The sequence below is a fragment of the Tamlana sp. 2_MG-2023 genome (assembly GCF_030548465.1).
Lineage (GTDB): Bacteria > Bacteroidota > Bacteroidia > Flavobacteriales > Flavobacteriaceae > Pseudotamlana.
This window is the reverse complement of record NZ_JAUOSF010000006.1, coordinates 1-115,343: the sequence shown is the minus strand read 5'-3', so window position 1 is coordinate 115,343 and position 115,343 is coordinate 1. Positions and strand designations below refer to the sequence as shown.

The window sequence follows — 115,343 nt, the reverse complement described above, 5'->3', positions numbered from 1 at the left end:
CGCATCTTGCATAACGGGAAGGTCGCTTTTGCTTCCCATAATAACGCCTACTTTACTCATATCTATTCGCTTATTACTTTAATACTGTTTTTAACTTGTTCTGCCACGCGTCGCGCTTCATTCAAATCTTCATTCACAATCGTGACATGCCCCATTTTTCTAAATGGTCTGGTTTGTTTTTTACCATAAATGTGTGGCGTTACACCATCCATTTTCATGATATTTTCTATGTTTTCGTAAACCACATTTCCAGAATAGCCTTCAGCGCCCACTAAGTTAACCATTACTCCACCAACTTTATTATCGGTACGCCCTAAAGGTAAGTTTAATATGGCTCTAATATGTTGTTCGAATTGTGACGTGTAACTCGCTTCAATAGTTTGGTGACCAGAATTGTGAGGTCTTGGTGCTACCTCGTTAATAAGAATGTCATCGTCTTGGGTTTGAAACATTTCAACAGCCAATAACCCAACATGATTAAATGCTTTTGAAGCCGCTAAGGCCACATCTTCCGCTTTTTTAGCAATGGCTTCAGGAATTCTTGCTGGGCAAATCACATATTCCACTTGATTGGCTTCTGGGTGAAATTCCATTTCGACAACTGGATAGGTTTTAATTTCGCCAGATGCACTTCTAGAAACAATAACAGCCAATTCATTTTTAAAAGGCACTAAGGTTTCAGCAATACATTCTACGTTTGGTAAATCTTTTAAATCATCAACAGATTTTACAATTTTTACGCCTGTACCGTCGTAACCAAATTGTGCACATTTCCAAACAAATGGAAGACTTAAACCACCGTGGTTTATGGCTTCTTCAATTTCAGAAGTATATGCAAAACGTGAAAATGGAGCGGTAGGTAAGTTGTTATCTACGTAAAATAATTTTTGAGTGGCTTTATTCTGAATGGTTCTCAGCGTTTTAGAAGACGGATATACTTTCACTCCTTCTTTTTCTAAAGCTTCGAGCGCATCAACATTTACGTTTTCAATTTCAAAAGTTAAAACATCTACTTGTTTTCCAAAATTATAAACCGCATCATAATCCATTAAATCACCCAGCTGAAAATGGTCGCAAGCAATTTTGCAAGGCGCTTCATCGCTAGACTCAAGAACAGCCGTGTAAATATCGAATTTTCGTGTGTTGTATAGTAGCATTTTACCAAGTTGGCCGCCACCCAAAATACCAAGTTTAAAGTTTGATGAAAAATAATTCATTAAATGTGTTTTTTACTAAATCGAAATTAGGATAGGCAAAAATACGGTTAAATCTTAAATTAGTTCCTAAAATCAAAATCAAAAAATGGTTATTGCTCAATCTATTGATTATCTTTGCCTCTTTAAAAAATATTTAAGTTTTGATAAAGCTACACGATAAGTTTTTTAAGCCCTTTATACCTGCGAAACAAATAGATGAAGTGATGCAACGTTTAGCAACTGAAATTGCTAACGATGTAGGCGACGAAATCCCTATTTTTATTGGTATTTTGAATGGCTCATTTATGGTGGTAAGCGATTTTGTGAAAAAATATCCTAAACCTTGTGAGGTTACTTTTATAAAGTTAGCATCTTACGAAGGCGTAAAATCTACCGAAGATATTCAGCGTTTAATAGGATTAACACAAGACTTAACCGGGCGTACCGTTGTTATTCTGGAAGATATTATTGATACAGGAAATACTTTAGCGGAAGTTCATCGTATTTTTAAAAATGAAAATGTAAAATCTTTAAAAATAGCCACGCTTTTCTACAAGCCTGAAGCTTATAAGAAAGATTTTAAACTGCATTACGTTGGTATTGAAATTCCGAATAAATTCATAGTCGGTTACGGTTTAGATTATGATGGTTTAGGAAGAAACTTACCAGAAGTATATCAAATAAAACAAACTCAACATATGACAAACCTAGTGTTATTTGGCCCTCCAGGTGCCGGTAAAGGAACTCAAGCAGAATTTTTAAAGGAAAAGTATAACTTAGTACATATCTCTACAGGTGATGTTTTTAGATTTAATATCAAAAACGAAACAGCATTAGGGATGTTAGCAAAATCGTTTATTGATAAAGGTGAATTGGTGCCAGATCAAGTGACTATCGATATGCTTAACGCAGAAGTTGAAAAAAATGCTGGAGCTAACGGATTTATTTTCGATGGTTTTCCTCGTACCAACGCACAAGCAGAAGCTTTAGAGAAATTAATGGATTCTAAAGATTCTCAAATAAATGCTATGATTGCCTTAGAAGTTGATGATGAAATTCTAGTAGAACGTCTTTTAGGAAGAGGTAAAACTAGCGGGCGCGCAGACGACGCTAACGAATCTATTATTAGAAATAGAATTACAGAATATTACAACAAAACAGCTATTTTAAAAGAATACTATTCAGCTCAAGATAAATATTTTGGTGTTGATGGTGTAGGTAGCATCGAAGACATTACAGAGCGTTTAAGTGCTGTAATTGATAGTTTATAACATATAGCTCTGTTTTAAACAGGCTTTTAATACATCATGAAAACATCTTTTGAGCCATCAAAAGATGTTTTCGTTTAAATAATAATAAAGGAGTATAAAGTAAAAGCACTCAAAAACGTGTAACTTTAAGACTCATAACTTTAAACTTGAGATATGACTGAAGGGAATTTTGTAGACTACGTAAAAATGTATGTATCTTCTGGAAACGGAGGAAAAGGTTCTTCGCATTTACATCGCGAAAAGTACATAGCCAAAGGTGGCCCAGACGGTGGTGATGGTGGTCGTGGAGGTCATGTTATTATCCGAGGGCAATCCAATTTATGGACCCTACTTCACTTAAAGTTTAAAAAACACATTCGTGCTGGACATGGTGGGCACGGTAGTAGTGGTAGAAGTTTTGGTAGCGATGGTGAAGATGTGTACATCGATGTGCCATTAGGAACTGTAGTTCGCGATACCGAAACGAATAGTATCCTTTTTGAAATCACCGAAGAAGGCGAGGAGCGCATCTTAGCTCAAGGAGGGAAAGGTGGCTTAGGAAACTGGCATTTTAAAACCTCTACAAATCAAACACCACGTTACGCGCAGCCAGGTATGCCCATGGAGGAATTCTATGTAACCATGGAGCTTAAAGTGCTTGCCGATGTTGGTTTGGTAGGTTTTCCAAACGCAGGGAAATCAACTTTACTTTCGGTAGTGACTTCAGCAAAACCTAAAATTGCTGATTATGAATTTACCACGCTAAAACCTAATTTAGGAATTGTACAATATCGTGATTTCCAGACTTTTGTTATGGCCGATATTCCTGGAATTATCGAGGGTGCCGCCGAAGGAAGAGGTTTAGGGCATTACTTCTTACGTCATATCGAACGTAATTCTATTCTACTGTTTTTAATTCCAGCCGATGCTGAAGATATTAAAAAACAATACGATATTTTATTAGATGAGTTGCGTCGTTACAATCCTGAAATGCTGGACAAAGACCGTATTATCGCGATTTCTAAAAGTGATATGCTTGATGATGAGCTTAAAGCTGAAATGAAAATCGAACTTGATAACGAACTTCCAATTCCATACATGTTCATATCATCAGTAGCCCAAAAAGGCATTACTGAGCTGAAAGATGTACTTTGGAAAATGTTGAACTAATTTCGTTTTATGCTTCCGCGAAAGCGAAAGTAATTCAGTAGTTTAAAATACATAACAATATAACACTTGTAGCCCTTTCAGTTTTCAAAACCTGAAGGGGTTTTTATTTGTAAACAAAATATTTTCTCTTAATCCTTTTTTGGGCGTTACCTAAAGGTCGGGCTTTTCACTGCAATCTTTTTAAAAGAGTCGGATACTCATGTTATTGTTAGTATTTTTTGCCTAGTAAATAACTTACTTCATGTATGGTTTTTCATCTCTTTTAAAAAGGATTTCCGTTGCAATCCCTAACGCAGCATGTTTCGTGTTCAAAAAAAAACTCCGCATCACAATGAAGTAACGCGGAGTTAAAAATTGGGGACTTTAAATTAATCGAAGTGATTAATGCTTTATAATGACTTTTTTAATTTCTTTATCCTCGTTAAAGTTGAGTTCTAAAAAGTAAATACCGTTACTAAAGTTGTCTAAGCGAATGGCTTTTTGTTCACCATTTTGACTTAATACGACTTGTCCGAAGGCATTAATTAATCGAACGCCATTTAGTGTTTTAGAAGTTTCTATAAAAATCGTAGAGTTTGCAGGGTTTGGATATATCTTGGTAAGCACTTTTTCCGAATTTGAAACCTTAGATAGACTTTGTTTTGAAGTACTACCATTACTACTAAGAATGATTTTATCCATATTCCATTGCCATGCATTTGAACCAGAAGCAACAATTTTTACAGTGTGTGCTCCAGTGGTTAAACTCACGCTATTATTCGCATTTAAGGTTTGGAATGATCCCCAAGAACCGTTATTTACTACATTGTCAGTACTAACGAGCACATTGTCTACATACATGGAAACTTTGGCGTTGTTAGATGGTGTGGAAATCATGTACGCAATATTGTAGGTTCCAGCTTGACTTACGTTGATGTTGTAAGTAGCGGAATCGTTACTATTTACATAGTTCACAAGTGTAGTGCCTTTATTCATCCCTAGAGGTACAAAACCATCATTATAAGTTCCTGTTGTACTGTTAAAACTTTCTGCTTCAATTATAATTTCAGCATTTGATGCGGTTGTGGAGCCGCCTGTTTTAGTCAGTACAAATTTATCCATATTCCATTGCCAATTGTTAGATCCAGAAGCCACTATTTTAACAGTGTGTGATCCTGCGCTTAAGTTAGCTGTATTTCCTGCGTTTAAGGTTTGATAATTGTCCCAAGTTCCATTATTAACCACGTTATCTGTGCTAATTAATATGTTATTTACATAGATAGCAATCTGAGCATTGCTCATCGGTGTAGAAACTTGATAAGCGATATTGTAGGTGCCAGCTTGACTCACATTTATGTTGTAATTGGCGTAATCTTGTTTGTTTACATAGTTTACGGTAGAATTGGTTTTATTCATTCCTAGCGGAACGAATCCATCGTTAAAGGTTCCTCCAGTAGATGCAAAAGATTCTGCCTCCACAGTGATTGCGCTGCCTGAGCCTCCAGAAGTAGAAGAGCTCACTGTAACGGTACTTGTATCTGTGTAATTACCATCGGTAGATTTAGCTGTAATTGTAGCTGTTCCGTTTGCTACAGCGGTAACCACTCCACTTTGGTTAACCGTTGCAACATTGGTGTTATTTGAAGTAAAAGTCATAGTTTTTACTGTAGCATTTGTTGGCTGAACTGCCGCGGTTAAATTCCCTTGGTTGCCAACATTTAAAGCTAAAGAAGTTGGTGTCATGCTAATGCCTGTAACACCTACGGTATTAGACGAACCTACGGGTTTATAAACACGTACCCAGTCTACTTTCATTTGGTTTTTTGCAGGGTTGTTTAAATCAGCACTAGAAGGTGTTGAGCCTGCTAACCAACTTTGAGATTCCATGTTAATAATTATATCTAATTCTTTGGTGAATCCTCTTGCTTCAATGGTTACACCATTTCCGTCAGCGTCATTGTCATCTCCGCCTTGAAACCAGGCAGGATCAATAACATTATAACCATTTGAAGCGTTGGAAGCCGCTTTTAAGGTATTAAAGTTGTAAGTGCTAGAAGTGGCATGAACAGTTACATCTGTATATCCAGAACCATTGTTTGTTGGGAGGTTATAACCGTTTACGTTCCAATTCATCGAATTAAAATAAGTATATTGCCAAGTCCCGTTATATTTTGTAGCAATAGCATTATAGTACATTACTCTCACTAATTCTCCATCAATATAGTATTCGAAGTGTTTTGGGCTAATCCAATTAACCCCCATACGCATATAACGACGAGCGCCACCATTGTTATAGCACCAGTCTCCCCAGCCGTAGCTAGTCGATACGCGACTGTCTGGATACCATGAATTTGTGTCCCTTGGTTGGTAATCTGTAAACGGGCTACGTACAAATGAATGATGGCTAATATGTGTTAAATGCTTATAGCCTGTTACACCACCGTAGTTTTCAATAATATCAATTTCCTCTGTGTCGTCTGGACTTAATAACCAAAAACAAGAAGCTAACGATATGTTGGCCACACTAATGGCAGACTCTACATAAACGGGGTAAGCAACTTTATTGTTTGATGTAACACACCCGGAGGCTACACCATAACTTCCACCTTTACTGTTTTCGGAGGTATACCCTACATTAATTACCAAATCGCTACCATCTACAGTAACGTTTTCGTTTTTCCAGTAGGTATATCCTGGTCCATCCCAAGCGTTGTGATAGAAGTTGTACCATTTGTTATTACTTCCAAAATTAGACCAAGAGGACGAATTGAAGTTGTAATTAAAATCATCGGAAACATTTTCTTGGAGCTCCCAAGTTTTGCCGGCTCCGGCATCTGCCGGTACAGGAATACCCGACCAGTCTTGGGCGGCTACGAGGATACTTGTTAAAAATAGCGCGAGGGGCAGTACTAATTGTTTTTTCATGTTCATGTTGTTTAATGTTAAGTGGTTTAGTTGTTGGAAAAATTGGTTTGAATTTTGCCGAACACAATGTAGGGTATTTCCTCTTGAAATATTTAACATAAACGAATGTCTATCATAGATTAAAACTGAACATAGGCTTGTTTAGTTTTGTTTTTCAGGATTTTAACTAACTTTTTATCATCAAAAGTATGTGGTGTGTGAATCGTCTAACCTGAAAAATATGGAGTGAATTTGCTTCTTAAATTTGGTTATAAACCCTTGTGTTTACTGATTTGAGAAAAAAGAATAAAGTGTCGAAGTCAAAAAACGAAATAGTCATTAATTTACATTTTACGGATAAGGGACTAGTTCTTTAGAAAAAAGTAATAATGAAGAAGCTTCTTGTATTTAATGTAGGTGAAATCGGGTTTTTTAAGTAAAATGATTAGTTAAAGATCTCATTTTACTTAAAGTTGCCTCTGTTTTGGGGCAGCTTGATTCAAGATAAACTACCTTTTTTTGCATATTACGCCCTCGTAGGGGTTTAATTTTGTGGAATTCTTAGTTTGATGCTTACTATGTTGATATATTACAGGGGCGCTGAGGAAAAAATATTTCATTTAACTTTTAGGTTATTCATTTTTTAACTTTATAATTATCATAACATTATTTTTTCAAGTCTTTATATTTCATTTTGTAGTTTTAACCATTAACCATTAACCATTAACCATTAACCATTAACCATTAACTATCATGGAAACATTAAAAAATAAAGTAGCGCTAATAACAGGTGGAACAAAAGGAATTGGTTACGGTATTGCACAAGCCTTATTAGCTCAAGGTGTTAACGTGGCGATAACGAGTAGAAGTGCCGAGGCAGCCGATGAAACCGCAAAAATGCTAAATTCAAGTTCTAAAAGTGCACATGCTATAGGTGTAAAAGCTGATGTTCGTGATTTTGAAAGTCAGCAAAACGCTGTTAGAAAAGTTCTTAGTCAGTTTAATCAATTAGATTTTGTTATTGCTAATGCTGGTTTAGGGCATTTTGGGAGTATAGAAGAATTATCTATAGAACAGTGGCAAGATACGATTGATACGAATTTAACTGGTGCGTTTTATACAATAAAGGCTAGTGTTGAGGCGCTTAAAAAATCTAAAGGATATTTTATTACCATTTCAAGTTTAGCAGGAGCAAACTTTTTTGCGAAAGGTTCTGCTTATAATGCGAGTAAGTTTGGCTTAACGGGGTTTACACAAGCTGTGATGTTAGATTTAAGACAACACGGGGTTAAAGTGAGTACGATTATGCCTGGATCTGTTTCTACACATTTTAATGGTAACGAACCAGATTCTAAGGACGATTGGAAAATTCAAAAGGAAGACTTGGGTGAGATGGTTGTTGATTTACTAAAAATGAACCCGAGAACACTACCAAGCAAGATAGAGGTGCGTCCTACTATGCCACCAACTAAGAGTTAGGGTTTCATCTAATTTATAACTAAGCGCTTGCTGGAAATTAAAGTGTTTCCCGAATAAAAATTCGTTAAATATATTCCTGAATTTAAATGGCTGATATCTATTTGCAGAGGTTCCAAGTTAGAAACAGTTAATGTCTGCACGCGTTTGCCGTCCATACTTATAATGTCTACTGTTAACGGTGTGTCATTGTTACCTTCAAACTCGAAATTAATAATCGTGTTTGCAGGGTTCGGAAACATAGAAATATGAAGCTTATCAACGACACTTTCTATGTCTGTTATGCCTAAAGTGGAATAGTTAATCGTCCAATTTGCGATATAGGCGTGAACTCTTTCGTGATTATCTATCATCAATAAATTGGAGTCATCTGTTACAACCACGGTTAAGGCATTTGTACCTTTAAGTAAATCGGCTTCCGTTATAAAAACGCTTTCCATATCGGTAGCAAATTCAAAGGCATTTAAATTCCATCTATTTTTTAGAGTATTTGGATTTGGTGTTGTTAGTTGCAATTCAAATTCAATTGGAAAATTTTCAGCATCAACCGTTGTATTATTCGGTGAGTAGCTATCTATTGGATTGGTTAACTCATGAATTTTTTCTATAATGCCTTCTTTACATACCGAGCAAAAAGGCTTGTCAACCGATTCCATGATACAGGTGCCTTTGTTTGGCTTGTACCAGTCTTTTGGTGTCGTTTCTGAATAATGCTGATGAACCCCAGCTTTATTGACATTATACCAATTTTTCCAACGAACCTGTGTTGGATCAGTTTCTTGAGTCATGTTAATGCCTTCACGAGCTAAATCATCACCGGGGTAATACTCATCTAAAAGGTTAAATAGGGAGTGCCCTATTTCATGCATGGCAACATAAGGGCCCCAATACCCATTGTAGGTCACGGGAAAATCTCCGCCACTTCCTCCGTAGTGCGATGAGTTTACCAAAACTAAACCTTGATCATACATCGGGAAGTTATCGGCTAAAACATTTATGATTTTGGTTTCTGTATCATTAGCTGCATTACCGTCAATTTCATAATATAGTAAGCGGTGTCTGTTATAAGCATCATAAGTTGCATTAAAATAGGTGTCTACATCGCTAATTGGATGGGCGGGTTCGGTTAAATCTGTTGCCGTACCAGGATGATCGGCACCGCTTTCATTTGAAGGTACTTTTAAAGCATACACATTAAAGTAGTCGGCATATTCTCGAAACGGACTTGTGTTAAAAAAGGTATTGGTAAAACTAGTAGCATTGGCAAGAAATTTGTCCATTTCGCTAGCTTGATAACCTTCACTTAAAAAAACAATATTTATTTTTTTGTCATCATTTCCAGAAATTTTAATGGCTTCCAAAGGAAAGTTTTGTCCGTGCAGGACAAGGGTAGATATTAAAATGGAAATAATAAGAGAGAAATATATTTTCATTCGTGGTTTATCTTCGTGCTAATCAAATTTTTAGAATTTGCAAAGTTACTAATTGTAATGTTTCTAGTTTGACTTTTTAAAGCAATTCTTGTCGAGAACTTTGTTTTGTTTAGATTAATAGATTGCATTTCGAAACTTTTAGATTCGTTTAATGATTCTATGGATTTTTTTAGCGGATTCTTAATTAAACTCCGGCTTATAATATTTGATTGTTCGTCAAATTGTAAACAAATTAAATCGCCGTCCACAGCGTTTTGTACTGAGCGATCGCTATTGTTTTTTAGTGAGCCATCAACTATTTTCTGACTCACAAACTGCATGCTTCTCTCGCCTGAAGGAGCTTCACTTATGCTATAGGTTAAAAATATAATTTTAGGATTTTCCTCAATAGTAGTTGCTATCGGAATTTCAGTTTTCGCAGTTTTACACGCTTGTACAAAACCTAAAGCTACAAGAAGTATAGCAATAATCTTAAACTTTATAGATTTTGTTAGTTTCATGAAATGGTTTATTCAGTTTTAATTCGAATGCCTTCACTGTGGCTACTAAATTCGGGTGCATACATACTCTGGATGGTGGTAATGCCATTACTCATGTCTCCAGCATTATTCACTCTTAAGTCATATTCAAAAACATAAATACCTTTTGGTAATCGGTCAAAAAAGAAATTCGTACTGGCGTCTTTGGTGCTTTCATAATAGCCTAAACCATCTTGCCATTTATAAGTTGAAATAACGTTTACTGGTTCTAAACCAGCAGTACGCATATCTTTCATATGAAGGAATTCCATGTCGCGATCACTTTGTAATTCGATGCGTACGCGAACAAGATCACCTACTTTAAGGGAGGTGTTAGGTGTTATTTCGGTAATTTCTTCACCCAAATCTGTATCACGTTTAACGAATAATTTTTTCTTAATACTCAGCGGTGTTTCTGCAGTTGTAATTTTATCTAAATCTTCAAAATATTGCCAATACAAGCTTCCCCAAGCGATACCATCTCCTTTTTTGGTAAGGGTTACTTCGCTCATTGCAGGTGTGATTTCATTAGCAGTCCAAGAGGTTTTATAATAACCTGTTCCAGCTTCCGTTTTTACATTATCTAATTTAGCGGGTTTAATTGTTTTATTTCCTACTGTCACATCAACCATATCGGTAATACTTAACCAATCGCTACCTTGAAGTAATAAAGCATAAACCGCATTAGTTGTTGCTTTCGTTGTTTTCCAGTGATTTGTTTGCTTGTTTTTAAGGAGCCAGATTTTTAAGTTGTCAATGGTTTCTGTGTCTTTTTTAATTTCTGAAAAAGCTTCAATTAAAAGGGCTTGAGTTTCAATAGGGGCTTGGTACCAAAACCATGAATTCGTATTTTCTTTCCAATACATGCCCAATTCTTCTGAAGTGATGCTGGTTTCCTTTAATGATTCTATAATCGCATTGGCTGTTTTTAAATCGTTATTTCTAAAAGAAATTAAAGCCATTAAACCTTTAGAATATAAAGGACGTTTTAACCAGTAGTTTTCAATTTGTGTTTGGTAATATTTGATGGTGGTTTCAACTTCATTAGATTTTTCAATTTCAGGGAAGAAACTTCTCATGTATAAATAATGCAGTTGTGTCGCACTTAAATGATCTTTACTTAAATCTATTTTTTCGTCGTGTTTTTTTAGTGCTTCATATTCCTTAATAAATTGGTCATCAAGATATTTGATAGCATTTTTAATCATTTCAGTAGCAGTTTCCGAATCAATTTTAAGTTGTTTTAAACGACCAAAACCTGTAATAATGTGTTGCGTGATATAGCGATTCTCTCTCCCGCCATTAAACCATGGCCAAGCACCAGAATGGAGTTGATTCGATTTCAATTTATTAATAGTCGTTTGTAATTCGCTATTCATTTTGTTTAAATCGAATAGTAGAGCGATGCGTTTTTTCTGTTCTGTTTCACTTTGTGCATCACGTAACCAAGGGGTTTCTTGAATTAAGATTGACTTTAATTCATCGTTCTTTTCTAGGTTAGAAATTAAAACATCTTGTGATTTCCACTGATTAAAAACGGCTTCAATTTTCGGGTTCGATTTTACAATATGCTGCGCTAAAGCATTTGCGTAATATTTGCTGAAAGTTTGCTCATTACACTCGTAAGGGTACTCCATTAAATAAGGTAAAGCTTGAACGGCATACCAAGCAGGGTTGGAAGTTACTTCTAAAGTTAACTTATGGTTTGTAAGGCTTGTTGAAGTGTTGTTCTTGAGTTTGTCTAAGGTGAAGGTTTTTGTTTCGTTACTTTTAATCCACATCGGTAAGCTTTCTGTAACCAACATACGGTTAGATAAAACCGGTAAGGTGTTTTGTTCACCATCACTAAAGGTTTCCGATTTTGCAAGTACTTTATATTGTATAGCTTGTATATTCTCAGGGATATTTAATTGCCATGAAACCTCTGTGTTGCCATGTGCATTAACCGAAAAAGGTTTGTTGTTTACAGCATTGCCAAGGCTTATGTTTATATCTTTCCCAGAAATGGCATCGGTTAAGAGTAACATCGCATCACCAGAAATTGTTTTATCTGTTAGGTTAGCAATTTTTGAACTGATGGTAATACGATCGCCTTCACGTAAAAAACGAGGAGCATTTGGTGTCACCATTAACTCTTTTTGAGTGATCGTTGTTAAGGTTTTAGTAGCACTTTCTAATGATTTGGTATGTGCTAATAATTGAAGTTTCCATTGCGTTAAAGCTTCTGGTGTATTAAAACTGAAACTGATGTTGCCGTTTTGATCGGTTTTTAACTGCGGAAAGAAAAAAGCAGTTTCCTTTAAATTTGTTCTAACTTCAGTTTGAGAAATGGCATTCAAACCATTTTTAGTGTTAATAACAACTACGCCGTTAGCTCCTTTGCTGCCGTAAATAGCTATTGATGCTTTGTCCTTTAAAACATTAATAGAAATTATGTCGTCTGGGTTTATTTGTGAAATGTCTTCGGTGATTTTTCCATCAACAATATATAATGCTTTGTTGTTTCCAGGAATACTAGAACTTCCTCTTATGGTTACCGAATCTGAAACTGACACATCCGATTCCATTTCTTCCGCTTCCATTTTCTGCACGGCCCCGGTTAGGTTCGTTACGGCTCTTGGAGCAGCGCCCACACCAATAACCGTGACCTCTTCAAGATGGCTGTTATTTGCTGTTAAATAAGCGTGAAAAAAGTTTTTGTTGCCTATGGTAATGTCTTGCGAATCGTATCCGATATAGCTAATTTCTAAAACGTCTCCTTTGTCTGCTTCAATAGAAAAATTACCGTCAAAGTTAGTCATCGTTCCTTTATGACTGCCTTTAATTATAACATTTACTGCAGGAATTGGAGCTCCAGTTTCGTCGTAAACAGTTCCTGAAACAAAGCCTTTTTTTACCGAACTGCTGTATTTCGACTCTTGTTTAGAGCGTAGCTGATTTAAATAACGTTTATGCGTATTGTCGTTATTCATGTCAAATCCATACCAGTTAAATTGGTCGTATTCTTGTTCTGGGTACGCGTAAGTGCGTTTCGGGTTATACGCTGTGAAATTCTGTATCTTAAAGTTGTTATAAGCGTTGCTGTAACTTCTAGTGTAATAAGTGGGTTTATTAATAGGATTAAAATTCCAGGTATGTGGTTTAAAAAGGTCTAAAGAAGCGTCGTACATGCTAGCTAAAAACTCCGTGCTTACTTTTTCTCCGTTTGGTCCTTTAATTTTAAACTGCCATGTTTCTTCGCCTCCTGGTTGAATTTTATCTCTAAAAGTTAAAGTTTCAATCTCTAAATTTGTTTTTGGGTAGGGCACAGAAATTACTTTTGTGCTAGATTGGTAACTATTAAAAGCCGCAAAACTATAGTGAACCGCAAAACCACCAACGTCGTTTTTTGTGATAGGAATTGAGATGGTCTTTTTATTGTTGCTTAATTTTATAATTTCGGTTTTTACGAATTTTCTATCTTTTTCAATAGTTACTGTTACCGAAACATTTTCAGCTGAAGAGGCTAATGTGATATAAGCAGATTCGTTGATGGTGTAATCTGTTTTACTAGTGGTTATACTGAAAAGTTCATTGTCGGCTAATGTTTTGTCTGAATCACTGTAAAGCCTGGTTTTCACTTCGTCCTTCACCAATTGACCAAATTTGTCTTTGGTTTCTAAGGTGATGATATACTGTCCAGATTGCCAGTTATTAAGTTGCCCTAAGTCTAATGTTTTGGAGTCTTCCGTATTAAAATGCTTCTCTAAAACCAAGTTGCCTTTCTCCCAAGAATCTGAGTTGTTTTCATCGTTATAGGCTTCATGCGGAAACAAAGCTTTAAAGTCATCCTCTGTTAAAACTTGATAATCTGGAGCATTCCACGGGCGTGCTCTTAAAACGGAGTTTGGAGCTTTAAGTTTATAAATTTTAATAACACCTACAGCAGGAACAAAAGCACCATTTAAGTTTTTTGTCTCGATGGTTAATTCCTGATTTTTGGCACCTTTATCTATAGGGTTTTCAATATTTATATTAGCGGTTAAAGCGTGGTAACCTACATTAATCGTTGTGGTTTCGCTATGAGTTTCACCGTTTATATCGGTCACATCGGCAACGACTTCATAGTTAAAAATTGGGAGGCTGGTTTTATCGATGCTTTCATCAGGAATCGCTTTAAAAATAATTTCAAAATTGCCTGAAGCATCGGTTTTTATTTCTCCATGTGTAATTTCCTGTCCAGCACTATAAGTAAAAGGACGATAACCAAAAGACCAATGTGGATATTCTACTTTGCGTTTTACGCGGTAAACCACTTTAGCATCTGTAATGTTACTGCCTGAAAAAGATTGCGCTGTTCCTTTTACTGTTATAGAATCATTTACACGATAGGTTTCGGTAATGGTTTCAAATTGCGTTTCAAATTTCGGACGCTTGTATTCTTCAACTGAAAAATTTTGTGATGTAAATAAATTAATCTGTTCATTGTTGTCGTTAATCGAGATGCGATAACGTCCCGTAAGGCCGTTGTTAGGCAGGATAAATTCTCCAGAAACAGATCCGAAATCATTAGTTTTAAGTTTCAATTGCGTCACTTTTTCATTATTCACATTGTGCAACGTAGCTAGTATAGGTCTACTTGCTAAAACTTGTGATTTACCTGCTGTAATTTGCATGGCAATAGCTTTAAAGTAAACCGTTTGCCCTGGCCTATAAATACTGCGGTCTGTGAATATAAAGGACTTGTATTTTGTTGGATTTTCGTTTTGTTGTTTATAGCTTTTGTTGAGGTAGTATTCTCCAAAATGAGCGGTTTCTTCGCTTTTTGTTACTTTTAATTTAATATTTCTATACCAATCTTCACCCTTCTCGATTTTAAATTGACCCCAATTGTTGGTCTCAAATGTTTTGGTTTCTCGGGTTCTAGAGTTTTGTGGAAAGTAAGATAGTTCAACCTGAGCATTTGCAATGGGTGCGCCATTATTTCTATTTATGATTTGAAACAATTTAAAGGCTTTGGTTTCAGTTTCAACCAAGGCAAAATCAGTTACTTGAATGTGAGCAAAAGCGAATGTGTCTTCGTCTTTTTTAACCTTGGCAAAAACTAAATATTTCCCGTTGTTTAATTTAGGAAGCACAACTTCCGTAGTGTGCGTTTGGTAATCATGTTCATCCCTTAGTTTGCTTAACCAGGATGTGGTAGGTTTTAATTCCTCTAAAAAAGATAGTTTTTGGTCTTTTCTGTATAGATCATCGTAGGTTTCAACTTGTTGTTCGCTAAGTTTGTAAACATGAAACTGTAAAGAATCTAGGTTTTTATAGGTAATGAGTAATCGAGAAGCCTTAGCGACGGGGAGGTACTTTTCTGTAGTAATTTGAAGGTTTAAATCTTCAATCTGCGCTTTTAAAATTTTACATTTCTCGGCGGCTCTGCTGTTTGGATGTGTTTTAATAACTTGATCGCAAAGTGTTACAGCCTCCTTGGCTTTCCAGCGGTTGTCTTCATTGGTTTTCGGACTGTAAGTTTTGCTCTGCTCATAATAAGTGGAAGCGATTTCAAAATCATATAACCCAGAACTTTCGTGGTTCTCAATGTTTTTGCTCGCTTTTTTTAGAGCTTCTAACTTTAATTTTTCTTTATCATCAAAAGTAGCATGGTGGTAAACAAAATTAATGCGGGCTATGTCCACATCGCTAAGTGCTTCATGATTTTTGTCTTTCAAATGAAAGTCTATAAGCGCTTTGTGAATTTTAAGTGCGTTTAACTGTAGCGAAGTGCTGTCCTTCGATTCTATTTTTAAAGTAGAAAACTGTTCGGCATCGCCTAGGTATTTCGGGTCGTCCAACACAAATTTATAAGCGGGTTGGGTAATATGTGTCTCGTTGGTTTGGTAAAACTCTAAGGCATTATGACTTAAAAAATCGAATAATGTAGGTCGTAATTTACTGGAGTTACCTTGTTTTTTTATTAGCGCACTGTAATTTTCTAGCGGTTCTTGTTTTATTAAATCGTCGTTTTTTAGAGAATTTTGGTAATGTAAATGGATTTCATTGAAAAGGGTTTGTAAGTCCCAAGTTCTAAAATCTTCAGCGTTTACTTTTTCAGAAGTTTTAGTTCTACTATAAAATTGATCTTTGTTTTGGTTGAAATACTGCCAGTATAAATGAGCTAAAATATTTTCTAGAACATTTTTAGTCGGACGCTCATTTTTGGCGATTTCAGATTTAAAATCATTGATAATATTCAGTTTGGCATCTTCTTCTAAGATTAGATTGAATTTGCTCTTAAAAAGCATGACTTTTATAATTTGTTCATGATTTTCAGCGCGTTTAGCCTTTTTTTCAATCGTTTTTAGCGTTTTTAAAGCCGATTGCGGTAAACCTTGAACTTCAAAAGCTTCAACTTTCTCCCATAAATCGGAGTAAGGGTTTTGGGCACTGGTAAGATTTGAGAAAAGAATAATAAATATTAATAATAGCGTAGGCCTCATATATACTGAGTTTGTGTCAGGATCTATTTAATTTGTGGTTTAGTTGGTGTCAAAAGCCGTTCCAAAAAAACAATTCTTTTGAGAAACCTTATGTTTAATCAGGTAAGTTAATCATTTTGTAAATAAAAAACCGGCCTTAAGGCGCTAATTTATTAAGCTTAATCTAATAAATTCATACTTCGTAAATTAAAGTTTACATTTGTTATAAACACTTATTTTAAATGATTAGAATTTGGCTTTTTATTCTATTACCACTCCTAGGTTTTTCACAAGGTAATTTTGCTGAGGTCGATACTTTGTTTGAGAAAAAGCAGTATCAAAAAGCAGAAGTGTTTTTAACAAACTATCTACAAAAACATCCAAATAATTTAGAGGCTAGAGCGCTTTTAGGCGATACCTATGGCTATCAAAAAGAGTGGGACAAAGCCATAAGTACATATAAAATGGTCGTTGAAAAAGATAAGACCAATGCTAGTTATTTTTATAACTATGGTACGGTTTTAGGGATGAAAGCTTTAGAAAACAGACTCAAAGCCATGGCCTTTGTTGGCGATATAAGAGAGGCGTTTCTTAAGGCTGCCGAATTGGATAAAAACCACATTGATACCCGTTGGGCTCTGGTGCATTTGTATATGAATATGCCCGGGATTATTGGCGGAAGCAAGAAGGAAGCACTACGCTACGCTCAAGAGTTGGAAGCCCTTTCTAAAGTAGATGGCTATCTTGCTAAAGGTTTTATTTACGAGTATGATGACGACTTTGAGGAAGCAGAAACCTATTACAAAAAAGCCGTGAAAGTTGGAGGTTCATTAACCTGTTACATGAAACTAATGACGCTTTATGAACATGAAGACTTGCCTCAAAAAGCCATAGAAACTCTAGAAACCGCACAGCAAAACCTTCAAGACAATACCTTGCGTTATCAAATAGGTCGACTGAGTGCCATGAACCAGGTTCAGCTCGAGAAAGGGCTGACTAATTTAAATCAGTATCTTAAATATTTCACTCAAAAAGACCAAGTTCCAAAAGCTTGGGCACATTACCGTTTATCTCAAATCTATCGTTACCAGAGCGATAAAAACCAAGCCTTAAAGCATATTAATTTGGCCTTAAAAGAGCTTCCGAAGGAAGAAAAATTTCAAGATGAAAAAGCTGAGATTTTAGACCTATAAATTTTGGGCGCTACCACAAGGGTCGTGCTTTTCGTTACTAGTTTTGGCTCGAAGCATCCGCTCGCCAAAAGCTATCCACTGCAATCACTAGCGCGGGCATTCTTTGTGAAATTAGCAAAGGTAGAATAGATTTTACTGCCTTGTTAAGTGTTTTGAAATTTAAATCCTATTAATTTCAGCATTATAAATTAACACCTTTCAATAGTAATTTCAGTATAATTCATTCGAGAATTCGTAACGAAAAAACTATATTTGATACATTCAAAATCTCAACATGAACGTACATTTTATAGCCATTGGTGGTGCAGCTATGCACAATTTAGCCATTGCATTACATAATAAAGGATATCAAGTTACAGGAAGTGATGACACGGTTTTCGAACCATCAAAATCACGACTAAATGCAAAAGGTTTATTGCCAGAAACATTTGGCTGGTTTCCAGAAAAAATAACTGGACAATTAGATGCAGTCGTTTTGGGTATGCATGCGCAAGCAGATAATCCAGAGTTGTTAAAGGCGCAAGAATTAGGCATTAAAATATATAGCTATCCTGAATTTCTGTACGAGCAATCTAAACATAAAACCAGGGTTGTTATTGGCGGAAGTCATGGAAAAACAACCATAACTTCTATGATACTGCACGTGATGCATTATCATGATCGAGATGTTGATTACATGGTTGGCGCCCAGTTGGAAGGTTTTGATGTTATGGTGAAACTTACCGAAGAAAATGATTTTATCGTTTTAGAGGGCGATGAGTATTTGAGCTCGCCAATAGATAGACGTCCTAAATTTCACCTCTACAAACCTAATATTGCCTTATTGAGCGGGATCGCCTGGGATCATATCAATGTATTTCCAACCTATGATAATTACGTGGATCAGTTCCGCATTTTTGTAGATTCCATTGTTAGTGGTGGTAACATTAATTATAACGAGGAAGATCCAGAAGTAAAGCGTGTGGTTGAAGAAAGCACAAACCCTATTCGAAAAATCGCTTATCAAACGCCAGAATATACCGTTCAAGATGGTGAAACTATTTTAGAAACTTCCGAAGGTGATTTACCAATAGAGGTTTTTGGAAAACATAATTTGAATAACCTAGCAGGTGCCAAGTGGATTTGTCAGCACATGGGAATTGACGAAGATGACTTTTACGAAGCCATTGCTACTTTTAAAGGGGCAAGTAAACGTTTAGAAAAAATAGCAGAAGGCAAAACAAGCGTAGCCTATAAAGATTTCGCACATTCACCAAGTAAAGTGGAGGCAACCACGCAAGCTGTAAAAGAGCAGTATAAAGATAAAACTTTAGTAGCCTGTTTAGAATTGCATACGTATAGTAGCTTAAATGCAGGATTTTTAAAAGAATATAAAGGGGCACTAGATGCTGCCGATGTGGCAGTTGTTTTCTACTCACCCGATGCTGTTGAAATTAAAAAACTAGAAACCATTACTCACGATCAAATTGCAGAAGCTTTTAAACGTGATGATTTAATTATTTATACAAACCCAGAGGATTTTAAAAATTTCTTGTTTGCTCAAGAATTTGATAATAAGGCATTACTTTTAATGAGCTCAGGGAATTACGGTGGTTTAGATTTTAATGACGTAAAGCCTTTGATGAAATAAGAACTGGCATTTACGACATTCAATAAAATGAAAAAAAGCGTTAAGTTTATAAATTTAACGCTTTTCTGTTTCTAAAAAGCAGCTGTTTTATTTAGCACCATCCCCATCACTGTCGGAACCATCAGAATTAATATCTGTTTTTAAAGGATCAACAACAGGACGTTTCAGGTTTTTATCCAAATTCTCAACTTCATCACTTTCTTTGCTTGTTATCACAGGAGCAATAGGTGTTTCTGGTGTGTCATGTGGCGGAATAAGATTAAAAGATTCCGGAACATTTCTAAGGTTAAGATCACGTTGCGGGAAAGGAATTTCAATACCTTCTTTCTTGAATCGGTTGTAAATACCAATTGAGATATCACTCTTTGCTTGTAAACCTAATTCATAGTGAACCCAAAAAAGCAACCTGAAATTTAAAGAACTATCGCCAAAATCGTTAAAAAGAGCACGGGGTGCTGGTTCTTTCAATAGATAATCGCATTCCTCGGCAACTTCAACTAGTATCTTTAAAATCTCATTAGGATCAGAATCATAAGTGGTGCCTATTAAAATTTCAATTCGTTTGGTGCTGTTTGAAAGTGTCCAGTTTATTAAGTCATTTGAAATAAGGTTGTTATTTGGTACAACAACTTCCGCGCCATCAAATGTACTAATGTTCGAAGCTCTAATGCCAATACGAGAAACGGTTCCTAATAAATTATTAACTTCTACGGTATCGCCAGGTAAAATAGGACGCTCGAATACTAGAATTAAGCCCGAAATAAAGTTGGAAACAATATTTTGTAAACCAAAACCAATACCCACACCTAAAGCTCCAGCCATAAGATTAAATTTACTTAAATCGACTCCTAAAGCAGACAGCGCTAAGATGGTACCAAAACCTATAATAAAATAACGAATGACTAAAGATATTGCCGCTGGAATGCCTTTAGGTAGGTTTAAAAATCTTAAAATACCATCGCCATCATTGATTAAAAAGGAAACAAGTTTTGTTAAGCTAAAGGAAATAAATAATGTGAAACTAAAGCTAACAATTGCACCAAGCGTGAAGGTTAGGCTACCCATCTTATAAGGTTCTGATAGGAAATCCCCTAAGGAAGTTATAAGAGGTCGTAAAACGTCGATCATGGCCAAAAAAACTATACCCCAAAGCATATAAACCGTAATACGTACACGTTTTAATGCTTTTTTCTCAATATTTTTTCTTTCAATGGCGCTGTAAGTGTGTTTTACTGTAAAATGACGATGAATAACACTTACCACAATGCCGTTGATTATCAGAGCTAAAGCATAAAATAACATCGTTACAATGGTGCCTTGTGTACTGATTTTAAGTGTGATATCTGTTAGGTTGGTGTAACCAAGTATATTGGATATGATAGATACAGTAGCTAATATGTAAACAACAGGGACCAATTGGAAAAGGAGTTTTGAAAACCCTTTTTCAAACGTCTTTAGAGTTTTAAGGTAAGGCGATGTGAAACGGTAAAGTATGAATATTACAAGAGCAGCTTCTGCTAAAATGTAAAGCCTATAGCCTAAACCTGAATACCAGAAATAAGTTTTAGCAGTATTTAAAATATAAAATACAGCAACATAGTATAAAATCTTTTTATACTTATCACTCATAATAGGTGTAATCAAGGGAATGGCTGCAAGTATAGTTATGAGTGTTAAGCTGTCGGTTAGTGGTTTTGGGAAATTTGTTAAGAATAATTCACTAAATAAACATGAAAGGAAGATGATACATAAGTTATTCTTTTTCAGAATTAAATTTTTTGCTACAATGACATCTTCATCTTTATCTTTATATGGGTATTTTAGAAAGCCACGTTTAAAATACCTCATAGTAAGCGTGAAAATGCCTATAAAGATTAAAAATGAGATGATGCTACTCATGTAGTCTGATCCAACATTGGGGTTTTCAGCAGATTTTACTTGTAAAGCCTCTACTTCAGAGTTTTCTGCTACATCTTTATTAGACGCTCCAAATGAAGTTTTCCAGATAGGTGGGTGGCGTAAATAAAATAAATCGTAAACTTCAGAGTTTTTTAATGCTAATAAATCATTGGTGACACTTTTAACATAATTAATTTCTTTACTGAGGTTTGTTTCTAATTTTAAATAAAAGTTATTGTTCTCTAAAATGGTGTTTTTAGTGGTCTGTACTTCAACCAAAGTGTTTTCTATAGATTCTAAAACCTCTGGAGGCGCTTCTTTGTGAATCGCATTTTGATAACTTAATTGCCATTCTTGATTTTGGAAAATAATGTTTTCAATTAATATAGAATTACGCTCTTGTTCGTCGTTTATCTTATCCATCCATCCTGATAAATATGATGAATATCCTGACCAAGTAATCATGGTGAGATCTACTTTTTGACCGTTTGGATTGGCTTTTATAAAGTGGTTTGTAGCTTCACCTTCTGATTTTAAGAATTCGGCATATCTAGGGAGAAGCGAATCAATTTTCTTGATGCTCTCTGGAATTTTAATTTTCCTTTGAATAGCTTTTACATTCGAATTCGTTATTTGGATCTCCCGTACAATATTAGTTAAGAGTATGGCCTTTGGCCGAACTTTGGTTGAGTCAATCTCTTCTATCTGCTTTGTTTCATGAGTTAAATTTTGTGCATTTAGGGTTTCTATGTTAATCAAACCGATACAGCAAATAAATAATAACGAAAAGTAATGTCTGAAATTCATTGTTTAGAACTTAAGTTTGGTGCTGGAAATATACATTTTTAAACATGCAGCAGCAATGAATAAAATGGTTTTACTCTGTTAGATTTTAAGTTTATTTCGTTTTACTATACCAAATATTTCTTAAAAAATGAGATGGTTCTATCCCAGGCTAGCTTTGCAGCATCTTCATCATAACGAGGCGTGGTATTGTTGTGAAAACCATGATTAGCTCCCGCGTAAATATAAGCCTTGTAAACCTTGTTGTATGCCTTTAAAGCAGCCTCATAATCTGGCCAGCCAGCATTTACTCGAGTATCTAATTCACCAAATTGTAGTAATAGTGGTGCATTAATTTTTGAAGTTTGCTCTTTTGATGGTTGTCCACCATAAAAAGGTACTGCTGCTTTTAAAGTTGGAATCTCCACGGCCATCATGTTAGAAATCCAACCTCCAAAACAAAAGCCAACTACACCTACGTTACCATCGCAGTCCTGATGTCCTTTTAAATAATGGTATGCGGCAATAAAATCTTCAAGCATTTCATTTTTATCGCGCTTCTTTTGCATCGCCCTACCGTCATCATCGTTTCCAGGGTAGCCTCCAAGTGGTGTTAGGGCGTCTGGAGCGAGTGAAATAAACCCTTCAATAGCTGTACGTCTTCCAACATCTTCAATGTACGGATTTAAACCTCGATTTTCATGAACCACGATAACGCCTGGTAATTTCTTTTTAGTTCCTTTAGGTTTTGAAAGCAGCCCTTTTATAGTGCCACCACCTTTTGGAGAATCGTAATTGATGTAATCAGAATCTAATTTTGGGTCGTTTGGGTCAACCAACAAGGTGTCTTTATAATTAGGAGAAACAAAGCTTAAAAGAGATGAAACCGTCAAGCCACCGATAGCAAATAAAGATAGCTTTTCAACAAATTGTCGACGGTCAATTTTATTATGAGCATAATCATCATATAAATCGAAAACATCTTGATTTAAATCTTCTTTTTTTAATGGTTTCATAGGGAAATTGGTTTTAGTTTCTAATTTTTTAACACGACCTTAAAAAGGTACTCAACAAAACTGCGATTTAAAATTCACCTTTGTTGATTTATAAATTTACAATATTTATATTTATCGAATGCAAGAAAAACCGCCCTCATTTACCATAAAACATTGGAGTCAAGATGATCAACCGCGAGAAAAATTACTAAATAAAGGCAAAACAGCCTTAAGTGATGCGGAGTTGGTGGCTATTTTAATAGGTTCAGGAAATCGAGATGAAAGTGCCGTGGCCTTAAGTAAGCGTATATTAGCGTATACCGATAATAATTTAAGCGCCTTAGGAAAGTTGACTATGAAACAGCTTATGAGTTTTAAAGGTATTGGAGAAGCGAAAGCCATCACGATAATTGCAGCACTTGAATTGGGAAGAAGGCGTCGAGGCGAAGAAGCTTTAGAGAGAAAGCAGATTACTTCTAGCCGTTCTGTTTATGAATTGATGCAACCTGTAATAGGTGAACTTGAGCATGAGGAATTTTGGATTATTTATTTGAATAATTCCAATAAAGTGCTTCAAAAGAATCAATTGAGTAAAGGTGGTATCACAGGAACTTTAGTTGATGTGCGTTTGGTGTTAAAAACAGCTTTAGAGGTTGGAGCAACTGGTTTGATTTTATCGCATAATCATCCTTCAGGGGCTTTAAAACCTAGTGTAGCAGATAAACAAATTACTCAGAAATTAAAAATAGCAGCGCAGAGTTTAGATATTAAAGTCTTAGACCATTTAATAATAACAGAAAAGGCATATTTTAGTTTTGCTGATGAAACCATCTTATAATGCTTTTAGTATATACCCATAACATATCACCCCGATTAAATTATATTTTTAAGCACATATGCACTAGGATTTTGGGCTTCGAAGTTAAGTTTACCACAAAAATTGAAGAATTTATTGCCCACGATAGTTTAAAAATGTCCTATACCAAGCAGCAGCTTGGAAATGAGTTTTTCATTAAAAGCCACGATATATTGTTTGAACAAGGGCTGAGTGATGTGGATATTAATATTCAAAAATGGGATAATACAAAGTGCTTTTTTGCTAATAGTGATAAAAGTGCTATGCCTTTTGATGTTTTTTCTGCAGCTTTTTATATGTTATCGCGTTATGAAGAGTACTTACCTCATGTTAAAGATGAATTTGGACGTTTTACAGCAGAAGAAAGTTTAGCTTATAAAGAAGGTTTTCTGCATCAACCTGTTGTTGATATTTGGGCCTATAAATTTAAAGCCGCTTTACAATCACAATTCCCAAAATTTAAATTTCCTAATAAAAGTTATAAAGTAACACCAGTTATCGATGTTCCAAGTCCTTATAGTTATAGGCTTAAAGGATTATTGAGAACCATAGGAGGGACCCTTTCAGATTTTTCAAAATTTAAACTTGTTAGTCTTTATGAGCGGTTTGGTGTTTTACTTCGTTTTAAACACGATCCTCATGATACTTTTAAGTATTTATTGAATAGACAAAAAAACACCAACTCCAAATTTGTTTTCTTTTTCTTAATTGGTCAATTATCAACGTATGATAAAGGGGTTAGCCCAAATAAAAAGGATTTTGTTTCCTTGATAAAACATGTAGCAGATTACTGTAAAGTGGGGTTGAAAATTTCATATTTCGCTTTGGATGATGCTAAACGTTTAAAGCGTGAAAAGGAAAAGATGGAATATATTCTGAATACAAACCTGGAAGCTTCAAGGCAGTCTCACTCTAAACTAAACTTACCTGAAACCTATAGAAACCTTATTGCTTTAGAAATCAAGGAAGATTATACTATGGGTTATATTAATCATCTTGGCTTTAGAGCAGGTTCATGTACGCCATTTTTGTTTTATGATTTGGATTATGAAGTGCAAACCCCATTAAAAATTACGCCTTATCAACTCATGGATACAGCGCTTTTAAAGCAATGGTCCCTATTAGATAAAAAGAAGGTTTTAAACGAGCTTATCAATGCTATTAAAGCTGTAAATGGTGAGTTTGTACCGGTTTTTCATAATTATACGTTTTCCGAAGATAAAAAATGGGAAGGGTTCAAGGAGTTGTTTAACTTGATTTTAGACTCCGTAGAAGAAAACTAGTAACTTAATTAAGTTTAATGTTTATGAGGTTGCCATATTTTTACATGGGACTTAGAATTTTGAAAAACGTATCTTTACAATTGATGATTTAATTAAAAACAAAAAAAATGAAATTGAAATTTCTATCATTAACTTTAGGGCTTTTTGTGGCGACAGTAACTTTTGCTCAAAAAAGTTTAAACGCATATAAATATGTTATAGTACCAAGTAAATATGAATTTTTAAATGAAGCAGATCAATATCAACTGAATTCATTGACAGAATTTTTATTTGAAAAATATGGCTTTACAGCTGTTACGGAAGGTGCAGGGGATTATCCGCAAGATTTGGCCGAAAATAGATGTTTAGGATTAAAGTCTAATTTAGAGAAGAATTCTAGTTTATTTAAAACTAAGCTTACCGTTGTTCTTAAAAATTGTTCTGATCAAGTTGTTTTTACCTCTCAAGAAGGTACGAGTCGAGAAAAGGAGTATAAAACGGCTTATAATTTAGCCTTAAGAGATGCCTTTAAATCCATTGAAACACTAAACTATAAATATGAAAGCAAAAGTGTGGCGGCACCTGTGCCTCTTACTCCGGCAGTAAAAGCGGCACCACAAGTCGCAACTGTTGCTGCAGTGCCATTAGTTGCTGCGTCATCAAATGTGGAAGTTCCTGAAACAGGTAATGGTATTTTATATGCACAAAAAATAGAAAACGGTTATCAACTCGTAGATAGTACCCCTAAAGTGGTTTATAAGTTACAGAAAACTAATGCCAGGGATATGTTTTTAGTCCAAGGGAAAAGTGCTACTGTTTATAAAAAAGGGGATGAATGGGTGCTTGAATATTATGAAAATGATGTTTTAAAACAACAAGTTCTTAATATTAAGTTTTAGTGTTTTCTGTTCTAATAACCATATTTATCTTTCCACCGATTTTTTAAAAACTCACGATGTGCATTTTCTCTGGCATTATTCCCAGGGTCATACAATTTCGTGTTTTTTATCTCGTTGGGAAGAAATTCTTGGGGTGCGAAATTATTCTCGTAGTTATGGGCATACTTGTAATCGCTGCCATACCCTAATTCTTTCATTAGTTTTGTAGGTGCATTTCTAATTTCTAAGGGCACACTTAAGTCCCCCGTTTGTTTCACCAATTGTTGCGCCATGCCTATGGCTGCATAGGCTGCATTACTTTTTGGAGAACATGCTAAATAGGTGGCACATTGACTCAAAATTATTCTAGACTCGGGATAACCTATTGTAGAAACTGCTTGGAATGTGTTGTTCGCGATTACTAAAGCAGTAGGATTTGCGTTTCCAATATCTTCACTAGCAGCGATTAGCAAACGTCTGGCAATAAATTTAACGTCTTCACCACCTTCAATCATACGAGCTAACCAATATACAGCTCCATTAGGATCGCTCCCACGAATGGCCTTTATAAATGCCGAAATAATATCGTAATGCTGCTCACCCGTTTTGTCATATCGAACCGTATTGTTTTGAATACGTTGTAAAACGGCTTCGTCGGTAATTTCAACCGTTTCAGAATTATAAGAGTTAACAATGAGTTCAAAGATATTAAGTAGTTTCCTGCCGTCACCACCTGAAAGTTTTAATAGCGCGGTGGTTTCTTTCAGTTTAATACTTTTCTTTGATAGAAATTCGTCAGACTCAATGGCGCGATTTAAAAGTGTTTCTAAATCGTTTTTATTAAAAGCATTAAGAATATAAACTTGACAACGTGATAAAAGTGCCGAAATGACTTCAAAACTAGGGTTTTCGGTTGTGGCTCCAATTAGAGTGATCCAACCCTTTTCAACGGCTTGTAAAAGTGAATCTTGTTGTGATTTGCTAAATCTATGGATTTCATCAATAAATAAAATCGGGTTTTTGGTGGTAAATAAACCACCACTTTGTTTGGCTTTATCAATAACATCGCGAATATCTTTCACACCAGAATTAATGGCACTTAAAGTGTAAAATGGTCTTCCAGATTCTGTAGCTATGATATTAGCTAGCGTTGTTTTTCCCGTGCCAGGAGGTCCCCAAAAAATCATGGATGGAATCAAACCTTGTTTAATATGCTGTGTTAACGCACCATTTTCTCCAACCAAATGAGTTTGACTCACGTAGTCTTTGAGGGTTTTTGGTCGGAGTCTTTCAGCTAAAGGTTCATTCACGTTCATAAATGTAAAATTAAAATATTTATTAGGCTTGAGATAGAAATTGGCCAAAAGAATTTTAAATATTCATATTGCTGGTTACTCAAAACTGTCAATTTAGCACAAGAGCTCTTTTGGATAACTATTTGTTATATTTAGTTTATGAATTCAAATAACCAATTTAAATTTTCAACAGGTGTTATCGCATACCCTTTGTTTTTTGTGTTATTCATTTGGTTGGTTTTCTGGTTTGAGGTGCGTTTTGGCTATCATTTTAATAAATATGGTGTCTATCCTCAAACTTTCCAGGGTTTAAGGGGTGTTGTTTTTAGTCCGTTTATACACGGAGATATAAAGCATATATATCATAATACGATTCCCTTATTTGTACTCTCTACAGCGTTATTTTATTTCTATAGGCCAATTGCTTGGAAGGTGCTAGTCTACGGTATTTTAATATCAGGATTTTTAACTTGGTGTATTGGGCGGCCTTCTTATCATATAGGGGCAAGCGGACTTATATATGTATTAGTAAGTTTTACTTTTTTTAAAGGCGTTTTTGCTAAGCATTATAGGTTAATAGCCTTGTCGCTAGTTGTTGTCTTTCTTTATGGAAGTATGATTTGGCATACACTACCCATTGAAGATGGTATTTCATGGGAAGGTCATTTGGCAGGATTAATAACGGGGCTACTTTTTGCTCTCATTTTTAGAAAGCAAATCGCTAAACCCAAAAAGTATGTTTGGGAGAAAGATGATTACAATGAAGATGATGATCCTTTTTTAAAACACTTTGATGAAAACGGAAACTTCATAGAGCACCTAGAAATAGAGGAGGAGCAAAACCCAATAACCTATAACTACATTTATAAGGAAGAAAAAGAGGTGGACTAGCGTCGTTGTCTTAATACTTCGTATAAAAAAGCGCCACAAGCTACAGATACATTTAAAGACTCAATTTCGCCTAGTAGTGGGAGTTTTGCTTTCGCATCAGACACTTTTATGATAGACGGGTTTATACCACGACCTTCAGATCCCATGACGATTGCACATGGTTCTGTAAAAGAAACATCGTAAAGGGTGTCGTTTGTTTTTTCGGTAGCTGAAATGACTTTAATTCCTGATGCCTGCATAAAAAATACAGCATCTTTAATGTGATCTACCTTACAAATAGGTACTTTAAAAACAGCTCCAGCACTTGTTTTAATGGTATCGCCATTTACAGGGGCGCCTCCTTTTTTCTGAATTATAATACCGTCGACTCCTGTACATTCAGCAGTTCTTATGATAGCTCCAAAATTTCGAACGTCACTCAATTGATCTAAAAGCAGAAATAAAGGTGTTTTACCAGATTCTATTACATTGGAAACTAGAGTTTCCATATCATGAAAAGCAATAGGTGAAATTTGAGCAACGGCACCTTGGTGATTCCCTTTAGAGAGTCTGTTTAGTTTCTCAACAGGAACATAAGATTTGTTAATTGATTTTTTGTTAACTAAAGATTCTAGCTCGGTAAATAGGTCGCCACTTAAACCTTTTTGAAGGAATACTTTATCTATAGTTTTATTAGCGTTAATTGCTTCAATTATTGCTCTTATGCCGAATATTTGTGTTTGATCTTCCATTGGCGTAAAGGTATAAAAAAACCACCTCGTTTGAGGTGGTTTTAAATTACAATTTGATTAACTATTTAGTGGACTAGTTAATAAAAGGATTATTTTGAACTTCACTTTGTGGAACTTCGAATGTTAAGATATCATCATTGTAAGGCCAAGACTCACCAGCTAAATATGCATGGTTAGGTCCTCTTGTTACTGTACCTTTATTTCTCTTAAGTGCTAAGAAACTTTTTCCTTCACCAAAGAATTCAATTCTTGTTTGTAAGTAAATTTCATCTTGTAAATCTTGACCAGTAAGTGCATCAACATAAGCGTAGTCTGCAGGATCATCGAAACGTTCTACTAAAATTTCTTTTAGTCTGTCTTTAGCTTCAGCTTCGAAACCTTCTCTTGCTGATAATTCAGCAGATAAAAGATATAACTCATCTATTCTCATGAAAACATAATCGTCTTCAATAACACGTTGACCTCCTCTTACTCTATTACCATTATAGAATTTCTTAAAAGGAATTAATAATTCAGTACCATTTAATTGGTTTGCTTCATCAGCAACATCATCAGCATTAGCAAACTGAGTTTTTCTGATGTCGTTATCATCGATAGCATTATACAAATTTTCATCAATTGCTTTTTTATCTCCAGCCCATTGGTAGCTATAAGTATAAATGTCAACTTGTCCCCACCATGAGATTAAATCTAAACCAGCATCAGTAGTAATGTCAATACCCCATAACCAACTTGGATTTTGATCGATTCTATTGAAACCACCTACGGTTTGTTCTTTAGTTGTGATAGGTACACCTGATTCTGCGATAACTTCATTTGCTAAATCTCTAGCCTTTAGGTTATTTGAGCTTCCACCCATAGCAGCATATACGTAAGCTAGTAATGATTTAGCTACCGATTGGTTTACTTGGTACAGTTCACTTCTTGAGTAACCATCTAGTAAAGTAACAGACTGTGTTAAATCGTCAACCATCTGTGCATAAACTTCTTGAGTTTCACTTTGTGGTAGAGCTACACCACTAGAATCTATATATAATGGTAATACTTTACTTGTTGGTGTATACTCAGGGATGTATAATTGGGTTAGATAGAAGTATGCATAAGCGCGCATAGTCTTAGCTTGTCCCATAGTCACTGCATTAGCAGGCGTAATGGTAGCATTGTTACCACCTATGGCATCGATAATTCCATTTGCATATGAAATTAATCTATAGTAGTATCTCCAAGCGGTATAGTTACCAATGGTTTGCGTGAAGTCGTTCGTCGTTTGGAATTGTACAAATCTACCATATCTGTTGTAGTTATTGGCAGTTAAAGCTAAATCACCAGATAGGAAATCTAAATAGACATCGTAACCTTTTTGTCCGAAATCCTCGTGGTCAGTTGTTCCTCCAGTTCCTGTTGTAAAGGTTGCGTTAGAAATACCTGTAAGGGTACCTGCTAGCACACCAGCATAAATTTCTCCTGTTTTAGCTACGTCATCAACAGAAATATTCTCTGTTGGAGTTTCTTCTAGGAAGTCAGAGCTACAGCCTACAGCAAGAACTGAAATGGCTGAAACTAATAGTGTTTTTAAATATGTTTTTTTCATTTTTCTTTTTTTTAAAATTTAACTCTTACGCCTAATGTTACCGTAGTAAGTGGTGCATAACGATACGTGTCTGATTCAGCGTTCTCTGATGTATTCGGGTTAAATCCTGCTCTTTTACTGCTTAGGAATAAGTTATCTGCTGTTAAAGAGAAGTTTACGCCAGTAAGACCAGTGTTTGTAAGTAACATGCTTGGTAACGTGTATCCAAGACTCGCATTGTTAAGAGCAATATAATCTGTAGACGTTAAGAAACGTGTAGACGTAGAAGTAGCTGTGATGTTGTAAGTACTAGCTAATCTAGGTATGTTTGTAACATCACCAGGTTCTGACCAACGGTCTCTCATATCAGTATGGTAGTTATTACCACCAACTTGATCGTTACTCATTAAACGAGCGTAAGCAGAATCATATCCATATCCACCTAAGCTATATGTAAATTGAGTACTAAGGTTAAAGTTCTTATATCTAGCACTTAATCTAAAAGCACCTCTTAAATCTGGAATTGCAGATTCACCGGTGTACTTTTCAGTCGCATCCGAATAAACGTTTGTTGTTGTTGTTTTGATTTCCGTATTGTTCGGGTTTGCGTCTTGGTAAGTTGTTAAGTTGCTAATTGCTTCACCGCTATCAAGAATATCGTTATCATTAGCATCAAAGTAATATTGGTTCCAAAGTGGATCTCCATTAGCGCTATCTACACCAGCCCATTCTCTCATATAGAAATCGTATAAACTATGCCCTTCTGAACGGCCATAATAAGTGCTTTGGTCTAAAACTTTAGGTAGGCCTGTAGATTCTTCTATAGGCATTCTCGTAATCTCATTACTTAAAAATTCACCGTTCACAGCAACGCTTAAACCAAAATCTTTTTTGTTAATAATGTTTGCAGTTAAATCAAATTCTAAACCTCTATTGGCTAAATCACCATCATTTACTGTGATTTGAGCTTCACCTGTTGAAGGCGATAATCTTTTATCAAAGATTAAGGCATCTGTGTTTTTTATATAGTAATCTACCGATAAGTCGATAACATTGTTAAATGCAGATGTTTCTACACCAACCTGAAACATTTTTGAAGTTTCCCAAGTTACGTTAGGGTCTTCAATAGCGTTAGGAATTAAGGAAATTTCACCAATTAAGTTATTAATGTTATAAGAGTTTTGACCACTATAGTAATCAACACCACCTTCATCACCAACTAGACCGTAACTTGTTTTAAGTTTTAAGAAGTTGATTGTACTTGAAGTGTTTAAGAAATCTTCATTACTTAAAACCCAAGCAGCACCTACAGAACCAAATGTTCCCCATTTGTTTTGGTAAAATCTAGAAGATCCATCACGTCTTACAGAACCTGTTAAGAAGTATTTTTGGTTGTAGTTGTAGTTAAGTTGACCAAAATAACTTTCCATAGTTCTAGCTCTGCTGTAACCTGTTGGAGGAGAAGATACTACTACATAGTTGTTTGCTTGGTCTAAACCATTTTCTAAGTTAACAACTTTGTTTTTACTTATAGATGCATACTCATAGTCATTTTGGTTTGTTTCGAATGCAGCAAGAACTTCTAAACCGTGGTTTCCAAAAGTTTTGCTATATCTAAGCATGTTTAAGAAGTTTTGAGTAATCTCAGAAGTATTTACTTTAAATAAACTACCACTTTGACCTACAGCTGAACCGTAGAAAGGGTTGTTAATTAAGTTGCGAACACGGTTGTAGTATTGTAAACCATAACGTGTTTCAAAGGTAAGACCTTCAGTAATGTCAAATTTAAAAGAGAACGATCCATTAACCGAATGGCTATCATTTCCATCTCTATCATATTGAGAATCTGCAATAGCATTTGTTAGTCCACCAAAACCTCTAGTGTTTCCATAATCGTATTGGTAACCACCGTAGTAAGGATCTTCAATTTTATCACCATTAGCATCTCTTGTAAATAAAGGATAAATAGATGGAATGTTATCAACAAACCAGAATACACTTCCTGAATCTTCAGATTGTCCGTTAGATAAAGTTTCATCATAAGTATAACTTAAGTTAGCTGTAGCTGTTAACCATTCTTTTGGTTTGTGATTTACATTTAAACGTGTCGTATAACGTTTGTAATTCGAATTGTTTAAGTAACCTTTTTGGTCTAAATATCCAAAAGAAGAAAAGTATCTTGTCTTGTCGTTACCACCACTCATTTTTAAGTTAGCCTCTGTAAGAATAGACGACTGGAAAGCATGATCTTCCCAGTTTTCTGGAGTGTATCTTGTTGTTACTCCAGGTATCATTTTACCAGTTGTAGGGTCAATCAACTGAGAAACATCTGTGATGTTGTAGTTATTGTATGTTGGGTGAATACCTCTCTGTGAGTTATATAAACTTGCATTTGCATAATCAACAGCGTTACCACTTGGGTCAGTTATTTCTGAATAGTTTTTTAGGGCATCCCAAGATATCTCTACATATTCGTTAGGATCTTTAATAACGTCATATCTAGGAATGGCTTGAAAGTTCACCCCTGTTTTGAAATCTGTTTCAATAACACTAGTACCTGCTTTACCTGATTTTGTAGTAATTAATACCACACCATTGGCACCACGCGCACCATAAATAGCAGTTGCCGTTGCATCTTTTAAAACAGTAGTTGTTTCAATATCAGCAGGGTTAATTGAGTTTAACGCATTGTTGTTCTCAGCAAGACCATCTTCATCAAATGTTGAAGAGGTAGTTAAAGGCACACCATCTACTACGTAAAGTGGGTCTCTGTTACCGTTAACCGAACCAAAACCACGAATACGTACTGTAGCTACAGTACCAGGCTGACCAGAAGTGTTAATTACATTAACACCAGCAACCTCTCCAGCTAAGGCTTGAGATACGTTAGAGAAGTTTTTAGTTTCCAGAACCTCTGCTTTAATTTCTTTAACCGTACCAGAAAAAGCTTGTTTGGTAGATGTACCATAACCAACAATGATTACTTCATCTAATGATTGCGCATCTTCCGATAATACCACGTTTATTTGGTCTTTGGTAACCGGAACTTCTTGCGTTGTATATCCAACAAAACTATAAACTAGAACATCTCCAGTTTTAGCCATAATTGAATACCTACCATCGAAATCTGATGAAGTACCATTAATTGTACCTTTTACTAAGACCGATGCTCCAGGAAGCGGTAAGCCAGACTCATCTGAAACCGTACCTGAAATTGTCTTTTCTTGTGCAAACGTAAGTTGCACAACTAACACTAGTAATAGCGTTAGAATTCCACTAAACTTTGTTTTCATTTTATAATTATTTGAATTAGTCACGCCAAAAATCATAATAATAAGTTAATAAAACAACAAATAATGGTTAAAATTTACTAATTAGGTTAAAATTTACAATAAAATTGTAATCGAATATTAAAAATTAGCTATTAAACTTAAATGTAGCTTCGAATTTGAGAATTTGAAATTTGAGTCTTCATTTTTGCCATTCGCATAATTTAATTTAAACAAACCAGCCTTAGTTAATAGTCCGAAACCAAAGCCATATCCAAAAAGCTTTTGATCGGTATTTGCTATTTGGTTTTCAAAATAGGCGGCATCAATTATGGAGTTTATGTAGATGCTATTGTTAATTTGATAGCGATATTCTGTGTTAATTAGGCCGTATAGTGTTGCGTAAATACTATTTTCCTCAAAGCCTCTTATAGAATTTATACCTCCAAATCGTAATAATTCATTTTCAAAATAAGTGTCTGAAATTAAAGTGGCGCCATTGGTTCTTAGGTAAATACTGTTCTTTTCGTTGAGATTAAATATTTTGAACGCATCTAAAACAAAGTTGGATTGCTTTTCTTCAGAATTTGTTGTTGTGCGATTTCCAAATCCAGCTTCGGTGTATAGTTTTGAGTTTAACGGGAATAGGCGGTTTAATGTATGTGCGCTTAAAAATTGGTAGGCCACGTTGTAGTTAAAAGTCTCGTAGTCTGAGAGAAGTCCTGTGGGATTGGAGGAAAGTAGGTTGTTCGATTCTGTACTTGTAATGCCTGTATACACTTTGTGCTTTGCATTAATTTGATAATGCAGCTTAACCGATTGGTTTGCGGTTGTGAACGATGAATCCTTTTTGAAAATCCGTAGCATGAAATCGACACCTATAGGTGATTTAAATAAATAAGGTAATGATAAATCGGCCTCAAATGTTTTTTGGTCATTTTCATCACTTTTATATAGCACCTTAAATGCTTCTCCAAAGTTTAAATTGTTAATAAGGTTTAAATTGAGGTAACCATCAAACTCTAGTTTGTTGGTGTCTTCGTTTGTTCCAAATCCAAGAAAACCATCAAAAGTATTGCTTTTGGTTTTTTCTAAATAGAGGTAGAGTGTTGTGGAATCTTGAGAAAATAATACTTCTGGTGTTTTGGTTTCGTTTGCGAAAGGTAAACTGTTAAGTTGTGAGGTTTTTTTCTGAATGGTTTGTAAATCGAAAACCTGGTTTGGTTTAATTTTTAAGTAATGCTTCAAATATGATTTAGGAAACTTTTCATAGCCTTTTATAACAATATCATTGATAATTCTTTTTTGGTTAGAACTCTCTAAGGTTAAGTCAGCTTTTAAAGTGTTTTTTGATTGTTTGCGAATATTAGTAAGGGTTAGTTTGGAGAACGGAAAGCCTTTTTTTGAAAATTCAGAATTAATAAAGTTTAGTTTGCTTTCTAAAGCTGCAATGTTGAGTACGAAATAATCTTCTGTAACCTCTTTTGAAATGCGTTTTAAAGTTGACTTTTCAACCTGCTCATTTTTGTAGTATATATATATGGTGTCGAATTTAGTTTTTAAATGTATTTCAGAACGGAAAGTGGAGTCGTTAATTTTTTCTACACCCACTAATTGATTTTCGATATAGCCAAGGTTTAGTAAGGAGTTTTGAAAGTTATCTATTTCAGAAGTGAGAGATTGGTAATCTTTGTGGTTTTTAGAATAATTTAAGGAGTCTATAATAGCTGTTTCAGTTTCTGTTTTACCATGAATTGTGAGGTGTAAGTTTTGGCAAAACCCTTCTGAAGAAAAAAGTATATATATAAGGATTATAAAATAGGTTGGTTTGTGCACTTTTATAACAGCTAAATTTGTGTGTAAATCTAACGGAAAATAAAGGCTAATAATATAATAGCGCAAATTATTTTTACTTTCTATTGAAAATTAATGAATTAGGATTTGAAATCTAAATTTTAATTTCTACCTTTGCAGCCCTCTTAGAAGAGGATAATAAAATTTATATATAATATATATGCCAACAATTTCGCAATTAGTAAGAAAAGGAAGAGCCAAAATAACCAAGAAGAGTAAATCGGCTGCTTTAGATTCTTGTCCGCAAAGACGTGGTGTGTGTACTCGTGTTTACACAACGACTCCTAAAAAACCTAACTCAGCAATGAGAAAAGTAGCAAGGGTTCGTTTAACAAACGGTAACGAGGTTAACGCATACATCGGTGGTGAAGGACATAACCTACAAGAGCACTCGATAGTATTGGTTAGAGGTGGAAGGGTAAAAGATTTACCAGGAGTTAGATATCACATTGTACGTGGTGCTTTAGACACAGCAGGTGTTTCAGGTAGAACGCAACGTAGATCTAAGTATGGTGCAAAACGCCCTAAGAAGTAATTAAAACTTTAAGAAGAAGACATGAGAAAAAGAGCAGCAAAAAAGAGACCGCTTTTACCGGATCCGCGTTTTAACGACCAGTTAGTAACTCGTTTCGTTAACATGATGATGTGGGATGGTAAGAAATCGGTAGCTTTTAAAGTATTCTACGATGCAATTGATATTGTAGATTCGAAAAAAACTGACGAAGAGAAAACAGCTTTAGAGATCTGGAAAGATGCTTTATCTAATGTGATGCCTCACGTAGAAGTACGTAGCCGTCGTGTTGGAGGTGCAACATTCCAAATTCCTATGCAAATCCGTCCAGACCGTAAGGTTTCTACAGCGATGAAATGGCTAATTAGCTTTTCACGTAAAAGAAACGAAAAGTCTATGGCGTTACGTTTAGCTACTGAGATTTTAGCAGCAGCTAAAGAAGAAGGAGCAGCCGTTAAGAAAAGAGTTGATACTCACAAAATGGCAGAAGCAAACAAAGCATTCTCTCACTTTAGATTTTAATAGAAATGGCAAGAGATTTAAAATTAACTAGAAATATTGGGATTGCGGCTCACATTGATGCTGGTAAAACAACAACAACAGAGCGTATCCTTTTTTATACAGGAGTTTCACATAAAATTGGTGAAGTACACGATGGTGCTTCTACAATGGACTGGATGGAGCAAGAAGCTGAAAGAGGTATTACAATTACTTCTGCAGCAACAACTTGTGATTGGACTTTCCCTAAGGAAAATGCTGAGCCAACTGCTGATGCTCAAGATTATCACTTTAATATTATTGATACTCCGGGTCACGTAGATTTTACTGTAGAGGTAAATCGTTCTTTACGTGTACTTGATGGATTAGTATTCTTGTTTAGTGCAGTTGATGGTGTAGAGCCACAATCTGAAACTAACTGGAGACTTGCAGATAACTATAAAGTGCCTAGAATTGGTTTCGTTAATAAAATGGACCGTCAAGGATCAAACTTCTTAGGTGTTTGTCAACAAGTTAAAGACATGTTGAAATCTAACGCTGTGCCTATCGTTTTAAACATTGGTGATGAAGGAGATTTCAAAGGTATCGTAGATTTAGTTAAAAACAGAGCTATTGTATGGCACGAAGATAACTACGGATCTACTTTTGATGTTATTGAAATTCCAGATGATTTAAAAGAAGAAGCGCGTAAGTATAGAGCGTTATTAATTGAAGAAGTGGCAGGTTACGATGAGAACTTACTAGAAAAATTCATGGAAGATGAAGATTCAATTACAGAAGACGAAGTGCATGCTGCACTTAGAGCTGCTGTAATGGATATGGCTATCATTCCTATGATTTGTGGTTCTTCATTTAAAAACAAAGGTGTACAGTTTTTATTAGATGCTGTATGTCGTTACTTACCTTCTCCATTAGATAGAGATAGTGTTGTAGGTACTAACCCTGACACTGACGCAGAAGAAAGACGTAAGCCTTCAGTAAAAGAACCGTTTGCTGCATTAGCATTTAAAATTGCTACCGATCCTTTCGTAGGTCGTTTAGCTTTCTTCCGTGCTTATTCAGGACGTTTAGATGCAGGATCTTACATTTTAAATAACCGTTCAGGTAAAAAAGAACGTATTTCTCGTATCTACCAAATGCACTCAAATAAACAAAATGCTATCGATTTTATCGAAGCAGGTGATATTGGAGCTGCAGTAGGATTTAAAGATATCAAGACTGGAGATACAATGAGTGATGAAAAACACCCAATTGTATTAGAAAGTATGGATTTCCCAGATCCAGTAATTGGTATCGCAGTTGAGCCTAAAACTAAGGCCGATGTTGATAAAATGGGTATGGCTTTAGCAAAATTAGCTGAAGAAGATCCAACATTTACAGCAAGAACTGATGAAGCTTCAGGACAGACTATTATTTCTGGAATGGGTGAGCTTCACTTAGATATTATTGTTGACCGTCTTAAACGTGAGTTTAAAGTAGAGGTTAATCAAGGACAACCACAAGTTGAGTACAAAGAAGCTATTACACAAGCTGCAGATCATAGAGAGGTTTACAAAAAACAATCTGGTGGTCGTGGTAAGTTTGCTGATATTGTATTTACAGTTGAGCCAGCTGAAGAAGGAAAAGTAGGTTTACAGTTTGAGTCTGTAATTAAAGGAGGTAACGTTCCTAAGGAATTTATCCCTTCAATTGAGAAAGGATTCAAATTAGCGATGGTTAACGGACCTTTAGCAGGTTACGAAATCGATGCTATGAAAGTAACATTGAAAGATGGATCATACCACGATGTGGATTCTGATCAACTATCATTCGAATTAGCTGCTAAATTAGGATTTAAAGCTTGTGCTAAAGCTGCAAAAGCTGTAATCATGGAACCTATCATGAAACTTGAGGTAATTACTCCTGAAGAAAACATGGGTGACATTGTTGGAGATTTAAACAGAAGACGTGGACAAGTTAGTGACATGGGAGATAGAGCAGGTGCAAAAACTGTAAAAGCTACTGTGCCATTATCTGAAATGTTTGGATATGTAACTACATTAAGAACATTATCTTCAGGTCGTGCAACATCAACAATGGAATTTTCACACTACGCTGAAACACCTTCAAACATATCTGAAGAGGTTATTAAAGCAGCAAAAGGAGAATAATCTTAAAAAGTTAAGAAAATGAGTCAAAAAATCAGAATAAAATTAAAGTCTTACGATCATAACTTAGTAGATAAGTCTGCTGATAAGATTGTAAAAACAGTAAAAAGTACTGGAGCTGTTGTAACTGGACCAATTCCATTACCAACTCACAAGAAAATTTTCACTGTATTACGTTCTCCACACGTAAACAAGAAATCAAGAGAACAATTTCAATTAAGCTCTTACAAGCGTTTACTTGATATTTACTCTTCATCTTCTAAAACGATTGATGCTCTAATGAAATTAGAGTTACCAAGTGGTGTAGAAGTAGAAATTAAAGTATAAGTATACTAGAAAGTGTAAACTTTTATTAGTGCTTCATAAATTAGGCATCAGGATAAGAAATTATCTTGATGCTTTTTTAGTATTAGAGGTTAATAGCTTATGTTTATTGGGTTTTTGACTTTATTATTGTCATAATAGTACGTTTCTATTCTAAGAAATATTCATTGATAAAACGGGTAAAAAGACACTAAATGTATGGCTATAAAGAATTTATGTGGAATTATTTGATAATCATTTTTTTAAATCAAAATAAAAGGCTACATTTGCACTCCTAAAATATGGGGTTTAAGCTCATATTTACATGTCCCACCAATGCGGTTGCGGGAAAAACGGCAAAAAATACACTTCAAGGCTGAAACGTATTTTTCAGCCTTGAATGTTTTTAATAAATAGTAAATCATTAATAAATAATTAAATATGTCTGGGTTAATTGGAAAGAAAATCGGTATGACCAGCATCTTCGATGAAAACGGGAAGAACATTCCTTGTACAGTAATCGAAGCTGGACCATGTATCGTTACCCAAGTCAGAACTGAGGAAGTTGACGGCTATAGTGCTGTGCAACTTGGTTTCGATGACGCGACAGAAAAAAGCGCTACTAAAGCTGACTTAGGTCATGCTAAAAAAGCGGGTACTTCTGTTAAGCGTAAAATCGTTGAATTCAAAGGTTTTGATGCGGAGTACAAATTAGGAGATGCCATTACTGTTGAACATTTCGCTGAAGGTGAATTTGTTGACGTAGCTGGAACATCTAAAGGTAAAGGATTTCAAGGTGTTGTAAAACGTCATGGTTTCGGTGGTGTAGGTCAAGCTACTCACGGTCAACATAACCGTTTAAGAGCGCCAGGATCTATTGGTGCTGCATCTTACCCTGCAAGAGTTTTCAAAGGAATGAAAATGGCAGGAAGAATGGGTGGAGACACAGTTAAAGTTCAAAATTTAAGAGTTTTAAAAGTAGTTACTGAAAAGAACTTACTTGTTGTTAAAGGGTGTGTACCTGGACACAAAAACGCTTATGTAATTATTAGAAAGTAATGAAAGTAGCAGTTTTAGATATAAACGGAAAAGACACAGGTAGAAAGGCAGACCTTTCTAAAGATGTGTTTGCTATTGAGCCTAATAATCACGCTGTATATTTGGATGTTAAACAATATTTAGCAAACCAAAGACAAGGAACTCACAAATCTAAAGAGAGAGCTGAGATTTCTGGATCTACACGTAAGATTAAGAAGCAAAAAGGAACTGGTACAGCGAGAGCAGGTAGTATTAAGTCAGGTGTATTTAAAGGTGGTGGTCGTATGTTCGGTCCAAGACCAAGAAACTACAGCTTCAAGCTTAATAAAAACTTAAAGCGTTTAGCGCGTAAGTCTGCCTTAAGTATCAAAGCAGGAGAAAAATCAATTACAGTTTTAGAAGACTTTAATTTTGATTCTGTAAAAACAAAAAACTTTACAGCTGTTTTAAAAGCTTTAGAGCTTGAAAACAAAAAAACTTTGTTCGTATTAGGTGGTGCAAATAACAATGTTTATTTAGCGTCTCGTAATGTACAACGTACAGAGGTTATTACTGCTTCAGAATTGAGCACTTACAAAATCCTAAATGCAGGACAAGTTGTTTTATTAGAAGGAGCATTAGCAGGAATTGAAACAAACTTAAGTAAATAAGAAACAGATGAGTATCTTAATTAAACCTATAATCACAGAAAAAGCGACTGCAAATAGCGAGTTAAGAAATTGCTATACTTTCGCAGTGAACACTAAGGCGAACAAGGTAGAAATCAAAAAAGCGGTGGAAGCTGCTTATGGTGTTTCTGTTGAAAAAGTTCGTACTATAAATGTCCGTCCAGATCGTAGTACCAAGTTTACTAAAACTGGTATTCAACATGGTAAAACAAATGCCGTTAAAAAAGCAATTGTACAACTGGCGGAAGGTGAAATGATTGATTTATACAGTAACATGTAATTAAAGACAAATGTCAGTAAGAAAATTAAAACCAATCACCCCAGGACAGCGATTTAGAGTAGTAAATGGATATGATGCCATTACTACTGATAAGCCGGAAAAGAGTTTACTCGTTCCGAACAAAAGATCTGGTGGTAGAAACAGTGAAGGAAAAATGACTATGCGCTACATTGGTGGTGGTCATAAAAGAAAGTATCGTATTATCGATTTTAAAAGAGACAAAGCGGGAATCCCTGCTGAAGTAGCTTCAATCCAATACGATCCAAACAGAACAGCTTTTATTGCATTATTGAATTATCAAGATGGCGAGAAAAGATACATTATTGCTCAAAATGGTTTACAAGTTGGACAAAATGTAGTATCTGGTCAAGAAGGTGTTGCTCCAGAAATTGGAAATGCAATGCCATTAAGTGAAATTCCATTAGGAACTATTATTTCTTGTGTAGAGTTACGTCCAGGACAAGGAGCTGTTATGGCTCGTAGTGCTGGAGCTTTTGCTCAGTTAATGGCAAGAGATGGTAAGTTTGCTACAGTGAAGTTACCATCAGGTGAAACAAGATTAATTCTTGCTAACTGTATGGCTACTATAGGTGTTGTTTCTAACTCAGATCACCAATTATTAGTTGGAGGTAAAGCAGGTAGAACAAGATGGTTAGGTAGAAGACCAAGAACTAGACCAGTTGTAATGAATCCAGTTGATCACCCAATGGGTGGTGGTGAAGGTAAATCTTCAGGTGGACATCCTCGTTCTAGAAACGGTATTCCAGCTAAAGGTTACAGAACCCGTTCTAAGACGAAAGCAAGTAATAAATATATTGTAGAACGTAGAAAGAAATAAGACATGGCAAGATCATTAAAAAAAGGACCTTACGTTCATTATAAGTTAGAAAGAAAAGTTGCTGTTAATGTTGAAGGAAACAAAAAAACAGTAATCAAAACTTGGTCAAGAGCAAGTATGATTACTCCAGATTTTGTTGGACAAACAATTGCAGTACACAATGGCCGTCAATTTGTTCCAGTATATGTTACTGAAAACATGGTAGGTCATAAATTAGGAGAATTTTCACCAACACGTTCATTCCGTGGACATGCAGGTGCTAAAAATAAAGGTAAAAAGTAGTAAGCTATGGGAAGTCGTAAAAAACAAATGGCAGACGCTATTAAGGAAGGTAAAAAGCAAGTAGCTTTCGCTAAACTTAATAATTGTCCTACATCACCGAGAAAAATGCGTTTAGTAGCCGATTTAGTAAGAGGTGAAAAAGTTGAACATGCACTAAATATCTTAAAATTCAACCAAAAGGAAGCTTCTGGTCGTTTAGAGAAATTGTTATTGTCTGCAATTGCAAACTGGCAAGCTAAAAACGAAGAAGGAAACATCGAAGAGGCTGGATTAATAGTAAAAGAGATTAGAGTTGATGGCGGATCAATGTTAAAGAGATTACGTCCAGCACCTCAAGGTCGTGCACACAGAATTAGAAAACGTTCAAACCACGTAACAATCGTTGTTGGAGCTAAAAATAACACACAAAGCTAAGATAGAAGTATGGGACAAAAAACAAATCCAATCGGAAATCGCTTAGGTATTATCAGAGGATGGGAATCTAACTGGTACGGAGGTAATGATTATGGAGATAAGCTTGCCGAAGACGATAAAATTAGAAAATACGTTCACGCGCGTTTATCTAAAGCTAGTGTTAGTAGAGTAATTATCGAAAGAACTTTAAAACTTGTAACCGTTACTATCACAACTGCAAGACCTGGTATCATTATTGGGAAAGGTGGTCAAGAGGTAGACAAGTTAAAAGAAGAGCTTAAGAATATTACTGGAAAAGAAGTTCAGATTAATATTTTTGAAATCAAAAGACCTGAACTTGATGCATTTTTAGTAGGATCAAGCATCGCTCGTCAAATTGAAAACAGAATTTCATACAGACGTGCAATTAAGATGGCTATCGCTGCTACAATGCGTATGAATGCAGAAGGAATTAAAATCCAAATTAGTGGGCGTTTAAATGGTGCTGAAATGGCACGTTCTGAACACTACAAAGAAGGACGTATTCCTTTATCAACCTTCAGAGCCGATATTGATTATGCTTTAGTTGAGGCACACACTACTTATGGTAGATTGGGTGTTAAAGTATGGATCATGAAAGGTGAAGTATATGGTAAAAGAGAACTTTCTCCGCTTGTTGGATTATCTAAGAAGCAAGGAAAAGGTGGAGCCGGAGGACGTGGCGGAAACAGAGATAACAAACCTCGTCGTAGAAAGTAATTTTTTATAAAGTAAAGAAAAATGTTACAGCCTAAAAGAACAAAATTTCGTAAACAACAAAAAGGACGTATGAAAGGTCTCTCTGGTAGAGGACACCAACTTTCAAACGGTACTTTTGGAATAAAAGCATTAGACGCAACTTTTATAACGTCTCGTCAAATTGAAGCAGCTCGTATTGCCGCTACACGTTACATGAAAAGAGAAGGTCAGTTATGGATTAAAATATTTCCAGACAAGCCTATCACAAAGAAACCTCTTGAAGTACGTATGGGTAAAGGTAAAGGTGCCGTTGAATATTGGGTAGCCGTATGTAGACCAGGTCGTGTTTTATTTGAAATAGGTGGTGTGCCATTAGACGTTGCAAAAGAAGCATTACGTTTAGCAGCACAAAAGCTACCTGTAAAAACTAAGTTTTTAATCGCTAGAGATTACGAAGCATAATTTATTTGATATTATGAAACAATCAGAAATTAAAGAATTATCTGTAGCTGAGTTACAAGAGAAGCTTAGTGAAACAAAAAAGAGTTATTCAGACCTAAAATTGGCTCATGCAATATCTCCTTTAGAAAATCCAATTCAATTACGTTCAGTAAGAAGATCTGTAGCTAGAATTGCGACCGAATTAACTAAAAGAGAATTACAATAATTCTGCCGAAAAGATGGAAACAAGAAATTTAAGAAAAGAACGTATAGGAGTTGTTACTAGTAACAAAATGCAAAAATCAATAGTTGTTGCAGAGGTTAAAAAAGTAAAACACCCTATGTATGGTAAGTTCGTGTTGAAAACGAAAAAATACGTTGCACACGACGAGACAAACGATTGTAATATTGGAGATACTGTAAAGATCATGGAAACTAGAGCTTTAAGTAAATCTAAATGTTGGAGATTAGTAGAAATCCTAGAAAGAGCTAAATAATTATGTTACAGCAAGAATCAAGAATAAAGGTAGCAGACAATACAGGAGCAAAAGAAGTTTTGGTTATCCGTGTATTGGGAGGTACTAAAAGAAGATACGCTTCTGTAGGAGACAAAATAGTTGTTTCTGTAAAAGATGCAACTCCTAATGGAAACGTTAAGAAGAAAGCAGTTTCTACAGCAGTTGTTGTGCGTACCAAGAAGGAAGTAAGAAGACCAGACGGATCTTATATAAGATTTGATGATAATGCTTGTGTATTATTAAACCCAACGGGTGAGATGAGAGGTACACGTGTATTTGGTCCTGTTGCTAGAGAGCTTCGTGATAAACAATTCATGAAGATTGTATCATTAGCACCAGAGGTGCTTTAATACATAATAAGTAAGATGACAAAGCTTAAAATAAAAACTGGAGATACTGTAAAAGTAATCGCTGGAGATCACAAAGGATCTGAAGGTGTTGTACAAAAAGTATTAATAGAAAAGAACAAAGCGATTGTTGAGGGTGTAAACATGGTTAAGAAACATACTAAACCAAGTGCACAAAATCCTCAAGGTGGAATCGTAGAGAAAGAAGCAGCTATTCATATTTCTAACTTATCATTGTTAACTTCAAAAGGAGAAACAACTAGAGTAGGTTATAGAGTAGAAGGCGATAAAAAAGTAAGATTTTCAACAAAATCTAATGAAGTAATATAGTTATGGCATATTCACCTAGACTTAAAGAAGAGTATAAAGGCAAAGTAATTGCAGCTCTTACAGACGAATTTGGATATAAGAATGTAATGCAAGTTCCTAAACTTACTAAGATAGTAATATCTAAAGGTGTTGGAGCAGCAGTTGCAGACAAAAAGTTGATTGATCATGCAGTTGAAGAATTAACAACTATATCTGGACAAAAAGCAATATTTACCTTATCTAAGAAAGATGTTGCATCATTTAAATTACGTAAAGGGATGCCAATTGGGGCAAAAGTAACTTTACGTGGTGATAACATGTATGAGTTTTTAGACCGTTTAGTAACTTCTGCACTTCCTCGTGTTAGAGATTTCAACGGAATTAAAGCTACAGGTTTCGATGGTAGAGGTAATTACAACTTAGGAATTACTGAACAAATTATCTTTCCAGAAATAAACATTGACAAAGTCAACAAAATTTCAGGAATGGATATTACATTTGTAACTTCTGCTGAAACTGATAAAGAAGCAAAATCATTATTAACCGAATTAGGATTACCTTTTCAAAAGAACTAAGATATGGCTAAAGAATCAATGAAAGCCCGTGAGGTAAAAAGAGCAAAAACAGTAGCAAAGTATGCTGAGAAACGTAAAGCTTTAAAAGAAGCTGGAGATTACGAAGCATTACAAAAGTTACCTAAAAATGCATCTCCTATTCGTCAGCATAATAGATGTAAATTAACAGGAAGACCAAAAGGATACATGAGAACTTTCGGGATCTCTCGTGTAACTTTCAGAGAAATGGCTAATCAAGGTCTTATCCCTGGAGTAAGAAAAGCTAGTTGGTAATATTATTTAAATAATCAGATTTAAGGTTCGAGATTAAATCGAAAACCAAAATCACAAAATCAATTCATTATGTACTCAGATCCAATTGCGGATTATTTGACAAGAATTAGAAATGCGGTGCGTGCTAACCATAGAGTGGTAGAGATTCCAGCATCTAATTTGAAAAAAGACATAACTAAAATTTTATTCGAACAAGGATATATTTTAAGTTATAAATTTGATGACTCTTCAGTACAAGGAACTATTAAAATAGCTCTTAAGTACAACAAAGAAACAAAGGAACCAGTAATCAAGAAACTTCAAAGAATTAGTACTCCAGGTTTACGTCAGTATTCTGGATCTAAAGATTTACCTAGAATCCTTAACGGTCTTGGTATTGCTATCGTTTCAACTTCTCACGGAGTAATGACAGGCAAACAAGCTAAAAGAGATAACGTAGGTGGAGAAGTTTTATGTTACGTATACTAATTTAAAGCCAGAAAGAAATGTCAAGAATAGGAAATAATCCAGTAGCCATTCCAGAAGGTGTAACAGTTGATGTTAAAGATAACGTTTTAACTGTAAAAGGAAAATTAGGAGAATTATCACAAAATTTCGACACTGTTGAAATTAAAGTGGAAGAAGGAAATGTTTTAGTAACACGTCCTTCAGATAAAAAAGAGGAAAAAGCCAAACACGGTTTATACAGATCTTTAGTGAACAATATGATTGAAGGTGTATCTAACGGATGGACTAAGCAATTAGAATTGGTAGGTGTAGGTTATAGAGCATCTAACCAAGGTCAAAAATTAGATTTAGCTTTAGGATTTTCTCACAATATCATTTTAAACATTGCTGAAGAAGTAAAGGTTGAAACGATTTCTGAAAAAGGAAAAAATCCAATCATAAAACTAACATCATTCGATAAACAACTTGTTGGTCAAGTAGCGGCAAAAATTCGTGGTTTCAGAAGACCAGAGCCTTATAAAGGTAAAGGAGTTAAGTTCGTAGGTGAGGTAATAAGAAGAAAAGCAGGTAAATCAGCTTAATAATTAAGTTATGGCATTGACAAAGAACGAAAGAAGACTAAGAATAAAAAACAGAATCCGTAAGGTTGTTTCTGGTACAGAAGCAAGACCACGATTAGCTGTTTATAGAAGTAATAAAGAAATTTATGCTCAAATAGTTGATGATGTAACTGGTAACACTATCAGTGCAGCATCTTCAAGAGATAAAGACATTAGTTCTGCAAAAGCAACTAAATCTGAAGTAGCTAAATTAGTAGGTAAAGCACTGGCTGAAAAAGCTTTAAAAGCTGGTGTAGAAACGATCTCTTTCGATAGAGGTGGTTACTTATATCACGGTAGAGTTAAATCATTAGCTGAAGGAGCTAGAGAAGCAGGACTTAAATTCTAAGAAATTATGTTTCAAAAATATAAAAGTGCAGAGTTAGTAAAACCAGGTGGATTAGATCTTAAAGATCGTTTAGTTGGTGTACAGAGAGTTACAAAAGTAACTAAAGGTGGTAGAGCATTTGGTTTCTCAGCAATTGTAGTAGTTGGTGATGAAGCTGGTGTTGTAGGACAAGGTTTAGGTAAATCTAAAGATGTTGCTAGTGCGATTGCAAAAGCAGTAGAAGATGCTAAGAAAAACCTAGTTAGAATTCCTATTATTAAAGGAACTTTACCACATGAGCAAAAAGGTAAATACGGTGGAGCTAGAGTAAACATTATTCCTGCTGCTCCTGGTACAGGTGTAATTGCTGGTGGTGCTGTAAGAACAGTGTTAGAGGCAGTTGGTGTACACGACGTATTATCAAAATCTCAAGGTTCGTCAAACCCTCATAACGTAGTAAAAGCAACTTTTGATGCTTTATTACAATTAAGAGATGCAAACGTAATCGCTAGAGATAGAGGTATTTCACTTGAACAGGTTTTTAACGCTTAATATAGACAGAGATGGCAAAGATTAAAGTAACAAAAGTTAAAAGCGCAATCAATCGCCCACAAAGACAAAAGAGAACTTTAGTAGCTCTAGGTCTTAATAAGATTGGTCAAGTAAAAGAGCATGAAGCTACACCAAATATTCTTGGTATGGTTGCTAAAGTTTCACATTTAGTTTCTGTAGAAGAAGCTTAAAAATATAAACTGAAAAATGGATTTAAGTAATTTAAAACCTGCAGAAGGTTCAGTAAAAAACCAAGGGAAACGAATAGGTAGAGGACAAGGTTCTGGAAAAGGTGGTACGGCAACTCGTGGTCACAAAGGAGCTAAATCTCGTTCTGGTTATTCTAAGAAACTAGGATTTGAAGGTGGTCAAATGCCACTTCAAAGACGTGTTCCTAAATTTGGTTTTACTAACATTAACCGTGTTGAATACCAAGGTATCAATTTAGATACTTTACAACAATTGGCTGATGATAAGAAAATTGGAGATACTGTTGATTTTGAAACATTATTCGCTAACCGTTTAATCGGAAAGAATGATCTAGTTAAAATATTAGGTCGTGGTGAATTAAAAGCAAAATTAAAAATATCTGCTCATAAGTTTACTGCTTCAGCAAAGGCTGCTATTGAAGCTGCTGGCGGAGAAGCTGTAACTATATAATACTCATTATAAGTATGAAATTTATAGAATCAATTAAGAATGTTTGGAAAATAGAGGAACTAAGAAACAGAATAGTGGTAACACTAGGTCTGTTATTAGTTTATCGTTTTGGTGCTCAAGTAGTATTACCTGGTATTGATGCGGCGCAATTAGGAGGTTTAGCTGATAAAACAGACGGTGGTTTGTTAGGTTTGCTTAACGCATTTACTGGTGGTGCTTTCGCTAATGCTTCGGTTTTCGCTCTAGGTATTATGCCTTACATTTCTGCTTCTATTGTGGTTCAGCTAATGGGTATTGCAATTCCTTACTTGCAAAAATTGCAAAAAGAGGGTGCTAGTGGACAGAAGAAAATTAATCAGATTACACGTTGGTTAACCATCGCTATCTGTTTATTACAAGCTCCTGGTTATTTAGCAAGTTTACCTGCATTAGGTATTCCTCAAAGTGCATTTTTATTAGGGACAGGGCCATTATTTTATTTCTCTTCAATATCAATCTTAGTAACGGGATGTATTTTCGCTATGTGGTTGGGAGAGAAAATTACCGATAAAGGTATTGGTAATGGTATTTCTTTATTAATTATGGTTGGTATCATCGCTACTTTACCTCAAGCATTTTTACAAAATGCAGCTACCCGATTAGAAGGTGGTGGTAATGGTGGATTAATGATGGTATTAATTGAATTTGTTATCTGGTTCGTTATCATATTAGCTGCAATTATGCTAGTTATGGGAGTGAGAAAGATTGCTGTACAGTACGCTAGAAGAACAGCTTCCGGTGGTTACGAAAAAAGCGCTATGGCAGGTTCAAGACAATATATTCCATTAAAGCTTAATGCTTCTGGAGTTATGCCAATTATATTTGCACAGGCAATTATGTTTGTTCCTGGTTTAATTGGTGGTTCTTCTTTCTTAAAGGAGACTGCTACTGGAGCTTGGTTACAAACTAATTATTCTGATATGTTCGGATTTTGGTACAACGTTACCTTTGCTTTATTAATTATTGTATTCACATACTTTTATACGGCAATAACGGTTCCTACTAATAAAATGGCAGACGATTTAAAACGTAGTGGTGGTTTCATTCCAGGGATTCGTCCAGGAACTGAGACATCGGAGTATTTAGACAGAATTATGTCTCAAATCACTTTACCAGGTTCTATCTTTTTAGCACTTATTGCTATCTTTCCAGCGCTTATTGTTAAGCTTATGGGAGTTCAGCAAGGATGGGCTTTATTTTTTGGAGGTACGTCGTTATTGATTATGGTTGGAGTTGCAATTGACACGATGCAACAAATAAATTCTTATTTGTTGAATAGACACTATGACGGTTTGATGAAGACAGGTAAAAATAGAAAAGCAGTAGCTTAATTTATTATACTATGGCAAAACAAGCAGCAATAGAACAAGACGGAACAATTATAGAAGCATTATCTAATGCCATGTTTCGTGTTGAATTAGAAAACGGTCACATTGTGACTGCTCATATCTCTGGGAAGATGCGTATGCATTACATTAAATTGTTACCAGGAGATAAAGTAAAATTAGAAATGAGTCCTTATGATTTAACTAAGGCTCGCATAACTTATAGATACTAATACGATGAAAGTAAGAGCTTCAGTTAAAAAAAGAAGTGCAGATTGTAAAATCGTGCGTAGAAAGGGTAGACTTTACGTGATAAACAAAAAGAATCCTAGATTTAAACAAAGACAAGGGTAATTATGGCAAGAATTGCAGGTGTAGACATACCAAAAAACAAAAGAGGAGTGATCTCTTTAACCTATATCTACGGAATAGGAAGAAGTAGAGCAAAAGAAATTTTAGCTGAGGCTAAAGTAGACGAAAGTACAAAAGTTCAAGACTGGAACGATGATCAGATAGCTGCGATTCGTGAAACAGTTGGAGCTTTCACTATCGAAGGTGAATTACGTTCTGAAATGCAATTAAACATTAAGCGATTAATGGATATTGGATGTTACAGAGGTATTCGTCATAGATCGGGTCTTCCATTAAGAGGGCAACGTACTAAGAACAACTCTAGAACGAGAAAAGGTAGAAGAAAGACTGTTGCTAACAAGAAGAAAGCAACTAAGTAATAATTAGAAATTTAGTCTTTAGTATTTAGACGTTGGAAGGAATCTGTTTGAAATTACGGTTTAGGATTCTAGCGACTATCACTAAAACTAAGCACTAGAAAATATGGCAAAGACAAGCACAAAAAAACGTAAAGTTATTGTGGAATCTGTTGGTGAAGCTCACGTAACAGCATCTTTCAATAACATTATTATTTCACTTACTAACAAAAAAGGAGACGTTATTTCATGGTCTTCTGCTGGTAAGATGGGATTTAGAGGTTCTAAGAAAAACACGCCTTACGCTGCTCAATTAGCTGCCGAAGATGCTGCAGGTGTAGCATCAGAAGCTGGATTGAAAAAAGTAAAGGTTTATGTTAAAGGACCTGGAAATGGTAGAGAATCTGCTATTCGTTCTATCCACAATGCTGGAATTGAAGTAACTGAAATTATCGATGTTACTCCATTACCACATAACGGATGTCGTCCTCCAAAAAGAAGAAGAGTTTAATCACGTTTTAATTAACGAGATTTAAATACAGCAAGTTAGAAAAATTAATATCACCTAGGTTTAGGTGGTATTAATTTTTTGTGTAAATTTGCAAACTGAAAAAAATTAACAAGTATCAACCGAGAGATCAAAAGATTATCGAAGGATAAGATTAAGACCTTAATTCATAATCACTCTCTTAATTAAATTATTATGGCAAGATATACTGGTCCTAAAACTAAAATAGCTCGTAAATTTGGCGAAGCTATCTTCGGAGAAGACAAATCCTTCGAAAAAAGAAATTACCCTCCTGGGCAACATGGAAACAACAGAAGACGTGGTAAGAAATCTGAATACGCAATCCAATTAGAGGCGAAACAAAAAGCTAAATATACTTACGGTATTTTAGAACGTCAATTTAGAGGATTGTTTAAAAAAGCTAGAGCTGCACAAGGTATTACTGGTGAGGTTTTACTTCAATTATGTGAATCTCGTTTAGATAACGTAGTATTCAGAATGGGTATTGCTCCTACAAGAAGTGCTGCAAGACAATTAGTATCTCACAGACACATTACTGTAAATGGTGAATTGGTAAACATTCCATCTTACCAATTATTAGCTGGTGATGTTGTTGCTGTTAGAGAAAAATCTAAATCTCTTGAAGCTATCGCAAATTCACTTTCTAACTCTAGTACTGTTTATGAGTGGATTACTTGGAATGATGATACTAAACAAGGAACTTACGTTTCTGTTCCTGCTAGAATTCAAATTCCAGAAAACATCAACGAACAATTTATCGTAGAATTATATTCTAAATAATATTAATCATATTGGTATCTGGCCAAAGGGTTTATTTGACTTCTTCAAACTTATAAACCGCGCAACCTGATAACAATTAAAACGAAGAAAAAATTATGGCAGTATTTAATTTTCAAAAACCAGACAAAGTAATCATGATTGATTCTACTGATTTCGAAGGTAAATTCGAATTCAGACCATTAGAACCAGGTTACGGTCTAACTGTTGGTAATGCTTTAAGAAGAGTTTTATTATCTTCTTTAGAAGGTTTTGCTATCACATCAGTTAGAATTGAAGGTGTTGATCACGAGTTTTCAGCAATTGCTGGAGTAGTTGAAGATGTTACAGAAATCATCTTAAACTTAAAACAAGCACGTTTTAAAAGACAAATTGAAGATATTGATAACGAATCAATTTCAATTTCAATCTCAGGTCAAGATAGAATTACAGCTGGCGATTTTCAAAAATTTATCTCTGGTTTCCAAGTGTTAAATACAGAATTAGTAATCTGTAACTTAGATCCTAAAGTTAACTTTAACATGGAAATCACAATTGAAAAAGGTAGAGGATATGTTCCTGCAGAAGAAAACAAAAAAGCTTCAGCACCAATCGGAACTATTTTTACTGATTCAATTTATACACCAATAAAAAACGTTAAGTATAGTATTGAAAACTATCGTGTTGAGCAAAAAACTGATTATGAAAAATTAGTTTTTGAAATCATTACGGATGGTTCAATTTCTCCACAAGACGCTTTAACAGAAGGTGCAAAGACATTAATTCACCACTTCATGTTATTCTCTGATGAGCGTATCACTTTAGAGGCTGATGAAATTGCACAAACTGAAACTTATGATGAAGAATCACTTCACATGAGACAGTTGCTTAAAACGAAGTTAATCGATATGGATTTATCTGTTCGTGCACTTAATTGTTTAAAAGCTGCTGAAGTTGATACTTTAGGTGACTTAGTATCATTCAATAAAAATGATTTAATGAAATTCAGAAACTTTGGTAAAAAATCTTTAACTGAGCTTGAAGAGCTTGTAAATGTTAAAGGTCTTAATTTCGGAATGGACTTAAGCAAATATAAATTAGATAAAGATTAACAAATCATAGTTTGCTCCTCAGAAGTGAGTTGTAGCAAGATGATTAAATTTAAATGTCATGAGACACGGAAAAAAAGTAAACCACTTAGGTAGAAAAACAGCTCACAGAAAAGCAATGTTGGCTAATATGGCATGTTCATTAATTGAGCATAAACGTATCAACACAACTGTAGCAAAAGCGAAAGCTTTAAAACAATTTGTTGAGCCAATGATTACTAAGTCTAAAGTAGATACGACTCACAACAGACGTATTGTGATGGCTAACCTTAGACAAAAAGATGCGGTAACTGAGTTGTTTAGAGATGTTGCTACTAAAATAGCAGACAGACCAGGAGGTTATACTAGAATTATCAAATTAGGTAATCGTTTAGGTGATAACGCTGATATGGCAATGATAGAATTAGTTGATTACAACGAAATCTACAACGCTGATAAAGCTAAGAAGAAAACAACAAGAAGAAGTAGAAGAGGTGGTTCTAAACCAGCTGAATCTGCTGCTGTTGAAACTAAAGCTTCAAACGAAGAGGAATAAATGATGATTAGCATTTAAAAATATAAAGGATAAACTATTTTAGTTTATCCTTTTTTTTGCGCAATTTTGTAAAACTTTTTTCCTGAGCAGTCAGGAAGCTCATAAGAATTATATGAAATATCAAAAAAGACAAAAAGCCATCGTTCTTTTAGCAGATGGTACTATTTTTCACGGTAAAGCAGTTGGTAACAAACAAGGGACTTCATTTGGTGAAGTTTGTTTTAATACAGGTATGACTGGTTACCAAGAAATTTTTACAGATCCTTCTTATTACGGACAATTAATGGTAGCGACCAATGCCCATATTGGTAACTATGGAACCAATGTAGATGAAGTAGAATCTGATTCTATTAAAATCGCAGGATTAATTGTTAAGAATTTTAGTTACGATTATTCAAGAGACAATTCTGATGCATCGTTAGAAGAATTTCTTGATAAAAATAATTTACTAGCTATTTCTGATGTTGATACACGAGCTTTAGTAAGTTATATTAGAGATAATGGTGCAATGAATGCTGTTATTTCTACAGAAGTTGATAATGTTGAAGGGCTTAAGAAACAGTTAGCCGATGTGCCAAACATGGAAGGTTTAGAGTTGGCGTCTCAAGTATCAACTAAAGAACCTTACTATTATGGCGATGAAAACGCTACTTACAAAGTAGCAGCTTTAGATATTGGAATTAAAAAGAACATCTTAAGAAACATCGCTAAAAGAGATGCTTACATAAAAGTGTTTCCATACAATGCTTCTTTTGAAGATTTAGAAGCATTTAATCCAGATGGTTATTTCTTGTCTAACGGTCCTGGAGATCCAGAACCATTAGTTGAAGCGCAACAAGTAGCTAAAGAAATTATCAAGAGAGATTTACCATTATTTGGTATCTGTTTAGGACATCAAATTATTGCTCGTGCTAATGGTATTTCCACTTATAAAATGCACAATGGCCATAGAGGAATTAATCACCCGGTTAAAAATATGGTAACTGGTAAAGGTGAGATTACTTCTCAAAATCACGGTTTCGCCGTAAATAGAGTAGAGGCTGAAGCGCATCCAGACCTTGAAGTAACACATGTACATTTAAATGATGATACAGTAGCTGGTTTAGCTATGAAGAGTAAAAACTGTTTCTCTGTTCAATATCACCCAGAGGCTAGCCCTGGACCACATGATTCGGACTATCTGTTCGATCAGTTTATAGAAAATCTTAAAAAATAAAGATTTTAAATCCCAATAATAGGCTACTGTTATTGGGATTTTCTTTTACTAAAACGTTGTAGAGTTTTTTATGTTAAATTCTTCATCTTTTTATGAAGAAAAACAAGATTTAACCGTAAATTTGAAACAATATAAAGTTTTAAAATAAAGCAATTATGAGTATAATAATCAATGTCCACGCTAGACAAATTTTAGATTCAAGAGGTAATCCAACTGTTGAAGTTGACGTAGTAACAGAAAACAATATTTTAGGTAGAGCTGCTGTACCATCAGGAGCATCAACAGGAGAGCATGAAGCCGTTGAATTACGTGACGGTGGAGATACTTATATGGGGAAAGGTGTTCTTAAAGCTGTAGATAATGTAAACTCTATAATTGCTGAAGAACTTTTAGGAGTTTCTGTTTTCGAACAAAATCTTATCGATAAAATCATGATCGATTTAGATGGCACTAAAAATAAATCTAAATTAGGAGCTAATGCAATATTAGGTGTTTCTTTAGCCGTTGCTAAAGCTGCAGCTAACGAATTAAACATGCCATTATACAGATACGTAGGTGGTGTTTCTGCAAATACGCTTCCTGTACCAATGATGAATATCATCAACGGTGGATCTCATAGTGATGCGCCAATCGCATTCCAAGAGTTTATGATTATGCCTGTGAAAGCCAAAAACTTTACACATGCTATGCAAATGGGAACTGAGATTTTCCACAACCTTAAAAAAGTATTACACGATAGAGATTTAAGTACTGCTGTAGGTGATGAAGGAGGATTTGCTCCAAACTTACCAGGTGGAACTGAAGATGCTTTAGATACGATTGCAAAAGCTGTAGGAAATGCAGGTTACAAATTTGGTGATGAAGTTATGATTGCTTTAGATTGCGCTGCTGCGGAATTTTTTGTTGATGGTAAATACGATTACAAGAAATTTGAAGGTGATACAGGTGTTGTAAGAACTTCTAAAGAACAAGCTGAATATTTAGCCGAATTAGCTGGGAAATATCCAATTATTTCAATTGAAGATGGTATGGATGAAAATGACTGGGAAGGTTGGGCTCACTTAACCGAATTAATTGGTGATAAAGTACAATTAGTTGGTGATGATTTATTTGTTACTAATGTTGAACGTTTATCAAGGGGTATCGAAGAAGGAATTGCTAACTCGATTTTAATTAAAGTAAACCAAATCGGTTCTTTAACAGAAACTATTGCTGCTGTAAACATGGCTAAAAATGCTGGTTATACTTCTGTTATGTCTCACCGTTCTGGAGAAACAGAAGATAATACTATTGCAGATTTAGCAGTAGCATTAAACTGTGGTCAGATTAAAACAGGTTCTGCATCTCGTAGTGATCGTATGGCGAAATACAATCAACTTCTTAGAATTGAAGAAGAATTAGGAGAAGTGGCTTATTTTCCACAAGAGAAAGCATTTAAAATTAAATAAGATTATTTAATTGAATTATAAATAAAAAAGCGATTATTATTTTAATAATCGCTTTTTTATTTAACATCTATTTTGTCAATTTGTGAATTACCAAAAACATTCTAAATAATCTTTCTAAATAAGACGATATATTTCTTAAATTAGCGTTCCGCAAAAAAACAAATTAAATTCACGTTATAGTATGGCAGATAAAGCTACCATTGAGATTGATGGTAAAAAATACGATTTCCCTTTAGTAAAAGGAACAGAAAATGAAGTAGCAATAGATATTACGAAGCTAAGAGCCGCAACCGAAGGTGTAATTACAATTGATCCTGGGTACAAAAATACAGGGGCTTGTGAAAGCGCAATTACGTTCTTAGATGGTGAAAAAGGTATTTTAAGATATCGTGGTTATTCTATTGATGAAGTAGCTGAAAATGCAGATTTCCTAGAAGTAGCTTATTTATTGATTTTTGGAGAACTTCCAACGAAAGAGCAGAATGATAAGTTTCATGAAGATATTAAAGCTGAATCTTATGTAGATGAGGATGTTAAGAAAATTATTGAAGCGTTTCCTAAGTCTGCGCACCCAATGGGGATTATTTCCTCTTTAACAAGTGCTTTAACAGCTTTTAATCCTTCTACTGTGAATGTAGATTCTGAGGAAGATATGTATAAGTCTGTAGTGAGACTTTTAGGTAAAATGCCTGTGCTTGTTGCTTGGACTTATAGAAAAAAGGCAGGATTACCTTTAGATTACGGTGATAACTCATTAGGATATGTTGAAAACATCCTTAAAATGATGTTTAAAAAACCAAACGGAGAGTATAAGCAAAATAAAGTGTTAGTTGATGCCTTAGATAAGTTATTAACGTTACACGCAGATCATGAGCAAAACTGTTCTACATCTACAGTAAGAATCGTTGGTTCATCGCATGCCGGATTATTTGCTTCTATTTCAGCAGGTATCTCTGCATTATGGGGACCACTTCACGGTGGAGCAAACCAAGCAGTATTAGAAATGCTAGAAGCGATTCAAGCAGATGGTGGCGACACTAAAAAATACATGGCAAAAGCTAAAGATAAAAACGATCCTTTCCGTTTAATGGGATTCGGACACCGTGTTTATAAAAACTTTGATCCACGTGCAAGAATCATTAAGAAATCTGCTGATGATGTATTGAGCGAGTTAGGAATTGAAGATCCAATTCTAAGTATTGCTGAAGGGCTTGAAAAAGAAGCTTTAGCCGATCAATACTTCGTAGATAGAAAATTATACCCTAACGTAGATTTCTACTCTGGAATTATTTACAGAGCTATGGGGATTCCAACAGATATGTTTACCGTAATGTTCGCTATTGGACGTTTACCAGGTTGGATTGCACAATGGAGAGAAATGCGCATGAAAAAAGAACCTATCGGAAGACCAAGACAAATTTACACTGGAGCAACAGAGAGAAAATTTGTACCAGTTGACGAAAGATAATAAACTTATAAAGTTTATATAAGATAAAGTTTCACAGTTTCTGTGGAACTTTTCTTTTTTATAGCCATACCATATAAATTAATCAATGGCCCATTATTTCGTTTAATTATATTAGTTTTGAACCATAAAATTTAATCCTTTTTTGGTTCACTATATGTTAAAATTAAACATTCAAAACGAAACATCTAGATTGCGAGCAGTTGTTCTTGGAACAGCTAAAAGCAACGGTGCTATCCCTGAAATTAAGGATTGCTATGACCCTAAAAGTATTGAACATGTCAAGGCAGGAACCTATCCGCTTGAAGAAGATATGGTACGTGAAATAGAAGAAGTAGCAGCTGTTTTTGAAAAGTATGATGTTAAGGTTTATAGACCAGAAGTGATAAATAATTGCAATCAGATTTTCTCAAGAGATATTGCTTTTGTTATTGAAGATAAAATTATAAAATCAAATATTCTACCAAATAGGGAAGAAGAAGTAGAAGCCATACAATATTTGTGGAATCAGGTAGCCCCAGAAAATAGAATCATACTTCCAGAAGAGTGCCATGCTGAAGGTGGCGATGTTATTGTATGGGATGACTATATTTTTATTGGCACCTATTCGGGGGAAGATTACCCTAATTTAATTACAGCTAGAACCAATTTAGACGCTGTAATAGCCATTCAAGAATTATTTACAGACAAAACGGTGAAGGCATTCGAGTTGCGAAAATCGAATACTAACGCTAAGGAAAACGCTTTACATTTAGATTGTTGTTTTCAGCCTATAGGAAAAGACAAAGCCATCATTCATAAAAACGGATTTCTAGTTGAAAGTGAGTACCAGTGGTTGGTTGATTTTTTTGGAAAAGACAATGTTTTTGAAATAAGTAAAGATGAGATGTACGATATGAATAGTAATATTTTTTCAATTTCTGAAGACGTTATTATTTCCGAAAAAAGCTTTACAAGATTAAATACTTGGTTACAAGACAAAGGCTTTACAGTTGAAGAAGTATCCTATAGCGAAATAAGTAAGCAAGAAGGTTTACTGCGTTGTTCAACTTTGCCTTTAATTAGAGATTGATTTTATAAGAATTAGGTATGCAACAAACAACAAATACTATTTTAATGATTCGTCCAGTAAATTTTAGGATGAATGAGCAAACGGCGGTTAACAACTATTATCAGCAAGTTTTAGATCATACATTACCTGAAACGGTTAATTTGAAGGCTCAACAAGAGTTTGATGCTTATGTTGAAAAACTTAGAGCAGTAGGTGTGCAGGTTATTGTGGTAGATGATACTAAAGAAACTGATACGCCAGATTCAATATTTCCGAACAACTGGATTTCTTTTCATGAAAATGGTGATATTGGTTTGTATCCTATGTTTGCTGAAAATAGACGTCTTGAACGTAGAGAAGACATATTAGAAACACTTGAAAATGAAGGTTTCTTGATAAATAATGTGGTTGATTATACTAGTGCTGAAGATGAAGAAATATATTTAGAAGGTACAGGAAGTCTTATACTAGATCGTGTCAACCGAAAAGCTTATTGCGGATTATCACCACGTGCTGATGAAGATTTATTTATCGAGTTCTGCGAAGATTTTGAATATACTCCTGTTATTTTTACAGCCTATCAAACGGTAGATAATCAGCGAAAAGCCATTTATCACACCAATGTTATGATGTGTGTAGGTGAAACTTTTGCTGTTGTTTGTTTAAGTAGTATTGATGACAAAAAAGAACGTAAGTCTCTAGTGAAGCACTTAAAAGAAGACGGTAAAGAAATTATCGATATCACCGAAGCTCAGGTAAATCATTTTGCTGGTAATATGTTACAAGTAAAAGGGAGTCATGATGAATCATATTTAATTATGAGTCAGTCTGCTTACAATTCATTAACAGGGTCTCAAATTTCTACTCTTGAAAAACACACGAAGATTTTATCTAGTTCATTAGATACTATTGAAGTTTGTGGCGGTGGTAGTGCCCGTTGCATGATGGCCGAAGTGTTTTTGCCCAAAACCTGAACGCATTAAGAGGGCTTAGATTTAGGCAATTGTACATAAAAGGTGCTTCCTATATTTGGGGTGCTTTCAACCCAAATTTTACCATGATTTAAATCAATTAATTCTTTGCAAATGGATAAGCCTAAACCTGTTCCTTTTTCATTATCGGTTCCTAAAGTTGAAAATGAACTTTCTTTAAACAGCTTGTTCAAGTTTTCTTTAGAGATACCAATACCAGAATCTGCAATACTTACAATAGAACGACCATCATTTATATGATTGGTAATGGTTATGGTATCACCGTTTTTGCAAAATTTAAGAGCATTGGCAAGTAAATTTTGGATTACGATTTCAAACATACTTCTATCAGCGTAAGCGAAATCTTTTAAAGAATGATCAATTAAAGTAATGCCTTTACTTTCTAGGCGTTGTTCTATAAGTTGAACTTTGCTTGCAAAAACCTCCTGAACATCAAATAAACTTGGCTTTGGTTCTAAAGATTGCATCTGAGATTTTGACCAGTTAAGTAGATTGAATAACAACAACGATGCATTATTTGCGTTTTCGCTTAACTCAGGTATTAGATTGTCGAATTCGTCTCGCGTTAGCGTGCCATCTTTAAGTAAGTCAATGAAACCATTTATTGAGGAAAGGGAGTCTCTTAAATCGTGAGATACTATTGAAAAGAGTTTGTCTTTAACATTGTTTACGCTCTCTAAGTGCTTCGTTTGCTCTGAAAAAGCTTCGTTTTGTAAAGCGATACTCAGGTTTTTATCTTCTAATTCCTTGGTGTATTTAATCGTACTTTGGCGTTTTAAAAAAGTCAAAATTAAAAATATAGATACCAAAATTAAAGCGGCCACGAGACTGTACAATGATAATTTCAGACTGCTCGTATCTTCTGTTACATCAGATAACATTCTAACATTTTGTTGCGAATCAGTAGTTGTTAATAGAACTTCTGGAGGTTCTTGTTCAAAATCTTCTAATGGAATGAGTAGTTTTTCTTTTTGTTCTGCTTTTTCTCGATTAATTTCAGCATTTAATTCGTAATAAGCACGTTGCCAAGTAAAGGCTTTTTCAAATCGTCTCCTTGTCGAATCGAGAGATTTCATCAGTTTATACTGTTTTAATAGTTCTTGTCTATTTCCAGTTTGCTCGGCAATTTGACCAGCTTCAATAAGTTGTGGCTCAGCTTTCCAGAAAGTATTCTGACGAAGGTTTAAATCACCAAGATTATTTAGTGTTACTAATAAATCGGACTTGTCTTCCTTTAGGATATTTATGGTATAGGCTTCATCTAAATACTTGGAAGCTTTGTCATATTCATTAAATTCTAAATATTCAGCGCCAAGTTTAGGATAAATATGGCCTTTAATTGAGTCGCTTAAAGTGTCACTAAACTCTGTTATGCTTTCATAAATTTCAATAGCCTTTCGGTGCTCCTTTCGGTTAGAAAATAATTCCGCTAGAGAATTCTTAGTAACATAAATCGCATCTTGATCATTTATCTGTTCTTGAACCTCTAAGGTTTTTAAATAAAACTCAATAGCTTTATCCGTAGCTCCTATGCTGTAATAAGCATTTGCTAGATTACTGTATGCTAAATTAAGTTCGTGTTTAAGGTGGCGTTTTTCTAATTCTCTTATTGCAGAAAGCGATAGAGGCATACCCTTAGAAAAGTTACCTCTTTTAATTTCAATCAAACCAATGCTATTATTCACTTTTGCGATACCTAATGTATCTTTTAGATTTTTGAATAGGTGTTTAGATTTTTCGTAACCGCTAATGGCATTTATATAATCATTCTTTTTTGCATAAAGCAAGGCTTTGTAGTAAGTTGCATTCGCAATCCCATGTTTATGGTTTAAGTGATGGGATAGTTTTTCACTTTCTATAACGTATTTGTAAGCACGATCAATTTCGTTGTTCTCGTAAAGTGATTCAATCAGTTTTAAGGATAAATTGATTTTTAAGGAGTCTTGATTTTGGAAAGCTAATTGCAAGGCGAGGCTGTCTATATCGTTGGACTGTGTGTGTCCAGTACAAATAGAAAATAACGTTATTATTAAAAAAATTAATAGCCTCATATGTATTTCAAAAACAACTGAAAATAATGCTATAATGAGGTCTTAGATTTGAGGAAAATAAGACAGCTTTATTTAGCTGTAATTGTTTGTTATTTAGTGTTTTCCAATAAATTGGAGATAATAGCTTTACATAACAAAAATTGTAAAAAGGCTTATTAAAAGCTAATTTTTAGGTTTTAAAGCCAATTAATTAGATGAAAGGGAATTTCGTGATAGGTGAAAATTTAATGTTTAGATGAACGGTTAATTATCCGGAAAAAAAGCACTTAAAAATTATGAAATTGCTACTTCAAAATAAAAAGACAAAGTGAAGTCGTGTAAAATAGCCGTTCATTTTTTACAGTTTAAAGCTTTTTCGTTTTTAGTAGAAAATCTTGCTATCTTTGCAGGCTTAAAATACAATCCAAAATGAACCTTCAGGACACATTATCAAATTACGTAAAACAGGCGGTAAAAGCAGATTTTAATATCGAATTAGAAACGGTAGAATTTCAAGCTACAAGAAAAGAATTTGCTGGTGATATCACCGTTGTTATCTTCCCAATGTTACGTTTTATAAAGGGAAATCCTGTACAGATTGGTGAAACTATTGGTCAGTATTTGGTTAAAGAAGTTGATGATGTGAAAGCGTTTAACGTGGTTAAAGGCTTTTTAAATGTAGAAATTAACGATTCGTATTACACTAATTTCTTCAATAGCATAAAAGCAGATGAAAAATTCGGATTTGTAACGCCAAATCCAAAGGAAAAAGCTGTTATGGTAGAGTATTCTTCACCGAACACAAATAAACCTTTACATTTAGGTCACGTTAGAAATAACTTATTGGGGTACAGTGTAGCCGAAATTTTAAAAGCTTCTGGGAAGAAAGTTTATAAAACACAAATTATAAACGACCGTGGTATTCATATTTGTAAAAGTATGTTAGCGTGGAAACGTTTTGGCAATGAGGAAACTCCAGAAAGCACTGGCCTAAAAGGAGATAAGTTGGTAGGAAACTACTATGTGAAATTCGATCAAGAATATAAAAAGGAAATAGAAGCCTTAGTTGCAGAAGGACAAACAGAAGAGGAAGCCAAAAAAAATGCACCACTTTTATTAGCTGCTCAAGACATGCTTCTTAAATGGGAAGCTGGCGACGAAGCTGTTGTAGCACTTTGGACTAAAATGAACACTTGGGTTTATGATGGTTTCGATATTACGTATAAAAATTTAGGTGTCGATTTTGATAATTTATACTACGAAAGTAATACCTACTTATTAGGTAAGGAGTTTGTTGAGCAAGGTTTAAAATCTGGCGTGTTTCATAAGGAAGATGACGGCTCAGTATGGTGCGATTTAACCGAAGATGGTTTAGATAAAAAAATCGTTCAACGTTCAGACGGTACAGCGGTTTATATGACCCAAGATATTGGAACCGCCATTCAGCGTATTAAAGATTATCCAGATGTTGGTGGTATGGTTTACACCGTTGGAAACGAGCAAGATTACCATTTTCAAGTACTATTTTTAATTCTGAAGAAATTAGGTTTCGATTGGGCTAAAAACCTATACCATTTAAGTTATGGTATGGTTGATTTACCTAGCGGAAAAATGAAAAGTAGAGAAGGAACTGTTGTAGATGCCGACGATTTAATTGATGATATGGCTAATACAGCTGAAGAGATTTCAGAAGAATTAGGGAAGCTTGACGGTTATTCTGATGAAGAGAAAAAAGAGCTTTATAAAACCATTGGTTTAGGGGCTTTAAAATATTACATCTTAAAAGTAGATCCTAAAAAACGAATCTTATTCGATCCTAAAGAATCTATCGATTTTCAAGGAAATACAGGGCCTTTTATTCAGTATACTTATGCTCGAATTCAGTCTATTTTAAGAAAAGCAGATTTGAATTCAGAAGTTACCGGAATTACAGAATTACACCCTAAAGAAAAGGAATTGATTAAGCAAATTCAATTGTTTCCAGAAGTGGTGCAAAATGCTGCCGATAATCATAGTCCTGCTTTAATTGCGAATTACACATACGAGTTAGTGAAGGAATTTAATTCTTTCTACCAGAATGTATCTATTCTAGGCGCTGATAATGAAAACGAAAAAGCTTTAAGAGTGCACTTGTCAAACACTGTGGCTAACACGATTAAAAATGCATTTAGCTTATTGGGTATTCAGGTTCCTGAAAGGATGTAGTTAAGCGGGTAACTCATTTACGTTGATAGGAAATCTCTAAAAGATTAGGGTTTGTTTTGTAGGATATTTCTTTTATAATAGAGATCTAGATATATTTTTCTGTAGAAGCTCAAATATTTTTAATCAAATTTTATATAAGATAAACTGTCGTTATCAACTTCAATTTATTCCTTTACTTCTGCAATCTCAGAATAGTGATCTGTACTTTTTAGAAACGTATTTGGATAAAGGTTTTCATTTAAGCTATGCTATTTTTATTCCTGTGTCGAATTTATATTTTGCTATATATTAAGCTGTTATAGTACTTTACAATAACTTTACAATGTGATTTTGATGCAAAATATAGTTTTTCTGTTTCTGTTTCAATCCTAAATATTAAGTACATTGGTAGCTATGAAAAATTATTTCCCAAATTATTTTTTGATCGTATGTTCCTTTATGTTTTATGTTTTTGGAAACCATGTTTCTTCTGCTCAACAAATTAGTTTTGATAACAAAGATAGCAGTTTAGTAAACGACTCCTTATTTTTTAAAACTAACGATACGCTAGCTATCATAGATTCACATTTGGAGTATTCTAATAGGTATAAAAATAACGGGCAATATACCGATGCTTATGACCATTTATGGAAGGCTTTGGTTTTGGCAAACACGAAGCAATTAAATTCTAAATTGAGTTTAATACATAATGAATTAGGTTTATTATACGGTATTTACGGGCAAGATGAACAAGCTATTGAACATAAAGAAAAGGCATTAAATATTATTAAGAATAGTAATATTGAATTAAAAGATTTGCAGTTAGAACAAGCGTATTATAGTTTGGCTGTTCAATATCGTAAAGAAAAAAAATATAAAAAAGCATTAGTTTATTTAGATAGTTGTTCAATAGCCAGTGAGAAACAGGGTATTAAGACTACTGAAAACCCATACATTTCTGCCGAAAGGGGTATCATCGACTTACTTAAAGGTGATTTGGTTGAAGCAGAATTTTACTTATTGAATGCCAAAAATCTTCTTGAAGAAACAAACAAACATTTCTCCATAATTGTTTATTCCTTTTTGGGAGACTTGTATAGTATAAAACAAGATTTAACTACCGCTATTTTTTATTATAATAAAAGTTTAGAAGGTATCATAAAGTATAATTCACATACTGATTTTCAAGTCGATGTTTTAAGAAAAATGGGTGAATTATACAAGAAACAAAAAGATATAGATAAGGCATACTATTATTTAGAAGCATCTACAAAAATAGCCGATAGCTTGTTTAGCATACGCAGTATGAATAATAGAAAGTTATTTGAAATTAAAAATAAATATAAAGAGACTTTAGCCTTTAAAAATAGGCAAATCCTAGAACAGGAAGTCAAACTTGCTAAAAAGACTAAAACTCAGACGCGTCTTATTTTTGTATTATGCATTAGCTTGATTTTAATCTTAGTCCTAATTATAACGTATAGATATAAAACAAGGATTCGTAAACTTAAATCAGAAAAAGAACAAGCTGTTATACAGGAACAACATGACAAAGATAAACTTCAGGTTGTTTTAGAAACTAAGAGCAAAGAACTTACTGTCTCTGCACTACAGCTTATTGAAAAAGATAAAAAAATAGAAGTTTTGTTAAACTTATTGAAAGATCAATCACCCACTACCTATGGTAGGGTGAAACAAGAAATAATGAGTGGAAATAAAGATTTATGGGAGAACTTTAATTTACGGTTTACCAAGGTAAATGTTGATTTTTATAGACGTTTACGAGAAAAGCATGCTTCGTTAACCCCAACAGAACAAAAGCATTGTGCTTTAATAAAATTAAAATTTGATAGCAAAGAAATGGCTCATCTCTTAAATATTTCAGTAAATAGTGTACATATTTCTCGACACAGAATTAGAAAAAAAATAGGACTTGAAAGAGGTCAAGATTTAACTAATTATATAGCGTCAATATGACAAGAAAGTACTTTGTGTACTTCTAATTGTTGCCTATTTTTATTGTTTGCAGTAACAGCTGTTGTCTAAGAATTTAACACTCTAATTCTTAGATTTTTTTTTGGTTATAGTCTAGGTTCAAGCTTCACATAAAAAAGTGACTACCTTTTATTTCATACTGAAAAACGACCTGCATTTAATTTTAATGAATAAAAACCTCAGGTCGTATAATAAACCTGAGATTTGAATTAATGATTTTTAGGAGATACTATCTAATTATTCTTTCATGAATTTTGTAATTGAATTTCCTATGTGTAGAAAGTATAGTCCGCTACTTAAATTATCGACCTTTAAAGATTGATTAGATCCATCTATAGCCATTTTTAATACTACGGCTCCATATATGTCGTAAATAATGGCTTCTTGATTATTAAAATTACCATTAAAATGTAATATGTCTTTGGCAGGATTTGGATAAACACCAAGATTGTCTTGAAGGTTTAAGTTAGTGTTTTTTAATTGAGCATCCAGTATCTGGATGTTTGTTAGTTGAGCTTCAATTTGTTTATTGCCATCACTAGTTAAAAAATTAACCCATAACCAATAAAAATCTCCATCTTCTAAATCGGCCGTTGGTATAGCGTCTTTTAAAGAAATAGTAGCTGTTGAGGTGCCAGATTCCATACCAATTACACTCGCATCATTTCCTAAGTAATCATTTTTCAGAACCCATCCTTTATCTAAATGACGTAGCCAGTATTTTATACCTTGATCTCCATTTGATAACACCGTGTTTCCTGATCCAGCATGAAATTCTACATTTACCACTAATTCTCCTTCAGAATAATAAGTGGTAGTGGTATATTTATTTGCGTCATCAAATTTAATAGAGGGTTGGTATAAAGTTTCAAGGATGTCTATGTTAGCAGTACCTAAAATACTGTTGTCGGCAGTTGATTTTGCAGTGACAGTTGTTGTTCCTAGCTTTACTCCAGTTACATTTCCTTGGTCATCTACTGTAGCAATTGAAGTATCGGCAGAAGACCATGTTACTTCTGGGTTTGCGTTAAATGGTTGCATTTTGGTAGTTAACTTCCTTGATGTCCCTACCTGAATTACTAAAGGGTTTGGTGTTAAAGTAATTGATGTTGGATCCACTAGGGGCCCTCCGCCAGCAGTACATGCTAAGGTTTCAGAAATTTGAGCAATTTCTGCTGGTACCGCGTCAAATTGTCGGCTATTGTAGAGTACAACTCTATCTAATTGAAACCCGTGAGAACGACCACTTAAATTAAGAGTGTATTCTCCAGCGCTAGGAAAAGTTACATTTACCCAGGATTGTTTATGGTTGATGTCGGATGCGCCATTTAAGGTAAAATCGTCGTCACTACGTCCAACAAACTTGTAAAACTCTGTTAATACATCTGCGCCAGCTTTTGCAATATCATTCGAAAAATAAAACCATGCATCATTTCCTAAATCCGATCCTCTTTCTCCTTCCGGTTGTCTCATGGTCCATTTAAAGGTGTACGTGCCAGGGGTTTTTATATTAAAGCTATAGGAAATGTCGTTTTGATGGTTCACTGTTGCATAGGAGTTTGGTCCATCATAATAAATGTATTTTCCGCCAGATGCTTTTTCGTTATCTGTACCTAATTTCCAATTTCCATTTAAAGTAAACCGTTCTGCTTCAAAAACAAATAAACCGTCTTTATCCTCCAAAATACAGGTTTGCGCTGCGACATTTAAACATTGAAAATCTATAGATCGCCATCTTCCTCTAGCCCATGCAAAACCATTTCCTTCGGGAACGGTTCCGTTAGAATGTGTGTTGGATTCAATTTGAAAAACCGCCCCCTGGGTTAGGGTAACATTTCTAAAAACATGCGTGTATGGTTCCATGTCGGTGGTTGCCACCGGATTTTGAAACGATCCTATTAATTGATTGTCTATCCGAAACCGATACGTGCTTTCCCCGTCTTCTTCTGTTAAAGTGGTTAGGGTTACATCATAAACACCTGTCGGTCCTTCAAATACTTTTTGTGTAGCGCCAAATTTATCTTCGTAAAGGCTTGCATCTACGGCTATAGCGTTTCTACTAGTGTCTTTGTACGCTATTTCATAGTTTCCTATTTTACTCATTTCGAAATCTTGCACGCCATTGAAGTTAAAATCTACGCAACCGGTAGTGTTCGTGCTATTTGCAATACCATCCCCAATTAATGTTTCTAATTTACTAGGATTCCCTTCTTCATCTCCAAGAATTAAATAGTACACCATTCCGGCATCCGATATATCGGCACCTTTTCCTCCCGGGTGGAATTGTAGCCTGGAGTACAACCATTGAATATTTTGGTCGGCATGATCTCGCATCCAGTAATAAGGAGAAAAATCGGTATTAGAACACCATTTTATTGCAGGAGAATCACAAGCGTTTTGATCTGAAATTTTCTTGTATTTTATACGACCGCCACTTAAATCAATAGTCTGTTGCATGGAGTGGTGTGCTGTTCTGCGTAAGTGATTGTCGTTATATCCACTATGCGATATTACTTGCACATGGGCTAATGCTTCTATTTTTCCGTTGGCTATTGCTTTATTAACAGCGAGGTAAAAGAATTCGGAAGGTCCCATATGAATAAAATACAAAGGATCGTCTGCTGTTGATTTTTCGATTTCACCAGCCAAGTGGTTTATTGCCACAGAAGGATTCTCTGGAACATCGAAAAAAACAGTACTATCAAAGTCCCATCGTTGTATGGCGCCATTTACGCCATCGCCCATATAATTGGTTTGGTCTGTGTGCTTAGGGGCGTCAATAAAGTTATTATAAGAGTAATGTACGAGCCTGTGTTTTAACTCCAGTTTAGCAATCATAGCTAAAGCAGCGGGAGTTCCTCCCCAGTCATCAGGGTCGGCACGTGGCCATTCGGCTTCGGGGTGATTATCGGGCTGGTTATTTCCATCGGCACTAATAGCAATTCTGTGGTTATTGTAACCAAGCGATTGCGAAAACAATTGTCCAGCCAGTAAAAAGGTTAGTAGAAAAAAGATTTTGGGTAAGGTCGTTTTCATTTTTGTGTATTTAATTTAGTTATGAATGTGCAATAGCTTTATGCGGTAAACTCTGTAATTTGAAATCACCTGTTTAACTATTACTTTTTAGTTGATTACTATGTATTGGTCATGACAATAATAGGAATCACAAACCTATGCAAAGACCTGTTTTTTAGTTGGGTAATTAGCTTTACAATAACTTTATTAAGTTTTTTTTATGCTTAATATTTACTATACAATAGCTTTATTGGGTTCAATGTTAGTGTAGTAGTTTACTTGAACGTATTCCTTTTCAGTTTAGAAAAAGCTATTTTGGGTAATGAACAGGTACCGTATAGATGTTCACGATATTTTAAAAGAAACAGTTCGTGAAGGTTGGAGCGAATCTATAGGTCGGATCAGAAAGAATTATTTTAATTTTTTTTGCAGGTCTATTTTGTTTCAGACAGGAATATTAGAAGACGTGATACTATTACTTGGAATCATATCAATTTAAATTAAGAAATTAGCAAAAATTAAGGTTATTACTTTACTTAATGCTTTTCATTATTCTATATCAATAGGGTAAAGTGCAATTGCAGTAATCCAGCCTTCAAATCCTGTTGGCGCACTTGATAAGATTTCTCCAGTTCTTGCGTTGTTTTGGTTAATTTCGTTAAGATTGGATACGGTTATAATTTTATTGTCTACAAATGATAAACAATAGGTTCCTGAAGTTTCTATAGTTTCTAGAGGTGTTTCAGACTTGCTGTCTAAATTCAATTTGACAATAGGAGCCGTTTCAGAATAGCGTAAGTAATACAAGCTGTTTTCATCAATTGCAATATCAGAAATCGTTAAGGCTGTATTTTCTGTTTCAATAGTTTCAATAAAGCTGCCGTTTTTATTTATTTTATGAATGGCGTTTTCACTGGAGTAATAAATGAAATTATCTTGTATAGCAATGCCTTCAGTAATGATATTCGGGATTTCAGAAATAATATCGCCAGTTTCCGGGTTCAGTTGGTAAAGCGATTCGTTTTCGCCAATACCACCAACCCAAAGGGATTCACCATCATAGGCAAGCGCATGTGGTGATTGTAATGCTTTTGGCAGTTTCAGTTCAACTTCTAGCATTCCGGTATTTTCATTAAAAAGATAGATACCCGGTTTTTGGTAGTTTTTATGCGTTAAAATCCACCATTTGTATTCTGTAGTAACATCAATGTCCTCTTGAGGCAATCCAGAATATTCAGGTTCATTTCTATTACAAGCGGTTAGTAAAATACATACCAAAGAGACAAAGAATAAGGTTTTGAAATTCTTCATATAGGTTTTGTTCGATTTATAAATTTATATTTTAACGACTTTATGAACTTCTTTTTCGCCGCCGTAAAGAATGACAAACAGGTAAACACCACTGCTAAAATGACTTAAATTTAGAGTCACTTTGCCTTCGTCAACAAGGTCAGTTTTTTCTAATAATAAAACTCCAGAAGCATTATAAATACGGTATGAAATACTTTCAACGCGTTGCACACCGGTTATATTAACCAGGTCTTTAAAAGGGTTTGGGTAAATCAACCATTTCTTGTCTTCGCCAAGCGGATTACTCGTAAGCGGTACACAACCCTTAGAAACGTTGTAGACATTTTTTACTAAATCGTCTATTTTTAGTTCGTTAAAACTCTGGTGTAAAGAGTTATTAAAAAACGTCCCATCAATGATAGCATTATCAGCACCTATAAAATCTTGCAGTAGGGTTGCAAAGGTTTGTCGGTAATCATATTGCACCGTTTTAATTTGATAATTATTCCGACTAGTAGCTTCGCTTAAATCGGGGTTCGTACCTGAAACACCTCCTTTTACTGGTTTTCCGAAGACAAACATAGGAGCAATTTCTCCGTGGTCGGTTCCTAAGTTTCCGTTTTCTTTTGCTTTTCTGCCAAATTCCGAAAAGGTTAGTCCTACCACATCTTCAGCTAGTTTTTGAGATTCTAAATCGGTGATAAAAGCTTCAATACTATCGGATAAACTTGATAGTAATTCGTGGTGTTTACCAATAATATTACCTAAATCTTGTACCTGTGAATCGTGGGTGTCAAAACCAGAAATACGTACCATGTAGATTTTGGTTTCTAAGTCGCCACTTATTAATCGCGCTACGGTTTTTAGTTGATTGGATAAATCTGTATCAGGGTAACTGACGTTATTTTTTCCTTTATCGAAGGCTGCCGAAATTGATTTCGCATAGGTATTCGTTAATGAGTCGGTGTTGGTTAAATATCTTAATTGGTCCCCATAATCGGAATCAGGGATATTCAAAGGCGGTGCACCTCCTAAACCATTTAAAATTGAATAAAAACCAGCAGGATCTTGTCTAGTCAGGTTTATAGATATACCGTGTGCATCTTCACCATGAAACCCAAGTGAGGTTTTGTTAGAACCAATTTGTATACCCAAGGGGAAGGGTTCTACCACCAAATCGGAATAATAACGTTCCATAAAACGGCCCATCCAGCCGGTGTCGCTTCCGTTTAATAAACTGTTTCCATCGTTACCGGTTAAATATAAATCGGTGGAAGAAAAGTGACTTTTATTCTGACTCGGATAGCCAACTGATTGCAAAACACGCATCCAACCTTTATCGTATAATGATTTCATCCCTTTAAGAGCCGGGTGTAAGCCTACTTGTTGGTTTTCGGGTAAGGAACTATCAAGCGTAATGTATTTGTTGGTTCCTGAAATAGGAACTTTTATTGTTGGTCGTAAATTACTGTAAGCGTCGTATTGATTTAAAGGAATAACGGTGTTTAAACCATCATTACCACCAGCTAAATTTATTAATACCAGTTTTCGGTTTGAAATATCGGGACAATCAAAATAAGGGGTGAATGTTTTTAAGGCTGCTTGTAATTGTAAAGGTGTTAATCCAATAACAGAAGCTGAAGCCGAAAGTTTTATAAAATTACGTCTGTTCATAGTTTACATTAATTGAAATTCGGCTGCATTTACCATAGCAGTTACTAAAGCGTCTAATCGGGTTTTTACCGTAGTACTATCGTTAGAGCTTAAATATTTGTTCCAAGCGCCAGTCCAGTAGTAATCAGGAAATTCTTCATCAACCAAATAACTTTTAAAATAATTTGTTCGATCAGTGTCTATAGATTCCGGGTAGAGTAAATCAGCTATTTCAGTAATGAGTAAGTTGGGGTCACTAGCATTGGGAATATTATTTTTCACAAATAATACCGTGTCTAATGATGCATAAATAGCGCCATTGGCAATCATGTTTTCTCCGGAAATTAAACTTTCTATAAGACGGTAGCGCCCAATAATGGTATTTGATGAAAACCAGTTTCTATCGTAATGTGGTTCTTGGTAATAAGCGGGATACCCTGCAACTTCTTCGGGACTAAACAAGTTGGTGCCGGAAAAAACAAAATATGTATTGTGTAAAAATCTATAGAAAAATTCGTTGTAGTAGGTTAATGAATTTGTTGTTGGATCAGGATATACCACCTGAAACATGGCGCATATTTCAGAAAGTAATTGTAACGGACTTTTAATAATGCTTCCTATAATTTCGTCGTTATTGTCACTATCATCGGTATCGAAGAAGTGCTGACTAGAAAGCAGTGTCTTTACCACCGGTAAAATTTCGTAATCATTGGCTATTAGCTGCTCAGCTAAAGGGGCGATAATATCGTTTTCAACTTCCTCATTCCAGGTGCTTTTTACAAAATAGCGGTATAATTTGCGGCAATAGGCTTTGGCGGTTTCAGGTTGCGCAAATACCATATCAACAAATTCTCCTAGCTCATCTAAGATTTCTGTTGGCGTGCCTTTTCCTGTAATGGTTGTGTTATTGAAAGCTTCAGTAAAGGTTTTACTTTCGGTATCATGTAATTCAAAATTGATATACCCTGTAGGAATACCCGTGTCTGGGTCTATATAACTACGGGTTTCATCAAATTTATATCCAGAAAATACGCGAGTCGCTTGCTGAATATCTTCCTCTGTATAATTGGTGTAATTGCCTTCGCCTATTTGTTCGCCTTCTAAAATGGTAAACAACTCAAAAAACTCACGGGCGTAATTTTCATTCGGATTACTTTTATTGTTTCTCGTGTTATCAAGATAAACCAACATGGCATTGTCCATCGTGATTTTCTTAGCCACCGTTTTAAGGTTTCCGTAGGCATAAAAATCAAGTAGCCTTAGGTAATCATAATAACATGCAGAAGGTCCGGCACCATCATCTTTGGCTACGTTAAAGCAGGTATGAAGGAAAAAAGATAATTTATGCTTCAAACTGGTTTCACTCATCGCATTGTGCCACCACCAGCCTGCTACGAGTCCGCGCTTTCTTCTGTCGTTATCAAAAGAATCTGGTGCTGCTGTTGACGAGGTCCAAAAGCCATCCGGACTTTCCGTTGGAAGCGGATCATAAGGCTCGGCTAAAGTATTCGTTGTTGGTGCGGTTAGAGTGTTTAGCATATTGGCGGGTGTCATGCCAATAAAATTGTCTAACTGATTTTTGGAGTAATTAAACGTAGTTCGCCTAAGTAAATGTTTCGCTTTTCTTAGGTCTAAAGAACTATTTAGCGGATTTAGGGACGCCATAGTTATTTATTTTATAAAATGTTGGTTGTTGGTTCGTTTTGCTAAAGGTAGCTTTTTATTTACTAATAGATCGTTTTCAGCTAAGTTTCTGGTATTTCATCTATAAAAAGTTGCTTTTGCAGCGGCGTGTTTAACGATATAATTGTGGTTTTATTTTTTAGAGTCAAAAAAAGTGTAGAAATAATCATAAGTATTGGTTGTAGGCTTGGTGTTTTTCTAAATACGTTTTATTACGCACTTTAGCCTTCCAAACTTCAATATTTACACATCAAATTACTAAATTTGCAGTTCTTAAAATTTCAAGAGTATTATGTTCAATAATTTAAGTGATAAATTAGATAAAGCTTTACACGTTCTTAAAGGGCACGGGAGTATTACAGAAGTAAACGTTGCTGAAACTTTAAAAGAAGTAAGACGTGCGCTTTTAGATGCCGATGTTAACTTCAAGATCGCTAAACAATTTACCCAAACTGTTAAAGAAAAGGCACTAGGTCAGGACGTTTTAACAACGCTTCAGCCGGGGCAATTAATGGTGAAAATTGTAAAAGATGAGTTAACCCAACTTATGGGAGGTGATGCCGAGGGACTTAATCTTTCTGGAACACCAAGCATTATTTTAATGTCTGGTTTACAGGGGTCTGGTAAGACGACCTTTTCTGGTAAACTTGCTAATTATCTTAAGAATAAAAAAACTAAGAAGCCTTTATTAGTAGCTTGTGATGTTTACCGTCCTGCGGCAATTGATCAGTTGCACGTTGTTGGAGAGCAAATTGGTGTTGAGGTTTTTAGTGATAAAGGGAATAATGATCCCGTTGCTATTTCTCAAGCGGCGATTGCCCATGCGAAAGCAAATGGACATAATGTAGTGATTATTGATACCGCTGGTCGTTTAGCCGTTGATGAGGGGATGATGACCGAAATATCGAACATCCATAAGGCCATTCAACCACAAGAAACTTTATTTGTGGTAGATTCTATGACGGGGCAAGATGCTGTCAATACAGCAAAAGCATTTAATGATGTCTTGAATTTTGACGGGGTAATCCTTACGAAATTAGATGGTGATACACGTGGTGGTGCAGCTATTTCTATTAAATCTGTAGTTGATAAACCAATTAAGTTTATTGGTACAGGTGAGAAAATGGAAGCCATTGATGTGTTCTATCCGTCACGTATGGCCGATCGTATTCTTGGTATGGGGGATGTTGTTTCCTTAGTTGAACGTGCTCAAGAACAATTTGATGAGGTTGAAGCAAGAAAACTTCAAAAGAAAATTGCAAAGAACCAATTTGGTTTTGACGATTTCTTAAGTCAGATTCAGCAGATCAAGAAAATGGGGAACATGAAAGACCTTATGGGGATGATTCCTGGTGCTGGGAAAATGATGAAAGATATCGATATTGATGATGATGCTTTTAAAGGTATTGAGGCTATTATTCATTCAATGACACCTAAAGAACGAGCCAATCCATCAGTTATTAATGCCAGTAGAAAAAAACGTATTGGTGCAGGTTCTGGAACTTCAGTACAAGAGGTCAATCAACTTTTAAAGCAATTCAACCAAATGAGCAAAATGATGAAGATGATGCAAGGTGGTGGCGGTAAAAAGATGATGCAGATGATGAAGAACATGAGGTAGAATAGTTAGTTTACAGTCTCAGTCTCAGTCTCAGTCTCAGTCTCAGTTTGCAGTTGAATTATGGATTATAAAGAATTATTGGCATACAAGAAGGCATTCGATTTATCGATGGTGATTTTTAACAAGTCAAAGTGTTTCCCTAAAGAAGAGACCTATTCTTTAACAGATCAAATATGAAGAAGTTCTAGGTCGGTTTGTGCAAACATAGCTGAAGCGTATCGTAAGCGTTCTTATCCAAAACATTTTATTAGTAAATTAACAGATGCTGATGCTGAAAACTCTGAAACAAATACTTGGATAGATTTTGCAACAGCTTGTGGGTATATGACAGAAAAGGAATGTTTGCAACTTTTATCGCAAGGTAAAGAGATTGGAAAACTAATTAACTATATGATTAATAACCCGAGAAAGTTCGGAGTTAAAATTGAACAATAATTAAAGCAAAGTATCGCAAAAGTAATCTATGCGATTGAAAACTAAAAAACCGTAAGAGTAAGCACTGCGACTGCGAACTGCGACTGAAAAACTTATAAATATGATCATTTTAGACGGAAAAAAAACGAGTAACGATATTAAAGAAGAAATTGCTGTTGAAGTAGCAGAAATTAAAGCAAATGGAGGAAGAGTACCTCATCTTGCTGCGATTTTAGTAGGAACTGATGGGGCGAGTATGACTTATGTAAATGCTAAAGTTAAGGCTTGTGAAAAAATTGGTTTTGAATCGACTTTAATTGATTTGCCTGAAGATACATCGGAAGCTGTATTGTTACAGAAAATACATGAATTAAATACCAACGATGCTATTGATGGGTTTATTGTGCAGTTGCCTTTACCAAAACACATCGATGAGCAAAAAGTTTTAATGGCTGTTGATGCCGATAAAGATGTTGACGGATTTCATCCAACGAATGTTGGTAAAATGGCTTTAGATTTACCTAGCTTTTTACCTGCAACACCATACGGTATCTTAGAATTATTAGAACGTTATGAGGTTGAAACTTCAGGAAAGAATGTTGTAGTTATGGGACGTAGCCATATTGTTGGTCGTCCGATGAGTATTTTAATGAGTCAGAAACGTAAAGCTGGAGATGCTACAGTAACCGTTGTTCATAGTCGTACTAAAGATCTTGCTGAAATCACAAAACAAGCTGATATTATTGTTGCTGCTATCGGGATTTCAGAATTCTTAAAAGGCGATATGGTTAAAGATGGTGTGGTTATTATTGATGTTGGAATTACACGTGTAGCTGATGAAACTAAGGCAAGAGGTTATCGATTAGCTGGTGACGTAGATTTCGCAAGCGTTAGCCCAAAAGCAAGTTATATTACGCCAGTTCCTGGAGGCGTAGGACCAATGACTATTGCTATGCTACTTAAAAATACTTTATTAGCACGAGAGATTCGTAGTTAGTAAATGGTATAATATTAGATATTAAAAAAGCCTTATAAATCTCGATTTATAAGGCTTTTTACCTTTATAGATTCTTGTAATAGTTTTAATCCTCTGTAATTCTCTTTAAGATTATAAATTCAGATCTTCTGTTGAGCTGATGTTCTTCTGAAGTACAAGGCACACCATTTGAGCACTTATTAAGCAATTGTGTTTCACCATAACCTATGGCGCTTTCGATTCGATTCGCTTCAATACCCTGAGAAATGATATAATCTCTGGTAGATTTCGCTCTGCGGTCTGAAAGGGCTAAGTTATAAGCATCGCTAGCTCGTGAATCGGTATGAGATTCAATTTTGATGTGCATTTTAGGATACTCGTTCATGATCTTAACTATTTTATTAAGCTCATCGGTGGCCTGGCCTGGTTTAATGTTTGATTTGTCTAAATCAAAATAGATATTATTAATCTTAATTTTTAGTAAACCATCTTCTTTCACGATTAGTTTGTGGGCTAAACCTAAAGGTACGATGGTTTCACCAGATTGAGCAAGTGTAATTACCGCCTTGTCACGTGGTTCGTAATCTTCCTTTGAAACTTCTATATTGTAGTGCGTCGCACAAGGTAAAATTCTGTCGAATTTATAACGACCATTTAAATCGGTTAAAGTAGAATCTAATACGGTACCGTTTTCACCACATAAAACCAGTTTACCACTAGAAATAGTTTCTCCGGTAACGGTATTAGCAACATGACCTCGAATGAGTTGTTCACAAGTAATTGATTCACGAATAAAGGAATATATATCGTCGTCACCTTTTCCAGAAAGTCTATTAGATGATACAAAACCTCTGTTGGTTTCTTCATTAATAATAAAACTGAAATCATCTAAATCACTGTTTAAAGGTGCTCCTAAATTTGTTGGTTTTTGATACGTACTGTCTTTAATTATACTTTCAAAAACATCTAACCCACCAAGGCCTAAATGCCCGTCGGAAGCAAAAAAGAGGGCGTTTTCAGTAACAAACGGAAACATTTCTCTTGCAGGTGTATTTATTTTTTCGCCTAAATTTCTAGGTTTAGAAAATTCTACATAGTCGTCGTCACCTAAAATATCAACAACAAAAATATCGGTGCCGCCTATGGTTCCTGGCATATCAGATACGAAATAAAGTTTTTTACCATCAGGGCTTACTGCAGGATGACCTACGGAATAGTCATCGCTATTAAAAGGAAGTTCTTTGATGTTTTTCCACCCGTAAAGGCTGTCTTTTCCCTTTTTATGTTCAGCACGATAGATTTTTAAATTGTTTGTGCCTTTTCCGTCACGACCAAGTTTTCCATCATAATTGTTTCTTGTGAAGTATACCACCGATTCATCTGGTGAAAAGGCTATAGAAGCTTCGTGATATTTGGTGTTGAGATCTTTTGAAAACTCACCAACTTTAGTGGCGTCAGATTGTATCTGATCTAAGTTTCCTATAAAAAAGTTTAGATAGGGCTGCTTATTCCACTGATATAATCGGGTGTGAAAATTAGAAGAATCGGCTGATGAATATACCAATTGACCATTGTAATACATGGCTCCGAAATCTGAAAATTTGGTGTTAATTGATAGGTTTTTTAGCAGAAAATGAGGCTCAATGGCTAAAATATCTTCAATTTTTACTTTAGCTTGACTAAATTCTTCCGATCTATCGTCGTTGGCTTCAGCACGATTTGCAAATTCTTTCATCCAATATTTCGCATCGCTATATTTTTCGGTGCCTTCCAATGTGTGTACATATCTAAAAATATATTCAGCAGGAACTTCGGTATTGAATTTCGATACTAAATCATCATAGTAACGGAAAGCATTTTCCATATCGGTATTGAAATAATGGGCGTCGCCAGCACGTTTTAATACTCTAAAGTATTCTTGACGTTGTTCCTGACTTACTACAGGTTTTCCATTTTCTATTTTTTGTACTTCTTTTTCATATAGCACCGCTGCTTCTTTATACCACATTTTATCAAACAAGCGGTCTGCCTTTTGAGTGTTACTGTCTTGAGCAAAAGCGCATGTTATGGAGCAGAATATGAATAGTGTAATTATTTTTCTCATAGAGTAGTTTTTTAGAAGAATCGAGGGGATTTTAATTGCTTGTCTTTAGATACTAACTCAAAACGTAGCATGATTTCATGGGTTCCAGTGTTAAAATCTTGTAAAGGAGTTGTGGTGTAATCATAGGCATAACCAATCATTAATCTAGGACTCACTTGCATACCAACTAGGCCACTTACAGAATCATTCCAACGGTAAGCAACACCTAAACGAAAGGCTTCATGAAACATAAAGTTAGCCGATAAATCTACAATAACGGGAGCGCCAGTTACAAATTTACCTAAAAAAGCAGGTTTAAATTTTACAGTAGAACTTAAGTCGAATACGTAACCACCTATAAGATAAAAGTGTAATTTTTCAGTATCCACAGCGTTTTGCACTCCATCATAATATTGGTTGGTTAAAAAATTAGGTACTGAAAGACCAACATAACTTTTCTCAGAATGAAAGTAAACACCAGCACCAATGGTTGGTAAAAATTCATTAACAATATTCTCTTGAAAAATGTTTTCATTCTCCTGAAAGTTACCTTTACTCCAATCGATGTTCAATAATTTACCTCCGGCATTTACACCAAAAGATAGCCGTTTATTATCATAAAAATTAATAGTATATGAAAAGTTGGCGTTAAAGTTAAATTGATCTGAAGGCCCCAACTCGTCGTTGACAATGGAAAGTCCTAAGCCCACATTTCGGCCAACAGGGGAATCGACACTCAAAGACTGTGTTTTTGGTGCACCATCAAGCCCCACCCATTGCGAACGGTAGAGTCCGAGTAGGGATAAGTGTCCCCTTGATCCAGCATAAGCGGGGTTAACAATCATCGTGTTAAACATATAATCCGTGTATTGAGGATCTTGCTGCGCATACCCCAAGATGGTAAAGAGGAACATCAAAGCGCTTAGTGTTATTTTATTTTTTAATTTCATATGATATTATTTTGTTCGAGGCATTTTCTCTTTTTCGTTTTGTAAATATTATCTAGCTAAATACAGCCATCCAGCTTTTCTTTCAGAACCATCACCAAGATCAAGAATGTAATAATAAGTTCCTGCTGGTAATTCTTCTCCGTTTTTGAAAACCGATTGTCCGTTAGATTCACCGTTGAAAGTATTGTTGTAAGCCTTCACACTGTAAACAAGGTTCCCCCATCTGTTATAAATCTCTAAAGCATTGTTTGGATAGTTACCTATACAATCGATGTGGAAGAATTCATTTTTACCATTTCCATCTGGTGAAAATTCATTATAAATTGTTAAACAAGATGGAGTAATAGTGGCTTCACTGGTATTGTTATCATCATTAGAATCTATTTGGTCTAAGAACTCAAGTGATGCCATATTTACATAATCATTAATATCAACGACCTCAACCGTTATATTTAAGGTTTCTGTAGTGCCAGCTACAACTCTTGGGATGAGCCATGAGCCAGAATCAGGGTCGTAAGATCCAGATGTGGTTGTGTAACTTCCAAACACATAGCCTGAAGGCAAGATGTCTGAAATCTCTACTGTTGTCGCGTCAATATTTCCAAGGTTAGAAGCTGAAATTGTAAATATGATATCATCACCAATGTTTGGCGTGTCGGCACTAACAGTTTTAAGAATCTCGATATCTGTTGTTGGTACATTTATCATTGCGCTAGATTCATCATCCTCACTTTGATCACCATCATCATTATTTGGAGTACTATCGATATCAAACTGATCACTTGCTGTGATTTGAGCAACGTTTAAATATTCATCATCAACAAGCGTTGGCATGTTAACCGTAGCTTCAAACGTTAAGGTTAATCCACTTAAAGGTACATCAAGGTTTGTCCAATTGATAATGTTATTGATGATAATACCACCGTTTGAAATGTTTGAAATATTACGATAACCTGTTGGTAAAATATCTTGAACAGCAACGCCTGTAGCAGACGATGCGCCCGCGTTATTTATTTGTAAGGAGAACACAACCGTTTCATCAACGTTGGTATTTAAGTTATTTACTGTTTTGTTTAAACTTAAATCAGCTGTTTCTGTCATAATAAGAACGGCGTCTTCATCATCTTCACTTTGATCGCCATCATCATTGTTTGGTGTTGAATCTGGATCTCTCATATCAGAAGCGGTCACTTCAGCTATATTGAAATATTCATCTGTGGTACCCGTTGGTGTGTTAACCGTAGCATCGATAAGTAGAGTTTGAGAACTACCACTTGCCACAACACCAACGCGCCATACTCCTGTTGAAGGGGAGTAGGTTCCAGAAGTTGAACTATAAAGTGTATATGCAAAACCACTAGGTAATAAGTCTGTTACTTCAACGCCTGTAGTGGCATTCGGACCATCATTAGATACTGTGATTTCGAAAGTGATTTGATCACCAACATTCGGATTGATGTTATTGTTAACGACCGTTTTAGAAAGAGATAAATCAGCAATGATATCGGTTGGTGTAATAAGTACACTATCTTCATCATCTTCACTTTGGTCGCCATCATCATTGTTTGGCGTTGAATCAGGATCAATCATATTTGAAGCTGTTACTTCTGCGATGTTCAAGAACTCATCAGCAGTTCCTGTTGGCGCATTAACTCGAGCGTCAATTAACAAGGTTTGCGAGCTACCACTAGGAATAACACCTGTGGTCCATAAACCTGTTGCTTGGTTATAAGTGCCAGACGTCGCACTAAACAATACGTAATCAAATCCAGTAGGTAATACATCAGTGACTTCAACACCAGTCGCCAAGTTCGGACCGTCGTTTGTCACAATGATTTCAAAAGTAATCATTGAACCAACGATAGGTGATGTGTTGCCATTAACGACCGTTTTAGAAAGAGATAAATCAGCAATAATATCAGCCGGAGTTATCAATACGCTATCCTCATCATCTTCACTTTGATCGCCATCATCATTATCAGGTATGGAGTCCATATCATTTATGTCACTCGCAGTGACTTCGGCAATATTTAAATGCTCATCAGGAGTTCCTGTTGGGGCATTAACTTTTGCGTCGATTAATAGGGTTTGTGATTGTCCGCTTGCAATTATTCCGATAGACCATAGTCCTGTAGCTTGATTATAGGTTCCAGCAGTCGCATTAAATACCACATAATCAAAACCAGCAGGCAGTAAGTCGGTCACTTCAACACCGGTTGCTAAATTCGGACCATCATTAGTAACCGTAATTTGGAAGGTGATTTGTGTTCCAATTAGAGGTGATGTGTTTCCGCCAACAACCTCTTTTGTAAGAGATAGGTCGGCCATCGCAATCACAGGAGTAATTAAGATACTATCTTGATCATCTTCCGCTTCGATATTGTTATTAGGAGTTGAATCCACATCAGCAATATCTGAAGCAGTAATTTCAGCGGTGTTCAAATAAACACCAGAAGTTTGTACTCTTGCATCAATCAATAAGGTTTCAGAAGCACCGTTAGTGATTGTTCCTAAGTTCCAAATACCAGTAGAGGCATTGTAAGTTCCTGATGAGATACTGAAGTTCTCGAATACAAAACCTGAAGGTAATAAGTCGGTAACTTCAACGCCGGTAGCGTCTTGAGGTCCATCATTGTTAACTGTAATTTGGAAAGTAATTTGAGTCCCAGCCAGTGGTGAAGTGTTTCCGTTTACTACAGTTTTAGTAAGTGATAAGTCTGCTGCAGTTTGAACAGGAGTGATTGTTATACTATCCTGATCATCTTCCGCAGGATCATCATTGTTAGGCGTCGAATCACTATCCGCAATATCTGAAGCGGTTACTTCTGCAATGTTGGTATAATCACCAGTTGGGTTCACTAAGGCCACAACAGAAAGTGTTTCTGTGGCGCCGTTAATTACGGTTCCTGTATTCCAGATTCCTGTAGTTTCATCATAAGTTCCAGAAGAAATAATTGATGATACATAAGTAAATCCGTCAGGCAATAAATCGGTTACTTCCACACCTGTTGCGTCTTGCGGACCGTCATTGGTCACCGCAATTTGGAAAGTGATTTCTGTTCCAACAAGTGGAGAAAGTATATTTCCAGCAACTGTTTTAGTTAAAGATAAATCAGCGTTGATTGTAACCGGTGTAATGGTTACCGAGTCTTGATCGTCCTCAGCTGGATCACCGTTTGCAGGCGTAGAATCACTATCAGCAATATCTGAAGCGGTTACTTCTGCAATGTTGGTATAATTCCCAGTTGGGTTTACTAAGGCTACAACAGAAAGTGTTTCAGTAGCACCATTAATAACCGTTCCAGTATTCCAGATTCCTGTAGTTTCATCATAAATTCCAGAAGAAACTATAGAAGACACATAAGTAAATCCGTCAGGTAATAAATCGGTTACTTCAACGCCCGTTGCGTCTTGCGGACCGTCATTGGTCACAGCTATTTGGAAAGTGATTTCTGTTCCAACTAAAGGAGTGGTATTGTTTCCAGCAACTGTTTTTGTTAGAGATAAATCTGCATTTAATTGTACTGGTACAACTATGGCGCTGTCTTGGTCATCTTCAAGAGGAGCTCCGTTGCCTGGCGTAGAATCTATATCAGCAATATCAGAAGCGGTTACTTCCGCAGTATTTAAATAGCCACCGGTTGCATTTACAATAACAAGAACCGTTAATGATTCCGTAGCACTGCTATTAACAGTACCTGTGTTCCAGATTCCTGTAGTATCATTATAAGAACCAGAAGAGGTAATTGAAGAGACGTAAGTATATCCAGTAGGTAATAAGTCTGTAATTTCAACTCCAGTAGCATCTTGTGGTCCGTCGTTGGTCACTTCAATTTGGAAAGCGATTTGCGATCCAACTAGTGGCGATGTATTACCACTAGCAACTGTTTTAGAAAGTGATAAATCAGCGCTTGGTTGTACAGGAGTAATTGTTAGGCTGTCTTGATCATCTTCGGATAATATGTTATTACCAGGCGTTGAATCAGGATCAGACATATTCGAAGCAGTGACTTCAGCAATGTTTGTGAAACCACCAGTTTGCTTCACTAAAACATCGACTAATAATATTTCTGTGGTTCCTGAAATGATAGTTCCAAGACTCCAAATTCCTGTGCTAACATCGTACATGCCTTCGGTAGAACTGTATGATATATAATCAAAACCAGAAGGTAATAAATCGGTAACTTCAACACCGGTGGCATCTTGTGGGCCGTCGTTGGTCACAGTGATTTGGAATGTAATTTGATCACCAACAAGCGGTGAGGTATTTCCGTTTGTTACGGTTTTAACTAATGATAAATCGGAGATTTCAGGTTGTGGTGTTATTAAAATACTGTCCTGGTCATCTTCCGTTGGAACGTTATTACCAGGTGTAGAATCAGAATCTAAGATATCGGAAGCTGTAACTTCAGAAATATTCAGGTATTCATCTGTTGTTCCTGTTGAAGGCATTACAATCGCATCAACTAGTAAGGTTTGTGTATCTCCATCGGTAATAATTCCAACGTTCCATAAACCGGTTGATGGGGTGTAGGTACCCGAGGTTGCACTGTATGATACATAATCAAAACCACTAGGTAGCAAATCGCTAACCTCAACATCTGTTGCAGTATTTGGTCCGTCATTGGTTAAGGTAATTTCAAAAGTAATTTGCTCGCCAACCACTGGACTCGTATTATTGTTTACCACGGTTTTACTCAGCGATAAATCGGCAATAATATCTATAGGTGTAATAAGCACGAAGTCTTGATCATCTTCTAAAGGCGCGTCATTACCAGGAGTAGAATCTGTATCAGGAACATCAGAAGCTGAAACTTGAGCAGTATTTAAGTATTCACCCGCCGTTCCTGTAGGAGCATTGACTATAGCATCAATAAGTAAGGTTTGCGAAGCACCATTTAGAATGCCTCCAACGGTCCATAAACCAGTAGCTTGGTTATAAGTCCCTGCAGTGGCGCTAAATGAATCAAAGGTGAAACCTTGCGGAAGTAAATCGGTGACTTCAACACCTGTTGTAAAGTTTGGTCCGTTGTTGGTCACTACAATTTCAAAGGTGATTTGTGTGCCTACCACAGGAGATGTATTGCCGTTAACTTCTGTTTTTGTTAACTCTAAATCTGCAGCAGCTGCTACAGGCGTTAAAAGAACACTATCTTGATCATCTTCGTTGGCGTCATCATTGCCAGGAACTGAATCCGGGTCATTGATGTTAGATGCTGAAACTTGAGCAATATTAAGATATTCATCAGTTGCTCCTGTTGGTGCATTAACCGTAGCATCAATAGTTAATGTTTGAGAGTTGCCATTGGCAATTGGGCCAACAAGCCATAAACCAGTTGCTGAATTATAGGTTCCCGCTGTAGCGTTAAAACCATCGTATGAGAATCCAAAAGGCAGCAAATCGGTCACCTCAACACCTGTAGCTGGGTGAGGACCATCGTTCGTTACTGTAATTTGGAAAGTCACTTGAGAGCCAACCAAAGGCGAAGTCATATTATTTACAACTTCTTTTACAAGTGATAAATCAGCTTCAGCTACAACCGGTGTTAAGGTAATACTGTCTTGGTCATCTTCACTTGCTAAGTCATTATCTGGTGTGGAATCCGGATCGAATTGATTAGAAGCTGTGATTTCTGCGGAATTCGTATAAACGCCTGATGATTGTATTCTAGCGTCGATTAATAAGGTTTCTGAAGCACCATTAGCAACACTTCCTAAAGTCCAAATTCCTGAAGTCGGATTATATGCTCCAGACGATGTGCTAAACGTTTGAAAGTTATATCCGGAAGGTAATAAATCGGTCACTTCAACACCCGTAGCATCTTGTGGGCCGGAGTTGGTTACTGTGATAAGGAAACGAACGACTGTACCTTGTAATGGCGAAGTGTTTCCGTCAACCACTGTTTTAGTCAGTGATAAATCGGCTTCAATTGGGGTAGGTGTGATGATAACATTATCTTGGTCATCTTCCGAAGGGTCTCCGTTGTTAGGTGTCGAATCCGGATCAGCAATATCAGAAGCTGTGACTTCAGCAATGTTTTCGTAGTTACCTGTAGCGTTTACTAAAGCGATAATAGAAAGTGTTTCCGTAGCACCATTATTAACCATACCCGTGTTCCAAATACCAGAAGTACTATCATAGGTTCCAGATGTCATAATAGAAGAAACATAAGTAAACCCAGAAGGTAATAAATCGGTCACTTCAACACCTGTGGCGTTTTGCGGTCCATCATTAGTTACAGCTATTTGAAAGGTGATTTGGTCACCAACAAGAGGTGATGTGTTTCCGTTAGCAATGGTTTTAGTTAGTGATAAATCAGCTGATAATTGCGTTGGCGTAACAATAGCACTGTCTTGATCATCTTCAAGAGGCGCACCATTATTAGGTGTCGAATCCGGATCTGCAATATCAGAAGCTGTGACTTCTGCAGTGTTTAGGTATGGCCCAGAAGCGTTAACAACAACTAGCATGGTTAAAGTTTCTGTAGTACTGTTGTTAATTGTGCCAATATTCCAAAGCCCAGTTGTTTCATCATAAGTTCCCGATGTTGTAATTGAAGATACGTAAGTGTATCCGGCAGGTAGTATATCGGTGACTTCAACACCAGTGGCGTTTTGCGGACCATCATTAGTCACTGCAATTTGGAAACCAATTTGAGACCCCACTAAAGGCGATGTGTTTCCAGTTGATACGGTTTTAGTCAATGCTAAATCCGCATTAAGTTGAACTGGCGTTATCGTAACACTATCTTCATCATCTTCACTTTGATCACCGTCATCATTTGCTGGTATTGAATCACTATCAGTAAGATTTGAAGCTGAAACTTCTGCAACATTTACATAATTACCAGTAGCATTTACGGTTGCAATGATAGAAAGTGTTTCTGTGCCATTGTTAATGACCGTTCCTGTGGTCCAAACACCTGTGGTTTCATCATAAGATCCCGAAGAACTAACTGAAGAAACATAGGTAAATCCGTTAGGCAGTACATCGGTCACTTCAACGCCTGTAGCATCTTGTGGGCCATCATTGCTAACTGCAATTTGGAAGGTGATTTGTGAACCAACTAAAGGCGTAGTGTTTCCGTTGGCTACAGATTTAGTTAAAGATAAATCAGCAATAGGCTCTACCGGAGTTGTTTCAATGCTATCTTGGTCGTCTTCACTTTCAATATGATTGTTTGGTGTTGAATCGCTATCAGCAACATCAGAAGCTGTCACTTCTGCAGTGTTTAGGTAACCTCCGGTTTGGTTGACGGTTACATCTATTAATAAAACTTCGGTAGTTCCGTTTACAACAGTTCCAACAGTCCATAATCCGTTCGAATCATCATATACACCTTCAGTAGAGCTATAAGAAACATAGCTATATCCAGAAGGAACTAAGTCTGTGACTTCAACGCCCGTAGCATTTTGCGGTCCGTCGTTTGTTAATCTGATTTCAAAAGTAATTTGAGAACCTATAAGAGGGGTTATGTTATTATTTACAATGGTTTTTGTTAAGGACAAATCGGCTAAATTAGGTGAGATTGTGACACTGTCTTCATCATCATCAAAACCATCACCATCACCATCTTCATCTATTGTTTCATCGGTAGTTGGGTCACTATCTGGGTCAAATAAATTACTTGCAGTAATTTGTGCCACATTAGTGTATTCTCCAATCGTACCTGTTGGCATGTTCACTGTTGCTTCGTAAGTTAAAACTCGTGAGCCGTTATTAGCACCGATAATTAAACCAGTCCAATTTGCTGTGTTTGCATTTTGTGTACCGCCATTGTATACGGCGGTTAGAGTTAATCCAGCAGGTAGTATATCTTCAACGGCAACTCCTGTTGCAATGTTTGGTCCTGAATTTGTTACTATTATCGTATAAACAACGGTATCACCAACATTCGGATTTGTATTGTTAACGCTTTTTACTAAACTTAAATCGGCTTGTTGAATGGTAATACTTTCGGTGTCTTCATCATCATCAGCAATACCATCACCGTAATCGTCGGTGTTGAATCCTGAATTCGGATCAGAATCCGGATCAAATTGATCACTTGCGGTGATTTCAACGGTGTTTAGATATTCGTTAGTGGCACCTGTTGGCGCATTTACTGTCGTATCAAAAGATAAAGTTACGGTGTTACTTCCCACAGGAACGGTTAAACCTGTCCAATCAATTTGGTTGCCTGTAGCTGTTCCGCTTCCGCTGATGTTTGTAATGGCACTATAGCCAATAGGAAGTAAATCTTGAACAGAAACATTGGTGGCTTCAACAGTTCCGTCGTTACTTAGGTTGATGGTAAAAGTAACCACATCTCCAACATTTGGGGTACTGTCGCTTACGGTTTTGTTAATCGATAAATCTGCCGTTTGAGGGGTGATGGTGAAAGCTGTTTCATCATCTTCACTTTGATCGCCGTCGTCATTATTAGGAGCACTGTCTGGGTCAACTACATTACTAGCAGTGACCTGCGCTGTATTTGTATATTCACCAGTTGTTCCCGCAGGTGCATTAACCACAACATCATAGGATAAAGTTATACTAGCACCATTCACTAGGCTTAAGTTGGTCCAGTTGATGTTATTTCCAGTTAATGTTCCACCATTGTTTATAGTTCCAGGGGTTAGTGTGTAACCTGCAGGTAAAATATCTTGTACTGCAACAGTAGAAGTATCGTCTGGGCCATTATTTAAAAGGGTTAGTTCGAAAGTTACGGTGTCGCCAATATTTGGTGTCGCACTGCTAGCTGAGCTAATATTTTTTGTTAATTCTAAATCAGCTTCGTTAATCGTGAAAGTTGCTGAATCTTGATCATCTTCACTCGGGTCATCATTGCCTGGTGTACTATCAGGATCGCTTAAATCACTTGCTGTAATTTGAACAGTATTGGTATAATTTCCTGTGGCATTTACAATGGCTTCATAAGTTAAGGTTATTGAAAGTCCGTTGTCAATACTAAGGTCGCTCCAAGCTATCGCGTTACTTCCTAAAAGGTAAGTGCCACCATTTGAAATCGTACCAGGAACTAAATCAAATCCACTAGGCAGGGCATCTTCAAGATCAACGCCAGTCGCGTTTCCTGTACCCTGATTTTCAACTAAAACACTAAACATCACGGTGTCTCCAACAGAACCTGAAGTCGGTGAAATGGTTTTAGTGACTTCCAAGTCGGCAACATCTAGGGTGATTTCAGCGTTGTCTTCATCATCTTCACTTTGATCACCATCATCATTGTTAGGTGTACTATCTGGATCAGCTTGATCACTAGCGGTAACTTCAGAAGTATTAAAATATTCGTTAGAAGTACCTGAAGGCGCATTTACCGAAGCTGTAATATTTAGAACTTCTGGAGTTCCTGAAACGACTGAACCTACATTCCAAATACCAGATGTCGCATTATAATTTCCTGCGGAATCATCACTTTGGTAAGTGTATCCGACCGGTAATTCATCTGAAACTTGTACGTTCGTTGCTTCATCAGGACCAGCATTTGAAACGGTTATAGTAAAGGTGACAGCGTCACCAACACTTGCAGTTGTGGCTGAAACTGTTTTTTCTAATGATAAATCTGAAGATTGTAATGAAATTTCGGCTTGGTCTTCATCATCTTCACTTTGATCTCCATCATCATTATTCGGACTACTATCTGGGTCAAAATTATCACTTGCCGTTATTTGAGCCGTGTTGAGGTAAGTACCTGTTGCGTTTACAGTAGCATCAAATGTTAAGTTTATAGTGGCCCCATTTGTAATGTCTAAATTACTCCAAGTTACCGTTTGAGAGGCCAGATCGTATGAACCTCCATTCGAAACACTACCTGAAACTAAGGTATAACCTAATGGTAGAATGTCTTTAACCTCTACGCCTGTGGCATCAGCGTTTGTAGATTCGTCATTATTATTAAAAACTGCAATCGTAAATGTTACGAAATCATTAACATTGACACTTGAAGGTGTAACGGTTTTGGTTAATTCTAGGTCTGAATTAGCTAAAATCTCAATAGTCACTTGATCGGTTACTGGTGTACAGATACCATTAGAAATAGACCATTCAAAAACATAAGTACCTACCGTAGTTCCAGAAACTTGAGTGTTTGGATCTGCAGCATCGACAAAAGTTGTGTTAGTAGGTCCAGAGATTTGTGTCCATTCACCCGAACCTATGGTTGCCGGTGTAGCTCCTAAAATCACATTAGAGAATTCAGGTAGAGTTTGATCTGGTCCTGCATCAGCAGCACCTGGATTTTCATAGATAATAACTTCCATGCTGTCAACAGAAGTACAACCTCCACCAACAACAGTCCATGTGAACTCATAATTTCCAGGGGTTAAGCCAAGAACCAAGCTGTTTGGATTGTTAGGAGCTGTAATGTTTGTGGTAGTTCCAGCTGTTTGTGTCCATGTTCCAATACCATCAGATGGTGTTGAAGCATTTAAATAAAACTGTGAAACATCACAATATTCTTGGTCTAAACCAGCATCTGCTACCGATGGTGGCGTTCCCGTGTATGTTATGTTTACCGTGTCTGATTGTGGCGTACAAACACCAGATGTTACTGTCCATGTTAGTATATAAACATCATCTAAACCATCATTTCCAGCATCATTTGGAATATTAGATAAGGTAGTTACGGGATTATTCGGACTATCAATAACAACAGCACCACCGGAAGGGTCATCTCCAGGGTTGGCAAAAGACCATGTTCCAATACCTGAGGTTACCGCGGTAGCAGCCATTTGGGTGTTCTGCTGGCAAGCTAAATCTTGATCAGGACCTGCGTCTACAGGAGAAGGTTCGTTATAAACATCAACTCTAACAACATCGCTACTACTGGAACAAAGGCCACTTTCTAATTTTAATCCAAAAATATAAACTCCAGCCGTTATATAGCCAGTCACGGTAGTGTCTAGACTATTTGGAGAAGTGAAATTTACAGTTGCATCGGTTGGTTTAGATAATATGCTCCAGGTCACGGTATCTACATTAGTATTATTAATATCGTTAGGTGAATCTAAAACTATGGTAGTCGTATTGGGATTTGCTGAGCAAATTTCCTGATCACTACCTGCGTCGGCAGTTATATCAGGGCCGTCGGATACAGTTATTGTGGTTGTTTCTGTACTATTACAGGTATTGCCTGTCCCGGTGTAATCGGTAGTGTATGAATATTCATAAGTGTATCCAGGTACAACATTAGCATTAGCTGTATAACTATTGCTAGGCGATTGGGTAGGCGCTTCAGCGTTGGGATCTGTACTAGAATCTAAACTCCAGGTACCTGTGGTGCCCGCGGTCGCTTCTAAAAAAACGCTGGAAACCTCACAAAGTTCTTGATCATCAATTGCTTCTAATGCTTTATAAACATCTATAGTTACTTCATCTGAATCATTAGAGCATAATTGTGATCCACTAACGGTTGTCCAACGAAATATATAAGAGCCAGTAACTAGATTTGTTACATTAATGATGTTATTAGATGGATCATCAATATTTGGTGTATTAGGACCAGAAATAACTGTCCAATTTCCAGTTTCAGTGTTTGAATTAGTTAGAGGATTTGCTTCAAGAGTAATAAATGTATCACAAATGCCTTGATCACTTGTGGTGATAATAGCTTCTGTTACTGGTATCCCTACTTCTATTTGAACTTGATCGGGTGCTGCTGGCGTGGTACACCCTCCAAAAGAAACATCCCATTCAAAAACATAAGTGCCGTCTAACAAATCTGTAAAGGTGGCCGTAGGGCTATTAATATCATCAACTGAATAACTACCAAGCCCAGAAATTAGTACCCAGGTCCCTACACCTCCGCTAGGAGCTGGGTCGGCAGCCATTGTAAAGCTGAGATCATTAGGGTCTAAACAAAGGCTTTGATCAGGCCCAGCGGAAACTATAGATGCGGTATCTGCGACAACAACCTCTACGGTATCAGTAGTAGGAGTTGAGCAGGGATTTACAACAGTTGTTTTTGAAATTTCCCATTGAAATTCATATTGGCCGTCAATTAAACCGGTAACCTCAGTGGTTGCCATTGTAGGGTCAGTGAATGTAACGGTTGATGGTCCAGATAGCTGAGTCCACATGCCTGTTTCATCAATTATTCCAGAAGTATCAGGTTCATTTCCATCAAGACTAGTAATGCTTGTTGTTCCTGATGGTAAGCAAATGTCATCACCAGCATCTGCTGCGGTAGGTGATTCAGAAGTATTTGTCTGAATATCAACTGTGTCAATAGCAGGGGCACCACAATCAACATAGGTGTTTTCAATAGTCCAAGTTAGTGTGTAAGTGGTTGAAGGTGAGCTAAAACCAGTAGCTGTGGCACTAGGGTCGTTAACATCTGAAAACGTAATGCTAGAATCTGAAGCTGTCCATGTACCTGTTAAAACAATGTTTGGGGTATTTCCAGCCAATTGAACAGGAGTATTTGTACAAATTATTTGAGGGTCTCCAGCTTCAGCAGTACCATTATCAGAAGGAGACACGAATATTTTTGTGTCAGAAGTTGAATCAGGAGTACAGGCCGCACCACCCGACACGGTATACTTAAAGTCATATATACCCGGGACAAGTCCAGTTAAACTTGTGTTTTGAGAATAGGGGTCAACTATATTTGCCGTGTTAGGTCCGGAAACTTGAGTCCAAATTGAAGTTTCACCTGGTTCTATTGGACTTCCTGCTAAAGTTCCAAAAGTATCTCCACAAAGAAAGGCTTGGTTGGAGCCCGCACTAGCATCAGAGGCAGTCTTTGAGATAAATACCGTAATCTCACTATTGGCTACCCCACAGCCTTGGGTTAGGTTTCCAGAGGTTGAACGTCTAAAGTTAATTTTATATGCGCCAGGCACATCAAAATCATTTATAGTTTCTGTACCACTGCTGGCGCCGCCTAAATTAGTATATGAAGTAGGAAATGATATTGAAGAACCTGCAGGGCCACTTATAACACTATATTCTGTTTTAGTTCCTCCGGTTGAGGAGTAAGGCACGTCTACTTGAGTTTCTCCACAAACAGCATTTAGATCGTTTCCACCATTGACTTCAATACTAACGGTTTCGTCATTATAATGAATACTAACAGTGTCGCTAGACTCACAACCTGTTACATTATTTATAATGGTGTATGTAAAGGTGTAAGTGTAATTTGAGTCGAGACCCGTCACTTTGGTTGTGCTACTATTTGGGTTCTCGATAGTGGGTGTTGGGGCAGGACTTGAAGGGCTGTATGATGTTAGTTCCCATAAAACTGTTTCATTCGTGAAATCAGGTGTCGACCCTATTAAAGTGGCTTCAGTAACCGATAGGTCACAAAAATGTTGATTACTATTAGTTGTAGTCGCTTCTGTTACATCTTGCGTAGCCGCTGGTACGGTAATAGTTACGGTATCGCTACCTGTAACACAAGGTCCTGTAACATCCCATCGAAATACATAAACGCCCTCACTTAATCCGCTTACAGTGGTTTGGTTGTCGTTAACATCTGAGATATTTGGTGTACTTGGGCCACTAACAAATGTCCAAGTACCTACTTGTCCGTTTAGATTACTTCCTCCATAAGAAGCGTCTAACTGCGTGCTTTCATCAACAGTAAAACAATTGGATAAGGTTTGGTCTGGCCCGGCATCAACAGGTTCAACACCTCCATAATTAGTAATTGTAATTTCATCATAGGTTTCACAGAATTCGCCTGGCGCATATTCCGGACCTGTAATCGTCCATCTTAATACGGTAGTTCCACTGCTTCCCTCAGGTAAACTAATAGTTGATGATGCCGAATTTGTTTGGTTTACAACCACACCTGCACCGTTACTTCCCTCAATGGACCAATTTCCATCCTCGCCGGTAGCCGGTGTATTTCCTGTGATAACAAGTGACCCTGAGCTGTCTGGACATGATGCTATGTCTATGCCTGCATCAGCTTGGCTAATTGGTTGTACGGTATATGTGACGGTTTGCTTAGGTTTTACACCATTTAAACAAACGGCAGATAATTCAAAGGTATATGAGTTGCCACCAGAAAAGCCCGTAATAATCGGATCGAGTATTGTTGGGTCGCTAATAATTACCGATGGTCCACTTATTTGTGTCCATATCGGATCTTGCTGGTAGGTGTCTGGAGCATTTCCGTTAAGTTGAAAGACATCAGTTTCACAAATGGTTTGGTCTGTGCCTGCATTTACGGTACATGAAGATTGCGCATTCGTATAAGTGAAGCTAAAAAACAGACTTAGGGTTAAAAAAACAAGTTTTATTAAATTGATGTCACTTTTAAAATTTTTGGGAAAGTAATTTTTCTGCATGTGTTATTAGTTTAAGGGCATTTTATAATAACTAAGAAACTAGGAGTTTTCTAGAGGTTTGTGTTATGATAAATTTAACAATTATTTTTGATACATGATATGGCATGTTAAAGCAATGGTGTTTGTTAACTTTTTGGTAATGACTATCTTTAGTTTTTTTGAAACACAGCTGTAAATTTAGTAGTGCTGGTTAATAGCATACAGTTAATAAAACAGGCTGTTTATAGCTGAGATATCCTACGTGTGAATACGAACTCTAAAAAAATAATGAATGAGCTTGAGATAAAGAAGCTTTTGAAGCTCTGAAGTTTTAAAATCGAATTTCATGAATATATAAGTTGAGGGTTACTAATATAGATGACTAATTTAAGAAAAAAAAGCCTGATCGTTTTAAGTCAGGCTGTTAATGTTGTTAATACCATTGTGAAAATTATCGTTTTCCTTTTCGTTCTGTAGATTTTTTGCGTACGTATTCTTTTGTAGACGTACTAATTAAATCGTTAAGTTCTTTAAATTCTTCCTTGGTGAGTTCGCGATATTCACCAATAGGCATATCTAATTTCACATTCATAATACGAACCCGCTGTAAAGTTTGTACTTCGTAGTTTAAATAGTCGCACATCCGTCTAATTTGACGATTTAAACCTTGAGTTAGAATGATTTTGAATTTATAAGTACTCAGTTTTTCAACCACACATTTTTTGGTTGTTTTATTTAAATCGGCAAGCGGAATACCTCCAGCCATACGTTCAATAAAGGTCTGAGAAATAGGTTTATCAACCGTAACGATATATTCTTTTTCGTGGTTGTTACTAGCACGAAGAATCTTGTTTACAATATCACCATCATCAGTAAGAAGAATTAAACCCTCACTGGGTTTATCAAGCCTTCCGATAGGGAAAATGCGTTTTTTGTAATTAAGAAAATCAATAATATTATCCTTTTCTACTGAAGTATCTGTAGTACAAACAATACCAACCGGTTTGTTGAAAGCGAGGTACACAAAGCTTTCTTTGGTGTTTTTGATTTCTTGTCCGTCTACCGCTACCACATCGCTAGGTGCTATTTTTGTACCTTTTTCAGGTACAACACCATTAATAGTGACACGGTCTGCTTCAATGAGGCGGTCTGCTTCTCGACGAGAACAATATCCAACTTCACTTAAAAATTTATTGATACGTTTTAATTGCGGTGCTTCCATAGTGCAAAAATACAATAAATTACGCCTTTAGAAACTCTAAAATGTGCTGATATACGTCGTTAGACTTTAGTCGGTGACCTAAACCAATTGTTTTTATGAGTTCGGCATTTTTATAATAACGTTTAATGTCTAAGGCTTCACGATAAGAAATGATTTTGTCCTTTTTATCATGAATAATGATGCCTTGTGTATCATTGTTTTTATAGAAATTTTCAGCACAGTAAAAACCTGGTAACTGCTTAAAATGCTTTAAATAATAGGTATCAACCGCTTTGGTTACTATTTTATTGAACCCCATAAAATTGGCATAATTTTTTACCGAAATGGCCAAATTTGAAGGTGCGCCTAGTAAAACATTCTTTTTTATAACAGGGAGATCATAATTTTCTTGAGCAATAATACTTGCTGTTCCTCCAATAGAATGCCCAATTACGATACTTGGTTTATAGGTTTTAACCGCAACATTGATGCATTCAGAATAAAGTATGGCATTAAATATTTTATTGTTAGAACCACCATGAGCAGGAGCATCAATGGCTACAATGTTATAATCTTCCTTTTGAAGCAATTCAATTAAATCTTTCCACCTAAAGGCATTGCTTTCCCAGCCATGAACTAGTAATATCGTGTCTTTTGAGCCACCCCATAGGTAGGTTTTTATTGTAATATCATCAAAAGTTATAGCGTCATGAATAGCTGTGTTTAAAAACGGTTTTTGTTCTTCTGTTATTTGACCTTTTTGAGGAGTTGAAAATAATTTTACAGCATATTTAGCTGCTAGTTTTGGTTGGAAATAACTAATGGTATTTATCGTTTTTCCAAGTAGTTGAGGTAATAATTTACTCATGTATTAATCTTCTCGGTTCACTAAATCTATTGAAAAAGCAGGTGTGCAAATCGCAAGGTATTCGCATGCTTCGGTAAACGGATTTGAATATTGAACTCTGGTGTTTTTTTGAATTTTAATAGATTGGCCAGCTTCTAAAACCACGGTTTCATCTTCTATAATAAATTGCTTTTTGCCTTTTATAATAAAGGTAAACTCATCGAATTCTGGAGTTTGAAAAGGTTCACTCCATCCGGCAGGAGCGACCATGTGCGCAATGCTTATTTCAGAATTACCATCGGTGGTGTTTCCAAAATGTTCCTTTATGATTTTTCCATCGGTTGTAGGAACGATAAAAGGATTGTTTTGAAGCGTATATTTTTTTTGTGACATTGTAATCTGTTTTCAATGAAATACTAGTGGTCTTTCATTGGTTTTTTCTTAATCATACCACCTTTAAGGTCTTTTACAATTCCCATAATGATAAACGCATTTCTATCAATTTTATCAATTTCGGTTTGCAGCTTGGCGAGTTCTAAACGGGTAACCACGGTGTAAATGATATCCTTATCGTAACTTTCTCCTGTACTGCCAAATCCACCTTTACCTGCATAAATGGTACAGGCACGTTGTAGTTTTGTTGTAAGCATGATACGTAGCTCCTCATGTTTGTTGGATATTATGGTAACACCCACATATTCCTCAACACCATCAACTACAAAATCAACCGTTTTAGCCGCAGCCATATAGGTTAAAATTGCATAAAGCGCGGTTTCAATAGATAGTAAATAGGCACCCACCGAGAAAATCACAATGTTTATTAGTAACAGAACATCTCCGATGGTAAGCGATAATTTTCGCCCTAGGTAAATTGCAAGTACTTCGGTGCCATCAATAACACTGCCACCACGCATAGACATTCCGATACCGAGACCTAAAAAGAAACCACCAAAAACGGCAATTAAAAGTTTGTCGTCTGTAACGGTTGGGTATTCCACAAAGTGAACCACAAGAGCCAACATGGCTATGGCGATGATACTTTTTATCGCAAACTTAGTGCCTATGGTTTTCGCAGCCAAAATGATAAAGGGCAGGTTGACAATTACCAGTAAAACGCCCAACTGTAGAGAGGTAACGTGTTCTAGTAATAAAGACATTCCTGTCGCGCCACCATCAATAAATTTATTGGGAAGTAAAAAGCCTTTTAAACCAAACCCTGCTGAAAAAACACCAAGAATAATAAAAATATATTCTTTTACGGCATGAGTAAATTCAACTTGTAGAATCCTAACTAAAGGTACAATGTCCCTTTTGGAAACAGGTTTATCGTCGCTCGTTTTTTTTAGCTTTTTACGGGCGACATCTACAATAAGTTTGGATAAAAATGGATTCATTTACAAGCTGTTAGTTATCCCAGTTAAGAAAAAAGTATTTCACTTTTGCCGTATTAGGAATATGTGTTGGATCGAATTTTAAATTCATGTCGAATCTTAAATTTGAAGGTAATTCCTTTTTATCAATTGTAAAAGCAGCATTAATATCGCTTACCGTTACTACTACGGAGTTGATTAAATTGCTGATTTTTGTTATTTTATACTGATCCTGAATATCTTTAAAAGTACTTATTGAAGATATGTTTTTATCTGTTTTATAACGCGCATCAATAACACGAACATTTGTTATTACCGATGTAGAATCTAAAGCATATTTAGGTGTTAAGGTAAGTAGCTTATTTCCTCCTTTTTCAAAGATTTCGATGTTATCGATATTCCCTGTAAATTCATCACCAGCTATAAATTTCACTACCGAATCGTTAGGAAAAACCTTTTCTAGGTCTTTTACTTGAGTAGAATCTGTTAATAAGCCAATGTGCTGTTTTGAAATTTCAAATGGGTTTTGTTTCTTTCCACAGCTTGATAATAAGAGAGTTAGGGCTAAGGTGCTAAGTAATAATTTACGCATTGAATTGAATTATGGTTTGTTATTTATAATTGCCAAATATCGTATTATTTTTTCATGACTTTAGTTAAAATTCCAAAAACACTTCTAATAAATGTAGCACTTGTAAGAACCTTCACAATAGGGTTCATGGCTGTGCTTCTAGATCTAGTACTTCTAGATCGTTTTTTGGATTCAGCTTTTTTTATGGCTTCCTGTTCTTGACGTGCTTTTTCTTTGAGTTCTTCGGCTTCAGCCTGTTTAATTTTATCATTAAGCAATTCGTATGCACTTTCTCTGTCTATGGTTTCGTTGTACTTTTTTACCAATGTAGACTTTCCGTAAAGGTTATTTAATTCGCTATCGGTTAAAACATCCATACGGCTCATAGGCGCGCGCATCATGGTTGCGGCTAGTGGAGTAGGACGCCCTTTTTCGTCTAAAGCAGAAACTAAAGCTTCTCCAATACCTAAAGAGGTTAAGACTTCTTCGGTGTCGTAATATTCAGAATCTGGATAATTTTGAGCCGTTAATTTAATCGCCTTTCTATCTTTCGCCGTAAAAGCTCTTAAAGCATGCTGAATTTTTAAGCCTAATTGACTCAAAACGCCTTCAGGAACATCGGTTGGGTTTTGTGTCACGAAATATAATCCAACGCCTTTACTTCTTATTAGTTTTACAATACTTTCAATTTGATTTAATAGTGCTTTTGAGGCTTCATCAAAAATTAAGTGGGCTTCATCTATAAAAATAATGAGTTCTGGTTGGTCGCTGTCGCCTTGTTCCGGAAAGGTTGAATAGATTTCTGCTAAGATACTTAGCATAAAAGTGGAAAATAATTTCGGACGGTCTTGAATATCGGTTAATCTTATAATGTTGATGTAACCACGTCCGTTTTCATCAATACGTAGTAAATCTTGCGTATCAAAAGAGGTTTCACCAAAAAATAAATCGGCACCCTGCTGTTCTAGTTCTACTATTTTTCGAAGAATAGCCCCTGTTGAAGATGTTGAAATTCGGCCGTAAGCTTCATTAAATTCTTCTTTACCTTCTTGGGTTGCGTATTGTAATATTTTCTTGAAATCCTTTAAATCTAAAAGCGGTAATTTGTTGTTGTCGCAATATTGAAAAATAACTGAAACAATACCTGATTGGGTTTCCGATAAATCGAGAATTCGAGATAAAAGCACGGGGCCAAACTCACTAACGGTTGCTCTTAAACGTACGCCGTCTTGTTCCGATAAGGTTAAAACTTCCACCGGAAATCCTTTTGGTTCAAAAGGCAAGCCTATTTTTTCGTGACGTTCAGTGATTTTTGGGTGCCCTTCACTAGCTTGAGCCAATCCGCTTAAATCCCCTTTAAGGTCCATGAGTAAAACCGGCACACCTTTGTCGCTTAAGTTTTCAGCTAAGACTTGAAGGGATTTTGTTTTCCCTGTTCCTGTAGCGCCAGCAATTAATCCATGACGGTTCATAGTTTTTAAAGGGATTTTTACATGAGCATCGGTAATGGTTTCACCGTCTAACATGGCGGCGCCAACGGTAATGAAACCGCTTTTGGTTTTGTTGCTTTCGTTGATATAGTTGAAAAAAGTTTCTTTGGTGGTCATTCCTTATGTTTTGCATAAAAATACAGGAAAAATGAATAACCTGAAAAAAAGTTTCAAGTGCCTAAAAAGCTTCGTATTGAGGTGCTGTTAATTTGAAATCTAAAAGCAAGAAATTGAGATAAGTAATATGTATCTTTGCAAAATTATGAGAGAAGAGATACAATCACAAGTTGACAAAGGGGAGATGCTCCCTTTAATGGAGGAGTTTTACACCATTCAAGGGGAAGGGTTTCATAAAGGAACAGCGGCTTACTTTATTAGAGTTGGTGGTTGTGATGTAGGTTGCCATTGGTGTGATGTTAAGGAAAGTTGGAATGCCGAATTACACCCACCTACCGAAACTACTAAAATTGTTGAAAATGCTGCCAAGTATAGTGATACCATTGTAGTCACAGGAGGCGAGCCTTTAACTTGGGATATGACCGCGTTAACCACTCAGTTAAAAGCGAAAGGATTGCAAGTGCATATTGAAACGTCTGGTGCTTATAAATTAACAGGTGTTTGGGATTGGATTTGCTTATCTCCTAAAAAAATGAAGCTACCAACTCAAGAGGTTTATGATCAAGCTCATGAGCTAAAAGTGATTGTATATAATAAAGATGATTTTCGCTTCGCGGAAGAGCAAGCGGCTAAAGTCAATAAAAATTGTATCTTGTATTTGCAACCTGAATGGAGCAAACGCGATAAAGTGGTTCCAGAAATTGTTGATTATGTGATGGCCAATCCGAAATGGAAAGTGTCCTTACAAACCCATAAATATTTGAACATACCTTAAAAACAAATAACTCATGAAACTCTTACGTTTTGGTCGTGATTTTAAACCAGATGAAAAAGTAATTCTAAGAGACTATTTAGCTATTGAACGCACCCGTTTGGCCAATGAACGCACCTTATTATCTTACATCAGGTCGTCATTATATTTACTAATTGGTGCTTTCGCCTTTTATGAACTGAAAGGCTACCCCAACTTTAAATACTTTGCACTTGTGTGCTTGGTGTTCTGCATCATTTTTTTTGTGATTGGTGTGATGCGTTTTAGACTGCTGAAGAAAAGTTTGAAGAAACTGTATTACATGTCTGAAGAGACTAAAGAGTAAGTTAAGTTAGAAGTGAAACGTTAATCGTGAAACGTCACACGTGAACCGATTACACGATTCAACAAATAAACAGTCAATCAATTAAAAATCGCACGTATTGTCAGTGGTCTTCCGTCTCCCGTCTTCGGTCAAATTTTTCAATTCACCGATTAACAATGAATAGTTCAAATCTACACGTAAACGCATTAATCAATAGTCAATAATAAATAATCAATTCCTAGACGGGGACACGATTTTCAGTAGTATAGCTAACCGATTACACGATTCAACGTATAAACCGTTCAAATATTTATTCCTTAGCTTTATACTGATTCATAGCCACATTTAATATTCTGGTTGCTTCAGCTTTATCCCCAAAACCATTAGATTTTAGTTTTCCTGGTCCTTTGTAATTCGTAAACCAGATGTCGATTATGGTTGTGATGCCTTGAAATTCGTTGTTCAATTCTTCAATGGAATTCACTTGGTAGAGTGCAGAATGACTAGAAACCGCAATGAGTTTGTCGTCTTGCTCCCCGCCATCACTTAAATATAAGACGCCAATAATTTTAGATTTTAATAGGGAACCTCTTTCTACTGGTGGGCCAAGAACAAGAATGTCCAAAGGATCACCATCACCGCCGTTTTCCTTATCGAGCAACGTTCGCGGAATCATGCCATAGTTTCCAGGGTAGCCTAAGTAATTCACTACCTTTGGTGTATTGTTTACCATTTCCCATGTCACTTCTCCTGTTGTTTTATCAAGCTCCCATTTGTCTACCGTGCCCGCCGGAATTTCGATAACGGCATTCACATCACCGTCTTTAAAAATTGGAGTGATGTCGGTTAGTAGGTTTGTTTTTTTAGTAGATTCTTCTGAAGTAGGTTTTACAGGAACTTGCTTTTTGTTTTTTTCTTCGGAATTACAGTTAGAAAGAACAGTTAAGGTTACTAAAAAAAATAAAAAGCGTATTGGCTTATGCATAGATTTTATTTTTGAAGGCTAAATTTAGGAAATAAAAAAGCCTCAGAATATCTTCTGAAGCTTTTAATTTATAAGCCCAAATTTTTTACTTGGTAAAAGGTACTGAAACTCTAGTTTTGTCCCACGCCAAGTACAACGTGCCATCCTCGTCAAAAGCCATTGAAAAGGCTTCAATAGACTCGTTGGCTGTGGTTACTTTACCTTGAACACGAAGCACATCATTAGCTTCATTATAAGCGTATGCACCCCAAACGTTCACGTCTTTACTTAAAATGATAGTCCAAGCTGACTCGCCTGGAATCGTGAATAATGAATATTCTCCAGCTTTTACCGTTTTACCATCAACTTTCATGTCTTTGTAAAAAGTAACTACTGGAGCTTCATTAGCACCTGTTCTCCAAATTTTATCATTAGGGGCTAATTTACTTAGTTCACGACCCTTAAGTTGCGGTCTGCTGTAAACGATTTTTACTATTTTGTTAGGCTCCTTGTTACTAGTAGGGTATGCTGTAACGTCAAGCGGACTCTTATCTAGTTTTGCAAATTTCTGAGCATCTACATTTGTAGAGACTAGAAGTAAACAGATAAAAGCAAGGCTAGAAATAAAAGTTGATTTTTTCATAAATGATTTTTTTAATTAAGTTTTTAAAGTTAAACCGAAATACTCTTAATGATTTTGTAAAAATCGGATTGAGATGTTAAAGTTTACAAAGCTTAGTGAAAGTTGTCATTTTTTACAATTTTTAAACGGATTAAAATAGCAATTTCGTACCCCTTAGATTTGAGTTTTTTAATATATAATAAGCAAAAACTACTAATTAAGCTGGAACACTTACGGCATGAGATTAATATTTTTACTTTTTCCATTTTTCTCTAACTAGATGCTGTTTAATATTTTACACTGTTACCTAGTTTATTTGATTTTATCTTTAGTTTTTATTCGATTCGAAATAAAATCTCCTTCATGATATTTTAGGAAATCATCCAGATATAGATTAATTTCATAAGAAATTTTAGTTGTAAATGATAAGACCTGAATTACCTCATAATGAATTTGAAAGGCAATCAGCGGTAAATAAATACCAGCTTTTAGATACGCTTCCAGAGGAAAGTTACGATAATATCACGGCTTTGATGGCTTACATTTGCGAAGTTCCTATATCATTAGTCACTTTGTTAGATAGAGATCGTAATTTTTTGAAATCACATTACGGCGTACCTTTTAATGAATCGCCTCGGGATATTTCCTTTTGCGGTCATGCGATTAACTCAGAAGAGGTTATCACGATTATTGAAGACTCCAGAAGGGATGTGCGATTTCACGATAATCCATTAGTAACCGATTTTAAGGCGATTTTTTATGCTGGGGTTCCTGTAGTAAACTCTGATGGGTATAAGCTCGGAACGCTTTGTGTTTATGATACCAAACCACGTAAACTAAGCAATGAGCAAAAAAACGCATTAATCGCTATGGCTAAGCAGGTTACTAATTTGTTCGAGCTAAGGTTTCAGAACATTAAACTCATGCAGCTGCAGGATAAATTAAAAAAAAGAAACAAAAATTTAAAAAAGTTTGCCAGAATAGTTTCTCACGATCTTAAGTCGCCATTAGCCAATATCATCTCTTTGGCAGAGTTGCTGGAAAACAAAAAAGATACAGACTTAGCCGATGAATCTCAACAATATTTAGAATACATAAAAACCTCTTCTTATGCTTTAAAAGATTATGTTGATGGTTTATTGAAATTTTATGCCAGTGACGAATTGCTTGAAAAGGGTACCGAAACGATATGGATTCGAGATATTCTTACGGAGTTACAACAAATAACGAATCTAGACCAAAGTGTGAACTTTTCTCTAGAAGGTAACTCTGAAACCATTACCACCAATAAATCGGCCATCATGCAAGTTTTGGTTAATTTAGTAACCAATTCTATAAAGTACAACACTAAGGAAAAAACGGAGATTGTGATTACTATTTTTGAAAGTGAAACGGAGTATTTATTTTCAGTAAGTGATAACAGCGATGGCATTCCTGAAAAGTATATTGATAAAATTTTCAATCTTTTTAGCGTTGTTGGTTCCGAAGATAAGTATGGAAATATTGGTACTGGAATAGGTTTAGCTTCCGTAAAGAATATTATAGATAATCTGGGAGGAGAAATTAAAGTGTCTTCTGAAGTGGGCGTAGGAACCACGTTTGCTTTTTCTGTTTTAAAACAACTCTAATGTTGTCTTTTTTATTTCAATTTGTCAGGGTTTTTCCCAAGTTTCTTTGGTTCAGAACTAACTCTTCTTTCTAGTTTTTTAATATCCTCCTCTGCAGGAAGCTCTTCTGGTTTTATTCCTCTTTTTAATAAAATGTCTCTTACTCCACGATTATTTGTTATATGCTCTGCGGAAATTTGTCGTTCTGCTTTTAGGCCTTTTTCTTTAGTGTTAAATACAGTTATCTCAGTGGCAAAATCCTTTGCTTTTATTGTGATTGTTGGAAGGAAGTCAGCTAAAGCTCGTCCTTTAGGTACCCTTAATTTATTTTTCATTTGTTGAGTTGTTTTTCCAAATAAAGCTTGGTCTCCTTTACTTCGTATTATTCCAAAGTTTCTATCATTACCTGTTTGTTCATAGATGAGTTCTGATAATTCTTTTTCAGAAAGTGTTAACTTTTGTCTAGCTTGAAGTCTTTCCCAATCCTTAATTCTTTTTTCAATTACTTCAAATTTCCTTGTTTGGATAGCAAAGTAATTCTGGGCAAATGCTATTTGTTCTTTTCTGGGGTCTCCATTTTGAGCAATTAGATAACAAGCGTATCTTGTAAGCATTATATCTTCAATCTCTCGTTCACTTCCGGAACCAAGTTTTACCATTTTGTTGACGTCAACAAAATGGTCTAAAATATCATTTCCAGTAGTTTCACAAGATATTTTTGCTTTTACTATAACTTTTTGAAAATTTCTCCACTCAGAATAGCCTAATAGATGTTGTATATCTCTCGCAAACCAAAATTCGATACCGTTTTCGGTAGTTTGAGAATGGTCTTCAAAGTTGTTTGATAGTGATTTTATTATTTCTAATTTCATATTGTTAAAACACGAATGTTTATAGGGTTTGTTTGAATTAGTTATTTTTTATTGTTTTATATATTTCAAGTTTGAATTCTTCAATAATATTTAAAATTTCATTTCCTATTTTAAGCGATTGAGTTTGATTTATTGAGTTAACAGCTGTTGTTAGTGCATTTAATTTGTTCTCAATTAATACTCCATAATATTTATATTTTTCAAAATATGTTGAATTATGATTTCTTAATAGAATTTCTAAATCTGCTGTTTTTTCCGAGAAAACAGCCCAACTTTTTTCGGTATTTTGCTTTGTTTGGGATAGTTTTCCAATTTGCATAAAACTATCATTCAAAGCGTTTAGAGCATTATATAGTTTTTGATTTAACTCTAATTCAAGCTTGTCTATGTTTTGCTTTTTTAGATATTCGTATTTCACTGATTCAATTTTATCCGTAATTTCTTTGATATCCTCTTTTGTTGCAAGATTTTTTCCTTTTTCAATCAAGTAGTTTTTTATAACAAAAACATATATGGCGATAATTATTAAACTTATATCTAATATTATTCTAATAATTTCAGTTTTCATGATTTATTGTGTTAATTTCAGTTAATGATGCTCTTATAAAAGTGAATTTTTAATACTAACCAGCGGATTTTGTGTATGGAACGTAGCGAGTAAAAAGGTAATAGTTTTTAAGGATATAACTGAGCTAAATTTTTAATTTTGTTTTTAACTTATCAAACGTATAAGCCAAATTAAAAATTTGGCGGGACTTAGTTAATAAGCAAAAACCTCAGGGAAAGCCTAGTTTAGCTGTGTCTTATACATGGTGTTAGCTATTGTATTTTAAGATTAAAAGATTTTCAAATAACTTTTGAGATTTATTAATCAATTCGTCAATTAATTTGCTGTTGACTATAACAAAAGTCATTATATCTTCCTTTTTATCTATGAACTCTTCGTGTTCATAGTCAATAGAATCATTGTTTTTTATAAAGTTGATTAGCTTTTTGTTATCCATTTTAATTACATTGTCAGCATGGACTAAATTATTTCTAAGTGATTTGCATTGTAAAATATATTCCCATTCAGCATTTATTGAGTTGAAATCAATATTTGTAATTTTTTTTAAGTACTCTTTACATTTTAAAAAGTCATTAGTGCCTTTTAAATCAGCAACCGTAAATGTTTGTCTCTGTATAGTTCCTAAATCATTACATAATTTTTTTAATTCTCTTTCAATTATTGAAATAACTTGGGTTAAGAAAGAAACTCTAAAATTATGAGGAAACAATCTTGCTATATCGTGATATTTTTCAAATTTCTCATAACTTTCTGTGCCAATCAAATTTAAATATTTCTCATACTTTTCACTATCATTCAATTTCTCATTAACTTTAACTTCAATGATGTTTTCTTCAAGTTCTTTTTTTTGAGTATTTAGGAAAGTCTCAATTAGGTTTTGATATTTTCTTAAATCTTCAAAAATTATATGGTAAATCGATATGTCGAATTCTTTACGGGTCATTTTTATATAATAGCTAACAAACGAATATAACAACATATATTTTTTTAACGTGGTGAAAATTCTAAATTATAGATAAAATTTACCCACAAAAAAAGCCTCAGTAAAAACTGAAGCTTTAATTCTATAAAAAATTTAAAAGTGAACTCTAAATTACTTCTTCATCACTTTAACATTCATTTCTTCTACTTTTTTATCAGATAATAATGAAGGTGCGCCAAATAGCAAGTCTTCGCTAGTTCCTGTTTTAGGGAAGGCCATAACCTCTCTAATGGATGCTTTTTTCTCTAAAATCATCATTAAACGGTCTACACCCCAAGCAATACCGCCGTGTGGTGGAGCGCCGTAATGGAACGCTTTATACATGGTGCCTACACTTTTCATCATTTCTTCTTTGTTGTAGCCCATGTTTTTGTATGTGGCTTCAAGAATTTCTGGTTTGTGTGCACGCACAGAACCGCCACCAATTTCATAACCGTTTAAGATTAAATCGTATTGTTGGGCGATAATGCTACCAATTTCTTCCTCTTTACCATTCATATGTTTGTCTAAATCATAAATAGCAGGCATAGAGAATGGGTTGTGTGTAAAGGTCCAGTTACCCTCGTCTGTTTTTTCAAACATTGGGAAATCAACCACCCATGCCGGTCTTAATTCCTTAGGGTTGATTAAGCGTAACATGTTTCCTAATTCTTGACGCACCGCATCTAAAGCTTTGTTGGCTGTAGCATAATCGGCTGCAGAGAAGAATACAATATCACCAACTTGTGCGTCTGTGGTTTTTATGATGCCGGCAGCAATATCTTCACCTAAGAATTTAATGATTGGCGATTGTAAATCATTTTCATTCACAATGATATAAGCCAGTCCACCTAAACCGTGTTGTTGGGCAATACCAGTAAGTTTTTCAATCTGACCTTTAGACAAACGTTTGTTGCCTTGTTCTTCAGCAGAAACTTTAATACACTTTACAATACCGCCTTCTTCAATAGGTTTACTAAACACTTGGAAGGTGGTATCTTTTACGATTTCAGTAATATCCTGAAGTTTTAATCCGAAACGTAAATCGGGACGGTCACAACCATAACTGTCCATCGCTTCTTTATAGGTAATGACTTCAAACGGATGTAAAATCCATTTTTTACCATATATTTTTTGAACAATACTGTTGAACATATTCGTGTTCAAATCAATGATTTGTTGCATGCTTCCGTAGGCCATTTCAATATCCAGCTGTGTAAATTCTGGCTGACGATCACCACGAGAATCTTCATCTCTAAAGCAACGTGCTATTTGAAAGTACTTTTCATAACCAGAAACCATCAACATTTGTTTGAATTGCTGAGGTGCCTGCGGAAGGGTGTAGAACGCACCAGCTTGCTTACGTGTAGGTACGATGAATTCACGAGCACCTTCATCGGTTCCGGCACTTAAAATAGGCGTTTCAATTTCTAAGAAATCTTGATTGTCTAGAATATCACGCATCATTTTAATCACCTTGTGGCGATTTACAATCACGCGACGTACATCATCATTTCTATGATCTAAATATTTATACTGAAAACGAACGTTTTCATTGGTTTTTGTAGCTCTCTTTATTTCGAAAGGTAGGGTTTTAGAAAGGTTTAAAATTTCTAAATCTGAAGCTTCCAATTCAATTTTACCGGTGCGTAAAGCCGCGTTATAATCGTCTTCTTTACGCTGAACCACAACGCCTGTAACGGTAATAACCGATTCTGGTTTGAGTTTTACGAGTTCGTCAAGGTTCGGGAAAGATTCTCTACTTAAACGCACTTGGAAGATTTGTGTACTCGAATCACGTAAATCGATAAACATCAATTCACCGTGGTCACGCACACTAGATACCCATCCTGAAAGGGTGATTTTTTCGGAAATTTGAGCTTCCGAAACCTCTGAAATCACGTGTGTTCTGTACTCGTCTTTTATAACGATAGGAATTTGAGGTAAAACCTCTTCTTCTTTTTTATTTGTAGGTTGTTGGTTATTGGTTGCTGGTTGTTGCGCACTTCCGTCTTCGGTCTTCGGTCTTCCGTCATTATTCCCAGCAAGTGCATTCAAAATGCCTTCACGAATTACTTTTCCTGAAGCCCCTTTACCAATAATGGCAATGACTTTTCCAACAAGAATTCCAGCTTTACCTTGGTTGCCCGATTTGATGTCGTTGGCAATGGCTTCGTTTTCAGAAATGACTTTGGCAATCGCATCTTGAATCTGAGATTCAGAAATGGTATTTTCCTCAAAATAGGTGGTATAATCAAAATTCCTATCTTTCAAATAAGAAGTAATGGCATTCTGTACTAAAACTGATGTGATTTTTTCAGCTTTAAACAGTTGAAAAATTTCAATCAAGTTTTCAATATTGTGAATGCTAGAATAATCGTCGGCTGCAATATTATTAACCAAAGTTTTTGCAACAAACGACGGATCTTTAATCACGTTGTTGATGGCCACAAAAGTTTCAGAACGCAGGGAGTCTGCAGTAAAAAACTTAGCATCTTGAGGTAAAACACCACCTTTAATTAAAATGGATTCCACTGCAAAAGGTAAAGTAGAAATGTCTACATCAATCGATTCTACCACATCTTTAATGCTTACAAAAGGTAAATCTGGTTCCGAAATAAAACGGTAATCGGCTTCAAACTCCTTTTTACGCATAGTTTTGGTTTGCTTCAATTCGGCATCCCATAAAACCGTGGTTTGGTCTGGTCTAAATTCTTTGTGCTCGATGTAGTAATTCAGTTGTTTTTCAACTTCTTCTTTTAAAGCATCAACCATAAACTTAAAAGAGTTTAAGTTTTTAATTTCGGTACGCGGATTTAAATTGTAATCTTGTTTTTTACGAAGCGATACCGAAACATCCGATTTAAACTCACCCTTTTCAAGGTTAGCTTCAGAGATTTTTAAATTCTGAACAATACGTTGTATGTACTGCGCATAAGTTGAAGCATCTTCAATATGGCGAATACAAGGTTCGGTCACAATTTCAATTAAAGGCACACCAGCTTTGTTAAAATCAACTAACGACACTTTCTTTTCGTGCATGAGTTTAGCGGCATCTTCCTCAATATGAACCTGTGTTAAATTCACTGTAAACTGCGAACCGTCATTACGGTAACAAGATACTTGTCCGTCAGGAATCACGGGATTATGAAACTGTGTGATTTGTATGTTTTTCGGGTTATCTGGGTATTCGTAGTGTTTTCTATCCCAAGAAATAACTTCATTAGAAAACGTCGATTTTACGGCCTTACCAAAGTAAATAGCCTTAGTAATGGCTTCTTTGTTAATTGATGGTAACACACCCATTTGCCCGGTACAAACCGAACATATATTTTGATTAGGTTGTTCTATTTCTTGATTTGCACAAGAACAGAATAATTTTGTGTTGGTATTTAATCGAACGTGGGTTTCCAGACCGATTACTAATTCTAATTCGTGCTTTTTTAATAGCTCGTTTAATTGCTCCAGTTCCATTATATCGTGTCTTTTAAGAAGTTAGCAAACTTCAAAACGAGTTCGTCATTATTTTTTGCGGCTGTAATTTGTAAACCCGTACTTGTGCCTTGTGGTACGGTTAGCGTAGGTAGTTGGCCTAAGCTAAATCCAACGGTATAAGCATCAGATAAATACATGGCTAGAGGGTCTTTCAAGCTATCTCCAATTTTAGGCGGTGTGCTTGGCGTTACCGGTGACAGGATGATATCTACTTCTTTAAAATCTTTCTCGAAATTTTCTGAAATTTGATCTCTCAAGCCTAAACCTTTTAAGTAGATTTCATCTGAAAATCCTTGTGATAACACTTGGTTTCCACCAACGATTCTACGCTTGGTTTCTTCTGAAAAATTCTCAGAACGGGTTACTGAATACGTTTCTTTTAAATTTTCAGCTTCAATACGGTTACCGTAATTCGTGCCGTCTAAACGTGACAGGTTAGAAGCTGTTTCCGCCATAGCGAGTGTATAATATGTAGAAACTAAAGTATTCGATTCAAAGAAGTCTAAAGCTTTCACTTCAATCCCTTTTGCTTTTATTTTTTCGATGGCTGCTAAGAAATCGGCTTTTACTTCAGCATCAATGGCTTCAGATTCAATGAAGTTCTTGAAAAAACCAATGGTTTTTATGTCTTCGGAAGTTGAAATCGCTTCTTTATCAATTTCCGCGGAAGCGTAAGTGGTTTGGTCTTTCACATCTTGTCCGCTCATAGCGTTTAAAACGATGCGAATATCTTCAATAGACTTGGCAATTGGGCCAACACAATCGGTTGACGAAGCATAAGCCATTAAACCGTAGCGTGAAATGCGCCCATAAGTTGGTTTCAATCCGTAAACATTGTTGTAACCTGCTGGCTGACGAATAGAACCACCGGTATCACCTCCAATAGAAAAAACTGTATAATCTTTAGCGACGTTCACCGCCGATCCACCACTGGAACCACCACCCACTAAATCTGGGTTAATGGCGTTTTTAACGGCTCCGAAAATGGTGTTTTCACTTGAAGAACCGTGTCCGAAACTATCACAATTCTCTTTAACTAAAGGAATCGCGCCAGCATCCAATAATTTTTGAATGGCTGTTGCGGTATAAGCTGATTTGTAGTTTTTAAGCAAATCTGAACTGGCCGTTGTGATGGTCCCTTGTACCATGTAAACATCTTTAATACCAAAAGGGATCCCTTCTAATAAACCAATCGTTTCGCCGTTTGCAATTTTCGCATCAACTTTCGTAGCCAATGCTAAGGCTTTTTCGTCTAGCAAAGCGTTAACAGTGTTGTTTGTGTTTTGCTTTAATGCGTCTAATTTACTTTGCACAAGTGTTGTACAAGTAAGTTCTTGATCCACCAATTGCTGATGGATTTTGAGTATCTGAGAGTCCATAAACTATTCTTCTATTACTTTAGAAACCACTAAATAGCCGTTTTTTTCTTTTGGGAAGTTTTCAATAATGATTTGTTTTTCCAGTTTAGAACTGTCAATCACAACATCTTCTCTCAAATTATTTAGTGACACGCTATTATTATGATTATTATTAAAAGAATTATTATTTGTAAGATTGGCATTTTTAATTACTTCAAATAACTTGTTCACAGTCTCGGAAGGCTGTGCTCCTTTAATACTCGACAAAACGTCGACTGTCATAATTTTACTCATGTCTTTTTATGTGTTTTAAAGTGAAACTTTTAAGCGGGTAAAATTACGAAAGATTTTAGGTAGTTTTTGCATTACTAAGAGTAAAGTTAAAATAATGTTATTATTATTGAAATATAGGAGTAAAGTGTTTGAATCATTGAAAAATTAATAACAATGGAGCGGTTATAATGCGTTTTTTCTTTTGAAACTGACTACAAAAAAGTGAGGTAGGATTCTATAAAAAATATAAAAGCCTAGTTAAATAGCGTAAAGCGATTGGTTTGTTGGTTGAAAGAAGGCCGCTGTTGTTTACTTCAGGGTGATTTGGTATTGTAAAACAGCCATGCCTTTATAGCTTGTATTAGTAAAAGTTATAGCATCAAAAATGGGGCGATATTGGTAGCCTAAACTTATTTTATTGCTGTGAGAACCTTTAACTAAAAAGTTTACCGTAAAATCGTAAACCGTCATATGGTCTTTTAGTGCATCCCAATTGGCGTGTTGCACCGCGACATTAGGTTGTATAACCACTTCCTGATTTAATAGTTTAGTTGGGTGAAAAGCGTAACCAAATTGTGCGTACCAGGTGGAGCCTGTTCCCATCATGGGAAAAGCAACTCCGGCACCATTATAATCACCGTTTTCTACACCGTTTGTTGGGTTGTTAGCGCCAAGATTTCTCACGTAATCTTTACCATAGTCAAAGTTATAATAGCCTAAATAAGCCGTAATAGCATCTTGATTTCCTAGAGGTAGATTTAAAAAGGAATCGACCGCCCAGTGTTTCATGTCGTAAAAGTTGGTTAGCGGGTCTTGAGCATCTCCATCGCTAAAGGCTTTTTCTTGAAATTGAAAACCAGCGCCAATATTAAAAACTTTTTTGGAAGCTAAATAGGTGCCTACTTGATAAGCCGATTTGTTCGACTCGTTTTCAAAAAATTGATACTTCACGTATGATGATGTTTTCCAACGTGGTTTGTTGTTGGCAAAGTCTACTTTTCCGTTTGGAACTGTAGTCACTGCTTTTGGCTGATTCACAGATAATCTATAATCAAAATGCCCTGCTTGACCTTTAAGCCAAAATCCAAATTGGCGACCTAAATCATCATTTTTTTCAACGGTATTTAAAGGAAATAGCGGAGAGTCTAGTCCCATTAAAGTGGAGCTGGAACGCACATTCCAACGGCTTAAGCCTTGATAACCCGATTTGCCCATACCCATGGTGAATTGTTTAGAGAAGGCATATTCGGCATAAAAATCCAAAATACGAATCCATGGGCCGTCGTATTTTATATTGTAATTATTATCGCCAAAAAGTGCCGAAGCATATAGCTTAGGTGTAATTTGTGCCGAAATAGGAATTCTTAGCCTGCGAATAGAGAGGTCGGTCAAGCTAGATGTAGGCTCGTTATTAACTAATGAGCCTTTATTAAAATCGGAGTGACGTAACCAAAACTGTGCGCGAACATTCCATTTAAATGTAGGTTTAAAAACTTGGGTTTGTTGCTTGTTAGAAAGTGAATCGGTTTCTTGTCCGATTGCATTTATGGATAACAAGAGTGTTATTAGTAAAACTAAAAAATGTATATTTTTCATTTTCATGAATATAGTATTCAAAATACATTGCAAAATTATGATTATTGTTGGAGGCTTCATGTGATATTTCTCATGTTTCAAGAAAAAAGTAGAAAAAGAGCTGTTTTAGGCATGTGTCTGTTATTTAGTTGTTCACTGTTCTGCAGAAAATCATTTCAGACACCGATTTTTGCGTGGTGCCCTCTGCGTCTTCGCACCTCTGCGAGAAATCAGTTTTTAGTTGTTACGCAGAGATGCACAGAGGGCAACACGGAGAGGCACAAAGGGTTATTGTTTTGGGCATTTTTAAGTACACATCAGGCTGAAATTTACTTTTTTTTGCTTCTGCCATGAGTTAAAATAAAGCTTTTTGAGCGATTTTTGTGTTTTGCCAGTTCTGGGTCTAATTAAAAAGGATCGAAATCAATTTTAAGACTATTTTTAAGCGATTTGAGCGTGTTTTAAGTAATTAACAATTTGTTGATAATCTCGTGACACACTCGATGAAATGCTTTAATATGAGGCTAAAAAGCTGTATATTTGTTTGTATTCAAAAGGATGCTTATTGGCATCTTTTTTTATGCGAATGAAGCACGGTTTTCTTCAGTTGAATTTCTGAATATGAATCATGTCGATATCAATTTCCGCGAAAGCGAGAACAATTTTAAAAGAACATTAATTTAGAACATATAAATTATGAGCGAACCTAAAGAAGAATTTAATAAACATAATTATTCTGCAGACAGTATCCAGGCCCTTGAAGGTATGGAGCACGTACGTATGCGTCCGTCGATGTATATCGGTGATGTTGGTGTACGTGGATTGCACCACCTTGTTTACGAGGTTGTCGATAACTCTATTGATGAGGCTTTAGCAGGACATTGTAACAATATTACTGTTATAATTAATGAAGATAATTCGATTACTACAGAAGATGATGGTCGTGGTATTCCTGTAGATTTACACAAAAAAGAAGGCGTTTCTGCACTTGAGGTTGTTATGACCAAAATTGGAGCAGGAGGTAAGTTTGATAAAGATTCGTATAAAGTTTCTGGTGGTTTACACGGTGTTGGTGTAAGTTGTGTGAATGCTTTATCCGATCATTTAAAAGCTACTGTTTATAGAAATGGTGAAATTTGGGAGCAAGAATACGAGCGCGGAAAAGCGATTTACCCAGTTAAAAAAGTTGGTGATACCGATAAACGTGGAACGATTGTAACGTTTAGACCAGATCCTACCATTTTTACGCAAACTTTAGAATATAGCTACGATACTTTAGCAAGTCGTTTACGTGAATTGGCCTATTTAAATAGAGGTATTACGGTTCACTTAATTGATAGACGTAACGTTAAAGAAGATGGCGAATTTGAAGGTGAAACATTTCATTCTGAGGAAGGTTTAAAAGAATTTATCAAGTATTTAGATGCGACTCGTGAGCCTTTAATGAAAGATGTTATCGCTTTTGAAGGTGAGAAAAATGGAGTACCTGTTGAGGTGGCTATGATTTATAATACCTCTTATGCTGAAAATTTACATTCTTATGTAAACAATATTAATACGCATGAAGGAGGAACGCATTTATCTGGTTTCCGTCGTGGTTTAACACATACGCTTAAAAAATATGCCGATGAGTCTGGCTTATTAGATAAGCTGAAATTTGATATTGCTGGTGATGATTTCCGTGAAGGTTTAACGGCTATTGTTTCTGTAAAAGTTCAAGAGCCTCAGTTCGAAGGACAAACAAAAACAAAACTAGGTAACCGAGAAGTTTCGGCTTCGGTAAGTCAGGCGGTTTCAGAGATGCTTACTGATTATTTAGAGGAGCATCCAGACGATGCTAAAACAATTGTTCAGAAAGTAATTTTAGCGGCGCAAGCACGTCATGCAGCTCAAAAGGCGCGTGATATGGTTCAGCGTAAAACCGTAATGAGTATTGGTGGATTGCCTGGGAAATTATCAGATTGTTCAGAGCAAGATCCTACAAAATGTGAAGTATTCCTAGTTGAGGGAGATTCGGCGGGTGGAACGGCTAAACAAGGTCGTGACCGTGCATTCCAAGCCATTTTACCATTAAGAGGTAAAATTTTGAATGTTGAAAAAGCCATGACACATAAGGTTTTTGAAAACGAAGAGATAAAAAACATCTTTACCGCACTTGGTGTAACCATTGGAACGGAAGAAGATAGTAAAGCTTTAAACCTTTCAAAATTACGCTACCATAAAGTAGTAATCATGTGTGATGCCGATATTGATGGTAGTCACATTGCAACCTTAATTTTAACGTTCTTCTTCAGATATATGAAGGAGTTGATTGAAAACGGACATATTTATATCGCAACGCCACCTTTATACTTAGTGAAAAGAGGTGCTAAAAAGCAATATGCTTGGTCAGACAAAGAACGTGATGCTATTGTTGCCGAATTCGGCGATGGTTCAAAAATACAACGTTATAAAGGTCTGGGTGAGATGAACGCGGAACAACTTTGGGACACTACCATGAATCCTGAATTTAGAACCATGCGTTTAGTTCAAATCGATAACGGAACGGAAGCCGATAGAATTTTCTCTATGCTTATGGGAGATGAGGTGCCACCACGTCGTGATTTTATTGAGAAGAATGCTGTTTATGCTAATATTGATGCGTAAATAGTATCTGTTGATATATTGAATAAGGCCGTCGGAATTTATTTTTCAGACGGCCTTATTTTTTACAAGTTATTTCGAATTTTAAAAGGATCAATGCCAAAAGTTGTGTGTGAAGATTAAAAATAGTTAGATCTTTGCACTAAAAAAGACATTGGATCATTACT

General features: G+C 35.7%; 90 protein-coding genes and 1 pseudogene (1 of these 91 running past the window's edge). 55 read left to right on the top strand and 36 right to left on the bottom strand.

Annotation, left to right across the window (positions count from 1 at the left end):
* Positions 1-60: the 5' end (the start) of a 5-(carboxyamino)imidazole ribonucleotide mutase gene (gene purE, locus Q4566_RS11775; protein WP_216066310.1), read on the bottom strand. The gene continues 420 nt to the left of window position 1, outside the view; only the first 60 of its 480 coding nucleotides appear in the window; its start codon is at positions 58-60; the stop codon falls past the left edge of the window.
* A gap of 2 nt (positions 61-62) precedes the next feature.
* Entirely contained in the window at positions 63-1,217 is a 1,155-nt protein-coding gene (locus Q4566_RS11770) for a 5-(carboxyamino)imidazole ribonucleotide synthase (protein WP_303421365.1), read from the bottom strand.
* A gap of 140 nt (positions 1,218-1,357) precedes the next feature.
* On the opposite strand from Q4566_RS11770, the gene Q4566_RS11765 reads away from it, so the two are divergent.
* Together Q4566_RS11765 and obgE are read left to right on the top strand one after the other, a co-directional pair.
* On the top strand, positions 1,358-2,467 hold the full coding sequence (locus tag Q4566_RS11765; RefSeq protein WP_303421363.1) for an adenylate kinase: 1,110 nt from the start codon (positions 1,358-1,360) through the stop codon (positions 2,465-2,467).
* A gap of 153 nt (positions 2,468-2,620) precedes the next feature.
* Positions 2,621-3,616: a GTPase ObgE gene (gene obgE, locus Q4566_RS11760; RefSeq protein WP_303421361.1), complete on the top strand. Its 996-nt coding sequence runs from the start codon at positions 2,621-2,623 to the stop codon at positions 3,614-3,616.
* A gap of 381 nt (positions 3,617-3,997) precedes the next feature.
* Here obgE and Q4566_RS11755 read toward each other — a convergent pair whose 3' ends face one another.
* On the bottom strand, positions 3,998-6,520 hold the full coding sequence (locus tag Q4566_RS11755; RefSeq protein ID WP_303421359.1) for a carbohydrate-binding protein: 2,523 nt from the start codon (positions 6,518-6,520) through the stop codon (positions 3,998-4,000).
* A gap of 732 nt (positions 6,521-7,252) precedes the next feature.
* On the opposite strand from Q4566_RS11755, the gene Q4566_RS11750 reads away from it, so the two are divergent.
* Positions 7,253-7,978, top strand: coding sequence for an SDR family oxidoreductase (locus tag Q4566_RS11750; protein WP_303421357.1), 726 nt, complete (start codon positions 7,253-7,255; stop codon positions 7,976-7,978).
* Between the two features lie 8 nt (positions 7,979-7,986).
* Here the strand turns inward: Q4566_RS11750 and Q4566_RS11745 are convergent, their stop codons facing one another.
* The 3 genes from Q4566_RS11745 to Q4566_RS11735 are packed head-to-tail and all read right to left on the bottom strand — an operon-like array spanning position 7,987 to position 16,396.
* Positions 7,987-9,408: a M64 family metallopeptidase gene (locus tag Q4566_RS11745; RefSeq protein ID WP_303421355.1), complete on the bottom strand. Its 1,422-nt coding sequence runs from the start codon at positions 9,406-9,408 to the stop codon at positions 7,987-7,989.
* Positions 9,405-9,908, bottom strand: a complete 504-nt coding sequence (locus Q4566_RS11740; RefSeq protein WP_303421353.1) for a hypothetical protein — start codon at positions 9,906-9,908, stop codon at positions 9,405-9,407. Before Q4566_RS11740 ends, Q4566_RS11745 begins: the two co-directional genes overlap by 4 nt.
* A gap of 8 nt (positions 9,909-9,916) precedes the next feature.
* Positions 9,917-16,396 carry an alpha-2-macroglobulin gene (locus Q4566_RS11735; protein ID WP_303421351.1) on the bottom strand — a complete coding sequence of 2,160 codons (6,480 nt, stop codon included), beginning with the start codon at positions 16,394-16,396 and terminating at the stop codon, positions 9,917-9,919.
* A 221-nt stretch (positions 16,397-16,617) separates the two neighbouring features.
* Between Q4566_RS11735 and Q4566_RS11730 the strand changes: the two genes are divergently transcribed.
* Both Q4566_RS11730 and murC read left to right on the top strand, forming a co-directional pair.
* Positions 16,618-17,568 (top strand): lipopolysaccharide assembly protein LapB, encoded by a 951-nt coding sequence (locus Q4566_RS11730; protein ID WP_303421348.1) that lies wholly within the window; start codon positions 16,618-16,620, stop codon positions 17,566-17,568.
* Between the two features lie 274 nt (positions 17,569-17,842).
* Positions 17,843-19,198, top strand: coding sequence for a UDP-N-acetylmuramate--L-alanine ligase (gene murC, locus Q4566_RS11725; protein ID WP_303421346.1), 1,356 nt, complete (start codon positions 17,843-17,845; stop codon positions 19,196-19,198).
* Positions 19,199-19,285: 87 nt separating this feature from the next.
* Here murC and Q4566_RS11720 read toward each other — a convergent pair whose 3' ends face one another.
* Entirely contained in the window at positions 19,286-21,904 is a 2,619-nt protein-coding gene (locus Q4566_RS11720; RefSeq protein ID WP_303421344.1) for a mechanosensitive ion channel family protein, read from the bottom strand.
* A 104-nt stretch (positions 21,905-22,008) separates the two neighbouring features.
* Positions 22,009-22,896: a dienelactone hydrolase family protein gene (locus Q4566_RS11715; protein WP_303421341.1), complete on the bottom strand. Its 888-nt coding sequence runs from the start codon at positions 22,894-22,896 to the stop codon at positions 22,009-22,011.
* Between the two features lie 118 nt (positions 22,897-23,014).
* On the opposite strand from Q4566_RS11715, the gene radC reads away from it, so the two are divergent.
* The 3 genes from radC to Q4566_RS11700 all read left to right on the top strand — a co-directional run bounded on the left by radC (position 23,015) and on the right by Q4566_RS11700 (position 25,892).
* Positions 23,015-23,713, top strand: a complete 699-nt coding sequence (gene radC / locus Q4566_RS11710) for a DNA repair protein RadC (protein ID WP_303421339.1) — start codon at positions 23,015-23,017, stop codon at positions 23,711-23,713.
* Positions 23,714-23,784: 71 nt separating this feature from the next.
* Entirely contained in the window at positions 23,785-25,014 is a 1,230-nt protein-coding gene (locus Q4566_RS11705) for a polysaccharide deacetylase family protein (RefSeq protein ID WP_368506629.1), read from the top strand.
* 107 nt (positions 25,015-25,121) lie between these two features.
* Entirely contained in the window at positions 25,122-25,892 is a 771-nt protein-coding gene (locus Q4566_RS11700; RefSeq protein ID WP_303421336.1) for a hypothetical protein, read from the top strand.
* Between the two features lie 11 nt (positions 25,893-25,903).
* On the opposite strand, the gene Q4566_RS11695 is transcribed toward Q4566_RS11700, so the two are convergent.
* The gene (locus tag Q4566_RS11695; RefSeq protein WP_303421576.1) at positions 25,904-27,181 is read right to left on the bottom strand and encodes a replication-associated recombination protein A; all 1,278 of its coding nucleotides are present in this window, start codon (positions 27,179-27,181) and stop codon (positions 25,904-25,906) included.
* Between the two features lie 144 nt (positions 27,182-27,325).
* On the opposite strand from Q4566_RS11695, the gene Q4566_RS11690 reads away from it, so the two are divergent.
* Entirely contained in the window at positions 27,326-28,057 is a 732-nt protein-coding gene (locus tag Q4566_RS11690; protein WP_303421335.1) for a rhomboid family intramembrane serine protease, read from the top strand.
* Here the strand turns inward: Q4566_RS11690 and rlmB are convergent.
* The 4 genes from rlmB to Q4566_RS11670 form a co-directional block, all read right to left on the bottom strand.
* A complete protein-coding gene (gene rlmB / locus Q4566_RS11685; protein ID WP_303421334.1) occupies positions 28,054-28,788 on the bottom strand; it encodes a 23S rRNA (guanosine(2251)-2'-O)-methyltransferase RlmB in 735 nt (244 codons plus the stop codon). The two genes, Q4566_RS11690 and rlmB, sit on opposite strands and share 4 nt — an antisense overlap.
* Before the next feature lie 73 nt (positions 28,789-28,861).
* Positions 28,862-30,379 carry a RagB/SusD family nutrient uptake outer membrane protein gene (locus Q4566_RS11680; RefSeq protein WP_303421331.1) on the bottom strand — a complete coding sequence of 506 codons (1,518 nt, stop codon included), beginning with the start codon at positions 30,377-30,379 and terminating at the stop codon, positions 28,862-28,864.
* An 11-nt stretch (positions 30,380-30,390) separates the two neighbouring features.
* Positions 30,391-33,651 carry a SusC/RagA family TonB-linked outer membrane protein gene (locus Q4566_RS11675; protein ID WP_303421329.1) on the bottom strand — a complete coding sequence of 1,087 codons (3,261 nt, stop codon included), beginning with the start codon at positions 33,649-33,651 and terminating at the stop codon, positions 30,391-30,393.
* A 117-nt stretch (positions 33,652-33,768) separates the two neighbouring features.
* On the bottom strand, positions 33,769-35,529 hold the full coding sequence (locus Q4566_RS11670; RefSeq protein WP_303421327.1) for a POTRA domain-containing protein: 1,761 nt from the start codon (positions 35,527-35,529) through the stop codon (positions 33,769-33,771).
* A gap of 112 nt (positions 35,530-35,641) precedes the next feature.
* Between Q4566_RS11670 and rpsL the strand changes: the two genes are divergently transcribed.
* The 37 genes from rpsL to ctlX all read left to right on the top strand — a co-directional run bounded on the left by rpsL (position 35,642) and on the right by ctlX (position 59,380).
* A complete protein-coding gene (gene rpsL / locus Q4566_RS11665) occupies positions 35,642-36,016 on the top strand; it encodes a 30S ribosomal protein S12 (RefSeq protein WP_019386263.1) in 375 nt (124 codons plus the stop codon).
* 21 nt (positions 36,017-36,037) lie between these two features.
* The gene (gene rpsG / locus Q4566_RS11660; RefSeq protein WP_067147332.1) at positions 36,038-36,514 is read left to right on the top strand and encodes a 30S ribosomal protein S7; all 477 of its coding nucleotides are present in this window, start codon (positions 36,038-36,040) and stop codon (positions 36,512-36,514) included.
* A gap of 5 nt (positions 36,515-36,519) precedes the next feature.
* The gene (gene fusA / locus Q4566_RS11655; RefSeq protein WP_303421322.1) at positions 36,520-38,640 is read left to right on the top strand and encodes an elongation factor G; all 2,121 of its coding nucleotides are present in this window, start codon (positions 36,520-36,522) and stop codon (positions 38,638-38,640) included.
* 18 nt (positions 38,641-38,658) lie between these two features.
* Positions 38,659-38,964, top strand: coding sequence for a 30S ribosomal protein S10 (gene rpsJ, locus Q4566_RS11650; RefSeq protein WP_007650482.1), 306 nt, complete (start codon positions 38,659-38,661; stop codon positions 38,962-38,964).
* A 417-nt stretch (positions 38,965-39,381) separates the two neighbouring features.
* Positions 39,382-39,999, top strand: a complete 618-nt coding sequence (rplC, locus tag Q4566_RS11645) for a 50S ribosomal protein L3 (RefSeq protein WP_216066284.1) — start codon at positions 39,382-39,384, stop codon at positions 39,997-39,999.
* Positions 39,999-40,628: a 50S ribosomal protein L4 gene (gene rplD / locus Q4566_RS11640; protein WP_303421319.1), complete on the top strand. Its 630-nt coding sequence runs from the start codon at positions 39,999-40,001 to the stop codon at positions 40,626-40,628. Before rplC ends, rplD begins: the two co-directional genes overlap by 1 nt.
* A 7-nt stretch (positions 40,629-40,635) precedes the next feature.
* Positions 40,636-40,926 carry a 50S ribosomal protein L23 gene (rplW, locus tag Q4566_RS11635; RefSeq protein ID WP_216066283.1) on the top strand — a complete coding sequence of 97 codons (291 nt, stop codon included), beginning with the start codon at positions 40,636-40,638 and terminating at the stop codon, positions 40,924-40,926.
* A 10-nt stretch (positions 40,927-40,936) separates the two neighbouring features.
* On the top strand, positions 40,937-41,764 hold the full coding sequence (gene rplB, locus Q4566_RS11630) for a 50S ribosomal protein L2 (protein WP_303421316.1): 828 nt from the start codon (positions 40,937-40,939) through the stop codon (positions 41,762-41,764).
* A 3-nt stretch (positions 41,765-41,767) separates the two neighbouring features.
* Positions 41,768-42,046 carry a 30S ribosomal protein S19 gene (gene rpsS / locus Q4566_RS11625; protein WP_150939558.1) on the top strand — a complete coding sequence of 93 codons (279 nt, stop codon included), beginning with the start codon at positions 41,768-41,770 and terminating at the stop codon, positions 42,044-42,046.
* 6 nt (positions 42,047-42,052) lie between these two features.
* Positions 42,053-42,460, top strand: a complete 408-nt coding sequence (gene rplV / locus Q4566_RS11620; RefSeq protein ID WP_216066281.1) for a 50S ribosomal protein L22 — start codon at positions 42,053-42,055, stop codon at positions 42,458-42,460.
* 9 nt (positions 42,461-42,469) lie between these two features.
* Complete coding sequence (rpsC, locus tag Q4566_RS11615; protein WP_303421313.1) at positions 42,470-43,198, top strand: 30S ribosomal protein S3; 729 nt, start codon at positions 42,470-42,472, stop codon at positions 43,196-43,198.
* A gap of 21 nt (positions 43,199-43,219) precedes the next feature.
* Positions 43,220-43,639, top strand: a complete 420-nt coding sequence (gene rplP / locus Q4566_RS11610; RefSeq protein ID WP_067147348.1) for a 50S ribosomal protein L16 — start codon at positions 43,220-43,222, stop codon at positions 43,637-43,639.
* Between the two features lie 13 nt (positions 43,640-43,652).
* Positions 43,653-43,844: a 50S ribosomal protein L29 gene (gene rpmC, locus Q4566_RS11605; RefSeq protein WP_150939552.1), complete on the top strand. Its 192-nt coding sequence runs from the start codon at positions 43,653-43,655 to the stop codon at positions 43,842-43,844.
* 13 nt (positions 43,845-43,857) lie between these two features.
* Complete coding sequence (rpsQ, locus tag Q4566_RS11600) at positions 43,858-44,115, top strand: 30S ribosomal protein S17 (protein ID WP_303421309.1); 258 nt, start codon at positions 43,858-43,860, stop codon at positions 44,113-44,115.
* 2 nt (positions 44,116-44,117) lie between these two features.
* Positions 44,118-44,486, top strand: a complete 369-nt coding sequence (rplN, locus tag Q4566_RS11595) for a 50S ribosomal protein L14 (RefSeq protein WP_303421307.1) — start codon at positions 44,118-44,120, stop codon at positions 44,484-44,486.
* 15 nt (positions 44,487-44,501) lie between these two features.
* Entirely contained in the window at positions 44,502-44,813 is a 312-nt protein-coding gene (rplX, locus tag Q4566_RS11590) for a 50S ribosomal protein L24 (protein WP_150939550.1), read from the top strand.
* Positions 44,814-44,815: 2 nt separating this feature from the next.
* Positions 44,816-45,367, top strand: a complete 552-nt coding sequence (gene rplE / locus Q4566_RS11585; RefSeq protein ID WP_303421305.1) for a 50S ribosomal protein L5 — start codon at positions 44,816-44,818, stop codon at positions 45,365-45,367.
* A 3-nt stretch (positions 45,368-45,370) separates the two neighbouring features.
* Positions 45,371-45,640, top strand: a complete 270-nt coding sequence (gene rpsN, locus Q4566_RS11580; RefSeq protein WP_040278732.1) for a 30S ribosomal protein S14 — start codon at positions 45,371-45,373, stop codon at positions 45,638-45,640.
* Between the two features lie 69 nt (positions 45,641-45,709).
* Positions 45,710-46,108, top strand: coding sequence for a 30S ribosomal protein S8 (gene rpsH / locus Q4566_RS11575; protein ID WP_150939543.1), 399 nt, complete (start codon positions 45,710-45,712; stop codon positions 46,106-46,108).
* 17 nt (positions 46,109-46,125) lie between these two features.
* Complete coding sequence (gene rplF, locus Q4566_RS11570) at positions 46,126-46,668, top strand: 50S ribosomal protein L6 (protein ID WP_303421300.1); 543 nt, start codon at positions 46,126-46,128, stop codon at positions 46,666-46,668.
* A gap of 10 nt (positions 46,669-46,678) precedes the next feature.
* On the top strand, positions 46,679-47,035 hold the full coding sequence (gene rplR / locus Q4566_RS11565; protein WP_216066276.1) for a 50S ribosomal protein L18: 357 nt from the start codon (positions 46,679-46,681) through the stop codon (positions 47,033-47,035).
* Between the two features lie 6 nt (positions 47,036-47,041).
* Positions 47,042-47,566, top strand: a complete 525-nt coding sequence (gene rpsE / locus Q4566_RS11560) for a 30S ribosomal protein S5 (protein ID WP_102994730.1) — start codon at positions 47,042-47,044, stop codon at positions 47,564-47,566.
* 11 nt (positions 47,567-47,577) lie between these two features.
* Positions 47,578-47,757 (top strand): 50S ribosomal protein L30, encoded by a 180-nt coding sequence (gene rpmD, locus Q4566_RS11555; RefSeq protein WP_150939535.1) that lies wholly within the window; start codon positions 47,578-47,580, stop codon positions 47,755-47,757.
* Between the two features lie 16 nt (positions 47,758-47,773).
* The gene (gene rplO, locus Q4566_RS11550; protein WP_303421295.1) at positions 47,774-48,226 is read left to right on the top strand and encodes a 50S ribosomal protein L15; all 453 of its coding nucleotides are present in this window, start codon (positions 47,774-47,776) and stop codon (positions 48,224-48,226) included.
* 14 nt (positions 48,227-48,240) lie between these two features.
* The gene (gene secY, locus Q4566_RS11545) at positions 48,241-49,596 is read left to right on the top strand and encodes a preprotein translocase subunit SecY (protein ID WP_303421293.1); all 1,356 of its coding nucleotides are present in this window, start codon (positions 48,241-48,243) and stop codon (positions 49,594-49,596) included.
* An 11-nt stretch (positions 49,597-49,607) separates the two neighbouring features.
* Positions 49,608-49,823, top strand: a complete 216-nt coding sequence (infA, locus tag Q4566_RS11540; protein ID WP_007094967.1) for a translation initiation factor IF-1 — start codon at positions 49,608-49,610, stop codon at positions 49,821-49,823.
* Positions 49,824-49,827: 4 nt separating this feature from the next.
* A complete protein-coding gene (gene ykgO, locus Q4566_RS11535; protein WP_013305171.1) occupies positions 49,828-49,944 on the top strand; it encodes a type B 50S ribosomal protein L36 in 117 nt (38 codons plus the stop codon).
* Between the two features lie 2 nt (positions 49,945-49,946).
* Positions 49,947-50,321, top strand: a complete 375-nt coding sequence (gene rpsM, locus Q4566_RS11530; protein WP_303421290.1) for a 30S ribosomal protein S13 — start codon at positions 49,947-49,949, stop codon at positions 50,319-50,321.
* Positions 50,322-50,424: 103 nt separating this feature from the next.
* A complete protein-coding gene (gene rpsK / locus Q4566_RS11525) occupies positions 50,425-50,808 on the top strand; it encodes a 30S ribosomal protein S11 (RefSeq protein WP_150939526.1) in 384 nt (127 codons plus the stop codon).
* Between the two features lie 192 nt (positions 50,809-51,000).
* Entirely contained in the window at positions 51,001-51,606 is a 606-nt protein-coding gene (rpsD, locus tag Q4566_RS11520; protein WP_303421287.1) for a 30S ribosomal protein S4, read from the top strand.
* Between the two features lie 95 nt (positions 51,607-51,701).
* Positions 51,702-52,694: a DNA-directed RNA polymerase subunit alpha gene (locus tag Q4566_RS11515; protein WP_216066271.1), complete on the top strand. Its 993-nt coding sequence runs from the start codon at positions 51,702-51,704 to the stop codon at positions 52,692-52,694.
* A 58-nt stretch (positions 52,695-52,752) separates the two neighbouring features.
* Positions 52,753-53,226, top strand: a complete 474-nt coding sequence (gene rplQ, locus Q4566_RS11510; protein ID WP_303421284.1) for a 50S ribosomal protein L17 — start codon at positions 52,753-52,755, stop codon at positions 53,224-53,226.
* A 112-nt stretch (positions 53,227-53,338) separates the two neighbouring features.
* Complete coding sequence (carA, locus tag Q4566_RS11505; RefSeq protein ID WP_303421282.1) at positions 53,339-54,442, top strand: glutamine-hydrolyzing carbamoyl-phosphate synthase small subunit; 1,104 nt, start codon at positions 53,339-53,341, stop codon at positions 54,440-54,442.
* 155 nt (positions 54,443-54,597) lie between these two features.
* Positions 54,598-55,890, top strand: a complete 1,293-nt coding sequence (gene eno / locus Q4566_RS11500; RefSeq protein WP_303421280.1) for a phosphopyruvate hydratase — start codon at positions 54,598-54,600, stop codon at positions 55,888-55,890.
* A 181-nt stretch (positions 55,891-56,071) separates the two neighbouring features.
* Positions 56,072-57,358: a citrate synthase gene (locus Q4566_RS11495; RefSeq protein WP_303421278.1), complete on the top strand. Its 1,287-nt coding sequence runs from the start codon at positions 56,072-56,074 to the stop codon at positions 57,356-57,358.
* A 154-nt stretch (positions 57,359-57,512) separates the two neighbouring features.
* Positions 57,513-58,427 (top strand): dimethylarginine dimethylaminohydrolase family protein, encoded by a 915-nt coding sequence (locus Q4566_RS11490; protein ID WP_303421276.1) that lies wholly within the window; start codon positions 57,513-57,515, stop codon positions 58,425-58,427.
* Positions 58,428-58,444: 17 nt separating this feature from the next.
* Positions 58,445-59,380: a citrulline utilization hydrolase CtlX gene (gene ctlX, locus Q4566_RS11485; protein WP_303421275.1), complete on the top strand. Its 936-nt coding sequence runs from the start codon at positions 58,445-58,447 to the stop codon at positions 59,378-59,380.
* 5 nt (positions 59,381-59,385) lie between these two features.
* Here ctlX and Q4566_RS11480 read toward each other — a convergent pair whose 3' ends face one another.
* Positions 59,386-61,449, bottom strand: coding sequence for a tetratricopeptide repeat-containing sensor histidine kinase (locus tag Q4566_RS11480; RefSeq protein WP_303421274.1), 2,064 nt, complete (start codon positions 61,447-61,449; stop codon positions 59,386-59,388).
* 408 nt (positions 61,450-61,857) lie between these two features.
* Here Q4566_RS11480 and argS point away from each other — a divergent pair, with 408 nt between their 5' ends.
* A complete protein-coding gene (gene argS, locus Q4566_RS11475; RefSeq protein ID WP_303421273.1) occupies positions 61,858-63,633 on the top strand; it encodes an arginine--tRNA ligase in 1,776 nt (591 codons plus the stop codon).
* A gap of 393 nt (positions 63,634-64,026) precedes the next feature.
* Positions 64,027-65,589 carry a hypothetical protein gene (locus tag Q4566_RS11470; protein WP_303421272.1) on the top strand — a complete coding sequence of 521 codons (1,563 nt, stop codon included), beginning with the start codon at positions 64,027-64,029 and terminating at the stop codon, positions 65,587-65,589.
* Positions 65,590-65,844: 255 nt separating this feature from the next.
* Here Q4566_RS11470 and Q4566_RS11465 read toward each other — a convergent pair whose 3' ends face one another.
* The 4 genes from Q4566_RS11465 to Q4566_RS11450 form a co-directional block, all read right to left on the bottom strand.
* Positions 65,845-68,643, bottom strand: a complete 2,799-nt coding sequence (locus tag Q4566_RS11465; protein ID WP_303421271.1) for an Ig-like domain-containing protein — start codon at positions 68,641-68,643, stop codon at positions 65,845-65,847.
* A 528-nt stretch (positions 68,644-69,171) separates the two neighbouring features.
* Positions 69,172-69,933, bottom strand: a complete 762-nt coding sequence (locus Q4566_RS11460) for a DUF5050 domain-containing protein (RefSeq protein ID WP_303421270.1) — start codon at positions 69,931-69,933, stop codon at positions 69,172-69,174.
* A 24-nt stretch (positions 69,934-69,957) separates the two neighbouring features.
* Positions 69,958-71,586, bottom strand: coding sequence for a DUF1501 domain-containing protein (locus tag Q4566_RS11455; protein ID WP_303421269.1), 1,629 nt, complete (start codon positions 71,584-71,586; stop codon positions 69,958-69,960).
* A 3-nt stretch (positions 71,587-71,589) separates the two neighbouring features.
* Positions 71,590-73,230, bottom strand: a complete 1,641-nt coding sequence (locus tag Q4566_RS11450; protein ID WP_303421268.1) for a DUF1800 family protein — start codon at positions 73,228-73,230, stop codon at positions 71,590-71,592.
* 310 nt (positions 73,231-73,540) lie between these two features.
* On the opposite strand from Q4566_RS11450, the gene ffh reads away from it, so the two are divergent.
* The 3 genes and pseudogenes from ffh (at position 73,541) to Q4566_RS11435 (ending at position 76,280) form a co-directional block, all read left to right on the top strand.
* Positions 73,541-74,869 (top strand): signal recognition particle protein, encoded by a 1,329-nt coding sequence (ffh, locus tag Q4566_RS11445; RefSeq protein ID WP_303421267.1) that lies wholly within the window; start codon positions 73,541-73,543, stop codon positions 74,867-74,869.
* 60 nt (positions 74,870-74,929) lie between these two features.
* A pseudogene (locus Q4566_RS11440) lies at positions 74,930-75,304 on the top strand (four helix bundle protein).
* Positions 75,305-75,404: 100 nt separating this feature from the next.
* Positions 75,405-76,280 (top strand): bifunctional 5,10-methylenetetrahydrofolate dehydrogenase/5,10-methenyltetrahydrofolate cyclohydrolase, encoded by an 876-nt coding sequence (locus tag Q4566_RS11435; protein ID WP_303421266.1) that lies wholly within the window; start codon positions 75,405-75,407, stop codon positions 76,278-76,280.
* An 85-nt stretch (positions 76,281-76,365) separates the two neighbouring features.
* Here Q4566_RS11435 and Q4566_RS11430 read toward each other — a convergent pair whose 3' ends face one another.
* From Q4566_RS11430 to Q4566_RS11390, 9 genes are all read right to left on the bottom strand, one after another.
* Positions 76,366-78,363, bottom strand: a complete 1,998-nt coding sequence (locus tag Q4566_RS11430) for an OmpA family protein (protein ID WP_303421265.1) — start codon at positions 78,361-78,363, stop codon at positions 76,366-76,368.
* Between the two features lie 11 nt (positions 78,364-78,374).
* Complete coding sequence (locus Q4566_RS11425; RefSeq protein ID WP_303421264.1) at positions 78,375-79,292, bottom strand: type IX secretion system membrane protein PorP/SprF; 918 nt, start codon at positions 79,290-79,292, stop codon at positions 78,375-78,377.
* A gap of 48 nt (positions 79,293-79,340) precedes the next feature.
* Entirely contained in the window at positions 79,341-93,587 is a 14,247-nt protein-coding gene (locus tag Q4566_RS11420) for a PKD domain-containing protein (RefSeq protein WP_303421263.1), read from the bottom strand.
* 430 nt (positions 93,588-94,017) lie between these two features.
* Entirely contained in the window at positions 94,018-94,788 is a 771-nt protein-coding gene (gene rluF, locus Q4566_RS11415) for a 23S rRNA pseudouridine(2604) synthase RluF (protein WP_303421262.1), read from the bottom strand.
* A gap of 19 nt (positions 94,789-94,807) precedes the next feature.
* Entirely contained in the window at positions 94,808-95,635 is an 828-nt protein-coding gene (locus Q4566_RS11410; protein WP_303421261.1) for an alpha/beta hydrolase, read from the bottom strand.
* Between the two features lie 3 nt (positions 95,636-95,638).
* A complete protein-coding gene (locus Q4566_RS11405) occupies positions 95,639-96,007 on the bottom strand; it encodes a cupin domain-containing protein (protein ID WP_303421260.1) in 369 nt (122 codons plus the stop codon).
* A gap of 23 nt (positions 96,008-96,030) precedes the next feature.
* Positions 96,031-97,008, bottom strand: a complete 978-nt coding sequence (locus Q4566_RS11400; RefSeq protein ID WP_303421259.1) for a YitT family protein — start codon at positions 97,006-97,008, stop codon at positions 96,031-96,033.
* Between the two features lie 10 nt (positions 97,009-97,018).
* A complete protein-coding gene (locus Q4566_RS11395; protein WP_303421258.1) occupies positions 97,019-97,576 on the bottom strand; it encodes a hypothetical protein in 558 nt (185 codons plus the stop codon).
* A gap of 44 nt (positions 97,577-97,620) precedes the next feature.
* A complete protein-coding gene (locus tag Q4566_RS11390; protein ID WP_303421257.1) occupies positions 97,621-99,162 on the bottom strand; it encodes a helicase HerA-like domain-containing protein in 1,542 nt (513 codons plus the stop codon).
* 145 nt (positions 99,163-99,307) lie between these two features.
* Between Q4566_RS11390 and Q4566_RS11385 the strand changes: the two genes are divergently transcribed.
* A complete protein-coding gene (locus tag Q4566_RS11385; protein ID WP_191963499.1) occupies positions 99,308-99,937 on the top strand; it encodes a 7-carboxy-7-deazaguanine synthase QueE in 630 nt (209 codons plus the stop codon).
* Between the two features lie 13 nt (positions 99,938-99,950).
* Positions 99,951-100,259 carry a DUF202 domain-containing protein gene (locus Q4566_RS11380; RefSeq protein ID WP_303421256.1) on the top strand — a complete coding sequence of 103 codons (309 nt, stop codon included), beginning with the start codon at positions 99,951-99,953 and terminating at the stop codon, positions 100,257-100,259.
* Positions 100,260-100,548: 289 nt separating this feature from the next.
* Here the strand turns inward: Q4566_RS11380 and Q4566_RS11375 are convergent, their stop codons facing one another.
* Together Q4566_RS11375 and Q4566_RS11370 are read right to left on the bottom strand one after the other, a co-directional pair.
* Positions 100,549-101,223 carry an inorganic diphosphatase gene (locus Q4566_RS11375; protein WP_303421255.1) on the bottom strand — a complete coding sequence of 225 codons (675 nt, stop codon included), beginning with the start codon at positions 101,221-101,223 and terminating at the stop codon, positions 100,549-100,551.
* An 85-nt stretch (positions 101,224-101,308) separates the two neighbouring features.
* A complete protein-coding gene (locus Q4566_RS11370) occupies positions 101,309-101,845 on the bottom strand; it encodes a DUF2911 domain-containing protein (protein ID WP_303421254.1) in 537 nt (178 codons plus the stop codon).
* A 401-nt stretch (positions 101,846-102,246) separates the two neighbouring features.
* Here Q4566_RS11370 and Q4566_RS11365 point away from each other — a divergent pair, with 401 nt between their 5' ends.
* On the top strand, positions 102,247-103,452 hold the full coding sequence (locus tag Q4566_RS11365) for an ATP-binding protein (protein ID WP_303421253.1): 1,206 nt from the start codon (positions 102,247-102,249) through the stop codon (positions 103,450-103,452).
* Between the two features lie 11 nt (positions 103,453-103,463).
* Here the strand turns inward: Q4566_RS11365 and dinD are convergent, their stop codons facing one another.
* The 7 genes from dinD to Q4566_RS11330 form a co-directional block, all read right to left on the bottom strand.
* A complete protein-coding gene (gene dinD / locus Q4566_RS11360; RefSeq protein ID WP_303421252.1) occupies positions 103,464-104,303 on the bottom strand; it encodes a DNA damage-inducible protein D in 840 nt (279 codons plus the stop codon).
* 37 nt (positions 104,304-104,340) lie between these two features.
* The gene (locus Q4566_RS11355) at positions 104,341-104,871 is read right to left on the bottom strand and encodes a hypothetical protein (protein WP_303421251.1); all 531 of its coding nucleotides are present in this window, start codon (positions 104,869-104,871) and stop codon (positions 104,341-104,343) included.
* Between the two features lie 247 nt (positions 104,872-105,118).
* Positions 105,119-105,814 carry a hypothetical protein gene (locus Q4566_RS11350; RefSeq protein WP_303421250.1) on the bottom strand — a complete coding sequence of 232 codons (696 nt, stop codon included), beginning with the start codon at positions 105,812-105,814 and terminating at the stop codon, positions 105,119-105,121.
* A 150-nt stretch (positions 105,815-105,964) separates the two neighbouring features.
* Positions 105,965-109,306: a bifunctional amidotransferase subunit GatB/aspartate--tRNA ligase AspS gene (gatB/aspS, locus tag Q4566_RS11345; RefSeq protein ID WP_303421248.1), complete on the bottom strand. Its 3,342-nt coding sequence runs from the start codon at positions 109,304-109,306 to the stop codon at positions 105,965-105,967.
* Entirely contained in the window at positions 109,306-110,706 is a 1,401-nt protein-coding gene (locus Q4566_RS11340) for an amidase family protein (RefSeq protein WP_303421246.1), read from the bottom strand. The genes gatB/aspS and Q4566_RS11340 overlap by 1 nt, the downstream gene beginning before the upstream one ends.
* A gap of 3 nt (positions 110,707-110,709) precedes the next feature.
* The gene (locus Q4566_RS11335; RefSeq protein WP_303421244.1) at positions 110,710-110,979 is read right to left on the bottom strand and encodes a hypothetical protein; all 270 of its coding nucleotides are present in this window, start codon (positions 110,977-110,979) and stop codon (positions 110,710-110,712) included.
* Positions 110,980-111,267: 288 nt separating this feature from the next.
* Positions 111,268-112,554, bottom strand: a complete 1,287-nt coding sequence (locus tag Q4566_RS11330; protein WP_303421242.1) for a porin — start codon at positions 112,552-112,554, stop codon at positions 111,268-111,270.
* Between the two features lie 675 nt (positions 112,555-113,229).
* Between Q4566_RS11330 and gyrB the strand changes: the two genes are divergently transcribed.
* Entirely contained in the window at positions 113,230-115,179 is a 1,950-nt protein-coding gene (gene gyrB, locus Q4566_RS11325; protein ID WP_303421240.1) for a DNA topoisomerase (ATP-hydrolyzing) subunit B, read from the top strand.
* Positions 115,180-115,343: the final 164 nt, after the last annotated feature.

Coding starts and splice junctions, on each gene's coding strand:
- Q4566_RS11400 (WP_303421259.1), bottom strand. CDS start 97,008: ATGAATCCATTTTTATCCAAACTTATTGTAGATGTCGCCCGTAAAAAG.
- rpsL (WP_019386263.1), top strand. CDS start 35,642: ATGCCAACAATTTCGCAATTAGTAAGAAAAGGAAGAGCCAAAATAACC.
- ctlX (WP_303421275.1), top strand. CDS start 58,445: ATGCAACAAACAACAAATACTATTTTAATGATTCGTCCAGTAAATTTT.
- Q4566_RS11425 (WP_303421264.1), bottom strand. CDS start 79,292: ATGAAATTAAAAAATAAAATAACACTAAGCGCTTTGATGTTCCTCTTT.
- Q4566_RS11470 (WP_303421272.1), top strand. CDS start 64,027: ATGAAAAATTATTTCCCAAATTATTTTTTGATCGTATGTTCCTTTATG.
- Q4566_RS11465 (WP_303421271.1), bottom strand. CDS start 68,643: ATGAAAACGACCTTACCCAAAATCTTTTTTCTACTAACCTTTTTACTG.
- rplV (WP_216066281.1), top strand. CDS start 42,053: ATGGGAAGTCGTAAAAAACAAATGGCAGACGCTATTAAGGAAGGTAAA.
- ykgO (WP_013305171.1), top strand. CDS start 49,828: ATGAAAGTAAGAGCTTCAGTTAAAAAAAGAAGTGCAGATTGTAAAATC.
- rplC (WP_216066284.1), top strand. CDS start 39,382: ATGTCTGGGTTAATTGGAAAGAAAATCGGTATGACCAGCATCTTCGAT.
- infA (WP_007094967.1), top strand. CDS start 49,608: ATGGCAAAACAAGCAGCAATAGAACAAGACGGAACAATTATAGAAGCA.
- Q4566_RS11755 (WP_303421359.1), bottom strand. CDS start 6,520: ATGAAAAAACAATTAGTACTGCCCCTCGCGCTATTTTTAACAAGTATC.
- obgE (WP_303421361.1), top strand. CDS start 2,621: ATGACTGAAGGGAATTTTGTAGACTACGTAAAAATGTATGTATCTTCT.
- Q4566_RS11355 (WP_303421251.1), bottom strand. CDS start 104,871: ATGAAAACTGAAATTATTAGAATAATATTAGATATAAGTTTAATAATT.
- rluF (WP_303421262.1), bottom strand. CDS start 94,788: ATGGAAGCACCGCAATTAAAACGTATCAATAAATTTTTAAGTGAAGTT.
- Q4566_RS11715 (WP_303421341.1), bottom strand. CDS start 22,896: ATGAAACCATTAAAAAAAGAAGATTTAAATCAAGATGTTTTCGATTTA.
- rplB (WP_303421316.1), top strand. CDS start 40,937: ATGTCAGTAAGAAAATTAAAACCAATCACCCCAGGACAGCGATTTAGA.
- rplN (WP_303421307.1), top strand. CDS start 44,118: ATGTTACAGCAAGAATCAAGAATAAAGGTAGCAGACAATACAGGAGCA.
- Q4566_RS11365 (WP_303421253.1), top strand. CDS start 102,247: ATGATAAGACCTGAATTACCTCATAATGAATTTGAAAGGCAATCAGCG.
- Q4566_RS11770 (WP_303421365.1), bottom strand. CDS start 1,217: ATGAATTATTTTTCATCAAACTTTAAACTTGGTATTTTGGGTGGCGGC.
- gyrB (WP_303421240.1), top strand. CDS start 113,230: ATGAGCGAACCTAAAGAAGAATTTAATAAACATAATTATTCTGCAGAC.
- Q4566_RS11370 (WP_303421254.1), bottom strand. CDS start 101,845: ATGAAAAAATCAACTTTTATTTCTAGCCTTGCTTTTATCTGTTTACTT.
- Q4566_RS11490 (WP_303421276.1), top strand. CDS start 57,513: ATGTTAAAATTAAACATTCAAAACGAAACATCTAGATTGCGAGCAGTT.
- rpsM (WP_303421290.1), top strand. CDS start 49,947: ATGGCAAGAATTGCAGGTGTAGACATACCAAAAAACAAAAGAGGAGTG.
- rpsN (WP_040278732.1), top strand. CDS start 45,371: ATGGCTAAAGAATCAATGAAAGCCCGTGAGGTAAAAAGAGCAAAAACA.
- Q4566_RS11735 (WP_303421351.1), bottom strand. CDS start 16,396: ATGAGGCCTACGCTATTATTAATATTTATTATTCTTTTCTCAAATCTT.
- Q4566_RS11745 (WP_303421355.1), bottom strand. CDS start 9,408: ATGAAAATATATTTCTCTCTTATTATTTCCATTTTAATATCTACCCTT.
- Q4566_RS11675 (WP_303421329.1), bottom strand. CDS start 33,651: ATGAAAACAAAGTTTAGTGGAATTCTAACGCTATTACTAGTGTTAGTT.
- secY (WP_303421293.1), top strand. CDS start 48,241: ATGAAATTTATAGAATCAATTAAGAATGTTTGGAAAATAGAGGAACTA.
- Q4566_RS11450 (WP_303421268.1), bottom strand. CDS start 73,230: ATGGCGTCCCTAAATCCGCTAAATAGTTCTTTAGACCTAAGAAAAGCG.
- rplE (WP_303421305.1), top strand. CDS start 44,816: ATGGCATATTCACCTAGACTTAAAGAAGAGTATAAAGGCAAAGTAATT.
- Q4566_RS11395 (WP_303421258.1), bottom strand. CDS start 97,576: ATGCGTAAATTATTACTTAGCACCTTAGCCCTAACTCTCTTATTATCA.
- rplO (WP_303421295.1), top strand. CDS start 47,774: ATGGATTTAAGTAATTTAAAACCTGCAGAAGGTTCAGTAAAAAACCAA.
- ffh (WP_303421267.1), top strand. CDS start 73,541: ATGTTCAATAATTTAAGTGATAAATTAGATAAAGCTTTACACGTTCTT.
- Q4566_RS11385 (WP_191963499.1), top strand. CDS start 99,308: ATGAGAGAAGAGATACAATCACAAGTTGACAAAGGGGAGATGCTCCCT.
- Q4566_RS11720 (WP_303421344.1), bottom strand. CDS start 21,904: ATGAATTTCAGACATTACTTTTCGTTATTATTTATTTGCTGTATCGGT.
- rplF (WP_303421300.1), top strand. CDS start 46,126: ATGTCAAGAATAGGAAATAATCCAGTAGCCATTCCAGAAGGTGTAACA.
- Q4566_RS11730 (WP_303421348.1), top strand. CDS start 16,618: ATGATTAGAATTTGGCTTTTTATTCTATTACCACTCCTAGGTTTTTCA.
- fusA (WP_303421322.1), top strand. CDS start 36,520: ATGGCAAGAGATTTAAAATTAACTAGAAATATTGGGATTGCGGCTCAC.
- Q4566_RS11495 (WP_303421278.1), top strand. CDS start 56,072: ATGGCAGATAAAGCTACCATTGAGATTGATGGTAAAAAATACGATTTC.
- Q4566_RS11330 (WP_303421242.1), bottom strand. CDS start 112,554: ATGAAAAATATACATTTTTTAGTTTTACTAATAACACTCTTGTTATCC.
- gatB/aspS (WP_303421248.1), bottom strand. CDS start 109,306: ATGGAACTGGAGCAATTAAACGAGCTATTAAAAAAGCACGAATTAGAA.
- rlmB (WP_303421334.1), bottom strand. CDS start 28,788: ATGGAAGATCAAACACAAATATTCGGCATAAGAGCAATAATTGAAGCA.
- rpsJ (WP_007650482.1), top strand. CDS start 38,659: ATGAGTCAAAAAATCAGAATAAAATTAAAGTCTTACGATCATAACTTA.
- rplQ (WP_303421284.1), top strand. CDS start 52,753: ATGAGACACGGAAAAAAAGTAAACCACTTAGGTAGAAAAACAGCTCAC.
- murC (WP_303421346.1), top strand. CDS start 17,843: ATGAACGTACATTTTATAGCCATTGGTGGTGCAGCTATGCACAATTTA.
- Q4566_RS11340 (WP_303421246.1), bottom strand. CDS start 110,706: ATGGACTCTCAGATACTCAAAATCCATCAGCAATTGGTGGATCAAGAA.
- Q4566_RS11515 (WP_216066271.1), top strand. CDS start 51,702: ATGGCAGTATTTAATTTTCAAAAACCAGACAAAGTAATCATGATTGAT.
- Q4566_RS11380 (WP_303421256.1), top strand. CDS start 99,951: ATGAAACTCTTACGTTTTGGTCGTGATTTTAAACCAGATGAAAAAGTA.
- Q4566_RS11690 (WP_303421335.1), top strand. CDS start 27,326: ATGAATTCAAATAACCAATTTAAATTTTCAACAGGTGTTATCGCATAC.
- Q4566_RS11480 (WP_303421274.1), bottom strand. CDS start 61,449: ATGAGGCTATTAATTTTTTTAATAATAACGTTATTTTCTATTTGTACT.
- Q4566_RS11420 (WP_303421263.1), bottom strand. CDS start 93,587: ATGCAGAAAAATTACTTTCCCAAAAATTTTAAAAGTGACATCAATTTA.
- Q4566_RS11350 (WP_303421250.1), bottom strand. CDS start 105,814: ATGACCCGTAAAGAATTCGACATATCGATTTACCATATAATTTTTGAA.
- rpsE (WP_102994730.1), top strand. CDS start 47,042: ATGTTTCAAAAATATAAAAGTGCAGAGTTAGTAAAACCAGGTGGATTA.
- rpsG (WP_067147332.1), top strand. CDS start 36,038: ATGAGAAAAAGAGCAGCAAAAAAGAGACCGCTTTTACCGGATCCGCGT.
- rplR (WP_216066276.1), top strand. CDS start 46,679: ATGGCATTGACAAAGAACGAAAGAAGACTAAGAATAAAAAACAGAATC.
- Q4566_RS11680 (WP_303421331.1), bottom strand. CDS start 30,379: ATGAAAAAAACATATTTAAAAACACTATTAGTTTCAGCCATTTCAGTT.
- argS (WP_303421273.1), top strand. CDS start 61,858: ATGAACCTTCAGGACACATTATCAAATTACGTAAAACAGGCGGTAAAA.
- rplW (WP_216066283.1), top strand. CDS start 40,636: ATGAGTATCTTAATTAAACCTATAATCACAGAAAAAGCGACTGCAAAT.
- Q4566_RS11460 (WP_303421270.1), bottom strand. CDS start 69,933: ATGAAGAATTTCAAAACCTTATTCTTTGTCTCTTTGGTATGTATTTTA.
- Q4566_RS11435 (WP_303421266.1), top strand. CDS start 75,405: ATGATCATTTTAGACGGAAAAAAAACGAGTAACGATATTAAAGAAGAA.
- radC (WP_303421339.1), top strand. CDS start 23,015: ATGCAAGAAAAACCGCCCTCATTTACCATAAAACATTGGAGTCAAGAT.
- Q4566_RS11455 (WP_303421269.1), bottom strand. CDS start 71,586: ATGAACAGACGTAATTTTATAAAACTTTCGGCTTCAGCTTCTGTTATT.
- rplX (WP_150939550.1), top strand. CDS start 44,502: ATGACAAAGCTTAAAATAAAAACTGGAGATACTGTAAAAGTAATCGCT.
- rplP (WP_067147348.1), top strand. CDS start 43,220: ATGTTACAGCCTAAAAGAACAAAATTTCGTAAACAACAAAAAGGACGT.
- Q4566_RS11750 (WP_303421357.1), top strand. CDS start 7,253: ATGGAAACATTAAAAAATAAAGTAGCGCTAATAACAGGTGGAACAAAA.
- Q4566_RS11700 (WP_303421336.1), top strand. CDS start 25,122: ATGAAATTGAAATTTCTATCATTAACTTTAGGGCTTTTTGTGGCGACA.
- Q4566_RS11430 (WP_303421265.1), bottom strand. CDS start 78,363: ATGAGAAAAATAATTACACTATTCATATTCTGCTCCATAACATGCGCT.
- rpsS (WP_150939558.1), top strand. CDS start 41,768: ATGGCAAGATCATTAAAAAAAGGACCTTACGTTCATTATAAGTTAGAA.
- rpmD (WP_150939535.1), top strand. CDS start 47,578: ATGGCAAAGATTAAAGTAACAAAAGTTAAAAGCGCAATCAATCGCCCA.
- Q4566_RS11740 (WP_303421353.1), bottom strand. CDS start 9,908: ATGAAACTAACAAAATCTATAAAGTTTAAGATTATTGCTATACTTCTT.
- eno (WP_303421280.1), top strand. CDS start 54,598: ATGAGTATAATAATCAATGTCCACGCTAGACAAATTTTAGATTCAAGA.
- rpsK (WP_150939526.1), top strand. CDS start 50,425: ATGGCAAAGACAAGCACAAAAAAACGTAAAGTTATTGTGGAATCTGTT.
- rpsC (WP_303421313.1), top strand. CDS start 42,470: ATGGGACAAAAAACAAATCCAATCGGAAATCGCTTAGGTATTATCAGA.
- Q4566_RS11405 (WP_303421260.1), bottom strand. CDS start 96,007: ATGTCACAAAAAAAATATACGCTTCAAAACAATCCTTTTATCGTTCCT.
- Q4566_RS11410 (WP_303421261.1), bottom strand. CDS start 95,635: ATGAGTAAATTATTACCTCAACTACTTGGAAAAACGATAAATACCATT.
- carA (WP_303421282.1), top strand. CDS start 53,339: ATGAAATATCAAAAAAGACAAAAAGCCATCGTTCTTTTAGCAGATGGT.
- Q4566_RS11375 (WP_303421255.1), bottom strand. CDS start 101,223: ATGCATAAGCCAATACGCTTTTTATTTTTTTTAGTAACCTTAACTGTT.
- dinD (WP_303421252.1), bottom strand. CDS start 104,303: ATGAAATTAGAAATAATAAAATCACTATCAAACAACTTTGAAGACCAT.
- Q4566_RS11335 (WP_303421244.1), bottom strand. CDS start 110,979: ATGAGTAAAATTATGACAGTCGACGTTTTGTCGAGTATTAAAGGAGCA.
- Q4566_RS11390 (WP_303421257.1), bottom strand. CDS start 99,162: ATGACCACCAAAGAAACTTTTTTCAACTATATCAACGAAAGCAACAAA.
- rpmC (WP_150939552.1), top strand. CDS start 43,653: ATGAAACAATCAGAAATTAAAGAATTATCTGTAGCTGAGTTACAAGAG.
- rpsD (WP_303421287.1), top strand. CDS start 51,001: ATGGCAAGATATACTGGTCCTAAAACTAAAATAGCTCGTAAATTTGGC.
- rplD (WP_303421319.1), top strand. CDS start 39,999: ATGAAAGTAGCAGTTTTAGATATAAACGGAAAAGACACAGGTAGAAAG.
- rpsQ (WP_303421309.1), top strand. CDS start 43,858: ATGGAAACAAGAAATTTAAGAAAAGAACGTATAGGAGTTGTTACTAGT.
- rpsH (WP_150939543.1), top strand. CDS start 45,710: ATGTACTCAGATCCAATTGCGGATTATTTGACAAGAATTAGAAATGCG.